This is a genomic window from Pseudothioclava alba, from assembly GCF_033100795.1.
Classification (GTDB): Bacteria; Pseudomonadota; Alphaproteobacteria; order Rhodobacterales; family Rhodobacteraceae; genus Pseudothioclava.
In genome coordinates this window covers 109,498-221,293 of sequence record NZ_JAWLVI010000002.1, presented here as the reverse complement: position 1 = coordinate 221,293, position 111,796 = coordinate 109,498, and the positions used below count along the sequence as shown (strand labels likewise).

The window sequence follows — 111,796 nt, the reverse complement described above, 5'->3', positions numbered from 1 at the left end:
CTGACCGAAGCCCTTCTGACCGCCGCCCGCCGCGCAGGCGCCGAGGCCGCCGATGCGATGGCGATTGACGGGCGGGCCGTGTCGATCGACGTGCGCGCCGGCAAGCTGGAACAGGCGGAACGATCCGAAGGGGTGGAGATCGGCCTGCGGGTTCTGTTGGGCAAACGGCAAGCTTGTGTGTCCGCGTCGAATGCCTCGGCGCAGACGATTGCCGAGATGGCCGAGCGCGCCGTGGCGATGGCAAAAGAAGCCCCCGAAGACCCCTACATCGGTCTTGCCGACCCCTCGCAGATCGCGCGGAATTGGGACATCGCCGCGCTGGAGCTTGAGGATACAAGCGCCGAGCCAGCAGCATCTGCACTGGAACAGGACGCGCGCGAGGCCGAAGCCGCCGCCCTTGGGGTTGAGGGCGTGACGCAGGTCCAGTCCGCTTCGGCGTCGTATTCGCGCCGTCAGGTTCATATCGCCGCGACAAACGGGTTTACCGCTGGCTATGGCCGCAGCTCGCGCTCGGTTTCGGCAGTGGCCATCTCGGGCGAGGGTCTGACGATGGAGCGCGATTGGGCCGCCGAGTCGCGCATCTTTCAGGCCGATTTGCCCGATGCGACCTTGGTCGGGCGTCAGGCAGGCGAGCGCGCGGTAGAACGCGCCGCGCCGCGCCGCCCGAAAACCGGCGCCTATCCGGTGCTGTTTGACGAACGGATCGCAGGCAGCCTGATCAGTCACCTTCTGGGCGCGATCAACGGCAGCGCCATCACACGCGGGGCTTCGTGGCTGCGCGATGCGATGGGCGCGCAGGTTCTGCCCGAGGGACTGTCGCTGATCGAAGACCCGCATCGCGCGCGCGTGTCCGGCTCGCGCCCCTTCGATGCCGAGGGGCTGCCAACCGCGCGGCGCGCCATTGTTGAAAACGGTGTGCTGACAAGCTGGACGCTGGATCTGGCGACCGCGCGCAAGCTGGGGCTGGAAAGCACCGCAAACGCGGGGCGCGGCACCTCGTCCCCGCCCTCGCCCGGCGCTGGAAACATAGCACTGACGCAGGGCAGCCAGACCCGCGCCGATCTGGCACGCGACATGGGAACGGGGCTATTGGTGACGTCGTTCATTGGTGCCACGATCAACCCGACGACAGGCGATTATTCGCGCGGCGCCTCGGGGTTCTGGGTCGAAAATGGAGAGATCCGCTATCCGGTCAATGAATGCACCATCGCGGGCAATCTACGTGAGATGCTGATGCGGATCATTCCGGCCAATGACGCGCGGGCGCATCTAAGCCACGTCGTCCCGTCGCTGCTGATCGAGGGGCTGACGCTTGCCGGTGAGTGACTTTTCCCAAGACCTGCGCCTGTTGACCGAGGCCGCTCATGCGGCGGGCGAGATCGCGCTGAAATACTGGCGGCGCAAGCCCGAAGCCTGGGACAAGGGCGACGGCGCCGGTCCCGTGTCCGAGGCCGATCTGGCGGTAAACGATATGCTTGCAACTGACCTGCGCGCGGCGCGGCCCGATTATGGCTGGCTGTCCGAGGAAAGCACGGACGACCCCGCACGCCTTGAGGCCGAGCATGTGTTCATCGTCGATCCGATAGACGGCACGCGGGCCTTTTTGAATGACGAGGGCAGCTTTGCCCATGCGCTTGCGGTTGTGCGGAGCGGCGAGGTTGTCGCGGGCGTCGTGCACCTGCCGGTGCTTGGTCTTACCTATGGGGCAACCCGCGACGGGGCGGCAACGCTGAACGGGCAAGACCTGACCCCCGGCACCCGAACCGAAGCGGCGGGCGCAACGGTGCTGACCTCGAAACTCTCGGATGATGGCTCACATTGGCGCAAGGGCGTGCCGCCCTATCAGCGCGCGTTTCGCCCCTCGCTGGCATGGCGGCTGTGCCTTGTGGCCGAGGGGCGGTTCGATGCCACTTTGTCGCTGCGGCCCGCGTGGGAATGGGACATCGCCGCCGCCAGCCTGATCGCGGATCGCGCGGGGCTGCGCTCGACCGACCGGCAGGGGCAGGCGTTGCGGTTCAACAATGCTGTGCCGCAGTCGAACGGGCTTCTGGTCGCAAATCCCACCCTGCACGCCGCGTTTCTGGACGAGTTGCGGCCCTGGCCGCTTTAGGCTTGCCGCTGTCACCCGAAAGATTATCTGAGGCCAGGGAGAGACCTCATATGAGCCAAAGCGATGACATCGAGAACGCCGTGACAGCGGCAGAGCAGGCCGGCCACGGGTTGCACCCTGACCCGGCCGACCCGCGTTTGCTGCGTTCGGCGCTTGGGCAGTTTGCGACAGGCGTCACGGTTATCACCGCGCGCGAGGCCGATACTGGCGCGCCAGTAGGGATTACCGTCAACAGCTTTGCCTCGGTCTCGCTTGATCCGGCGCTGGTCTTGTGGTCGGCGGCACGATCCTCGATGCGGCACGCGCATTTTTCGAATGCTGCGGCTTTCGCGATTCATGTGCTCAAGGCCGATCAAATGGCCGTAGCCGAGCGGTTTGCCCGTAACGGCAACGGCTTCGACGGGCTGGCCTATTGCCTGAACGGCGATGGCACGCCGCTTCTGGAGGGCGCCCTGGCGCGGTTTGAATGTGTGACCGAAGCCACCCACGAAGGCGGCGATCACACGATCATCATCGGGCGCGTGGTGCGGTTCCAGACGGCGACAAGCGGCGAACCGCTTGTCTTTGCGCAGGGCCGTTACGGCAGCTTTGCCGAACGCGGCTGATTACTTAAGCGCGGCGATCTGTTCGGCCAACTGGCCAATTGCCGCCGACTGCGCCTTAGCGATAAAGCCCGCCCCCTCGCCTTCGACCGGCACCTCTATATCGAAGCGATGCACAACGTCGCGCCCTGCGCCATATCCCGCCGGCGACACAAAATAGATGCCCGCCATGCGCAGCACCCCATCCGCACGCGGAAGCACCTGTTCGACCCGAACCTCGATCCGGCGATCCGGCTCTTGCGAGAGGGGCCACGGCTCGGCAATCACGGTTGCGCCCGAAAGCAATGAAATCTGCCGCGCCAGTGCCAGCGTCATCGCCCGCGCCGGATTATCCGCCCAGACGTTTTTCGAGGTCGAGCGCAGCGCGCCATCCTCGGTTTGCCAGACAATCTCTTGATCCGAGGCATATTGCGGCAAGGACACCTCGCGCAACTCTGCATGGCCCAGCCGGTTCGGCAGGGTTTTCGCCGCGCCCGGCGGGTCGATCATATAGCGCCCCGTCGAAAGCGGATCGGAACAGGCGCCCAAAACGCTTAGGCAGATCATCAAAAACACAGTGTTCCGCATGGAGTTTCTCCGTTCAGCGCCCAAGGATAAAGGCGCGCGGGTTGCGTTCGATCATCCGCGCCAAAGAGCCGAAAGCACTTGTTGCGTTGCGCAATTCGCGAATGGTCGAAACGATTTCATTGTTAAAGCTCGACCGCTCGCCATAGGCCGAGACAAGCTGCTCGGCACGACTGACAAGGGTTTCCAGCTTGCGGGTGAGTTCAGGCAGCCGATCCGTCGCCCCCGAGACCGCCGTCGCCGCGGATTGCGCCGCTTCCAGCGTGCCGTTGAGCTTGTCCGCAGCCCCGCCCGCGCGCAACTCGGCCAGAAGAGCCGCAGATTCCTCAAGTGTATCCGACAGCGCGCGCGGCAAACGCTCGGCATCCTTCGAGCCGAGCATCGTGCGAATATCGCCCAGCAATCCGTCAATCTGCTTGCCGATGTCGCCCAAGGGCATCGCCGCCACGGCCTGCGCCGCGTCATCGGCGGATTTGAGCATATCGCCAAGCCCCTCGATCTCGGTCAGCACGCTTTGAGCCGCACTACTGACCAGATCAAGCGCCTCGCCGGTTTTGGCGGCGGCACCCTGCGCATTAAGTTCGTCTGTCATGGTGCGCAGCCCCGCCAGAAGCTCTTTCAGCTCGGCAGGAATCGCGCGGGTCTGCTCGTCCGAGGCGACATCGGAAATCGCATCCATCGTGCGGATGGCCGAGTTCATCAGCTCCTCGATCGGCAGCGCCTGAATACGGTTGAACACGCCTTCCGCCGAGGAGGCCAGCGCGCTTTCATCGACCGGCGCCGTCGGAATTGACGGGAAAGGCTTGCGATCAAGGTTCATCTTGGCAGGCGGCAGGTTTTCGACATCGGTCAATTCGATCACCCGCGTCGTGCCAAGTATCCCCGCCGCCGCAATGCGCGCGCGCAGCCCCAGTTCGACCTCATTGGCAAGAAATTCCGCGACGACCTCTGGTCCGGTCTCGGAATCCAGCCCCAACTTAACCGGAGCCAGCGCGATTGCCACCTGCTGCTTGGGCGCCGGATTTCCAACGCTGTCAGTCTCGACGCGCACCGAAATTTCCGTCACCTCACCCGCCTCGATCCCACGGAACATGACCTTGGTGCCAAGCTCGATCCCTTTGATCGCATCATCGAACAGCAAGACAAACCGCGCAGGGTTCTCCAGATCATTACCGAAAATCGACTGGCGCGCCTTGTCGGCGCTCTCGAACAGGCGGAACCCGTGGCCGTTTTCTATCGGCGCACCGCCCGTCGCGAAAGTCTCGAACTCGATCCCGCCCTGCACCAGAGAGGCAAGCGAGCGCACATCAAGGTTCGCCCCCGACGGGCCAAGCGACACCGAAATCCCCGAGGTGTCCCAGAACCGCGTATTCGACGAAATCCGCGCGTCATAGGGCTTGTCGATAAAGGCATCGACAATCACCCCCGCGCCACCTTCGTTCAGACGCAGGTTGCGCAACCGCCCGACAGCAAGGCCGCGATAGATCACCGGCGCGCCTTCGGCCAGACCACCACCATCGGGCGCAAGCAGTTCGATCCACTTGCCTTTGCTCAGATCCGGCGCGATGGGCGCCTTATCCAGCCCTTTGTAAAGCGTCGCGGATCCGTTTTGCTGATTGTCCCAAAAACCCTCGATGAAAATGCCTGACAGCACTGTATCAAGGCGCGAAATCCCCTGCGCCGAGACCTGAGGCCGAACCAGCCAGAACTGCGCATCTTCATCGACAAACGGCGCAATATCCTTGTCGATGCGCACACTCACGCGCACCGATTTCAGATCATCGCTAAAGCCGACCTTCTCGACCTTGCCGACCTCGACCTCGCGGAATTTCAGTGGCGTTTCTCCGGGCTTGATGCCTGTCGCATCCGCAAAGTCGATCTCGACCAGCGCGCCGCGGTCACTATAGCTGCGCCACGCAACCCCCAGCGTCACCGCAAGCGCCAAGAGCGGCACTAGCCAGATCAGCGACAGGCGGCTCTGCATCGGAGACCGCGCCGGCGAGGTTACCAGTTCAGCGGGTTCAATCGGGTCACTCATACTGTATCCTGTTCAGAACCGCGCCAGATCAGGCGCGCGTCAAAGCTTTGGGCCGAGAGCATCGTAAATGCAACCGAGAGCGCAAAAGACACTGCTGCCGGACCGGGGTGGATCGAGGCCGCAAACCCAAGCTGCACAAGCGACGACAGGATCGCCACCACGAAGACGTCGATCATCGACCAGCGCCCGATAAACTCGACCGCCTCGTAAAGATGCAGGTGGCGATGCCCGCCCGCCCGCTCTGGCCCGCCCACGGCAAGCGCCAGATAGGCAATGGCCAGGAACTTGGCGACAGGGATGACAATCGAGGCGACAAACACAATCAAAGCAACGCCATAGTTGTGATGCCCGACCAGCTCGAACACGCCGCCGAGGATTGTATTCTCCTGCGTCTCCCCCAAGGTCCGCGTTTTCAGCATCGGAGAAAGGTTCGCGGGCAGGTAGCAGATCAGCCCCGCAGCCCACCACGCCCAGACCCGTTGCAGACTGTTCGCCGAAACAGGATGCAAGACCGCTCCGCAGCGGGTGCAATGCGTATCAGTGGCGGACGACACCGCGCAGCACCGGATGCAGCCGGTCAATCCGGCATCGGTCGCGGTTGGAAACTGTGTCATTGCCCCAACGCGCGCCAGATCACGCCCTTGCTCATGAATGCGTTTTTCAACCCCATAATCATCACCAACAAACAAAACGCCCAGAACGCAGGGCCAAAAGACACACTCGCCAGCCCCGCCACTTTCACCAGCGCAACCGCGACACCGATGATAAAGACCTCGGCCATCATCCACGGAGACATAACCTCGACCGCATGAAACACCTCGGCAGCCCTCGGCCAAGGCGGCGCCCCTTTCGACAGCGGCCAGAGCACATAGATCAGCGCGCAGAACCGCAGCAACGGAAGCGCTACGATCATCAGCATCACGGCCAGAGCCAGCGGCGCCAGAAAACCGTCGGAAAACGCCATCGCCACTCCGAAGATCGAACTGCCATGCGACAGCCCCTGCGCCGAGATTTGCAGAAACGGAAAAAACACCGCGCCAACCATCAGGATAATCGCGGTCAGAGACAGGGCGATCACATGCAGGAACGAGACCTCGCGCGGCTCGATCAGCAATGTCCCGCAACGGGCACATCTGGCACGCTCGTTTTCCGCAAGTGCACGCGCCCTGTGCAGGGCATCGCACTTCGGGCATGCGATCAGTTCGGAAAGGGGCGACATCTCACTCGACATGGCGTCAGAATACCGCGTGCCTGCGCGGAAGGAAATGGAGCGAATTTTAACTGTTAAACGCGGCTTAAGCCTTGGTTGCTAAACCGGACCTTGGGTGAATATGAGGTGGTGGGATGAGCGCGGGTGATAACGCGCGGCCGATCATCATCAAGAAGAAAAAGGTCTCCGGCGGAGACGGCCACCACGGTGGGGCGTGGAAGGTGGCTTACGCCGACTTTGTGACCGCCATGATGGCATTCTTCATGTTGATGTGGCTGCTGAACGCAACGACGGAAAAACAACGCAAGGGCATCGCGGATTACTTCAATCCGACGATCCCGATCAACCGGATTTCCGGTGGCGGCGAAGGGGCTTTCGGCGGGGATTCGGTCTTCTCCGAGGACCAGATCGCACAGACCGGCACAGGCGCCAGTGCACAGCAACCCTCCGAACAGCGTCAGGCGCGCGGGCAACATTCCGCCGAGGATCTGAAGGATTCGGCCGATGGCGAGTTCGAGCAGATCGCCCGCGATATCGAGCAGTCGCTGATGGGCGTTGGCGGCGAGTCGATGGTCTCGGAACAGCTTGCACGGCATATCGTTACGCGTGTCACAGACGAGGGGCTGATTGTCGAGTTCTTCGATCTTGAAAATGAGCCTCTGTTCAAGAATGAAACCTCTCAAGCAACAGATATAACTATTGAAATCGTGGAAATGATCGCGCGCATCTTTGGGCTTGTCGCAAACGATGTGGCGCTGAACGGCCACACCCGCGCTTATCCTGACATGATGCGCAAGAACCCGGTGTGGGAGCTGTCTGTCGCACGCGCAGACACGATTCGGCTACTGCTCGCAGACGCAGGACTGCGCCCAGAACGTATCGGTCGCGTCAGCGGTTTTGCCGACCGGCGGTTGTCAGCGCAGCCCCCGCTGTCGGTGCGGAACAACCGGATCGAGCTGATCCTGCTGCGAAACTGACACCATAGAATAGTTCCGATTTTATCTGTTAGTTCGATGTTAAGGGCTTGGGGCGCAGTCTGCCGTCTAATCATAGGACGCAGCATCAGAAAGGCGCACTCATGTCCATTTCATCCTCGCTCAATGCGGGCGTCGCCGGCTTGGCGGCGAATGCGACGCGGCTCGCAACGATTTCAGACAACATCGCGAACTCCGGCACCTATGGCTATAAACGCGCCATTGCCGAATTCGAGAGCATGGTCATCAATCAGGCGCGGGGTGCGGGTGTCTACTCCGCCGGTGGCGTGCGCGCCTCTACCTCGCGCCTGATCGAAGAGCGCGGCACGCTGGTCTCAACCTCGAATTCTCTGGACCTTGCCGTGTCGGGGCGCGGGATGCTGCCGGTTCTGCCTAGCGTGACGCTGGACAACCAGATGGGCGATCAACCCTTGATGATGACGACAACCGGCGCGTTCCGCACCGATGCCGACGGAACGCTGGTTACGGAATCCGGTCTGGTTCTGCTGGGCTGGCCCGCCAATGCCGACGGGACGATTCCGGTCATGCCCCGCGATACAGTCGCCGGACTCGAGCCGGTGGTCGTCAACGCCAACCAGACCGCAGGCGACCCCACCACCGAGATGAACCTGGGCGTCAACCTTCCGGCGGTCGGAACCGAGGCTGGCGCATCCGGCGAGGCACTGCCACTGTCGGTCGAATACTTCGGCAACCTTGGCACCTCTGAAACACTCGACATCACCTTCACCCCAACCGTTCCGTCGTCGGGCAGCTCGAATGAATGGACGATGATTATCAAGGACTCGGCGCAGGCCGGAGCGACAATCGGTGAATACGTTCTGACCTTCGACGACAGCCGCGGCAATGGCGGCACACTTGCCTCGGTTAGCGTGACTTCGGGCGGCGCCTATAATGCGACAGATGGCTCGCTGGCCCTGACCGTTGACGGCGGCCCGTTGACAATGACCATCGGCAAGATCGGTGACACGAACGGCCTGACGCAGCTGTCGGACAGCTTCGCACCCACGCATATCACCAAAGACGGTTCCCCTGTGGGCAACCTGACCGCCGTCGAGGTCGACGAGAACGGGTATATCAAGGCCACCTACGACACCGGCTTTATCCGGACCGTCTATCAGATCCCGCTTGTCGATGTCCCCAACCAGAACGGCCTTCTGTCACTTGACAACCAGACCTTTCAGGTCTCGCCAACATCGGGCTCGTTCTTTCTTTGGAATGCGGGCGACGGTCCGACCGGCTCGATCGAGGGGTATGCCCGTGAAGGCTCTGCCGTCGATGTCGCGCAAGAGCTTACAAATCTTATCCAGACCCAGCGGGCCTATTCGTCGAACGCCAAAGTCATCCAGACAGTGGATGAGATGTTGCAGGAGACGACAAACATTAAACGCTGATAATCGCGCGAGGTAACGACAAATGAGCATCTCCGGTTCGCTCAGTAATGCACTATCCGGGTTGGCTGCTGCCTCCCGAATGGCCGACGTCGTTGCCTCGAACACTTCGAACGCGATGACTGAGGGATATGCGCGGCGCGAGCTTTCGCTCGCCTCGCAAACCCTTGGCGGCAATGGCGCAGGCGTCCGCATCCTCGGGCTTGAGCGAATTACGAATAATACCGTCATTCAGGATCTGCGTCTTGCAACCTCGGCCACCTCTTCTGCCGGGGTCCGCGCCGATTTCTACAGCAGGATCGAGGCCGTCCTTGGGGAACCCGACGATCCGTCGTCTCTTGTAGCCAAAGTTACCGCTTTCGAGGCTGCCCTCGTCGAAGCCTCAAGCCGCCCCGACAGTGCCTCGCGCCTGGAAGGTGTGTTGCGCACCGCCACCGCCATTACCGAGCACCTGACTTCAGTCTCAGACGAGATCTCGACACTCCGCATGGGGGCCGATCAGGAGATTCAGCGTCAGGTCGATACGCTGAATGGGTCCCTTCAGCAGGTCGATCAGCTAAACGCTTCGATCCTTGCCTATCGAAGTTCTGGACGCGATGCGACCGCCCTTATGGACCAACGCCAGTCAATCATCGACCAGATTTCAGAGATCGTTCCCGTCCGGCAGCAAGAACGCGACAACCTTCAGGTGTCGCTCTACACCACCGGCGGGGCGATCCTGCTTGAGGGCAATCCCTCCCAGATCGGGTTCTCTTCAGTCGGCGTGATTACCCCCGACATGACGCAGCAATCCGGGGCGCTCTCCGGCCTTACGCTGAACGGCATGACCATAAGCAGTAGCAAAGGTGGCGTTCTAGGTGGCGGGTCTCTGGGGGCGCTGTTTGAGGTGCGCGACGATCTTGCCACGGGCGCGCAAAGCCAAATCGACGCCTTCGCCCGCGACCTGATCGAGCGATTTCAAGACCCATCAGTGGATCCCACCCTCAACAGCGGTGATGCGGGTCTGTTCACCGATGCCGGCTTGGCGTTCTCAAGCGCGAATGAAGTCGGCATCTCGGGGCGGATTCGCGTGTCTGCGCTCGTCGATCCGGCACATGGCGGAAGTGTCAGCAAGCTCAGGGACGGATTGGGATCAACCTCGACAGGCGATCCGAGTAACGCGACGCTTTTGAACGCCATGCTGGACAGCCTTACCGAAGCACGCCAGCCAGCCACCGGCACCTTTGGCGGCGGCGCCAATGGCTCGATCAACCTTGCGGCCGATTTTCTCTCCCAGATCGCGGGCAATCGCCTGAGCGCCGAAGACACCGCATCCTATGCAACAGCGCGCCAAGGCGCGTTGAAAGAACTGGTTCTCGCGGACGGGGTCGACACCGATTACGAGATGCAAATGCTGCTGAAAGTCGAGCAGATGTATGCGGCGAATGCGCGCGTCATTCAGACAATCGACTCTCTCATCAGCCAAATTCTGGAGCTGTAAGATGAACTACATTTCCATCGGCGACATGGCCCAGCAATTTCAGCTTCGTCAGCATAATGTGCAGCTGAAATCTACGATGAACCAACTGACAAAAGAAGTTGTCACGGGTGAACACAGCGACATCGCGCGCGCGCTACGCGGGGATTTGACGGCGCTCTCCGGCATTGATCGAAGCATGAAGTTGCTCACGTCCTACGATGTCGTCACTGCAGAAGTCGATCTGGCCACTAGCGCGATGCAGACCGTTCTGGACAGCATCCGGAATTCGGCAAGCGATACCGGCGCGACGCTGATCTCGTCAGCGACAACCTCGGCCACGGCGATGCTGGATGCGGCAACGGGGGATGCCGCGGTCAAGTTCACTTCATTGATCTCTTCTCTCAACACGAATGTCGGTGGGCGCTATCTTTTTGGCGGAGCCGCAACGGGGGATGCCCCCGTTTCATCATCAAGTGACATCCTTTCGCAGATCAAATCGGCTATCAGCGGGGTCACAGTGGTCTCCGACATCATCGCTGCGGTGGATGATTGGTTCGATGCGCCCGTCGGTTCAACCGGATACCGGAACGATGCCTACCTGGGATCGCAATCTCCCGCTGGCCCTTTCAATATCGCCGAAGGTGAGCGGATCACCGTTGACGTCAGCGCAGCAAGTCCGGAGGTGCGTGATCTTCTGAAAGGCTATGCTCTCGCCGCGCTCATCGACGACGGCCTGGCAGAAGGCAACATCTCGGGCCGTTCGATCCTCGCTCAGGCGGCGGGAGAGCGCATCATTGCAGGCGAAGGGAAAATCGCAAGCCTTCAAGGCAAGGTTGGAACCATTCAGGGCCAGGTCGAAAGCGCCCAGGCCCGCAATGCCGCAGAGACATCTGCGCTTGAACTGGCGCGTAACAAGCTTGTCAGCACCGATCCGTACGAAACGGCCACTGCGCTTGAAGCCGTCAAAGGGCAACTGGAAACGCTCTACACCCTCACCTCCCGACTGTCGGGGCTCTCTTTGGTGGATTATATCTGATGCAAAAGCTATTTCTCTTCTGTCTGTCACTTCTCCTTCCGGCGCTGGCGATCGCCGGCGAAATCCGCATCAAGGATCTGGTGGAGTTTGACGGAGTTCGGGGCAATGACCTTGTTGGTTATGGGCTTGTGGTCGGTTTGAACGGCACAGGCGACGGCCTCCGGAACTCCCCTTTCACCGAAGAGATCATGTCAAATGTCCTCGAACGGCTCGGCGTTAACGTTACCGGAGAGCAAATTCGGCCCAAGAATGTTGCCGCCGTCATGGTCACAGCGACGCTTCCTCCCTTCGCGCGCGCAGGAAGCCAGCTTGATGTCGCTGTTGCCGCTATTGGCGACGCCAAAAGCCTTTTGGGCGGCACATTGGTCATGACCCCTCTCAAAGCCGCCGATGGCGAAATCTATGCTGTCGCTCAGGGTCAGATAATTGCGGGCGGAGCAGCCGCAACAGGCGAAGCGGCTTCTGTAGTGCGGGGCGTTCCGACCTCTGGCAGCATTCCGAACGGCGGCCGCATAGAACGCGAAATCGATTTTGAACTGAACAACCTTGAAAACGTGCGCCTTGCCCTGCGGACCCCAGATTTCACGACTGCAGGGCGCATCGAACACGCGATTAATTCGGAGCTCGGGCGCGGCATTGCCGTCATGCAGGATGCAGGCACGGTAGCATTAAATGTCAGACGCTCGAATATGCGCTCGACCTCACATCTTCTGGGTCGGATCGAGAATATTTCGGTTACGCCGGAAACCCGCGCGCGCGTGGTGGTCGACCAACGCTCGGGGACAATCGTCATGGGAGAAGATGTACGGATCTCGCATGTCGCCGTAAGTCAAGGGAACCTGACGCTGCGCGTCGAAGAGGCTCCGTTGGTGGTGCAGCCGAACCCGTTCGCACAGGGTCAATCCGTCATTGTGCCCCGCACGAATGCGTCTCTTACTGAGGATCCGGGAACAAAAATGGCCGAACTACAAGAAGGCAGTTCGCTGACCGAGGTTGTCGCGGGCCTGAATGCTTTAGGAATCAGCCCGCGAGACATGATCGACATTCTCAAAAGCATTAACGCTGCCGGAGCGCTTCATGCCGATTTCATAGTGAACTAGCGGCAGCTGATTGATCGGGCTCAGGGCGTTTCTGCCTGACGTGGAGGCTTTGATTTCCAAGCGCATTTATAGCGCATACGGCTACCGAGTCTGCGTATGAAACATAGGCCGCGAGGTATATTTCCAGCGGGCCGTGCCCCCGAATTGAACGAGAGATCGGGTCGGCACACTGACGCCAATTGCTCGTCTGGATCATCATCACCCAGCGACGGCGACCCTAATCTGCCGAGGCAAGTTCAAGCGGCGCCTCGGGAAGGTCCATCAGAAGTGACGATCCGACCGCATCGCATTCAGGCATCGCAAAGCTGAGTGCCGTCACCTCGAGGCCGCGCGCGCCGGACCGGATCAGTTTTCCCGCAAGATCGGTATCACAGCTTTCTTCTGTTACCAGCGCCTCGAGATCAAACTGGGTATCTTCCATTTCGTGCGGAGCGATATAGACTTCGGCCATAGCTCCACCGTAGACCTCTCCAAGCACCAGAATATACCCGCCAAGCAGTGTATCCGGTGTTCGCGGCGAGGTCGAACTGACGTGCCCCGCCCCTCCGGCGCCGGAGCCAAATTCAAACGCGTTCAATCGCAATGCATCGGCACCTACCCAGCTCAGCGCAAGGACTTTGAACGCCGGCACGGCATCGAGACGCAGGGTGGCCTCGCTGACTTCGTTGTCTGCGAAATATGCTTTAATATCAATATTTTGCCCATAAGCAGGCACCACCCCTGCCCATTGCCCGTCGGCGTCAGTCAGAATGTCGAACTCGAGCGCGCCATCGGACACTCGCACCTCCTCTTGCGGGTGACAGGGCGCCATCAACTCGACGCGCACCAATCCATGAGCCGCATCACTCAGCGCCAGCGCACTGGGCTCACAAGCAGACACCTGGGCGACCCCGAAACCGCCTGGTTCACTGGTTTCAAAGGGCATTTTCGACACCGCGCGGGTTTCACTGACGTCGCGCACCGCGATAATCGGCAGCGTCAACGGCCCCTCGGCCAGGCTGGATCGCACGACCGCAGGGATGCTCGCCACAGATTGGATGTTGCGAATCTCGTCCATTCGCACGGGGGCGGCGGCAGCAACCCGCGACTGCGCCAGATCCGGGCGCTGCCCCAGACTGTCTGAATTCTGCATGATATAGCCGCTGCCCGCTGCCAAAAGCACGCTCGACCCCAAAACCGCTGCCCTGCGGAGATTTCGCATTTTCGCCTCCGTCACCTCTTTCTTCCAAAAAGGTTAACGGTGGATTCGGGCAATGTTTGGGAGGCGGTGTGGCAATGTTTCCTGATTCAGGACAACAAAGATGTCTACATATAGCACATGCAACGCAACGGGATACGATATTTGGACTCGCAAGGCAGACTCGCCAGAATCGCGCCCCATTCGCGCCGCTGCACACACGGAATCGTATAGAAAAACCGCCACCCTTTCAGGTGGCGGTTTCGGTAATTTATCAGAAGGTTACAGCTTGCCGTGGCAGTGCTTGAACTTCTCACCCGAGCCACAGGGGCAAGGATCGTTCCGTCCCGGCGCGCCCCAAGTTGAGGGGTCAGACTCGTCAAAGCCCGACACGGCAGCGTTTTGCGGCACCGGCGCGGCGGCCTCCATTCCAGCCTGCTGCGCGATCATCGCTGCGCGTTCTTCCTCGGTCATCGGGCGCACACGGGCCAGACGTTGGGTCACCTCGGAACGCAGGCTGTCGAGCATAATCTCGAAAAGCTGGAAGCTCTCGGTCTTATACTCGCTCAGCGGGTCGCGCTGCGCATGAACGCGCAGGAAGATCACCGAGCGAAGCTGTTCAAGCGTGACCAGATGCTCGCGCCATTTGGTGTCGATCGTCTGCAAGAGAACCTGCTTTTCGATCATATCCATGTTCTCGTCACCGAAGCCCGCGCGCTTTTCGGCCATATAGGCATCCATCGCCTCTTCGATGCGTTCCGCGATGGCGTCCTGATCGACACCCTCTTCCGCCGCCCAATCCGCGAGCGGAAGCTGCATGTTCAGCTTGTCGATCACGGCGGCGTTCATACCCTCGAGATCCCACTGATCGGCATAGGTTTTCGGCGGCATATGGTCGTCGATCAGATCGTCGATGACCTGCACCCGCATATCGCGCACGATTTCGACAATCTCGGTCGATTCCATGATGTCGCGACGCTGCGAGAAGATCGCCTTCCGCTGATCGTTCATCACATCGTCGAACTTCAGAAGCTGTTTACGGATGTCGAAGTTGCGCCCCTCGACCTTGGCCTGAGCGCGTTCGAGCGACTTGTTCACCCACGGGTGCACAATCGCCTCGCCCTCTTTCATACCCAGTTTCGAGAGCACGCTCTCAAGCTTGTCCGAGCCGAAGATGCGCATCAGGTCGTCTTCCAGCGACAGGAAGAACAGTGAACGACCCGGATCGCCCTGACGGCCCGAACGACCGCGCAACTGGTTGTCGATCCGGCGGCTTTCGTGACGCTCGGTGGCCAGAACAAACAGACCGCCCGCGTCGATCACCTTCTGCTTTTCTTCGGCGTGCTCGGCTTCGATCCGCGCACGCACCTCGTCGGGGTCGGCCTCGGGGTTCGCACCAAGCTCTTCGATCACTTTCATCTCGACGTTGCCGCCAAGCTGAATATCGGTGCCGCGGCCTGCCATGTTGGTTGCAATCGTCACCGCGCCCAGACGACCGGCATCCGCCACGATCTGCGCCTCTTTGTCGTGCTGGCGGGCGTTCAGCACGTTATGCGCGATACCCTCTTGCGTCAGCATCGCGGACAGCATCTCGGATTTCTCGATCGAGATCGTGCCGACAAGAACCGGTTGGCCGTTTTCGTGCGCTTTCTTCAGCGCCTTGATGACCGCCTCGTATTTCTCCTGCGCCGTGCGATAGACGCGGTCGTGTTCGTCCACACGCTGCACCGCGCGGTTCGTCGGAACCTCGACCACGCCAAGGTTGTAGATCTCGGCGAATTCGTCGGCCTCGGTCGCGGCAGTGCCGGTCATCCCCGAGAGCGTGTCATAGAGACGGAAGTAGTTCTGGAACGTCACCGAGGCGAGCGTCACGTTTTCGGGCTGCACCGTCAGCCCCTCTTTCGCCTCGATCGCCTGATGCAAACCATCCGACAGGCGGCGCCCACGCATCGCGCGGCCCGTATGCTCGTCGATCAGCACGACTTCCTGACCGTTCACCACATAGTGCTGGTCGCGGAAGAACGCCTTATGCGCGCGCAAAGCCTGATTGGCGTGGTGCACGATGGTCGTCGACTCGGGGTCATAAAGCGATTGGCCCTCGGGCAGAATACCATTGGCCTGCAAAAGCTGTTCGAGGAACTCGTTGCCCTCTTCGGTATAGGTGGCGTTGCGCGACTTTTCGTCCAGCTTGAAATGCTCGGGCGCAAGCTCGGGGATGAATTTGTCGAGCGTGCGATACAGTTCGGAACGGTCCTGCGAGGGGCCGGAGATAATCAGCGGCGTGCGCGCCTCGTCGATCAGGATCGAGTCGACCTCGTCCACAATCGCGAAGTAATGATCGCGCTGCATCATCTCTTCGACCGATCCCTTCATGTTGTCTCGAAGGTAGTCGAAGCCCAGTTCGTTGTTCGTCGCGTAGGTGATGTCGGCCTGATAGGCGGCCTTCTTCTCGGCGTCTTCCTGGAACGGGTAGACAACGCCGGTCGTCAGACCAAGCGCGCCGTAGACCTTGCTCATCCATTCCGCGTCGCGCCGTGCAAGGTAATCGTTCACCGTCACCACATGCACACCGCGCCCCGTCAGCGCATTCAGATAGGCCGGGAAGGTCGCGACAAGGGTTTTACCCTCGCCCGTTTTCATCTCCGAGATATTGCCCTGGTGCAGGAAAATGCCGCCCATCAACTGCACGTCAAACGCGCGCAGGCCAAGGGCACGGCGCGCGGCCTCGCGACAGTTGGCGAAGGCTTCGGGCAAAAGCGCGTCAAGGCTTTCGCCCTCGGCAACGCGCGCTTTGAATTCTGCGGTTTTCTCGATCAGTTGCGCGTCGGTCAGTTTCTCGAACTCGGGTTCGAGTGCATTGATCTTTGCGACGATCGGGCGGGTAGCTTTTACCTTGCGGTCATTCGGCGTTCCGAAGACCTTTCGGGCGAGTGTTCCAAGGCCGAGCATGTTCTCTCCGCGTTCTATGACCAAATCGTGTGAAGAGCGGCCTTGCCGCGCCCTGCCTGCCCGCCTAGAACGGCTTGCGAAAAAAGGGCGGAATTACCTTCACCGGACCCTAGGCGATGTAAGGGTCCACCGTCTGACTGTCAACGCTGCGGGGTGCCGCATTACTACGGGAGTGGCATAGATGCCGAAACTAGCGAAATATCTGGGTAGCAGCGTTCTGGCGATCTGCCTTGCGGGTGCGGTTTGGGCCGAAGGCGCGGCGCCGAATGCCGATACCGTTGTGGCTACGGTCAACGGCTCGGAAATCACGCTCGGGCATCTGGTGGCCCTGCGCGACGCGCTGCCGCCACAATATGCCCAACTTCCCGACGACGTGCTGTTCGAAGGCGTGCTGGAGCAGATGATCCAGCAGACCGCGCTTTCGCAGATCGGTGAGGGCCGCCTGACCAAACGCGACCATATCGCGCTTGAGGTGCAACGCCGCGCCTATGTCGCCAATTCGCTGCTGGCCTATACGGCGGATCAGGCTGTGTCCGAAGATGACCTACTGGCCGCCTATAACGCGAAGTTCGGCGCCACCCAACCGCGCGAATATCACGCGGCACATATTCTGGTGGATACGCAGGAAGAGGCGCAACAGCTTAAGGCCGAGATAGACGGCGGCGCTGCTTTTGCCGATCTGGCGAAAGAGCACTCCAAGGATGGCGCGGCTGTTTCCGGCGGTGATCTGGGCTGGTTCACGCTTTATGACATGGTCGAGCCGTTCGCCGATGCCGTGGCCGCGATGCAGGAAGGCACGATTTCCGATCCGGTTCAGACGAAATACGGCTGGCACCTGATCGAGTTGCAAGAAACCCGACTGACCGACGCGCCCAAGCTTGAAGACGTGCGCGAGCAGCTTGAAGGCGACCTGCGCCAGCAAGCCGTCGAAGCCCGCGTCACCGAGGCTATGGAAAAAACCCAAGTGACGCGTATGGTAGACGGGATTGATCCCGCGATCCTGAAAGATCCGGCGATTCTCGGTAATTAAGCGCAGGGGCACTGGCCAATGGCGAAGAAGAACAAAGACATGAAAGAGCGGATCGAAAAGCTCAAGGCGAAGGTCAAAAAGCTGAAAGCGAAGCTCGGGCGCACTCCGGCGAAGCCGATCGCCAAAGGGCCGCTTATCTCGCCGCTGGCCCCCGCTGCCTTTCCGCAACTTCCGGTGATTGAGGGGGTCGAATTTGCGACCGCAGCGGCGGGCGTCAAATATCAGGGCCGGACCGATGTCATGCTGGCCCGTATCTGCGAGGGGGCCGCGATTGCCGGTGCCTTTACCAAATCCTCCACCCGCGCGGCCTGCGTTCTGGATTGCCAGAGCAAGCTGAATGCACGGGGCGCGGCCGAGGCTACGGGTGGTGCCGCAATCATCGTGAACTCGGGCAACGCCAACGCCTTCACGGGCGCGGCGGGGGCGCAATCGGTTGACGCCGTGACGGGTGCGGTCGCGGAAGCTCTGGGGCTGGATGCGGCGCGGGTGTTCTCAAGCTCGACCGGTGTGATTGGCGAACCCCTGCCCCATGACCGGATCGTCGCGACGGTGGCTGACCTGAAAGCTTCACTTTCCGCGGATGGGGCCGAGGCCGCCGCCCGTGCAATCATGACGACCGACACCTTCGCTAAAGGCGCCACTGTCGAGGTCGAGGGCGATGGCGGCACGATCAAGATCGTCGGCATTGCCAAAGGCTCGGGGATGATCGCGCCGAATATGGCGACGATGCTGGTCTATATCTTCACCGACGCCGCAATTTCCGCGAAGAACCTGCAAAAAATGCTGTCGCGTCAGGTGGATGACACCTTCAACGCGATTACCGTCGATAGCGATACGTCAACCTCCGATGCGCTGATCGTGGCAGCGACGGGCAAGACCCCTGCCGCGCCGATTACCGACCTGCGCTCGCGCCCCGCGCGCGCTTTCGAGGCCGGTCTGCGCAAGGTTATGATGGATCTGGCCCATCAGGTCGTGCGCGATGGCGAAGGCGCGACAAAATTCGTCGAGGTTCGCGTGACCGGCGCCACCACCGCCGAGGATGCCCACAAGGTCGCGATGTCCGTCGCCAACTCTCCCTTGGTCAAGACCGCCATCGCGGGTGAGGATGCGAACTGGGGTCGCGTGGTGGCTGCCGTTGGCAAGTCGGGCGCAGTTGCAGACCGCGACAAGCTGACCATCTCGTTCGGGGATATGGTTCTGGCCGAGAAAGGTTGGCGCGTGCCAGACTATTCCGAGGCGGAGGCTTCGGCCTATATGAAGCAAGACGAGCTGGTGATCGGCGTCGATCTGGGCCTTGGCAAAGCCGCCAAATCGGTCTGGACCTGCGATCTGACCTATCGCTACATCGAGATCAACGCGGACTACCGCTCGTGAAGCTACTCCTTGTCTCTGCCGTTGCGCTCATCGACCCCGATGGGCGCATCCTGTTGGCCCAACGCCCCGAGGGGAAATCCCTCGCGGGGCTGTGGGAGTTTCCCGGTGGCAAGGTCGAACCGGGCGAGACGCCCGAAGCCTGCCTGATCCGCGAGCTGAAGGAAGAGTTGGGGATCGACACCTGGCAAAGCTGCCTCGCTCCGCTGACATTTGCATCACACAGCTATGACGAGTTTCACCTGATGATGCCGCTCTTTGCCTGCCGCAAATGGCAGGGCATTGTGACGCCACAAGAGGGGCAACAGCTTGCATGGGTGCGCGCGAACGAGTTGCGTAACTACCCGATGCCGCCTGCCGACGAGCCACTCATCCCGATACTGCGGGACTGGATTTGAGGTAAATATCCCGAGATCGGCGACGGTGGGTAAAAATGCGCCGCGCACCGACCAGCGGGCAGTTGCCGCATAACACCCCTGGTAATCTGTCAGACATCTTGCCGGACGATGTCAGAAACCAGGATACTCAGGATACTGTCTCCCAAGATATTTTGCGAGACCTCGAGCAGCGCGACCCGCAGACGCTCCATATTCGTCGAGCCGGTGAAATTGCCGTCGAACCCGCCCGAGTTCGCATGATCAAACAGCACCTGCAGCAATGCATCGCGCACCTTTGGCTCAGAGCGATAGACCTTTTCAGTCATACCCAACTTCACCTCAAGACTGAGCGACATAATCACAAGCGCCGAGACGCGCCCCTCGCGGACAACTGGCACCACGAATTGGTTGTTCAGCTTCACGAATTCGGTTGTCGGTTCGCCCTCGACCACATCGTGAGCGACCTCGGCCGCGTGCTGCACATCCACACAGGCATCTGCCTCGTCGTGGGATGCCTCCTCGGGGGGGGGGCGCAGAAAATATCCGGCGCCCCCACCTGCGGCCAGCCCGATCAGGGCCAGAATAACTGGGATTAATTTGCGCATATCCGGGCCTCAGAACGGAAGGAGGATGTCTGCAACTTGCTGACCGATCCTCGGTTGCTGGACATCGGTGATCTGGCCTCGACCACCGTAAGAGATGCGGGCGCCTGCTATCTTGTCGTAGGTGATTTCATTCTGGCGGCTGATATCCTCGGGCCGGACAAATCCGGCCACCACCAGTTCGCGCACCTCGAAATTCACGCGCACCTCCTGACTGCCCTGAATGCGCAAAACGCCATTCGGAAGCCGGTCGATGATTGTCGCCGCGACGCGCAAGGTGAGTTTTTCTTTGCGTGAAACCGACCCGTCGCCCTGATACGAATGGCTGGACGAGGTCGCCATTGCTTCTGCCATCGAGGCTCCTGCCGGAAGTTCTGCATCGAGACGCTGCGGAATACCCAAGAGCTGCGGAATACCCATCGAGTCCGAGCCGCTGCGTGATCGACCTGTCGAATTGGAGATCTGCGCTTCATCGTCTATCTCGATGACGACCGTCAGGATGTCACCGCGTGCGGCGGCGCGGCGATCCCCTAGCAAAGAGGCCTTCGATCCCGACCAAAGCGACGCGCGCTCAGTCGGAACCGGCGCTTCAGAAATAGCCGGCATCGGCGTGGCGGCCATCGCAAAATACTCGTTCCCGTTTTCGACCGGCGAGAATTGCGGAGCCTTCCCGACATCTTCCAGCCGTTCACACCCGGCCAAAGCCACAACTACAAAAAGGACACTGAGGATACGCATTTCAATTGCTTTCATTAAGGAGTGACAAGGGCTTCGCCGCTGTCAAGAACCCGCGCGCGCAGCACAGATTTCGACGACTGGTTCATAACCCTGATGACATCACCCGGCGCACCGCGCTCAAGCGCGCGCCCATCGGCACGGATAACCAGGCTGCCTGACTGGTAGACCAAGCCAAGCAGTTGGTTTCGTCGGACAGTTGCCGGTTGACGCAACAAATCCAGCCGGAGCGGTGTCCCGGCATAGACCGCAACGCGCGTTTCAAGACCCAGCACCTCCATCGGGTCTGACGCGGTGCCAGCGGTGGTGCCGTCCACCACCGAAAGATCGCCGGGCGTAAGCACGGTTTGCGCGCGGAGGGTGCGCGTTGCGACAACCGTTTCGCCCTGAAGCGCGGAACCGGCGAAAACAAGCAGTGCAAGAAGCAGACCAAACCCCTTCATCAGCGCACCTGAGTGGTTGCGCCAAGCATCTGGTCGGCTGCCGAGATAACTTTCGAATTCAACTCGTATCCGCGTTGAGCTTGAATGAGTTCGGTGATTTCGCGCACCGGATCGACAGAACTGGCCTCCAGATATCCTTGACGGAGTGTGCCAAGCCCATCTGTTCCCGGCGTTGAAACCAGCGGGGGGCCGGATGCGGGGGTTTCAATGAAGAGGTTTGATCCCATTGCCTCCAGTCCCTTTTCATTCGTGAACGAGGCAAGCGTGAACTGTCCCAGTAGCTGTGGCTGGATCTGGTTCTGGAAATAGGCGTAAACCTCACCTTCCGAGTTGATTGCGATCGACTGCGCATCCGTCGGAATGGTGATATCAGGCACGACCGGATAGCCGTCCGAAGTGACGATCTGACCGTCTTGTGACCGCTTCAGCCCGCCATCGCGGGTATAGCCGGAAACGCCGGAAGGAAGGGTGACTTCGAGATAGCCGTTGCCATCAATTGCCACATCCAGATCGCTGTTAGTGGCACTCAGCGAGCCTTGGGCCAGCGTCACACTGACTGCTGTCGGGCGCACACCAAGACCCAGCTGAACCCCCGCCGGAATAACCGTTCCGTCGCTGGCCGCAATCGTGCCGGGGCGTGTCATTTGCTGGTAGTGAAGATCGGCAAACTCGGCGCGCCGGGCGTTGTAACCGGTCGTCGACATGTTCGCGAGGTTGTTCGAAATCACCTCGACGCGCATTTGCTGCGCACTCATGCCGGTTGCTGCGATTTGAAGCGCTCTCATTGGATAATCTCCTTATCGGCCGAGCGTCGAGATGACGCCGCGAACTCGTTGATCTTCCCGTTCAAGGAAGCTCTGACCCATTTCATAGGCACGCTGGACCTCGATCATCCGGGCAATCTCGGAAATGGGGTCCACGTTCGATTCCTCGACGAAACCTTGCAAGAGTCGGAAATCCTGTGCTTCTTGCACGCCGGATTTCACGCTGAACATCGTGCCGCCCTGATGGGTCAGTTCGTTCCGGTCAATCGGTTCGACCACACCGATCTGGGCCACAGGGGCGCCGCCGACCGACAGTGTGCCATCGGGCGCCACCGTCGCCGCCCCGCCAGTGGTCGGCACAAAAACCGGGGAACCACCGTTATCCAGCAGGCGATAGCCATCGGGGGTTACAAGCTCTCCAGCCTCGTTCGGGGTAAAGCTGCCAGCACGGGTAAGCTGAACACCTTGCGGGGTTTCGATCTGGAAAAACCCGTCCCCCTCGATCGCGAAGTCGAAGCTCCCACCAGTTTGGGTAAGCGAGCCTTGCGACAGGTCCACCTCTCGACCATGCGCATAGGCCATAGACAAAGACGGCTCTGCGCCCTCCAGTCCCGCGACATATTCCGAGAAGATCACGCCCTCGCGCCGGAAGCCCGCGGTCGAGATATTGGCGATATTGTTGGCGACCGAGCGCATTTCCTGCATCAGGCCAGATTGGCGCGTGAGCGTCGAATAAATAGCGTTATCCATAGTTTAGCCCCCCGCAATCAGGCGTAAGAGATGCGACTGGAAGAAATCGACAAGGGTGCTAGACATGAACGACATCGACACCCAGAAAACGATCAGCATCCCGCCAACCTTGGGCACGAAAGTCAGCGTCATTTCCTGAACCGAGGTCAGCGCTTGAAACAGGCCGATAGCAACACCTGCAATCAGCGCGACGCCAAGCATAGGCGCGGAGATCGTGACAGCTATCCAGAGCGCCTGACGCATCGTGTCGAAGAATACTGCTTCCTGGACCATCAGATCTGCATCCTCAGAATTTCCTGATAGGCCTCGACCACCTTGTTGCGCACCGTCACCGCGGTTTCTACCGCCAGTTCTGTTTGTGCCAGAGCCTGAACCAGCGAATGCGGATCCGCGCCGCCAGTCATGGCCGAACGCGCGGTCTCCTCTCCGGCCTGAAGGGTTTGTGCAAAGTCCTGCGCAAGCTTGCCAAAGGCCGATGCTCCGGCCTCGCCAGCTTTGGCCGTAGGGGCCGCAGCTGAACGGGCCTGAGCATAGCCTTGGGTCGCAAATGAGGTTCTGACATCCATTCTGGATCTCCTCTCGAGGGTTAGCGACGCAGCAGATCGAGCAGAGCCGACGACATTTGCCGTGTCTGATCGAACATCTTGAGGTTCGCCTCGTAACTGCGCTGCGCTTCGCGCGCGTCTGCGATTTCGACAACCAGATCGACATTCGAGCCGTCGTAATAGCCGGTGTCATCGGCCAGAGGGTTGCCGGGTTCGTAAATTCTGCTCAGCTCGCTTTTGTCGAACTGCATCGGGCCAACGGACACACCACCCGTTTGCTCTCCGTCAGAGACAAGCGGTTCAAAGGTGGTCATTTTCCGGTGGTATCCGGGGGTATCGGCATTCGCGATATTCTCGGATACATGACGAAGACGCATGGCTTGCGCCTTCATGCCAGACGCCGAAAGCCCCAGTGCGGTAGAAAAATCACTCATGATCAACCCCTTCCAAGACTGCTGCGCATGATGTTGAGGGATGATTTATAGATGGCGAGGGCCAGGTCGTGCTGTCGCTTGACCTCGACGCCCGTCACCATTTCATCTTCGATCGAAACGGTGTTTCCGTTGGGCGATCCGACGCCGGGGTCAGACCGCTCTGCCATCTCGCTGCGAACCGTTGCGTCAAAGCCCAAATGACCCGAACGAGTCGCGTGCATCGGGCTTCCCGTCTGGGTTTCATAGGTCTGCGCGAATGATGCGGTATCAAGCGCCTTGTAACCGGGCGTATCCGCATTCGCGATATTCTGATTGATCGCGGTCTGGCGAAACGCAGCATGCGACGCCATCGACTGAGCCATCTGAAAGATATCGAGTTTTCCAAACATCGGGGCTTCTCCTCCGAGCTATCAACCAAGGATTAAGGGAGAATCGTTTAGAAAAGGTTTGCGAGCACAGGAGGGCCAGAATGGCGGAACTGAACTTTGATCACCTGCAAGCCGAGATATCGTCTTTCGGGTCAACGCAAAGCATCGGGCGCATCCACGCGATCTCAAGCGGCACTATCGACGTAAGCGGCCTGTCTTCCTGTGCTGCGTTGGGCGATCGGGCGCGGATACACCTCGTGTCCGGTCGCCATATCGAAGCAGAGGTGCTGGCTCTCAAGCAAGACAAAATCACGCTTCTGCCGGACGGATCGTTCGAGGGGGTCGCAATCGGCAACCGTGTCGAGCTCCTTGGGCAGGCGGGCATCGCGCCGGATAATAGCTGGATCGGCCGGATTGTTGATCCGTTCGGGCATCCGCTTGATAACCATCCCCTCATGCGCGGCACGCATGAACGCGAGTTGCGCAGCCCACCTCCGGCTGCGGCCTTGCGGAAACGGCTTGGGGAACGGCTTGAAACGGGGATGGCCGCATTTAATACGTTGCTTCCCCTGGTGCGCGGCCAGCGTATCGGCCTTTTCGCGGGCTCGGGCGTCGGCAAATCATCGCTGCTAGCAAAGTTCGCGCGGGGTGTCGCCGCGGACGTTGTGGTTATTGCGCTGATCGGAGAGCGCGGGCGCGAGTTGCGTGAGTTCGTCGAAGAAGTTCTGGGTGACGCCGGAATGAAACGCTCGGTTATCGTGGCCGCAACTTCGGACCAGTCCCCCCTTGTAAGACGGCGTTGCGCGTGGTCGGCAATGGCCGTGGCCGAGCATTTTCGCGATCAGGGCAAGCAGGTTCTGTTTCTGGCCGATAGCATCACGCGCTTCGCCGAGGCGCACCGGGAGGTAGCGCTTTCCGGTGGCGAATCTGCCAGCCTGCGGGGCTATCCGCCATCGCTCTCGCAGCAGATCATGGCACTGGCAGAGCGTGCGGGACCTGGGCTGGATGATGCCGGCGATATTACTGCGGTTTTTTCGGTTCTTGTGGCGGGTTCGGATATGGAGGAACCCGTTGCCGATATTCTTCGCGGCGTGCTGGACGGACACGTTGTGCTTGATCGACAGATCGCAGAGCGCGGGCGTTTTCCAGCCGTGGATTTATTAAGGTCCGTTTCGCGTTCGTTGCCCGCTGCGGCATCCGCAGCGGAAAATGCAATGATCGGTCAGGCTCGCAAATATCTTGGCGCCTATGCGCGGGCCGAAATGATGGTTCAGGCAGGGCTGTATTCAACCGGATCGGACCCATTGATCGACGCTGCAATCAATGTCTGGCCCGATCTTGACGCATTCATCGCGGAGGACGAAGAACAGGATACCGAGAACAGTTTCAAGCGGTTGTTCGATGTCCTCTCAAAGGCTCAACCTCAGAGAGCTTGATCTGCATATCCCCGCTGCTCTCGAATAGTGACGGGGTCGCGCGATCAGAAATAGCTGCGCACCAAAGCGTCGGAAAGCAAGGTCCAGCCATCGGCGACAACGAAAAACGCTAGCTTGAACGGCAACGCCACAACGGCGGGCGGAACCATCATCATCCCCATCGACATCAGAACTGCGGACACCACGAGGTCGATAATCAAAAATGGTAGAAACACAAGAAACCCGATCTCGAACGCGCGCGTGATCTCGGATAGCATGAAGCTGGGAACCAATGTTGACAAAGGGGCATCTACCATTGCGCCCTGATAGGGCGACACGTTTGCACGCAAATCGTTCAACCGAGCGAAGGTTTCCGGATCGGCTCGTGTTGACATAAACGTACGAAACGGCGCCATCGCAAGATCGAACGCGGGTGCAAGCTCTATCTGCCCGTCCACCAATGGTTTAATGCCGTTTGTCCAGCTTTCCATCATGACAGGTTCCATGATGAACCATGTCAGAAACAGTGACAGGCTGATTATAAGCATATTCGGCGGAGATTGTTGCAAACCCAATCCCTGACGCAATATCGACATCACGGTCACGATGAACGGAAAGCAGGTGATCATGATCGCCAGCCCAGGTGCGAGGCTGAGCAGTGTGATCCCCGCAATCAGAAATAACGAGCGGCCGGCAAGGCTCTCACCGCCCCCCAGATCGAGTGTGATTTCCTGAGCGAATGCCGGCCCAGCGAGACCGATCAGGGCCAGCGTAACGAAAAGCCGCATTTTAAAGTCCGTTCTGAAGGTCCGCGACCTCGGTCAGCCGCACTGCAAGCTGGCCCGATTGATCTCCGTCCAGTTCGGTCAACTCACCGCGCGCGATCAACTTATCACCGACATACAGCTCGACGGGGTCTTCGACACGCCGGTCAAGAGGCAGAACGGCATCGCGTTTCAGCCGCAACAAATCACGGACAAGAGGGCGCGCCTTACCCACCGAAATGGTAATTTCGATGGGAATTTGAGTGAACGGGTTTGCGCCGTTCGGATCAATAGCCTCATGCATCTGCATCTTTGATCTCCTCGTTATTTGAAACAAAATACGCCTTCACAGCATTATCTATCCGCGCAACCACACTACCCAGGTCAATGCGGCGTTCCATCTGATCGAAGCGTAGGTCGACTTGTCCATCACCAAGCGTCGGATCAACCTTGAAGCCGACGGGTATTGGCGTGTCGCGCTCCAGAATTTCCTGCACTTGCGCCGCGGCAGCAGGATTGGCGATGATAGTAATCGGCGCCTGCGCCATCTCATCCGCGATCTCCATCAGCTCTTCGATGACAATTTGCGGCAGGCTGGTCTGCGCGATACGCGGAAGCACCTTGGCCGTCATATCCAGAAGCAGAGGCTTGAGTGCACTAAGCAGATGGGTCCGCGCCTCGTTATAGGTAAACCCTAATTCCTGAAGGTTTTTTCCAAGGTCGGCATGCAACCGCTTCGTCTCGGCGTTCTGGGCGGAAACAGCATCCTCCCAGCCAGCGGAATACCCTTTCTCAAAGGCAGCAAGTTTGATTTCCTCGAACTCTGCCTGATCCAGTTCGAGGCGTTCATCCGTTTTTTCTCCGTTTTCGAAGGATTCAAGCCTGATGCGGAAAGCCATTATGCTCGCTCCCCTTCATTTTCCATCCAGCTACGAAGGATCTCGACGGTTTCCGACTGCCGCTCCTCGATCAGCTTTTTGATACGATCTACGGGGTCTGCAATTGTAGCGTCATCGCCAAACCCGTTCCCCATGGCCATCGGCATATCGAAGTCGCCGAAGCCGAGCGCCGGGAAATTTCCGTCGGACAGATCAGATCCCGTGTCCTCGATCTCGCCGGTGAGTGCGTCGCTTGATGCAGTCTCCGGCGCGGGCAATTCTCCGGCAACCGCGACGGGTGTCTGGGTCAGAATCGGACGCATGACGAATAGCCCAAGGACAAGCGCGACAAGCGCTGCCACAACAAGCTGGATGATCTGCATGATATCCAGCTTTGCACCGGCGAGCATACCGGGTTCGGCAAGCGTGCCTTCCTCAAGCACCGGTTCGAATGCCATTGAGCGGATCGTAATCACATCCCCGCGCGACTCAGTGTAGCCGACCGTGGAGGCGACAAGTTCACGCAAATCACCCAGCTCCTGTTCGGAGCGCGGCTGCCAGCTTGTGTTCCCTGCACCGTCGGTAGCGGCGATACACCTTGGAACCCCGCCGACGCCTGCGCGCCGCTGAACGCCTATGGCCGCTCGAAACGTGCCGGCGAAGAGGCCGTTACGGCGGCAGGCGGGGCTTGGGCCGTGCTGCGCACCTCGTGGGTGTTTTCGGCGCATGGGGCCAATTTCCTGCGCACGATGCTGCGTTTGGGGGCGGAACAGGGTCGAATTCGCGTGGTTGACGACCAGATTGGCGGGCCTACTCCGGCCGAGGCTTTGGCCACAGCCTGCCTGACGATCGCACAAGCGCTGGCCGATGATCCTGACAAATCCGGCATCTACCATTTCGCCGGAGCGCCCGACACGAGCTGGGCGGGGTTTGCGACAGAGATTTTTAACCGCGCGGGGCTAGATTGCACGGTGGAGAGGGTTTCTTCGGACGCCTTTCCCCACCCCGCGGTCAGGCCGCATAATTCGCGGCTCGATTGCCGTGAAACAGAGACTGTTTTCGGGTTACGGCGCCCCGACTGGCGGGCCGCGATTGACACTATTTTGTGCGAGTTGGAGGGCGAGAGATGAAACACAAGGGCATCATTCTGGCGGGCGGGAGCGGCACACGCCTGTATCCGATTACCGTGGGTGTCTCGAAGCAGCTTTTGCCGATCTACAACAAGCCGATGATCTACTATCCGCTTTCAGTCCTGATGCTGGCAGGCATCCGCGAGATCGCCATCATTACAGCGCCAGAGGACCGTGCGCAGTTCGAGCGCGCGCTTGGCGATGGCGCCCAATGGGGTGTTTCTCTCACCTACATCGTTCAGCCGCGCCCCGAGGGGCTGGCGCAGGCGTATCTTCTGGCAGAGGATTTTCTGGCGGGCGCGCCCTCGGCAATGGTGCTGGGGGACAACCTGTTTTTCGGTCACGGCCTGCCCGAGCTTTTGAAACGCGCGGATGCACAGGAGGGGGGCACGGTGTTCGGCTATCATGTCGCCGATCCGCAGCGCTATGGCGTGCTGGATTTCGCACCTGACCGCAGCGTGCGCGCGATCGTCGAAAAACCTGCCGATCCCCCGTCTAATTACGCGGTGACGGGGCTTTATTTCCTTGATGGTTCAGCGCCGGTGCGCGCGGCAAAGATCCGCCCCTCGGCGCGAGGAGAGCTGGAAATTGCCGATCTGCTGAACGATTACCTGCGTGACGGGGGGCTAACGGTTGAAACCATGGGGCGAGGCTATGCCTGGCTGGATACCGGAACCCACGCAAGCCTTCTGGATGCAGGGAATTTCGTGCGCTCGCTCGAGGAACGTCAGGGGCTTCAGGCGGGGTGCCCCGAAGAGATCGCCTATGCGGCGGGCTGGATTGATCTGGATGCGTTGCGTGCGCGCGCCGATGCGGTGGCGAAATCAAGCTATGGCGCCTATCTCGCCCGCCTTGTGCGAGAGGCCGAGGGCCGCCGCTAGCGCGAGAACGCGCGCATTGGCAATGGCGCATCGAAAGGCTTATATGGCGCAGCACAGATTTTTCGAAAAAGAGACGACCCGTGGCAATCCATCTGCATAAGAACGACCTTCCCGAGGGGCTGGACCTTGGTCCTGTGGTGGCAATTGATACCGAAACCATGGGGCTTGATCCGCGCCGCGACCGGCTGTGTCTGGTGCAACTTAGCTCGGGTGACGGGAACGCCCATCTGGTGCAGATCGCCAAGGGCCAGACAGAGGCGCAGCGTTTGTGCACGATGCTGGCTGATCCGGGGGTCGAAAAGCTGTTCCACTTTGGCCGCTTTGATGTTGCTGCGCTGTATAATGCGTTCGGCGTGGTGACGGCGCCGGTGTTCTGCACCAAGATCGCCTCCAAGATGGTGCGCACGTTCACGGATCGCCACGGACTGAAGAACCTGCTGCAAGAGCTGGCGGGCGTCGATATTTCCAAGCAGCAGCAGACCTCGGACTGGGGCGCGGCGGATCTGACCGATGCACAGCTGGAATATGCGGCCTCGGATGTTCTGTATCTGCACCGCCTGAAAGAAGTTCTGGTCACGCGGCTTGAACGCGAAGGCCGCATGGGTTTGGCGCAGGCCTGTTTCGATTTCCTGCCGACGCGGGCGCAGCTTGATCTGCTCGGGTGGGAGGAGCCGAATGACATCTTCCACCACTGATTTTCTGGCCACCGCCCGCAAGGCCATCGGGATCGAGGCCGACGGCCTGCGCGCCCTGTCTGACACGCTGGACGGTTCTTTTGTTGATGCGGTCGAGGTGATTTTGCGCGCCAAGGGGCGGGTGATCGTTTCGGGCATGGGCAAATCGGGCCATATCGGGCGCAAGATTGCCGCGACGCTGGCCTCGACCGGCACGCCCGCGCAATTCGTCCATCCGGCCGAGGCGAGCCACGGCGATCTGGGGATGGTGACCGAAAATGACGTCGCGCTGGTGCTGTCGAACTCGGGCGAGACGCCCGAACTGTCGGACATCATCGCGCATACGCGCCGCTTTCGTATTCCGCTGATCGGGGTTGCCTCGCGCTCTGACTCGACTCTTCTGACGCAGGCGGATGTGGCCATCGTTCTGCCGCGCGCAGCCGAGGCCTGCGGCACGGGCGTTGTGCCGACGACCTCGACGACGATGACGCTGGCGCTGGGGGATGCTCTGGCGGTTGCGCTGATGGAGCATCGCGCCTTCACGCCTGAACATTTCCGCATCTTCCATCCGGGCGGCAAGCTGGGGGCGAAGCTGTCGAAAGTGGGCGACCTGATGCATGTCGATCTGCCGCTGGTGTCCGAGGATACGCCGATGCCCGAGGCGCTGCTGACCATTAGCCAGAAGGGCTTTGGCGTGGTGGGCGTGACCGATGCAGGCGGAGCCTTGATCGGGATTGTCACAGACGGCGATTTGCGGCGCCATATGGCGGGGCTGCTGGACCATTCGGCGGGCGAGGTAATGACCCGCGCGCCGCGCACAATCCGGCCTTCAGAGCTTGCCGAAGCTGCCGTGGCAGAGATGAACAGCCGCAAGATCACCTGTCTTTTTGTCGTGGACGAGGGGCGCCCCGTTGGCATCTTGCATATCCACGACTGCCTGCGCGCAGGGGTGGTCTGATGGCCTATGGCAGTCGCAGCACGCATCTGATCGGGGTTGCAAAGATCACTTTGCCGCTGATCGCGCTGGTGCTGCTGTCGACGCTGTTTCTGTTTTCCAACCGGATCGACCCCTATTCCGCGATCCCCTATGCAGAGGTCGATGTCGAGAAGCTGGCGCAAGAGGCAGCCGTAATCCGGCCCGAATATGCGGGTGTGACCGAAGATGGCGCGACACTGGTCGCAACTGCCGAGCGTGCCGCGCCGGACCCGGAGGGAGGACAGGGCGCGCGGGTTCAGGCGGTGCAGGCCGAACTGACCACGCCAGAGGGGCTTCGGATTGCCCTTGCTGCTGCGGACGGGCGGTTTGACCCGCTTGAAACAGGGCTGGTGCTTTCGGATGCTGTGACAGTGACGCTTTCCAGCGGCTATGCGATGCGCTCGGACAAGGTGCTGATGAATACCGAGGCGACCGAGATCACATCGCCCGGCGCGGTAGCGGTCGAGGCGCCTTTCGGCACACTCAACGCCGGTTCGATGCGGCTTTCGGGCGCAGAAAAGGGCGCGCCGGGCCAGATGGTATTTAACGACCGCGTCAAGTTGATATATTGGCCCGGAAAGTGAGGTTCCCGATGCTCCCCGCCGCGCGCATTTTTGCCCTGATCTGCCTTATCTCCACCAACCCCGTTGCGGCGCAGTCGATCACTTTTGGCGGGCTGCGGGCGAACCCCGATGCGCCGGTCGAGGTGAATGCCGATACGCTCGAGGTGGATAACCAGACCGGGCAGGCGGTGTTTTCGGGCGATGTGATTGTCATTCAGGCGGATATGCGGCTGAGCGCGGCGCGGCTGGATGTGGATTATGCGGGCGAGGATCGCTCGACCATCAAGACCCTGCGTGCGTCGGGTGGTGTGACGATGGCGACGCCGCAAGAGGCCGCCGAGGCGCGCGAGGCCGTCTATGACGTCAGCGCGGGGACGCTTGTCATGTCGGGCGATGTGATGCTGACGCAGGGCGGCAATGTGATGACGGGCAACCGGCTGAGTGTGGATCTGGTGACGGGTAAGGGGCAGATGGATGGCCGCGTAAAGACCATCCTGACCCCGAAGGAGAAGTAATGTCCGCAACCGTAACGAATATCGCCCCGGCCGAAGCGCGGGGGCTTGAGGTTGAAGGGCTTCACAAATCCTATCGCCGCCGCCCCGTGATCCGTGGCGTGTCGCTGGCCTTGCGCCAGGGAGAGGCCGTGGCTTTGCTAGGGCCGAACGGCTCGGGCAAGACGACCTGCTTTTACAATATCGCGGGGCTGATTACACCTGATGCGGGCCGCGTCACCATCGACGGGCAGGATGTGACGCAGTTGCCGATGTATCGCCGCGCGCGGATGGGGATTGGCTATCTGCCGCAGGAAAACTCGATTTTTCGGGGGCTGACGGTCGAGCAAAACATCATGGCCGTGCTCGAGATTGTGCTGGATGAGCCGCATCATCGGCGCGAGCGTCTGGAAGAATTGCTCGGCGACTTCTCGATCGGGCATTTGCGTCAGGCGCCCGCGCTGGCGCTGTCGGGCGGCGAGCGGCGTCGGGTCGAGATCGCGCGCTGTCTGGCCGCTGATCCGAAATATCTTTTGCTGGACGAACCTTTTGCGGGGGTCGATCCAATTGCCGTTGGCGAAATCCGGCAACTGGTTGCGCAACTGAAAGAGCGGGGCATCGGTGTTCTGATTACCGACCATAACGTGCGCGAAACCCTCGAAATCGTGGATCGTGCGTATATTTTGCACGATGGCAAAGTGCTCATGTCGGGCACGACCGACGAGGTCGTCGCCGATGAGAATGTGCGCCGCGTCTATCTGGGCCAGAACTTCCGGATCATCTAAGCGCATCCTTTTGCGCCGCAGCGAAACTGCCCCGTTGACACTGGCGCCGATCCGTTCCCAAATAAGACAAATGCGTGAACACCGCCCCTTCTCAAATGCGCAATCGCGGCAGGATTTCCGGCCCCAATTCGCTCAACCTGAAAGAAGAGACCGGATGTCGAACGCTGTTTTTTCAAGAGATTTAACCGCTCTGCAACCCGGCCGTGATTGGTTCGGGTTCAGGCACTGACGACGTGAAGGAGAAGCCATGCGCTACCAAATCAGCGGCAAACAACTCGACGTGGGCGACGCACTGCAAACCCATGTAAAAGCCGAACTCGGTGAGACCGTTGAGAAATATTCTCAGCGCCCGACCGATGCCACGGTGGTGTTCTCGAAAAATGCCCATGAGTTTCTTTGCGAGGCGACTGTTCACCTGTCGACCGGCCTGACCGCAACGGCCAAAGGTCACGCGACCGAGGTGTATGCGGCCTTCGAATCGTGCCGTGAAAAGATGGATAAGCAGCTGCGCCGCCACAAGCGCCGCCTGAAGGATCACCACAAGGAACGTTCGGAGCCGGTTGAATTTGGCGCCGCAGGCATGTATGTGCTCGCCGCGGATGAAGATGAGTCGGGTGCTGATGGCGGCGGTCTCTCGCCGATCATCGTCGCCGAGATGGAGACCAAAGTCCCCACGATCTCGGTTGGCGAAGCGGTGATGCAGATGGAGCTGTCCGGTGCCGATTTGCTTGTCTTCCGCAACGAGAAACATGGCGGGGTCAACGTCGTGCATCGCCGCGAAGACGGCAATGTCGGCTGGATCGACCCGCGTAACAGCAAATAAATGTCCTGAAAACGGGCGTGGAAAAGTCGAAGCTTATGGATTTGTCTAACCTGCTCTTGCCGGGCGCCGTTAAGGTGCTGAACAACGTCACGAGCAAGAAGCGCCTGTTCCAGGATCTTGGTGAAATCGCGCATTCAGCCTACGGGCTGGATGCGGCCCAGACGGTCGATGCGCTGCAAGAGCGTGAGAGCCTCGGACCGACCGGCGTGGGTCATGGGGTGGCCCTGCCACATGCCCGCCTGCACGGTCTTAACCGCGTGGTTGGCGTTTTCCTGCGTCTTGAAAAGCAACTTGATTTCGATGCGGTGGATCGTCTGCCCGTCGATCTGGTTTTTGCGCTCTTCGCCCCCAAGGATTCGGGGGTTGAGCATCTGAAAGCGCTGGCTCTTGTCTCGCGCACGATGCGGTCTGCGGAAACCTGCGCCAAGCTGCGGGCAAACTCCGATCCGGCGACGCTCCACGCTGTCCTGACGGCAGCGCAGGGCGTTCAGGCGGCCTGATCAGGCCGCTTTCCAATCCTCGAACCCGAATTGCATGAAGTCACGCGGATAGGTTTCGCGCGCGGCGGCTTCTAGCCCGGGCTCCCAGATATCCGCCAGCTTGATCTCACCCGTATCCCCGTCAAAGTCGGGCAACGGGGGGGCATCGACCCCCGCCGCTGTGGCGAGATAGGCCAGATCCTCGGCCAGACGGTCTTCGCGGATAATCAGGTCGGGCAGGGCGAATTGTGCAAACCCCTGAACATGCGCCGATTGCGTCGCCCATATATCCCGCACGGGAAGTGAGGTCTGACCGTTGATATTCGCCTTGAGCCAGCCAAGAAAAGCGACCAGCAGCGCGGCATAGTCCTTCGCTGCATCCCCCTCGGCGGGCAAAGGCAGCTTATAGGCCTTGCGGAGTATCGCCCGGGTTTCGGCCATCGCGTCACGATGCAGAACCGCATTCAGCGCCAGATGCGCGCGCATCAACGGGTGCCGGACAACCGTAAAGCTGCGGTGGCCGGTGTGTTTACGCTTCCACTGGCGCAAGGTCTTTTGCGAGAAGCCTTCCTCCAGCGGGCCAATGCCGGCCATCCAGTCACGGATCGGTGCGCTGAGAGCAGGCCGGATCGGCATATACAAAAGCCCCGCCTCCTTGCAGGCGATGAAGCCGGGCACGGCCGGCCCGCGGCGGGGTTCGAAATTCGGGGTGCGCGACAGGTTGAAACGGTCAAGCCGCGAGAGCGATGCCTCCATCGCAGCGAAGTTGGCGACCTTGGCCTCAAGCGGCTCGGGGTTCTGGACGACCAGGGAATCAGGCAGGGCTGTAAGCCGCGATTCCACGCCCAGCCACGCGGCCAGACCGTTCAGCACATCCAGATCCTGCGCATCCTCGTAGTCGATATAGAATGCCGTTTGCCCACTGCGTTGCAAATGGTTCATCAGCCGGATCTGGAAACCCTGAAGCCCCTCCAGGTGCTCCTCGAATTCGACCGCATCGAACTGTGCGCTGGCGGCCTTGCGGTGTTTGGCGTCGCCAAGCTTCCACTGGCCGGTGGCGCGGGCGATTTTCAGGCTGACATAGCTTTCGATCGGGTTGCGGGTCAGGATGATCTTGGCGCAGCGCGGGTCGTCCAGCATCGTGTCAAGGATGCGGGGATCGTGGTCGTGGAAATAGCGGCACCCGTTCAGCCCCTCGGCTTTGCGGAGTGCCTTCCAAAGCTGCTTGGGGTCCGCGTCGCGTTCGTCTTTGGTGATGCCCAACATGTCCTTGCGGCTGGGATAGCCGATCAGAACCGGATTGAACGCCTCGCCAAAGCAGGTCACGCCGTCCAGCAGGTTCAGCGCTGCCTCCACCAGATTGGAGCCAGTGCGCATTTCGGCCAATAGGACAAAGCTGTCAAAGTTTGGCATCGGATCACTTTACCAGATAGGGGCGCCCGCGGCGCGGTAGTTTCGGAGAGGGGTCGTCACCCATCGGGAAATCGCCCATCAGACGCGGCTGCATCCCCTGATTTTTCAGGTTCTGCAAAAACTGGCCAAAGCCCGTCAGGTCGACCATCTGCGGCACTTCGGTCAGGCGGCGCGTGGCGCGCGGGGAAATCTCGTCGATGATGGTTTGCAGCGGCTCCATCGGGTTTTCGATGAAGTCGGCCATCGTCCAGATACGCACCCGCGCCTTTACATACATGGATCGCAGGATGTTCAGATGCTCGATTTCGATCTGCTGGAGTCGCGCAGCCTCGCGCCGGATAATCGCGAAATTCTGGTTTGATCGGAACAAAGGCACGGCCCACGCCCCCGAAATTACCGAGATTTGGGCGTTCGGGTCGGTCGCGGTGAACCAGTCGATGTCCTGCTGCGTGTCACGCGGACTATACATAAAGCACTGCCGTTCACCGCGCGAGTTCCAGATGACGTTCGTCAGAAACGCCTTGGGGTTATAGTCGCGCAGCGCCGCGCTATCGGTCATGCAGCCGTTGAAGATGCGCTCGCCGCCCGCGAACTCCGCGCGCTCGGGGCCGAACAGGTGGCCATGCACCCGCGCGCCAACGTATTTCGACAGCCAGCCTTCGAAATTCTCGAACAGATCGGAAAAGCCCTGAAACACCGAATAAGGGGCCGAGGTCTTGCCGTTTTCACGGTCTTTGATCGGGAAGCGGGATTGCATGTAAAGGCCCGGGCGCCCTTTGGTCCGCCGCTCGACCGCTTTGGAAAACAGACGGTCAATTTTCGCCGGGTTTGGCTCGGCCTGTTTCTCGCCGTCGCTGCGGTGACGCAGGAAGGTCGAATAAAGGCGATCCGCCTTGGGCCAGATTTTGCGCGCGACAAAGCAATCCGAGCGTCGCAAAAGTTGCAGGTGGTCGTCGTAGAAGATGTGCGGCTTGCCCTGAAAGTCGAACTTCGACAGCGTCAGAGACCGGCTTTCGATCGAGGTAGCATAGAGCCGCGCAAGCGTCTGGAAATAGCTTTCGTCGGGGATCCAGACTTTGCGGAAGTAGGCGTCATACAACGGACGCTCGGGGTCTTGCAGGATCGCGCTAAGCGTCTGGCGCGTCAGGCACCACCATTGCGAGCCCAGGTGCGGGATCAGCCCGTCGGGGATTTGGCGCTTGAACCCGACGCGGCGTTGAAGATCGACATAGCGGTCGAACAAGCGGCGCTGTTTCTTCCATGAGAACGGGAAGCGCAGGGTGAAGCGCTCGATCCCGATGCCGCCAGTTGTCCAGTCCACCTCGGTCGTGGTGACGCTTTCGATGAAGTCGGTGTAGGGGCGGGCGTTCAGATACTCGACCATATCCTGCAAGGGCCGCAACGGCAGACACGAGCCAGAAGCCAGATAGACATGGCGCACGTCGGCGTGGCGCTCGAGCATCTGCTCCGAGGCTGCCTGCGCCGCCTCGACCAGCGACCATGTCCCCCACTCGCATTTGAAGCGCCTGGAAAACGAGACATTCTCAAGGTCGGCCAGCGTTCTGGTCAGCGCGAGATAGTCGTGCTCTTTGGTGCGACGATCCACATGGATCACCACCGGCGCGCCGCCCTCTGCCCAGTAGCGGGCGACCTGCGCGGCGCGGTCCAGCGCGGTGTGGCACATCATGATGAAGCCGACTGTCATCCGCGCCCCCTCATGCCCAGTTGCCCTTGGACATCAGCCCGAGAATCTCGAGCTGGCGCCAGTTGATGTAACGCTCGGACCATTTGCACCAAAGGTCCGTCCGGTTCTCCATCGTTTCCGCATAGGCGCGATATTCGCGCGATTCGGCGTAGTGCTGCTGGCGGTCCAGCTCTTCCGCGACCTTGTCGGTCAGCGGCGAGAGGAACTTGGCATGCAACAGGCAGCCGGACACCATCTCACCGCCCCATTCGTCGTAAACCTTGTTCAGCCCGCGCGGCAAAAGCATGTGCGTAGACGAGGTGTAGACGAAGCCACGCTCCCATCGAACCAGCGGGATTTTATTGAGCGAGGGGGCACTTTCCGGATCGTCAGGAAAATACATGCGTGCACGGGCGCCGCCCTGAATCCACAGATTCTGCATGCTTTTGTTTTTCGAAATCATATAGTTGCCGCTGTCGAACCAGCAGGCGATCTCGAACGGGTTCTGGCCTTCACGATAGGGCTGAGCATCAATCGGCCCTTTCGGATACATATCCAGAAGCATCGCCGGAAAGGACCGGATTTCATAGCTGTCGAGCCAGTCCGTCAGCGCCCCGATCGGGCGCGTATCACAGAACGGGTAGACGAAGAACTCGTCCGGATCGAGCGTCAGCGTCCAGTGCCCGACCCCGTATTTGCGCAAGAGCCAGTTGATCCAATCGACCCCGAACTGCGAAGATTTATACGAGTGCGTCGTCGTCCAGACCGAGCAATCCGCCTGTTCGGCCAGATACTCGCGCGAGCCGTCATCCGAGTCGTTATCCACGAACAGGAAATGCGCAACACCCATGCTACGGTAGTAACGCAGGAAGTAGGGCAGGCGAATACGCTCGTTCCGCTGCGTCACGAAAACCAGCACATCACCGGATTTGATATGCGCAGTGCGGTCGGCAACAGGGCGCAACTCCCGGCGCTTACGGAAAGCCCGGAATTGTTGTAGACGCCGCTGCCTGCGCAGCCTGATGAGCCGTCTGAGTTTCACGCTCCGTCCCTATAGATCCGCAGAATACAGTCATGCAGATGTTTCCTTTCGTCAGGGTTAATTGTCCCATGACGAGAAACCTGTGCATGCGCGAATGTTCAGCGATACCGCTGCGGATCACCTGCCCGATGATGGGTTAAGAATACGCTTAGTTTTCGAGTGCGTAAACCATTGTATCTGCACGAGATACAATCATTCCCCTGACCAGAGGCCGGATTGCATCAGTCCCGCGTCTTTCAGTTGTCCGGGGCCATCGTAGTGACCTGCGTCTGCGTGCCACAGATCGGGGTCGGCGATGATCGCGTTGTAATAGTCGTGATAGCGCTCGGAATGGGTGAAATGCTCGCCGCGAGACTTTTCCTCGCGCGAACGCTCGATAATACCGTCCAGAAATTTCGTGTGCAGCAGGACACCTGTCGGGAGATCGGGGGCGTCGAAGCCCCGGTTCAAGTTGCCGGGCAGCGCAATATGGGTCGAGCTGAGGTAGGCATAGCGCCAGTGCCAGCGGATCAGCGGCGTCTTGTGCAGATGGGGGGCGCGCTCGGGCTGATCGGCAAAGAACACCCGCTTGCGCGGGCCGCCGCGGATCGAGGTGGCCTGATAGCGCGGCAAGGGTGTGCGGTCGTATCCAGTCGCATCAAAATAGGGCAGGGCGTCCGTCGGATCTTGTCCGGCGGAGTAGCGCGCCTCTGACAGCGGCCCCTTGGGGTAGAGGTCAAGCATTGTCGCGGCCATCATCGGCACGCCCCGCCGGTCAAGCCAGCCGGTCAGCACGGGCAGGGGGGCCGCGTCACAATGCGGGTAGACCAGCAGCTCATCGGCATCGACTGTCAGGCACCAATGCCCCGCCCCGTAGCGGGCAAGCAGATGGTTGACCCAATCCATCCCGAAGCGCGCGGCCTTATAGCTACGCGCGGTCTGCCAGAGCGAGACATCGGGCTGCACGGCCAGAAGGTCTGCGCTCCCATCGGAGGAGGCATTATCTACGACAAGGAAATGATTGACGCCAAGCTTGCGGTAATGCTCCAGAAAATAGGGCAGGCGCGGCGCCTCGTTACGCAGGCAGATAAACAGGAGAATATCCGTCTTGTGGATATTGCCCGTCCGGTCGCTGCGCAGGGTCAGCCCGTGGCGACTACGGAGCGCACGCCAAAGCAGACGGCGACGCTTCAGGCGCTGACGATAGGCTTCCCGCAATTTTTCAAGTGACACCATCGGGCCACCCACCCTTCACTGACCTGCCGGATTTGGTGGCATACTCGGGCCCGTGTTACCAGCGTCAAGGAAAACGCACAAAATAAAACGCAGGCACCAAGCGGGCGCCTGCGTAAGTTCACAACCTGACCGGAGAGGTTATTCGGCGGCGGTTTGCAGCGAGAGCGCATCCTGAAGATAGGCCGAAAACTCGTCACGCAGATCGGGGCGCTGGAGGCCAAAGGCCACCGTTGCTTGCAGAAATCCCGCCTTGGAGCCGCAGTCATAGCGCTGTCCACGGAAGCGGAAACCATAAACCGGATTGCCCTTGACGATCTCTTCCGCGATGGCGTCGGTCAGCTGGATCTCGCCACCTGCGCCCTGCTTGATCTTGTTCAGGTTCTTCATCACCTCGGGCGTCAGGATATAACGTCCGATCACGGCAAGGTTCGAGGGCGCTTTGTCGGCATCGGGTTTTTCGACCATGCCTTTGACCTTAACCATCGACCCCATGTCCTCGGCAATATCAAGGATACCGTAGGACGAGGTTTTCGAATGAGGAACCTCCATCGCCGCGACGACGTTGCCGCCGGTTTCGGCATGGGCCTCGACCATCTGTTGCAGGCAGGGCTTGTCCGCCGCAATCACGTCATCGGTCAGGATAACGGCAAAGCTCTCGTTCGTGCCAAGCATCCGGCGCGCACACCAGACCGCGTGGCCCAGACCCTGCGGGCGGTTCTGGCGGACATAGGCGATGGCGCCCGAGTCCATATTGGTATTTTGCAGCTCGTTCAGCAGGTCTTGCTTGCCCTTCTTCTTGAGGGTGCGTTCCAGCTCGGGCGCATCGTCGAAATAATCCTCCAGCGCGGATTTCCCGCGCGAGGTCACGAAGATGAATTCCTTGATTCCGGCCTCGCGCGCCTCGTCGATCGCGTATTGGATCAGCGGGCGGTCAACCAGCGTCAGGATTTCCTTCGGAATGGATTTGGTCGCAGGAAGAAAGCGCGTGCCGAGACCGGCGACGGGGAAGATCGCTTTGGTTACCTTGCGTGTCATAGTTCACCTTTATTCACAGGACTTGTTACAGTCATAATCATTAACATTTTAAGATACTTGTTCGGGTGTGCTCAAGAGATAACAGGGTAAACCCCCGCGATGAGACATTTTTTGCCGAATGTGTTGTCGCCAGACGACGGGCGTTTTGTCGCGCCCGCGCTAGGTCATTGATATAGAGCGTATATTCTGGGTTACTCCAGCCCCATCTCCGCCATCATTGCCTCGATCCGCGGCACGTCCGAGGGGTTATTCAGCTCCCAGAACTGGCGCCCACGGGCTTCGACCTCGGCGCACAGAACCGCGCGCCCGTTTTCGAGGAACCGCAATTGCTCCAGCCCTTCAAGGCGTTCAAGCGGGCCAATCGGCCATGACGGATAAGCCGCCAGAGTGTCGGGCCGATAGGCGTAAACGCCGACGTGATGGAAGACGGGCGTCATCTCGTGCGGCAGATAGCTCTCGCCGGTGAAGGGAATCACCTCTTTCGAGAAATAAAGCCCGCGATTGCCTGCACCGAAGACAGCGGTTGTGCCGCCAACGCGCCCGTGGTGGCGGTCCTCGCGCAGGCTCGCCAGCATCTCGCCCTCGCAGCGCAAAACGGGCGTTGCCAGCTCGGCCCAGTCGTTCTGGCGCAGCCCCTCGACCAGGTCTTCGATGAACCATGCGGGAGTCAGGGGGGCGTCGCCCTGCAGGTTGACGACAATGTCATAGGTTTCGCCAAGGTTGGCATAGGCTTCGGCGCAGCGCTCGGTGCCGTTGCCGCAGCTTTCCGAGGTCATCACGACCTCGGCGCCAAAGCCCTCGGCCTCGGCGCGGATGCGGTCGTCATCGGTTGCAACAACCACTTTGGTCGCGCAGGAAACAGCCATCGCTGCATCCCAGCTACGGCGGATCAGGGTCTTGCTGACCCCGCTTGCGCCGGTCAGCGGCACCAGCGGCTTGGCCGGATAGCGGGTCGAGGCGTAGCGCGCAGGGATGACGATGAGGACGGTCATTATTTCACCAGAAGAACGCCGGGGGCATAGGCGATGAAGAAGGGATTGGCGAAGCCGGGCTTGCCATAGGCGAAGGGGGCGTGGTCATCGAAGCGGATCATCTCGCCGCCCGCGCCGCGCAGAACGGCATCCCCTGCGGCGGTGTCCCATTCCATCGTGCGGCCTAGGCGCGGATACAGGTCTGCTTCGCCGCTGGCGACAAGGCAGAATTTCAGCGACGATCCTGCCGAGGTCATGTCCTGCACCGAATACTGGCCGATGTAATCGTCGGTCGCCTGATCGCGGTGCGATTTCGAGGCGACGACCATCAGCGCGCGGTTGTCGGGCATCGAGACAGACATCGGGCGCTGCTCACCCGCGGATGCCTTGTCGAACTCGGGGCCGATTTCCTCGACCGCTGCGCCATCCGCACGGGTATAGAACAGCCGCCCGATCGCGGGAGCGTAAACGACACCGCGCAGGGGAACGCCCTCGCGCACATAGGCGATATTCACGGTGAACTCGCCACGACGGTTGATGAACTCTTTGGTTCCATCCAGCGGATCGACGATCAGGAAGGTATCGACGGATTGCCCGTGGCTCGCGGCCTGCTCTTCGGTCACAAGGGCCACATCGGGGAATGCCGCGCGCAGGCCCGTCGAAATCAGCGCGTCCGCGGCCTCGTCTGCGGCGGTCACAGGAGAGGCGTCAGACTTGGTTTTGACCTCGAACTCCGGAGAGTTGTAGATCTCCATGATCTTGTCGCCAGCCTCCAGAGCCAGTGTCCGCATGACCTGTTCGAGACGCTCGAAATCCATATTTCCCCACTTTGGCCGCTGAACCGGCCGTGAATTGCCATAAACCTGTTGCCCCCTTATGATGCGCCATCAAGAGAACAGCAAGTTTTCCACGATAGTTTCGTGATCGGTATTTTGGCGCAGGTGGGCGATGTTCAGGGCAGAACGCAGCAATTCCACACTTGGATCGACCTTCAGCTTGCTGGAGCTGATCTATCACGCGACGGTGCGATCTGTGCGCCGCTCGCACGGGAATGCGTTGCTCGGTTTGCTGATGAACATGTTCCAGACCGTGCTTCTGGTGTTGTCCTTTTATGTGATGATCGACCTTCTGGGGATGCGCAGGGCGGCCATTCGCGGGGGTTTCCTGCTCTATGTGATGAGCGGGATTTTCATGTTCATGACGCACACCAAGGCGACGGGCGCGGTGTTCGGATCCGAGGGGCCGACCTCCCAGATGATGAAACACGCCCCGATGACAACGGCGGTGTCGATAACCTCGGCGGCGTTAGGGGTGCTGTATATACAGGTGCTTTCGGCTACGGTTGTGCTGTATTTCTACCACGTCGCGGTCAACCATATCGAGATTTACAATCTGCTTGGCGCCTTCGCGATGCTGTTGCTGTCGTGGTTCACCGGCGTTGCCATCGGCATGGTATTTCTGGCCATCAAGCCTTGGGCGCCCGACATTGTGGGGATTATCCAGTCCGTCTATTCGCGCGTGAACATGATCGCTTCGGGCAAGATGTTTCTGGCGAATACCTTGCCGCACAAGATGCTGGTTCTGTTCGACTGGAACCCGCTGTTCCACACCATCGACCAGACGCGGGGCTTCGCCTTCATCAACTACAACCCGCATTTTTCAAGCTGGCAATACCCGCTTTATGTGGGGCTGGCATTGTTGATGGTCGGCCTGATGGGCGAGTTTTACACCCGCCAATATGCCTCTATCAGCTGGGGAGCCCGCCAGTAGGCGGGCATATGTTAGGTCTTGCGGATCGTGTCGCCCAGATCAATGACAGGCTCCAGCTCGATCACCTCGCCGCCGATCAACCCTTGATGCGGGCGCCCTGCGATGATCTCGGCGGCCTTGCGCCCAATCTCGCGACGGCAGGCATCCATCGTCGCCAGCCGCATCGACAGCCCCTCCAGCAGGTCCACGCCGTTAAAGCCCGCAAGCCCGAGCTTGCCGGGCACATCGATGCCGTTTTCCTGACAATACAGCAGACCGCCCGCGCCGATCATGTCGTTCGAATAATACAGGAAATCGAGGTCGGGCGTGCGCTCCAGCATCGCCTGCGTCATCTCGCGGCCCTTCCGCAGCGCCGATCCACCCGAATAGAACTCGGTATCGGCAATCTGAACGCCCGCCGCCGCCAACCCCTCCTGGAACCCCTCAAAGCGTTTGCGCGCGCGGTGGTCGAGCGGCATTTTCGTGCCCAGAAAGCCGATCCGGCGATACCCCGCCTTCAGGATCGCTTCGGCCATATGCAAGCCGGCGCGACGGTGCGAAATCCCCACGACCGAATCCACGCCGGTGCCATCGACATCCATGATCTCGACAATCGGAATGCCCGAGTTCTCAAGCATGGCGCGGGCGGTATCCGTGTGCTCCAGCCCTGCGACAATAATCCCCGAGGGGCGCCAGGACAGCATCTCGTAGAGAACCGCCTCTTCCTTCTCGGGCAGATAGTTGGTAACGCCAACCACGGGTTGCAGGCCGGTGTCCTCCAGCTCTGCCGAGATGCCCGACAGCACCTCGGGGAACACCAGGTTCGACAGCGACGGGATGACCACCCCCACCAGATTGACCCGTTGCGAGGCCAACGCGCCTGCGATCTTGTTTGGCACATAGCCAAGCGCCTTGGCGGCCTGCAGCACTTTTTCGCGCGTCGCTTCGGACACATCGCCGCGATTACGCAGCACGCGGCTGACGGTCATTTCCGAAACCCCCGAGGCTTCGGAGACATCGCGCAGGGTCAGCGGTCGGCGGTTTTCTTTAGGGGGCAGGGACACGGCGGTTCGTCCTCTCATCTTTTTTTTAGGTTTAGCGCTAAAACTTTCCCTTGCGCAAGCACTAGAGAATCGTTATGTTAGCGATAACGGAGGCGGCCCAGAAACCGAAAAAACCGCCTCCAATATATCACAAAGACCGCGTGTAGACTCCGATCGCGGTGGATGTGACCCGAAAGGGGGAGCGGTGGGCCAATACGCTCCCCCTTTTCGCTTTTCCCGTCGAGAGCGATTGATTACCCTCCGTCGATCCGATCAATGCTCTGATCGCAGAACGGGCCATAAAATCCTAGCGCAGTCGCAAAAGCCGCAGGGCTCTTTTATAGCGGGGCAACCCCCAGATTACGATGCCGCTCAGACCAAAGACGATAAAGGCCAGCGCAGTTATATCCGCAAGCAGCGTCTTGAACCCGAAATCGAACCAACCGGTTTTATGCAGTATCCCGAAAATGTATTTCCAATAATACCAGCGATCCAGAACCTCCCCGCTCGGGGAGTAGGTTGTCCGCACCGCGCGTGTTTTCGTGTAAAAGTGACCCGTCGCGACCGAAACGATCACTTGCCCTTTTGGCTTATCGAAGCGGTAGGCACGAAACCCGTGGTAATTAACCAAAGCGGACGCCGTGGCGGCATCGTCAGGCCAATAGGCATCAGCAATTTCTTTGGCCTGCGCAAGTGTCAGCGGCTCGTCAAGCTGGACTGCAGCCAAGGCACTTTCATCAAACTTCTCACCCGGCAAAAGCCCCAGAATGAAATCCTGATGATTGAGATAAAATCCGGTCAACCCGAACATCAAGACCCACGGGATGACCAGCAACCCCAACCACGAGTGAAGCGTTCTGAGGTATTTAAGCGTCTTGGCCATCTGCTCCGTCCGGTGAAAGCTGTGACTTCTTCAGGGTTGAGAATGTGGGCGCAATACTGAACTTTTTGAGCGCAGGTCGCAGTTTCAGAAGGTTGACCTTCTGCGCAACGCGCTCTTGCGACAGCTCGAACAAAGCATCGAGCGCAAAACACTCCCCTACTCCGGCGATATTGAACCCGCCCGCCCGGGAATAGGCAATCGAACGTCCGGCAAGAAACTTTTGCTTGTGGTCAGGATGCTCGGCCAAGCCGAACAGGGGGCGACGCATACGCAAAGGCAACCCGAGCGTCATAAAAACACCCTCCGGCACATCCCACAGCAACAGGTCATCAGCCAGAATCTTCGTGCCACCTGCTGCCTTCTGGTAAACCAGAGTAGATTTCCCCCGGTTTTTCTCACCGACCACAATATGGTTCTGGCTACCCTCAACAAAGGCCGCGCAATGCAGAAGGATTGTGCTCGGTTTAGCTGCGCAAAGCAGATAGCTCAGACACAGGAAAAACTCGTTCAGGGTGTCAATCATATCGCGATGCTGGCGCGGAGCATCCAGCACCAGAGCATCAATCTGGAACACTTCATCCTCATAGGCGACAAGGATGTCGACGCTATGATGATGCTCGGGCGCGAGCGTAATGGCCCAACCGTTCAGCGTTGCCTGAAGCAGCGTTGCAAAAAATTCGGGGCAGACGACCTTTAGGTGCTCGCCCGCCCCTTCCAGCATAAGATGGTGCGCGCGTTCCACCGCTTACCGCCACTCTCCGCCTTTGGACTTGCAGAAGCTTTCGGTCTGGAAATCGCCCGGAGCCTTAAGAGTCACGACTCGGCACAGCCTTGATGAATTGGCACGGGTCGAGACGATCGTGTAGGTGGCGCCCGTCGATCTCACCACACCGACATATCCATCGGGGCGGGTATCGAGTGCCTGAAACAAATCAGGCGACTGCGCGCGGGTATAGGTTACGGGCGACATGCACGCCGCAAGAACGGCGAGCACAGCCAGAGGCGCAAGCGACTTCACTCTCATTGGAAGCTATCCAAAACCGATGACAGGCTCGAAGGCGACACGGTTTGCAGCCCGTCGGAAGACAATGTGCTGTTCACAGTATTGGTGGACTGCTGCTGCAACCAGACATCATCTGCGTCCGCACCACTCAGATGCGATTCCGGCCCCGACGGCATACCAGGCAGCGAACCGCCACCTTGCCCGTCGTTCATGCTCCCGCCGTAAACACCATCATTGCTGTTACCATAGGAGCCACCGGCGTTCGTGCCGCCGCTGGAGCTATTGCCGCCATAGGAGCCGCCGCCAGAGCTGTCATTTCCGCCATTGGAACCACCACCAGAGCTGTCATTGTCTCCGGACGAGCTGTCATTTCCGCCATTGGAACCACCACCACCACCGCTGGCGCGTGCGGTGCCCGGCATCGCAACGAGAGTCGCGGCAAAAGCGGGAGAGGCGATGAGCATTTGCAAGATCGAGCGTCTCAGCATGTCGATTTTCCTTCCGTTGGGGTCCGCACTCCTTCGAGGCGGCATCAAGGAAGGCTAGGCACAAAAAATATTTGTGGCCATCTGACTTTGGTGCGAAAATAACTGGAATTTTCCGTATATAACAAAGGTTATATGCCCAAAACCACGGGTATACAGCAGCATCAAATCCGAATGAGTGCCTCTAACATGCTGAAAAACAGGAAAACATTTGTTCGCATCATTTATTGGGGGATGATGTCCGCGCTGGCCGTTCTGGGTGCGGATGTCGCAATCGAACTGCGCGGCCACCTCGCGTTGAACCAGCCGATTTCAGGGAATCAGCTCGCGCATATGCTGTTCGAGATATTCGCGGTCGTTACTCTTGCGGGCGGTTTGCTGGTTGTGCGCGAACATATTGGCGCCCTTACGCGCCACAATCAGAGCTTCGCCGACACTCTTCACGCCCTGAAAGAAAATTTTCTGGACCTTGCTGAACGCAAGTTCGATCACTGGGCGTTGACCGCCGCAGAACGCGATGTCGCCCTGCTTTTGCTTCGCGGCCTGACTACCTCGGAAATCGCTGAACTCAGGGGAACGAGCGCTGGCACCGTGAAGCTCCAGTCTCACGCGCTCATGAGAAAATCCGGCACATCATCACGCTCGGAATTCATGGCGCTGTTTCTGGGTCAACTCATGGATACCGAGACCGTCAACTCAGGTGTCGCAGCGCCACCCGAGACCATCTGATCCTTGCGGCAACACCCCCGCGCCCAGAGGCGCGTCGAAACCTGACGAATCATCACTCGATTTTGACGAAAGCGGTCCACTTCCCTCTCGGAAACCCAAGATTGCTTAACTTTCTTGATGTTCGCGAGAGAGAAGTGGTGCCGGTGAAGGGACTCGAACCCCCGACCCCATCATTACGAATGACGTGCTCTACCAGCTGAGCTACACCGGCCATTTATGGCGCGCCGATTAGCATGGTCTTTCCGGGATGTGTAGCCCCAAATTGACTTCCGGCGCGCCAAAATACTCAGCTCTGTTTTGCAGCATCCCCGTTTTCGGCAAACAGATCCGCTTCAAGCGCCGCATCCGAGTCCGGCGACACGGGAATATCATCAACGATCTCTCCGTTTTCGTCCCTCGGCGCGGGGACGTGCCCGACAATCAGTGGCAGCATCTCGGCACCATGCGGCAAGGGCTGCGCGCCCTGGACTGGCTCGCGCCAGCTAAGGGTATCGAACCCGCCACAATTATCGCACACCGGCCCCCACTCGGCCTGAATGTTCTGGCACTTATCACAGCACCATTGCGGCCCGCGAGGCGCCGTCAGGGCGCGCGCCAACCAGCCGCGCACAACGGCATCATCCGCCCCCTCACCGCGCTCGACCGCAGCCATGATCGTCAGGGAACGGGCCGTCGGGTGGCTTTCGACCAGATCGCCCAGCGCGCGGCGCGCCTCGGGGAAGTCTTCGGCGGCGATGTGCAGCTCGGCCCGCAGAAGGCGCGTTTCTTCGTGGTCGGGGCGCAGCTTCAGAAGCGGCTTAAAGCGTTTGAGGCGCGCAAGCGGCTCTTCATCGGGGACGATTTCAGCAAAAACGCTGGCCAGATCGGGGTGCGGGTGCGCCTCCCAGGCCTTTGTCACGACGCGCGCGGCATTCTTGAGTTTGCCCTTCGCGATATAGGCCCGCGCAGCCATCGCCGCTGCCGGAATAAGGTCGGGCGAGGATTTGTTGGCTGCAATAGCGGCCTCTTGTGCCTCGATCGACGCGCCCTCGTCCAGAATAACCTTGGCCTCTTGCAAGGCCATCACCGCATCGCGACGGCGGTGCACCTCTTTCGGCAACAGACCAAGTCGACGCTTGGCTTGCAGCACCTCACGCGCGCCCTTCCAATTGCCCGTTTTTGCCTGCAAATCCAGAAGCGTATTCTGCGTGTCCACATGGCGCGGCTTCAGCGCGAACGCCTTTTCCGCCAGCTTCAACGCAGTTTCCGTATCTCCCTCTTCCAGCTTTTGCTGCATCAGGCCACGAATCCCGACAAACCGAGTCCGGTCGTCCTTCAAAAGCCGCTTATAGGCCCGCGTTGCGCGCCGCGTCTCACCCGCGGTTTCGGCCGCCTGAGCGATCAGGAGATTGGTGAGTTCCGGGCGATCCAGAAACCGTTCGGCGCGCTCGGCCTTGGACAGCGCCAGCTTACCCTCGCCCGAGGCCACAGCCAAAAGCCCCTCGGCCAGCGCCTGATAGCCTTTGCGTTCACGGTTGCGGTCGAAATAGCGGCTGATCGCGGTTTCATCGCCATTCAGGAAGCGCAGGAAGGCAACAACGAGTCCCACGACCCGAATCACAACCCAGACCGCAACAAACAGCAAGATCACCCCGATCACAGCCATCAGCGGCGGCGGCGTGAATTCAAACCCAAAGGCGCGGATGTAAATCCCGTCGCCCATCTCGGTCAGGTAGGCCGCGCCCATAGTCGCCGCAGCCACGATAATCAGGAACAGCGCGATTTTGATAAAAGACCAGATCATAGCGGTTCCCCTATTACTTCAATGAATCAACAAGCGCCGCCGCAGCCTGAACGGCGTCAATCCGTGCGGTTGCCTGAGCGGCCCAATCTGCGAAAGCCGTTTGCGCGGCATCCGGAAGCGCGGAAATCTCGGCCAGCGCGGCACCGAAATCCTTGGCGTTCACTGCCGCCTGCGCGCGCGACAAAATCGCATCCGGCCCGTCACCCTCTTTCGCATCAAGCGAACGAACGCCCGTCTGCGCCAGCAGGAACGAGCCGATTTTTTCACCAATCGACGCCTCTCCCCCCGCAAGGCGCGCCGATTTCAGCGCAGAGCGCGCGGCGGGGCCAAAGCCCTCTTGCAGCGCACTCGCGCTGGCAATCTCGCCCGATAGCGCAGCGGGTATAGCAACACCTGCGGCCGCAAGCGCTTCGGCAATCGGCGCCAGCGGTTCGCCCGCCTCAAGTGCTGCATTCAGGCGCGAGAGATCCGCCTGAATCATCGTGCGCGCCGCTTTAGCCTGCGCTTCGGCCTGAATCGCCTGCGCAGCAGTGGTGGCCTCTTGCTGCGAGCGCTCGTTCTCCGCAATAACGGCCTCTAACTTGGTCCGCAGATCACTAACTTCCGCGCTCAAGCCGGGGTTCGCGGCACCTTCGGCACTGCCAGCCACTGCAATCCGCGCCGCCAGATCGGCAATCGCAGCAGCATTTGCAGCCTGCTGCGCACCAAGCTCGGCCAGCGCAGCCTCAACGCCCGACAGGTCCGGTGCGGGCACTTTGAAATCGGCCAGCTTCTGCGACAGGTCGGAGATTTGCGTCGCCTGCGCGTCGCTCGTTGTTTTCAAAGCAGCAACGTCCACCTCGGGCTGCGGCAAAAGACCCGCCGGCAGATACGGGAGCGCATAGATCGCCGCACCCGCTCCAAGCCCCGCCGCGATAACTCCACCAAGAACCAGCGGCACGAACCCACCCCGGCGCGGCATCACCTCCGGCGCAGCGGAGGCCACAGGTTCAAGCGCCTCTTCCACAGCTGTTTCCAGCTCGTCCGCTGCGGCATCGGCCTCGGATTCGGCCTGCTCAGGCTCTTCCGCGACAACGACCTCGGCGTCAGGCTCAGCCGCTTCAGCGACTGGCGTTTCCAGCACGATTTCCGCGTCAGAGATTTCTTCGCTGGCCTCGGGGGTGCTTGTCTTGCGGGATCTCGGTTTTGCCATGGCCATTCCTCATACGAACGCGCGAAATAATATTGCGTCTTTGTTTCAACTTAATAAGCGCGCGGGGCTATCTCAACCCGACTCATTGTCGCCCAGCACTTCTTCGATCATTTGCCGCATCGCCTGCGCATCAGGCGCACTTGCGGTCCTGATTTCCTTAACGATCAAACCATCGCAGGCGCGCGCGACTGCATCACTCATCGCAATCAGCGTCAGCGCGGGATGGTCCCCCCGCATGGCCTCGGCAAACAACCGCGCGGATCGGGGCGAGAAAAGTGGCGCGATACATGGGCGCCCCGAAGCCAGCACCTCGCGCGCCTCATCCGTCATCGGTTGCGGGGATTGGCGATAAATCACAGCCTGATTTGTCTCTATTCCGGCCTGATTCAGCCTTTCTGCCAGCGGATAGGCCACCACGTCTCCTCGCAAATGCAGCAGCGGGCCTCGTGGCGCTGCGGCGCGGAGCACCTGCTCCAGCGATGCCGCTGTTTCCGCAACACCGAGCACCTCGAACCCCGCCCTCTTGGCTGCGGCGGCTGTCGCCGCCCCGACGCAATAGGCACGACGCTTTACGCAATCAGGCAAATCACGGCTCGATTCCACCGCATTTCGTGACGAAAAGATCACCACCTCGGCAGGAGAATAGGCTGCATCCACCTTCTCGATCTCGATCAGCGGCGAAATGACAAGTCGCACACGCCGCCGGAACCCCTCGGCAAACCGGAGCGACGCCGCCTTGGGGCGGGTCAAGATCAACGTCGGAGCGGATGCGCAATCGGGCGACATTTGGGCCTCGGGATTGTCTGAACGCACCCACGGTGTTACCTGCGAAGAAACCCTCTGGCAACCGAGCCCGCATGTCTGACACGCTTACTTTTCTTGGCCTTGAATCAAGCTGCGACGATACAGCCGCCGCGATCGTGCAGAAAACGCCCGATGGCGCGCGGATTTTGGCCTCGGTCGTGGCGGGACAAACCGCTCTGCACGCGCCTTTTGGCGGGGTTGTGCCGGAAATTGCCGCGCGCGCACACGCTGAAAAGCTTGATACCTGCGTCGAAGAAGCGATGGCGCTGGCTGGGCTTGGTTTTGCCGATCTTGACGGTATTGCGGTGACTGCGGGGCCGGGGCTGATTGGCGGGGTGATGTCGGGCGTGATGTGCGCCAAGGGGATTGCGGCGGGCGCAGGGCTCCCGCTGGTGGGGGTTAACCACCTTGCGGGGCACGCGCTGACACCACGCCTGACGGACGGGCTTCGGTTCCCGTATCTGATGCTGCTGGTTTCGGGCGGGCATTGCCAGTTCCTGATCGCACACTCGCCGGATGAGTTTTCACGCCTTGGCGGCACCATCGACGATGCACCTGGCGAAGCATTTGACAAGACGGCGAAACTATTGAACCTCCCGCAACCCGGCGGCCCTTCGGTCGAGGCCGAAGCGAGCCTTGGAAACCCCAAGGCGTTTCGCTTCCCGCGCCCTCTTTTGGATCGGCCGGGGTGCGATATGTCCTTCTCCGGGCTAAAAACGGCACTCCTGCGCGCCCGTGATGAGGTCGTCGCTGCCCACGGCGGCCTTCCGCGCGCTATCCGGTCCGACATGTGCGCCAGTTTTCAGGCAGCCATTTGCGATACGCTGGCCGAGAAATCCCGCCGCGCTCTGGCGCAGTATCTCGAAGCTTCACCCTCGCAACCCGCCTTCGCCGTCGCCGGTGGCGTCGCCGCGAATAGAGCGATTCGAGCCGCATTAGAGACTGTTTCAGCGGAGTTCGGCACAACTTTTGTAGCCCCGCCTCTGGCCCTTTGCACCGATAACGCCGCGATGATCGCTTTCGCGGGAATCGAGCGTTACTCCAGGGGCGAGCAAGACGACATGGCCCTGTCCGCCCGCCCGCGTTGGCCGCTTGACAAAAAGGCTCCGGCTCTTTTGGGTTCGGGCAAGAAAGGGGCCAAAGCATGAGCATTTCGGTTATCGGCGCGGGCGCCTTCGGCACCGCCCTTGCGATCACACTGGCACAAAACGAGCCGGTGACCCTATGGGCGCGCGACGCAACTCAAGCGGCAGGGATGCAAGAGCGGCGCGAGAACATGGCCCGTCTGCCCGGTGTGACGCTACCAGAAAACGTCACTATTACAGCAGAGCTTGGAGATACCGACCTTAGTGACGTGGTTCTGCTCGCGGTTCCGATGCAGAAAATCGGCGCATTTTTGCGCGAGCATCCGGGCCGGTTTGACGGCAAAACGCTGGTGTCGTGCTCTAAGGGGATCGACGTTGCCACTCTGCAAGGGGCAACCGCGCTAATCCGGCAGAATTGCCCTAATGCGCGCGCTGCGATTCTGACCGGACCGAGCTTTGCTGCAGATATTGCGCGCGGCTTGCCAACGGCTCTGACGCTTGCCTGCACCGACGGCTGCGAAGCCCTGCAAACGCGGCTCTCCACCCCGACTCTGCGGCTTTATCGCACTTCGGATACGACCGGCGCAGAACTTGGCGGCGCGCTAAAGAACGTCTACGCGATTGGTGCCGGGGTCGTGATTGGTGCCGGTCTGGGCGATTCAGCGCGCGCCGCCCTGATGACCCGCAGCTTTGCCGAAATGCAGCGCTTCGCCGCCGCGCAGGGTGCGTTACCAGAGACCCTTGCGGGCCTTTCCGGCTTTGGCGATCTGGTGCTGACCTGCACCTCGCCACTATCGCGCAACCTCCAGTTCGGGCTGTCACTTGGCAAAGGCGGCGCTTTCGATCGAACAATTACCGTCGAAGGTGTTGCGACCGCGAAAGCAGTCTCTATTCTGGCGGAAAAGCAGGCCATCGACACGCCGATCGCCAAAATGATCGCCGCACTTACAAATCAGGAAATCTCGGTCCGCGAGGCAGTGCAAGCCCTTCTCGCGCGCCCTCTGAAACAGGAATAACCCATGCTTTACGCTGTTATCTGCAAAGACAAGCCCGGTCACCTGCAAACCCGCCTTGATACCCGGGCGGCACATCTGGCCTATATCGAAGAAACCGGCATCGTGAAGATGGCTGGCCCCTTCCTTGAAGGTGGTGAGATGTGCGGATCTCTGGTCGTTCTTGAGACCGATACGCTTGAGGCGGCGAACGCCTGGGCCGCTGGCGACCCCTACGCCGCCGCCGACCTGTTCGACTCGGTCTCGGTGATCGAATGGAAAAAGGTGATCGGCTGATGGCAAAGTGGCTGTTCAAATCCGAGCCGAATAAGTGGTCCTGGGACCAGCAGGTCGCGAAAGGCGAAATCGGTGAAGAGTGGGATGGCGTGCGTAACTATCTCGCGCGGAACAATATGCGCGAGATGAAGCTGGGCGATCAGGGGTTTTTCTACCACTCGAATATCGGCAAAGAGATTGTCGGCATCGTCGAGGTTTGCCGCGAGGCGCATCCGGATTCGACAACCGACGATCCGCGTTGGGACTGCGTTGATATTAGGGCGGTTCGCCCGCTACAGACGCCAGTGACCCTTGCGCAGGTCAAGGACGATCCGCGCCTGTGCGAGATGTCCCTTGTCACAAGCATGCGCCTGTCAGTGCAACCCGTTACCGAAGATGAGTGGAAGATGATCTGCGCGCTTGGCGGGATCGAACCCTGAAAATAATTGGAGGGTTCCGGCACCCCTACCAGAACCCTCCACCACCCACGTGCTCCCCTACGCACCACACGTGAAACTGAATTCGGGTTCTGGCCATACTGGCCGGTCCTTATTTCATACACCGATCTATTGAGTCGACGCAAATCTGATATTCATAAAAATCTAATTGTTTCATATGGTTATCATCACCCAGCATTAACCATAGACGCCTATACGCTTGATTCCTCACATGAAAATCACTTCCCTCTCTGCATCGCTTCATAGCTCTGTTACAAACGGGTATCGCACGCGAAGCATCGGGAGGAAGGATTGAGCGACCACATCGTTTCCGCATTTGATCGTGATCTTGAGGCCGTTCAGGCTTTGGTTATCAAGATGGGCGGGCTGGTAGAGCAGCAAATTCTCGACTCCGCAACGGCTCTTGTCTTACGCGACGAAGATCTGGCCGAAGCGACGCGCAAGCAAGACCAGCTTGTCGATGCGCTGGAAGAGCAGATCAACAAAAAGGCCGCGCTACTAATTGCCCTGCGCGCGCCCGCCGCCGAGGATTTGCGCGTCGCGTTGTCGGTTATCAAAATTTCGGCCAGCCTTGAGCGCGTGGGTGACTACGCCAAAAATAATGCAAAACGATCCAAGCTTTTGATGCAGATGGCCGAAATCAGTGGTGCATCGGGCGCGATCCGGCGCATGGCTGCCGCCTCTGAGGGGCTTTTGAAGGATGCTATCGACAGCTTTATCCAGCGTGACATTCATCTGGCCGAGGACGTGCGCCAGCGCGATCTGGAAATCGACCAAATGTATAACGCGATATTCCGTGAGTTTCTGACCTACATGCTGGAAGATCCGCGCAACATCACGCCCTGTATGCATCTGCAATTCATCGCAAAAAACATCGAGCGCGTAGGCGATCATGCCACGGCCATCGCTGATCAGGTCATTTACCTTGTAACCGGCACCGCACCCGATGATGCCCGCCCCAAGACCGATAGCGTGCAGGCCGTTGACACTGGCAGGGTCTAGCCATGCCGGCCCCGCTTATCCTGATTGTCGAGGACGAACCTGCGCAGCGGGAGGTTCTTCAATACAATATCGAGGCAGCGGGCTTTCGTGCGGTCATGGCAGCAACGGGTGATGAGGCGCTTGTGCTTTTCGCCGAGGAAGAGCCGGACCTTGTTCTCCTGGACTGGATGCTGCCCGAAGTCTCGGGGATCGAGATCTGTCGCCGGATCAAGTCCCATCCGGCGCGGCGGCAAATTCCGGTCATCATGCTCTCGGCCCGCGCGGAAGAGGCCGATAAGGTGCGCGGACTGGATACGGGCGCCGATGATTATGTCACCAAGCCCTATTCTGTCAGCGAGCTGATGGCGCGCATCCGTAACCAGTTAAGGCGCGTGCGGCCCTCCGCAACGGGCGAACAGATCATCCATGATGACATCTCATTGAATTCATTGGAACATCGGGCTTTCAGGGGCGACGTAGAAATTAAAATCGGTCCCACTGAATTTCGCCTGCTTGCCACGTTGATCGAGCATCCTGGCCGCGTTTGGTCGCGCGATCGCCTGCTTGATCGCGTTTGGGGACAGGACGTCTACGTCGATACCCGCACTGTCGATGTCCACATCGGGCGGCTGCGTAAAGCCCTGACCGCTGACGGCGGCACCGACCCGATCCGCACGATCAGGGGTGTCGGCTACGCGCTTGGATAGGCTCTATTTCGCCAGAAAAGCGTCTACTTCAGCACGATCCGGTATCGCATCCGCTGTTCCCGCCCGCGTGACCTTTACCGCCCCCGCCGCCGACGCAAGCCGCATTGCGCGGGCAGGCTCCATCCCTTCGGCAAGCCCCGCGACCAGATAACCGGCAAAGGTATCGCCTGCGCCAGTGGTATCGACCACCTCGACCGGATACGCCGCGACCTCGACGCTTGTTCCGGCCCGCAAATCGCGCCAGACCGCCCCTTTCCCACCCATTGTCACGCAGACAAACGGCACGGGCAGAGCCTCAAGCGTGCAGTCCAGCGCCTCGCAAATCTGCGCCGCCTCAACTTCGTTCATCAACAAAAGCGAGACATAGGGCAAGACCTGACGCACCGCATCGGCATCAAAGGGCGCTGCGGAATAGACAACAAACAGACCCTGTTCCTGCGCAAAACGAGCCGATTTCGCCTGAAGCGAGGACTCGTTTTGCAAGATCAGAAAATCCCCCGAGGCTGCCTCGGCCAGCGCCTGTTTCATCGCATCGGGTGGAATTTCGCGGTTCGCGCCGGGGTGAATGACAATCGCATTTTCGCCCGAAGGATCGGTGTTGATGATCGCATGGCCCGAAACTGTGCCAATCCGTGCGACATGGCGGCAATCAACGCCAAAGCCTTCCATCCGCTCCAGCATCCAGCCACCGTCAGGACCGATCGCCCCGATATGGCGCACATCTCCGCCCGCCCGCGCCACCGCAACGGACTGGTTCGCGCCCTTCCCGCCAAGCCCACGCTGATAGCCAAGCGCGGCCAGGGTTTCCCCCGGCGCAGGCAGATGCGGCAAGCGATAGAAGTGGTCGGTATTGATCGAGCCGAGATTGAAGATCGTCACGGGGCACTCCCTTTGTTTCAGGGCGACTATCCCGCGAAGCGGCGGGGGCGAAAAGCCCCCGCCCGCAGTTTATTTTTCCTGACCGATCTTGCAGGCCGCAAGCGCGGCCATATTCAGGATGTCGCTGACCGTGGACGAGGTCGAGCAAATCTGGATCGGGTCGGCAATCCCCGTCAGGATCGGGCCGATCACCGTTGCGCCCGCCAGTTCCTGCATCATCTTGACCGAGATCGAGGCCGAGTGACGCGCCGGAACCACCAGAATATTCGCCGGTCCCGTCAGGCGGCAGAAGGGATAGGCCTTCATCTGCTCCATGTTCAGCGCCACATCGACGGTCATTTCGCCATCATATTCGAAATCGACGCCGCGCTTATCCAGAACTTTCGGCGCGTGGTGCATCTTGGTTGCGCGCTCGGACACCGGATAGCCGAAGGTCGAGAACGAGCAGAAAGCCACCCGCGGCTCAAGGCCCAGCGCGCGCGCAACATGCGCGCCCCGCGTTGCGATGTCGGCCAGGTCTTCCTCGTCCGGCCATTCCTGCACAAGCGTATCGCCCATCAGGACAATGCGGCCGCGATGCAGAATCGCGGTAATCCCCACCGCGCCATCGCTGGGCTTGGCGTCATAGACCTTGCCGATCAATTCCAGCACATGGGCGGATTTGCGCGTCGCCCCAGTCACCATCCCGTCGCCATGCCCATGCGCAAGCATCAGCGCGCCGAACACATGCCGGTCGCGCGTCGCAAGCTTATGCGCGTCTTCGCGGTCGACACCTTGGCGTTGCAGGCGCGAATACAGGAAGTTGCGATACTCGTCGAGGTGCTTGGTATTGGCGGCATTCACCACCTTCAGCTCGCGGTAAGCGTCACCGATACCAACCGCTTCCAGCTTCTCTTTGACATCCGTCTCACGCCCGATAACCAGCGCGGTCCCCATGCCCGAGCGCTGATAGGCAACGGCTGCGCGCAGGACACGCGGATCGTCGCCCTCGGTAAAGATCATCCGCGCCTGCGCCTGTTTCGCGCGCGCATGGATGCCTTGCAGGATCGAGGCCGTCGGGTCCATCCGCGCCTTGAGGCTATGGGCATACCCCTCCATGTCGATAATCGGGCGACGCGCAACACCGGTATCCATCCCCGCCTTCGCCACCGCCGGCGGGATCACATGGATCAAGCGCGGGTCAAACGGCGTCGGGATAATGTAGTCACGCCCGAAGGTCAGTTTGCGACCATAGGCCATCGCGACCTCATCGGGCACGTCCTCGCGGGCAAGCTCGGCCAAGGCGCGGGCGCAGGCGATTTTCATTTCGTCGTTGATCGCGCGCGCGTTGATGTCCAGCGCCCCGCGGAACAAATAGGGGAAGCCCAGCACGTTGTTCACCTGGTTCGGATAATCCGAACGCCCGGTCGCAACGATTGCATCCTGACGGACCTCATGCGCCTCTTCGGGGGTGATCTCGGGGTCGGGGTTCGCCATTGCGAAGATCACCGGATTATCCGCCATGGTCGAGACCATCTCGGGCGTCACAGCGCCCTTTGCGGACACCCCAAGGAACACATCCGCGCCGCGCATCGCATCCTCCAGCGTGCGCGCCTCGGTCACGACCGCGTGGGCCGATTTCCACTGGTTCATGCCCTCGGTGCGGCCCTGATAAATCACGCCCTTGGTATCGCACATGATGCAGTTTTCGTGCCGTGCCCCCATCGCCTTGATCAGCTCAAGGCAGGCAATCCCCGCAGCACCCGCGCCATTCAGCACGATCCGGCAGTCCTCGATTTTCTTGCCCGAAATCTCCAGCGCGTTGATCAGACCAGCGGCACAGATAACTGCCGTGCCGTGCTGGTCGTCGTGGAACACCGGAATGTCCATCATCTCTTTCAGGCGCTGCTCGATGATGAAACACTCGGGCGCCTTGATGTCTTCAAGGTTAATACCGCCGAACGTCGGCCCCATCAGGCTTACGGCCTTGATGATCTCGTCGGGATCTTCGGTGTCCAGCTCGATGTCGATGGCATTCACGTCGGCAAAGCGCTTGAACAGAACCGCCTTGCCTTCCATCACCGGCTTCGAGGCCAGCGCGCCAAGGTTTCCAAGCCCCAAAATCGCCGTCCCGTTCGAGATAACAGCAACCATGTTGCCCTTGACCGTATAGTCATAGGCGGTTTCGGGGTTTTGCGCGATCGCCTCGACCGGCACAGCAACGCCGGGGCTGTAGGCCAGCGACAAGTCGCGCTGCGTCGTCATGCTTTTCGACGCGGTAATGTCGTATTTACCCGGACGCGGGTCGATATGATAAGCCAGCGCCTCTTCGGGCGTGATGCGGTTTTTGGTGGACATGGGCCTTATCCGTTGGTGCAAGCCTTGCCTGTCTAGCGTGGAACCCGCGCACTCTCAACAAATTGTGGCACCCGAACCCTTCGGATCTGCTTGGAAATCTTGTCGGAAAGAATTGGAAATCGCGCTTTCGCCGCCCTGCGCGCTTTTGTAGGCTCGCGCCCAGTGATTTGGGGGATGGAATGTCGCAGCCGACCGTGACGCCGATGATGGCGCAATATCTGGAGATCAAAGAGGCCAATCCGGGCGCTTTGCTGTTCTACCGGATGGGCGATTTCTACGAGATGTTTTTCGACGATGCGGTTGCGGCGTCGGCGGCGCTGGATATTGCGCTGACGAAACGCGGGCAACATCTGGGCGAAGACATTCCGATGTGCGGCGTGCCGGTTCATGCCGCCGAAGGGTATCTGCTGACGCTGATCCGCAAGGGCTTTCGCGTTGGTATCGCCGAACAGCTTGAAGATCCGGCCGAGGCTAAAAAACGCGGCTCGAAATCGGTTGTGAAGCGCGATGTCGTGCGGTTGGTCACCCCCGGCACCCTGACTGAAGAAAGTTTGCTTGAGGCACGGCGCCATAACTTTCTGGCCGCCTGGGCCGAGGTCCGCGACGAAGGCGCCCTGGCGTGGGTCGATATTTCCACCGGCGACTTTCGGGTGATGCCCTGCCCGCTAACGCGGCTTGGGCCGGAACTTGCCCGCCTTGCCCCGCGCGAGGTGCTGGTAAGCGAGGCAAAAGAGGCAGATTGCGCTGAAATAGTCTCTGATTTACGCGCCGCGATGACCCCGCTTGCGCGTGCGAGCTTTGATAGCCAAAGCGCTGAAAATCGACTGTGCAGCCTCTATTCCGTTGGCTCCCTCGATGCGTTTGGCAGCTTTTCGCGCGCCGAAGTTTCCGCGATGGGCGCGATTGTCGACTACCTCGACCTGACCCAACGCGGAAAACTTCCGCTTTTGCGTCGCCCCGTTCTGGAAAACGCGGGCGAGCTTGTGCAGATCGACGCAGCCACACGGCGCAACCTTGAACTTACTCAGGCGCTATCTGGCGGGCGCGAAGGATCGCTTCTTTACGCCATTGATCGCACCGTTACCGCTGGCGGCGCACGCCTTCTGGAGCGCCGCATCTCGGCCCCGTCACGCAACCTTTCCCAGATCCACGAACGCCATGATGCAGTCGCGTTTTTGCAAGAACAGAGCCTTTTTTCATCGGATTTACGCAGCGACCTGAAGCGTTGCCCCGATATGGACCGCGCCTTATCGCGCCTTGCGCTGGATCGTGGCGGCCCACGCGATATGGCCGCCATTCGCAACGGCCTGACGCAGGCGCTGTCGATTTCCGAAAAAGTTGTGGCATCTTCGGCCCCCTCTCTTCTGAAACGAGCGTCGAAGGCTTTGGTTGGTCATGACTCGCTGGTCGATCTGCTGGATGCGGCTCTGATAGCCGAACCGCCGCTGCTGGCACGCGATGGCGGCTTTATCGCGCCCGGCTACCACGAAGAACTCGATGAAACCCGCAGCCTGCGCGATGAGGGCCGCGGCGTCATCGCAGCGCTTCAGGCGAAATACGCCGAACACACAGGGATTTCATCCCTCAAGATCAAGCACAACAACGTGCTGGGTTATTTTATCGAGTGCACCTCGACCCACGCCGAGAAGATGCTCGCCGCGCCACTGTCGGAAAGCTACATCCACCGCCAGACGACCGCCAATCAGGTCCGCTTCACAACTGTTGAGCTAAGCGAGCTGGAAACCCGCATTCTGAACGCTGGAAACCACGCGCTCGAGATTGAAAAGCGGCTCTATGACACCCTGAAACGGGCAATTCTGGATCATTCCGGCCCGATCAACGAAGCCTCGCGCGCCTTGGCCGAAATCGACCTGTCCGCCGCCTTCGCGGACATCGCCTCAGGTGAGGGGTGGAGCCGCCCTCAGGTCGATGACAGCCGCGCCTTTGAAATCGAGGCGGGGCGTCATCCGGTCGTCGAGTTCGCGCTGAAACGCTCGGGCGAGCCCTTCATCGCAAACGATTGTGGCCTGACCTCGGGCGAAACGCCTGCGATCTGGCTGCTGACCGGCCCGAACATGGCAGGTAAATCGACCTTCCTGCGCCAGAACGCGATTATTGCGCTGCTTGCTCAGGCGGGAAGCTTTGTTCCAGCGCGCCGTGCGCACATTGGCCTTGTCAGCCAGTTGTTCAGTCGCGTGGGCGCCGCCGACGATCTGGCACGCGGCCGGTCGACCTTTATGGTCGAGATGGTGGAAACCGCGGCAATCCTGAACCAGGCCGACGACCGCGCGCTGGTTATTCTGGACGAAATCGGGCGCGGCACGGCGACCTATGACGGGCTTTCGATCGCCTGGGCGGTGATGGAGCACCTGCACGGTGCAAACCGCTGCCGGGCGTTATTCGCCACCCATTACCACGAGATGACCGCCCTTTCGGCCAAGCTGGACGGCGTCGAAAACGCAACGGTTTCGGTGAAGGAATGGGACGGCGAGGTCATCTTCCTGCACGAAGTCCACAAGGGCGCCGCCGATCGCAGCTATGGCGTGCAGGTCGCGCGCCTTGCCGGCCTTCCTGATACGGTGGTCGAGCGCGCGCGCGTTGTGCTGGATGCGCTGGAAAAAGGGGAGCGCGAAGGCGGTGCGCGCAAACAGGCGGTGATTGACGATCTACCCTTGTTTTCAGTCTCTAATACGCCGCAACCCGCCGCGAAATCGGCTGAACCCTCCAAAATCGAGGCGCGCCTTGCAAACCTTTTGCCAGATGAAATGACGCCGCGAGAGGCTCTCGCGGCGATCTATGAACTTCGGTCTTTGCTGGTTGACTAAAGCGGGCCGGATAGACCGCCGGTATCAGGCTTTGGGCATCGAACTGACGCCAACTTTCGCCGGACGCAGCAAGCGGTCGTGGATCATGAAGCCATTTTCCATGACCTGAATGATGTCGCCCGCAACCGTATTCGGCACCGGAGCCTCGAACATGGCTTCGTGCATCTGCGGATCGAACTTTTCGCCAACCTGCGGCAACACAGCAGTAATCCCGTGGCGCGCAAAAACGTTCAAAAGCTCGCGCTGCGTTAGCTCGATGCCGTCAATCATCGGGCCTGCCAGCGTGCGCACATCGTCATTCACGGCCTCAAGCGCGCGGTTCAGCGCATCAAACACCGGCAACATATCGCGGGCAAGTTTCGAGCCACCATATTGCGCAGCTTCACGGCGCTCTTTATCGGCACGCTTGCGCGAATTTTCGGCATCCGCCAGCGCGCGCATGAAGCGGTCTTTCAGCTCGTCACGCTCGGCTCGAAGTGCCTCAATCTCGCCCGCCTCGGCGGCCAGCATATCTTCGAGGCTTTCATCCATTTGCGCCTGATCCTCAAGGATCTCGTCTTTCTTGTCGCTCATGCGTCTCACCTTTTCGACTGGCCAGACAGCATCCGCCCGACCAGTTGCGCTGTATAGTCTACAATCGGAACGATGCGCCCATAGTTCAACCGCGTCGGGCCAATAACGCCGACCGCACCGATAACCTTCCGGTCAGCGTTCATATAGGGAGAGACCACCAAAGAGGAACCCGAAAGTGAAAAGAGTTTGTTCTCTGAGCCAATAAAAATGCGCACACCGTCGCCCTTTTCGGCCAGATCAAGGAATTGAGCGATGTCGCGCTTGCGTTCGAGGTCATCAAAGAGCGAACGGACCTTCTCCAGATCGACCTCTTCGCCACCAATCAGGTTCGCACGCCCCCGCACGATCAGGCGTTCATAGGATTCGCCCTGATCCTCCCATTGCGCGAGACCGCTTTCGACCAAAGCCGCCGCAAGCGTATCAAGCTCCTGCCGGCGCGCCGTAATCTCGCGGCTCATATGATCGCGCAGCTCGCTTAGCGTTTTGCCCTCGGCCAGCGCATTCACAAAGTTCGCGGCCTCGCGCATCGACGAGGGCGTCTGACCGGGCGGCGGGTTGAAAATCCGGTTTTCGACCTGCCCATCGGCAAACACCAGCACCACCAGCGCGCGATCCGCAGCCAGCGAGACGAACTCGATATGCTTGATCGCCGCTTCATGCTTGGGCGTCAGCACAAGGCTCGCGCCATGCGTAATCCCCGACAGGGCCGAACCCACGCGATCCAGCAAGCTGGAGACATCGCTCTCATTACTGCCCATCGTCGCCTCAAGCGCCGCACGATCCCCGGCATCAAGGGTCGAAACCTCCATCACCCCATCAACAAACATCCGCAAGCCCATTTGCGTGGGGATTCGCCCCGCGCTGACATGCGGGCTGTCCAGAAGCCCCAGATATTCGAGGTCTTGCATCACATTGCGGATGGTTGCCGCCGACAAACGCTCGCTCATCGTGCGGGTCAGGGTGCGCGAACCAACCGGATCGCCGGTTTCCAGATACCCCTCGACCACACGGCGAAACACCTCGCGCGAGCGATCGTTGAGTTCCGAGAAGATTTTTGACCGATCCGTCACTTTGCCCAATCCCGAGCTGATATTTTCCGGCACTTCGCCGCCCATCCCCCGCTTCGGGGTTGCATCATTTTGGCGCGGGCCTCAAATGGACGCAACAAACGCGAGAAAAAGGACTATACGCATGCGCCCCTCTGGCCGGAATTTAAGCGAATTGCGCACAATTTCAATCGAGACCGGTGTCACCAAGCACGCCGAAGGCTCGTGCCTGATCAAAATGGGCGACACCCATGTTCTGTGCACCGCCACGATCGAGGATCGCGCGCCCTCGTTCCTGAAAGGCTCGGGCCTTGGTTGGGTGACGGCCGAATACGGGATGCTGCCGCGCGCGACCAACACCCGCAACCGCCGCGAGGCTGCCACCGGCAAACAAGGTGGCCGCACCGTCGAGATCCAGCGCCTGATCGGGCGCGCGCTGCGCGCAGGCGTTGACCGCTCGGCCCTTGGCGAACGCCAGATCGTTGTCGATTGCGATGTGATTCAGGCCGACGGCGGCACGCGCTGCGCCTCGATCACGGGCGGTTGGGTTGCGCTGCGCCTTGCGGTGAACAAGCTGCTGAAATCGGGCGCTTGCACCTCGGACCCGCTGATCGACCACGTCGCGGCGATTTCCTGCGGCATCTACGCTGGCCAACCCGTTTGCGACCTTGACTACGCCGAGGACAGCGAAGCAGGCACCGACGGCAACTTCATCATGACTGGCGCAGGCAAGCTGATCGAAGTGCAAATGTCCGCAGAAGGCGCCACCTTCAGCCGCGCGCAGATGAATGAGCTGCTTGATCTGGCCGAAAATGGCGTGGCAGAGCTGGTCAAAGCCCAGAAAGCCGCCATCGGATGAGGAAATTCACCGACAAAAAGCTGCTGGTCGCCACGCATAACGCCGGAAAGCTGGAAGAGATGCGCGCTCTTCTGGCGCCTTTCCGGATTGAGTGCGTTGGCGCGAAAGAGCTTGGCCTGATCGAACCGGAAGAGACCGAAAGCACCTTTATCGGCAATGCGCGGATCAAGGCCCATGCGGCGGCCAAGGCGACAGGCCTTCCGGCGCTGGCGGATGATTCCGGCATCGAGGTCGATTGCCTTGATCTCGCGCCGGGCGTCTATACCGCCGATTGGGCCGAAACCCCGAATGGGCGCGATTTCACCATGGCGATGACAAAGACCTGGGCCGCTTGCGAAGATCGCGCCGCCCCCGAGCCGCGCACCGCGCGTTTTCGCTCGACTTTGGTGCTTGCTTGGCCCGACGGTCATGACGAAGTGTTCGAAGGCAAGGTCGAAGGGCAGCTTGTCTGGCCCATGCGCGGCCAACTTGGCCACGGCTACGACCCGATGTTCCAGCCTGCGGGCCTTGACATCACCTTTGCCGAGATGGACCCGGCGAAGAAAAACGAAATCTCCCACCGCGCCGATGCATTCAACAAGCTCGTCGCCTGTTTCGAGGCATAATCATGTCTGATCGCAGAAATATCTCCGGCGGCTCGCCTTACGAGCCGAAACTCGGCTACTCGCGTGCCGTCGTTAAAGGCGACTGGTGCTTTGTTGCGGGCACAACCGGCGCCGATCCGGATACCAAGGCTTTTCCTGACAGCGTGCTGGATCAGGCGCGCAACACCTTCGCAACGATCAAACGTGCACTAGACGAGGCTGGTTTCAGCTTCGAGGACGTCGTGCGAGCCAACTACATAATCACCAACGCGGCCTATATGGAAGAAATCATCCCAGCACTATCCGAGGTGTTCGGCGAGATCCGCCCCGCAGCAACGATGATCGTGGCCGGCCTTGTGAACCCTGCGATGAAAATCGAAATCGAACTGACGGCGTTTAAGGGATGACCCAAGATTGGCGGCATGGTGGCTTCGGCCTTTACCTGCATTGGCCCTTCTGTGCCGCCAAATGCCCCTATTGCGATTTCAACTCGCATGTATCCGCGAAAATCGACCAATCACGCTGGAATAGAGCCTATTTAGCCGAGATTGACCGCTACGCTGCCGAAACAAAGGGGCGCGTTCTGAAATCGGTTTTCTTCGGTGGAGGCACGCCCTCATTGATGGAGCCTGAGTTGGTTCAGGCCATCCTTGATCGAATTCGCGACCGCTGGACGCTGGCGAATGACGTTGAAATCACGCTGGAGGCAAACCCCACAAGCATCGAATCCGGGCGGTTTAGAGCCTATTCCGAGTCTGGGGTGAACCGTATTTCGATGGGAATGCAGGCGCTGAACGACGACGATCTGCGCAAACTGGGCCGGATGCATACCGCCGCCGAAGGGCGCGCGGCCTTTGACATCGCGCGCAAGCATTTTGATCGGGTCAGCTTTGATCTGATCTACGCGCGGCAGGACCAGTCTCTGGACGCGTGGAAAGCCGAGCTTCGGGAAGCGCTGGAAATGGCAGTTGACCACTTCTCGCTGTATCAACTGACGATCGAAGATGGCACAGCCTTCGGCGCACGCCTCGCGGCGGGAAAGCTGCGCGGGTTACCGGATGATGACCTTGCATCAGATATGTATGTGATAACACAGGAAATTTGTGACTCCTACGGGCTTCCAGCCTATGAGATCTCAAACCATGCCCGAGCTGGTGCCGAAAGCCGTCACAACCTTGTTTATTGGCGCTACGGCGATTATGTCGGCATCGGCCCGGGGGCGCACGGACGACTATCGCTGGGCAGCGCTCGCTACGCGACCGATACCCCTAAATCTCCCGAAGCGTGGCTTCAGCAAGTCGAAACGGCAGGCTCCGGCGAGCTTGACCGCGATGCCCTGCCCCAACACGAGCAGGCAATCGAGCTTTTGCTATTTGGCTTGCGTCTCAGGGAGGGGCTGGACACCGATCGCTTCACCCGCCTTTCAGGCGCACCGCTTGACCCATCCAAGATAGAGATGCTGCAAGAATTTGGCATGATTACGCTGAAACAGGGTCTAATTTCCGCCACGCAGAACGGGCGTGCGGTGTTGAATGCCGTCATACGCGAGTTGATGCCATGACGCGGCTCGTCTGGGGCATATTGGGCGGACTCTCGTTCGGCCTGGCTCTCGTGGGCGTCCTTGTTCCGCTGTTGCCGACCGTTCCATTTCTGCTTCTTGCGGCATTTTTCTTCGCTCGCTCCTCCGAGCGACTTCACCACTGGCTCCTAACACATCCGAAATTCGGTGCCGCGATACAGGACTGGAACGACCGCGGCGCGATCTCAAAACGCGCAAAAATTGCCGCAACAGTGTCTATTCTTGCGTCTATTGCGCTGACGTTCGCGATTGGAGTCGGTGCAAAAGTTCTTTTTATTCAGGCAGGTATCCTTGTCACTGTCAGCCTGTTCATTTGGACCCGCCCAAGCGTTTGAACTCAGCGGAAATTGCTGAGCATCTGGCAAATAGCGTCAAGCTCATCAAGATTCTTATAGTCAATCATCAGCTTACCGGCGCCGGTCGCCTTGTGGTCAATCGAAACCTTCATGCCGCTTGCCGCGGAAAGATCCGCTTCTAGCGCGCGGGTATCGGCGTCCTTTTCGACGGTCCGGCTTTGCGGCAACGATTTTGTCTCGGCGGCCGGTTTCTTCGCCAGCCGCTCGGTCTCGCGCACCGAAAGCCCCTGCGAGACAACCTTCCGAGCCAGTCCAACCGGATCAACCGCCGTCAACAGGGCGCGCGCATGCCCCGCCGAAAGCTGTCCGTCGCGCAGAAGCTCTTGTAGTTCCTCAGGCAAGTTCAAAAGGCGCAGCAGATTGGCAATATGCGAGCGGCTTTTCGACAGCGCCTCGGCCATTTTCTCTTGAGTATGGCCGAAACGGTCCATCAACTGACGGTAGCCAAGCGCCTCTTCAAGCGGGTTAAGCTCGGCGCGCTGAATATTCTCGATGATAGCGATTTCAAGCACTTCAATATCGCTGAACGACCGCACGATCACCGGAAGCTCGTGCAGTTGGGCAATTTGCGCAGCTCTCCAGCGGCGCTCGCCCGCAACAATTTCGTAGTGATCCGCCTTCGTCGGGTGTGCACGCACGATAAGCGGTTGAATCACACCCTTCACGCGAATTGACGCCGCCAACTCCTCAAGCGCATCAGGATTAAAACTGCGGCGCGGCTGATCCGGATTCGGCTCGATTTGCTCGATCGGGAGCTTCATATCTGCGCGGCGCGGCGTATTGTCGCTTGCCGGTTGATCAAGGTGAACATCCGCCATGAGGGCCGAAAGGCCGCGACCAAGGCCACGGCGTTCTTTTTTCTCGCTCATAGTTTACCCTTTCATAGCGGCTTCGTGCCGATTCAGCATCTCGCGCGCCAGCGCCCTATAGGCCTGCGCACCCCGCGACCCCGCATCGTAGCTCAGAACGGACATCGCATAAGAGGGCGCCTCGGAGACGCGAACATTGCGCGGAATCATAGTCCGGAAGACTACCTCGCCAAGCGTCGCGCGCGCATCAGCCTCTACCTGTTGTGATAGATTGTTACGAACATCATACATCGTGAGGACAACGCCTTCGATACGCAGGTCTCGGTTCACAGACTGGCGCACTTCGCGGACCGTCAGCATCAGTTGCGACAGCCCCTCCAGCGCAAAAAACTCGGCCTGAAGCGGCACGAGGATCGACTGCGAGGCGGCCATCGCGTTTACTGTCAGCAGCGAAAGCGACGGCGGGCAGTCGATGAGAACGTAATCGAACCGAAAGCCATCCATATCCGGCTGACGCAAGGCATCATGCAGCAAGAAGCTACGTTTTTCATTGGAAATCAGCTCTATATCAGCTGAGGAAAGATCTGTCGTTGCGGGGCAAAGCCACAATCCTTCGATCTCGGTTTTCTGGAAAACATCCGAAATCGGAGCATCATCGAGCAATAGTTCATAGGTGCTGAGCTTCCGGCTTTCTGGCTCCGAACCAAGCCCCGTTGAGGCATTTCCCTGCGGGTCCAGATCGACCAGAAGCACACGCTTGCCATGCTCTGCAAGCGCAGCTGCAAGATTGATTGCCGTCGTCGTCTTTCCCACCCCGCCCTTCTGATTGGCGATCGAGATAATTCGTGGCGGCGGCGGCCGGGTAGGGTCAGACACGGGATACCTCTTGAATAGTCAGTATAGCCGCCTCCGGGTCGGTTAGGCTCGGGTGCGTAGAATATGAAAATGACCAGTTTTTCGTTGCCTCTGCAAGCTCTTCGCGCCACCTGCCCCCTTTTGGAAAGATGCAGACACCCCCTGGCGCAAGATGCTGCTCTGCAAATCCGAGCAAAGCATCAAGCGGCGCCAAGGCGCGTGCACTCAGGAAATCTGCGCCTAGCGGTTCAGTCTCATCTATACGTCGCGCCAGAACTTTCGTGCTCAGGCCCAGCTCACGCACCACCGCCAAAAGAAACGCCGACTTCCGCTGATCGCTTTCTACAAGGGTGAAACGTAGTTCGGGGGCTTTCTCCAAGGCAATAACAGCAAGAACAAGACCAGGAAAACCGCCGCCGGACCCCAAGTCTACCCAATGTCCATTGGCCGCGCCAGCCACGGAAAAGAGCTGGGCCGAATCCAGAAAATGCCGGGACCACACCTCATCTAAGGTTTTTGGGGATACCAGATTGATCGCCTGATTCCATTTACGAAGAAGGGCGTCATAGGCCTCGAGTCGCGCTAATGTTTCACGTGAAACATTAGTTTTGTCCTGAAATTCCGCCTTCAACGTATCAATCATGCCGATTTTGCCCGAAATTGCTTCAGCCGCGCCAAGATAAGGGTCAATGCCGCCGGCGTCATCCCTTCTACCTTAGCCGCGTGCCCAAGCGTTTGCGGGCGCGCGCGCGCAAGCTTTGTTTTCAGTTCGCTGGACAGGCTTGGGAGCAAATGGAAGTCGAAGCTGTCCGGAATTTTCCAGCTCTCATCCCGCTTGATTGCCTCCGCATCACTCTCCTGACGCTCAACATAATTTGCGTAAAGAGCCTCAATGGATAGCTGCTCGGAAATTTCGTCAGCAATTGCAGACAGCTCCGGTGCGGCCGTTTGCAGCATCGAGAAATCTATAGACGGAAACGCCAATAAATCAAATGCACTGCGCTTTGTGCCATCCTGATTGACAGGAAGTCCTTTTTTCACTGCTTCTTTCGGTGTGAAAATCAGGCGATCCAAGAGTGATCGCCCCGCCGCAAGCGCCTCCATCTTTAGCTCGAACGCATTGCGGCGCATTGCGCCAACACAGCCCAACTCGATACCCAGGCCGGTTAGACGCTGATCGGCGTTGTCGGCCCGAAGCGAAAGACGGAATTCTGCGCGCGAGGTGAACATGCGATACGGTTCTGACACGCCACGCGTAACCAGATCGTCAATCATCACACCAATATAGCTGGATGAGCGGCTAAAGATCGCATCTTCGCGGCCCTGCGAAGCGAGCGCAGCGTTTAAACCGGCCACAAGCCCCTGTGCTGCGGCCTCTTCATAACCCGTGGTTCCGTTAATCTGTCCTGCCAAGTAGAGGCCAGGTTGCGCGCGCAATTCCAGCGTTTGACGCAACGCCCGCGGATCGACAAAGTCATACTCGATTGCGTATCCTGGCTGCAAAATCCTAACCGATTCAAGACCATAGATAGATCGAACGTAGTCTTCCTGAACATCTTCGGGTAGCGAAGTGGAAATTCCATTCGGATATACCGTGTCGTCGTCCAAGCCCTCTGGCTCGAGAAACACCTGATGCGAGGCCTTATCGGCGAAGCGAACAACCTTATCCTCGATCGAGGGGCAATAGCGCGGACCGACTCCCTCGATATGCCCACCATACATCGCCGAACGCGACAGATTCTGCCGAATCACATCATGCGTCCGCTCGTTGGTATGGGTTATCCCGCAACAAACCTGACGCGCGAACGGTCGGCGATTCATAAAAGAAAAGACCACCGGCTTATCATCTCCCGGCTGCTTCTCAAGCACATCCCAGCGAATCGTTTTCCCATCGAGTCGCGGAGGAGTTCCGGTTTTCAGGCGACCAAGCGGAAGCCCAAGCTCCTTCAGGCGCCGCGCCAGCGCCACCGAAGGTCTGTCGCCCATCCGCCCACCTTCGCGTCGCTTATCTCCGATATGAATAATACCGTTCAGGAACGTTCCGGACGTCAACACAACGCCATGACTGCGGATCTCGGTCCCGTCGGCCAGAACAACCCCAGCCACACGCCCGCTTTCAGAAATCAGATCCGCGACTTCTGCCTCAATGACGCTCAGGTTTTCCTGTTCAACGGTCATTTTCTGCATCGCTTCGCGATATAGACGACGGTCCGCTTGCGCCCGTGGCCCGCGGACAGCCGGCCCCTTGCGGCGGTTTAGCAGGCGAAACTGGATACCCGCCAGATCCGCGCCGCGCCCCATGACACCATCAAGCGCGTCGATTTCCCGGACAAGGTGCCCTTTTCCTAAGCCGCCAATCGCGGGATTGCATGACATGACACCAATTGCATCCGCACGAAGTGTCACCAAAGCCGTTTTGGCACCAGTCCGCGCTGCCGCGTGAGCCGCCTCGGTTCCCGCATGACCACCACCCACAACAATGACATCAAAATGTTTCACGTGAAACACTCCTCACTTCCCGATGCAGAAGCTCGAGAAAATTTCATCCAGCAGATGCTCGACATCCACCCGGCCAACAAGAGATTCAAGCGCGCGCGCCGCAATCCGAAGCTCCTCCGCAGCCAATTCGGCCCGGTCAGCCCCCGCTAATACCTCATTTCGCGCCGATTCCATAGCCCGCAACGCCGCGCTCAACGAATTGCGATGACGCTCATGCGACATGACACCGGCGGAAGCAGCCATACCCTCAAGTCGAGACGCAATTTCAGAGATCAAGCGGTCAACGCCTTCTCCCGTCTTGCCAGACACACACAGGCCAGCCTGCGCAAAAACATCCGCCTTGCCATGCACAACCAGATCGCCATTCAGCGGCTCAATCAACGGCACGTCGGCGCCATCGAGCAAGAATACACGCAAATCCGCGGTTTTCGCCCGCGAGATAGCTCGTTCCACGCCGATTGCCTCAACAACATCATCAGTTTCCCGCAGACCGGCCGTATCAAGAACCGTGACTGCAAGTCCGTGCAAATCCATACGAACCTCGATCACATCACGCGTCGTTCCAGCAACTTCAGAAGTAATCGCTGCATCACGGCCCGCAATCGCATTCAAAAGCGTTGATTTTCCAGCATTGGGCCGCCCGACGATCGCGACTTCAAAACCTTCCCGGATACGCTCACCAGCGGCAATACCGCGCAATTCCATGTGAATCGCGGCTTCAACACGCGAGATAAGCTCCAGCACCTCTGGCGACACATCGACCGGAACTTCCTCATCCGCGAAATCAATTGTCGCCTCGATCAGCGCACCTGCCCGCACAAGATCTGCGCGCCACGCATCGACATACTGACCAACCGCACCTGAAAGCACCTTAAGCGCCTGTTTTCGTTGTGCTTCTGTTTCAGCTTCTATCAGATCCGCAAGCCCCTCGACCTGAGCCAGATCAAGCCGCCCATTTTCAAGCGCACGACGCGTAAACTCACCAGCCTCTGCCATCCGAAGCCCGTCGATCTGCGACAATGCCCTCAGGACAGCCGAGACAGTCGCAATCGCACCATGAATATGGAACTCAACCACCTCTTCGCCGGTAAAGCTTGCGCCAGCGTCGAACACCAGAACAACGGCCTCGTCCAGCTCTTCGCCATCCAGCCGAAGCTTTCGCAGCCCCGCAACGCGCGTTTTCGGCAATGTCCCACAAAGACGCAGCCCCGCCTCTTTCGAGCGAGGCCCGGAAACGCGGATAACCGCCACCCCCGCTTTACCGCGGGCGGTGGCTAGTGCATAGATCGTATCCATCATAACCCTTTGAGGTTAAATGATAAAACAGGATTACCCGTTCATGGAGTCGAAGAATTCGCCGTTCGTCTTGGTTTGCTTCAGCTTCGAAATCAGGAACTCGATCGCGTCCGTCGTGCCCATCGGATTCAGGATGCGGCGCAAGAGATAGGTCTTCTGCAGGTCTTTCTGATCGACCAGCAGATCCTCTTTCCGCGTGCCGGACTTAAGAATATCCATCGCCGGGAAGACGCGCTTGTCGGCAACCTTACGATCCAGCACAATCTCCGAGTTACCCGTGCCTTTGAATTCTTCGAAGATCACCTCGTCCATGCGCGATCCGGTGTCGATCAGCGCAGTCGCGATAATGGTCAGCGAGCCACCTTCTTCGATGTTCCGCGCAGCACCAAAGAAGCGCTTGGGGCGCTGCAAAGCGTTCGCGTCGACACCACCCGTCAGCACCTTACCCGAGCTTGGCACAACGGTGTTATAGGCGCGACCAAGGCGCGTGATCGAGTCGAGCAGGATCACTACATCGCGCTTATGCTCGACCAGGCGCTTTGCTTTTTCGATGACCATCTCGGCCACAGCAACGTGGCGCGTTGCGGGTTCGTCGAAGGTCGAGGAAATCACCTCACCCTTCACCGAACGCTGCATGTCGGTCACCTCTTCCGGGCGTTCATCAATCAAGAGAACAATCAGATAGCACTCGGGGTGATTCACCTCGATCGAATGCGCGATGTTCTGCAGCAGAACCGTTTTACCCGTGCGCGGCGGTGCAACGATCAGCGAGCGCTGGCCTTTCCCGATCGGAGACACAAGGTCGATGATCCGCGCGGAACGATCCTTGATTGTCGGATCCTCGATCTCCATTTTCAGGCGCTCGTCAGGATAAAGCGGCGTCAGGTTATCAAAGCTGACCTTGTGGCGCGCGCGCTCGGGGTCTTCGAAGTTGATCTTCTCGACCTTGGTCAGCGCAAAATAGTGCTCATTTTCATCCGGAGAGCGGATCACACCCTCAACCGTATCACCCGTGCGCAGCGAGTGCTGGCGGATCATATCGGGCGAGACATAAATATCGTCAGGACCGGGCAGATAGTTTGCCTCGGGCGAGCGCAGGAAGCCGAAACCGTCTTGCAGAACCTCAAGCACGCCATCGCCGCCGATAACGATGTCATCCTCTGCGTGCTCTTTCAGGATCGAGAACATCATCTCGCCCTTGCGCATCGTCGAGGCGTTCTCGATTTCCCATTCTTCGGCCAGCGCCAAAAGCTCTTTCGGGCTTTTAGCTTTAAGGTCGGCAAGGTTCAGGCGTTCGTTCATGGGGTATCCCATCATCGTAAGGCGCAAGTCCCGATGGCGGGCTCGCGCTGAATTTCATTGATCTATAGAAGAACCGGTCGACCAGAACGGTCGTGGCTTGCGGCGCTGATACGCGTGAATGCTGTCCGAGTCAATAAATCCTCAGAATTTCACAATCACCGAGAGGACAATAACGATCATGAAAATCGTCGGCACCTCGTTCATCATGCGGAATTGACGGCCAGTAAGCGCGTTACGCCCTTCGGCCAGATCGACCCGCTTCTTGGCGCACCAAAAATGGAACCATGTCATCCCGATAATCGAGGCTGCCTTCGTCCAGGCCCAAATGCTTTCCCAGTCAACAATACCGGGTGTCAGCACAAGCATAAGCCCAAAGAGCCAGCTCGACACCATCGCAGGCGCCATGATCGCTTTCAACAGCAGCCGTTCCTGATGGCGAAACAGCAGGTCCATATCCGAGTCTCGCTCAACACCCTGCTTGTTCAGCCCTTCAACGTGATAAACGAACAAACGCGGCAGATAGAACAGCCCCGCCATCCATGCGAGCACCGACATCACATGCAGACTTTTGGTCCAGACATACAGTTCGGCAAGAAAGTCGGTCATGGCAAGGCTCCTTCGGTGACGCATCACTTCTTAAAATAATTAAGAAGAAAAGAAAAAGATGATGATGATGTAAGGGCTGTGGGTAATGTGGATTATAGCTTTACCCACATACCCAATTTGTCCGAAGCGATGATGTCAGCCTCTGTTTGCCGTCCTGTGAGTATCTAGTATTTCATAAATATATCAATATGATAACAAATACATGGAACTGTAATGCTGTGTTGAAAATCTGTGGATAAAAGGTCGCAGGACATATAATTCCCCCATGCCTGAATCCTACTTTCAACAAGGGGAAAAGCACCGGAGTTTCTTGACAAAAGGTTAAAGAAACCCACAGCAAGACGTCGAAACCGGCTTACTCACAAATCCGCCCCGCCCCTGTCCGGAGAGTTATCCCCATGTCTATCCCCGTCATCCTTGCTTCCGCGTCCGAAATCCGCGCGACGCTTTTGCGCAATGCCGGGCTTGAGGTTCAGATCAAACCTGCGCGTATCGACGAAGACATGATCCGCGCGGGGCTTGAGGCCGAGGATGCCTTGCCCCACGATGTCGCCGATACGTTGGCCGAGCTAAAGGCTGCCAAAGTTTCTTCTAAAAATCCGGGCGCGCTTGTGCTTGGGGCAGATCAGCTTTTGGAACTCAAGGGGCAGATTTTCTCAAAACCCGATACGCCCGAAGACGCCCGCGCCCAGTTACGCGCTCTTTCGGGCAAGACCCACCGTCTGCTGTCCGCCCTTGTGGTGCTGTGCGACGGGCAACCGCTTTGGCGCCATATCGCGCCCGTTCGTCTGACTATGCATGACCTGTCGGATGCCTTTATCGACGACTATGTTTCCCGCAACTGGGAGAGCATCCGCTGGGCGGTTGGTTGCTATAAGCTTGAAGAAGAGGGTGTTCGGCTTTTCTCTCGGATCGAAGGCGATTACTTTGCGGTTCTGGGCTTGCCGCTCATCGAATTTCTGAACTGGTTGCGCGCACGAGGAGAGCTGACCACATGACCGACCACCCAAAAATTCCCTTGGCCGGAGTTATCGGGTCTCCGATTGCACATTCCAAATCGCCACAGCTTCAGCGCTACTGGCTGGAGAAATACGGGATCAAGGGCTTCTACGTTCCAATGGATATTGCGCCCGAAGACCTTGAAACGGTGCTGCGCGCCCTGCCAAGAGCTGGGTTTGTGGGGTGCAACGTCACTATTCCCCATAAAGAGGCGGTGCTGCGGATTGCCGATGTGGTCTCGGATCGGGCGGCGATTATTGGTGCGGCGAATACGCTGATCTTCCGGCCGGATGGCAAGATTCACGCTGATAACACAGATGGATACGGGTTTATCGCAAACCTCAAGCACGACCTGCCGGACTGGACCGGCGCCGAAGGTCCGGCGGCTGTCTTTGGCGCTGGCGGCGCGTGTCGTGCGGTGATTGCCTCGCTTCTGGAAACCGGCTGCCCCGAGATCCGGTTGGCAAACCGCACTCGCGCGCGGGCCGAAGCCTTGCGCGCCGAGTTCGGGGCGAAAATCGTTATTTATGACTGGGTTCAGGCCGGAAATATGCTGGAAGGCGCGAAAACGGTGATCAACACCACCGCGCTCGGGATGGTTGGCAAGCCAGAGTTCCGCGTGCCGCTGGATGCGCTTTCGCCGGATGCGGTGGTGACGGATATTGTTTACACCCCGCTTGAGACCGATCTTCTGAAACAGGCCCGTGCAATTGGATGCCGCACGGTCGATGGTCTGGGGATGCTGTTGCATCAGGCCGTTCCGGGGTTTGAGCGTTGGTTCGGCACCCGCCCCGAAGTTACCGAAGACCTGCGTGATCTGGTGCTTAGCCTATGACCCGTCCCTTCCTTCTGGGGCTGACCGGCTCTATCGGCATGGGGAAATCGACGACTGCCAAGATGTTTGCCGAGGCGGGTATTCCCGTCTGGGATGCTGACGCAACGGTCCATGCGCTCTATGCGACGGGCGGCGCGGCGGTTGCGCCAATCGGGGCGCTGTTTCCGCAGGCGGTCGTGGATGGCGCGATAGATCGCGGGGCGCTGAAAAAGGTAATTGCCGAAGATAAAACGGCTCTATCCCGCCTTGAATCCATCGTTCACCCGCTGACCGCGCAGTCGCGCGAGGCATTTATTACTGACCACCGCGATGCAGATCTGGTGCTGCTGGACATCCCTCTTCTGTTCGAGACGGGTGCAGATAATCTGTGTGATGCGGTGCTTGTCGTGTCGGCCCCGCCCGAGGTGCAGCGCACCCGTGTGCTGGAGCGTGGCACGATGGAAGCAGCGCAGCTTGATCTGATCCTCTCGCGCCAGACACCCGACGCAGAAAAACGCGCGCGCGCCGATCATGTAATCGAGACACTGACCCTTGAGCAGACCCGCGCTGCCGTGCAAGCATTGATCGCCAAGATCAGGGGGCGTCATGCGTGAGATCGTTCTGGATACCGAGACCACGGGCTTTGACCCGTCCGAGGGCGACCGTATCGTGGAAATCGGCGCGGTTGAGCTTTTGAACCATGTGCCGACGGGGCGCACCTATCACCAATATATAAACCCCGAACGCTCGATGCCGCGCGAGGCGTTCGAGGTGCACGGGCTTGGCGATGAATTTCTGGCCGACAAGCCGAAGTTCATCGAAATTGCCGATGCGTTTCTGGAATTCGTCGGGCCAGAGGCAAAGCTGGTGATCCATAACGCCAGCTTTGACATGAAATTCCTTAATGCCGAGCTGGGCTGGGTCAAAAAGCCGCTGATCGCCAATGAGCGCGCCATCGACACGCTTCTGATCGCGCGGCGTAAATTTCCAGGCTCGCCCGCGTCTTTGGATGCGCTTTGCCGCCGCTTCGGGATTGATAACTCGTCGCGGACGCTGCACGGGGCGTTGCTTGACTCTGAAATTCTGGCCGAGGTCTATCTGGAGCTGATCGGCGGGCGTCAGCCTGGTTTCGGTCTGAACTTCGAGGGCGATAATGGCCAGAAATCCGCGCTTGGCCCTTCAGACGACTGGCGCCCGAAGCCGCGTGCGGTGCCGCTGCCCTCGCGCCTGACCGACGAAGAGGCTGCGGCACATGCAGCTTTTGTCGAGAAAATGGGCGATAGCGCGATCTGGCGTCGCTAACGGCTTGCCCGACTGTGTCATTTAAACGCAATAAATGCGGTAAATCGGGCAATTTTCCCATTTAACCTAGCCGCCATTGGCCTTAAATGACCTCCTGTTTCGGGGAAACGGGGGGAAACCATGCTGGACCTGACCACGATGCGGGCCACGTTGGCCGAGAAATTCGATCTGGCGCCGTCACTGACGCTGGCCGAGGAAATGCGGGACATTCACGCGCGTATGGATCGCGTGATGCCCTTGCCGGACTTTGCCCGATACGCCCCCTATATCCGCGAGATCAACCGCCTCAAGCGCGAGAAAAACGCGGTTATCCTTGCGCACAACTATATGACGCCGGAAATCTATCACGGTGTTGCCGATGTGGTGGGCGACAGTCTTCAGCTTGCCGTTGCTGCGACCAAGGTCGAGGCCGAGACGATCATACAGTGCGGTGTGCACTTTATGGCCGAGACCTCGAAAATCCTGAATCCGGCCAAGCGGGTTCTGATCCCCGATGTTCAGGCCGGCTGCTCGCTTGCCGAAAGCATTACCGCCGAAGGTATCGCCCAGATGCGCGCCAAATATCCGGGTGCGCCGGTGGTCAGCTACGTCAATACCACCGCCGAGTTGAAGGCGGCTTCCGACATTTGCTGCACTTCTTCGAATGCCGCGCAGATTGTGGCAGCGATGGACAGCGACGTCGTTATCATGACGCCGGACCAATATCTTGCGCAGAACGTCGCCCGTGATGTGCCGCAGAAAAAGGTCGTCTGGTGGGCCGGATCGTGCATCGTGCACGAGCAATACACCGAAAATGACATCAACGAATTTCGCGCGCATAATCCGGGCGTCGAGATTATCGCTCACCCCGAATGCCCGCCGAATGTTGTGGATGCGTGCGACTATTCCGGCTCGACAGCGGGGATCATCAAATACGTCACCGATCGCAAGCCGCAAAAGGCGATGCTTGTGACCGAATGTTCGATGGCGTCGAATATTTCGGATGCTCTGCCCGAAGTCGAGTTTCTGGGGCCGTGTAACATGTGCCCCTATATGAAGAAGATCACGCTGGAAAAGGTGCTCTGGTCGCTGGTGACGGGCCACGAAGAGGTGATCGTCGATCCCGAGATTGCCGCAAAGGCGCGCGTCGCTGTTCAGCGTATGATCGACCTTTCCAATAAGTTGGGGCTGTAACGGTGATCCAGACCAATCGGGTTCTAATCGTCGGGGCCGGATTGGGCGCCCTTTATGCAGCGCTGAAACTGGCGCCGCGTCCGGTTCTGGTCATTTCGCCCGAGGAACTTGGCGAGGGGGCGTCCTCGGCTTGGGCGCAGGGCGGGGTCGCGGCCGCGATGGCGGCAGGTGATACGCCCGAAAGCCACGCGGTCGATACTGTGAACGCGGGCGCAGGCACCGTGGATGCCGCGATCGCGCGCATGGTCACGGGCGAGGCGGCGCAGCATATCCTTGACCTTACCGCGCTGGGCACGCCCTTCGACCGCGATGCCGAGGGTGTTTATGTGATGTCGCGCGAGGCGGCACATTCCACGGCGCGTGTGGTGCGCGTTAAGGGCGATCAGGCCGGACGCGAGATCATGCAGGCGCTGATTGCGGCGGTGCGCCAAACGGCCTCGGTTCAGGTTGCCGAGGGCGTCCTTGCCTCGGGTATCGAGGTGCAGGACGGTATCGCAACGGGTGTCTGGCTGGAAAAGGCAGGCGAGCCTTCGGGGCGTGTGCTGGTCCGTTCGCCCGCAATCCTTTTGGCGGGTGGCGGGTCTGGCGGTCTGTTTGCCGTAACGACCAACCCGCCGCGCATCCGCGGGCAGGTTATCGGCATGGCGGCGCGTGCAGGTGCCTGTATCGCCGACCCCGAGTTCGTGCAGTTTCACCCGACAGCCATCGTCGCGGGTGAAGACCCTGCCCCCCTCGCGACCGAGGCTTTGCGCGGCGAAGGCGCGACGCTTATCAACAACACCGGCGCGCGTTTCATGCCCGCCGTGCATCCCGATGCAGAGCTGGCCCCGCGCGACATTGTGGCTCGTGCGGTCTATCTTGAGCGTCAAGCAGGCCGCGAGCCGTGCCTTGATACGCGCGAGGTTCTGGGTGCCGAGCTTCTTACACGCTTTCCTGCCGTGGCCGAGGCGTGCAAGCGTGCGGGCATCGACCCCGTAACGCAGCCGATCCCCGTGGCCCCCGCCGCGCATTATCATATGGGCGGAATTGAAACCGACGCGCAGGGTCGCGCCAGCCTTGAGGGGCTTTGGGTCTGCGGCGAGGCATCCTCGACCGGCCTGCATGGGGCGAACCGGCTGGCCTCGAACGGGCTTTTGGAGGCGCTGGTCTATGCCCGCCTCTGTGCGATTGGTGTTGGCGAAAAACTGGGGCCGATTGCACCGGCCGATGCGGTTGACCTTAGCTTCCCCGACGGGGCCGAGGTTGTAGATGAGGCTGCTGTTGCGCGCCTGCGCGCCGCGATGACCGATGGCGCGGGCGTTGTGCGTGACGCGGATGGCCTGACCCGCACGCTGCGCATCATTGCGGAAATCGAAGCCGAGCATCCGCAAGAGGCGATGCAGAATATGACCGCAACCGCAACGCTGATTGCCGCCGCTGCCCTTGCGCGCACTGAAAGTCGCGGCGGTCATTTCCGCGCCGATTACCCGCAGGCCGATCCGGCGCAGGCTGCGCGCACCCATATCACACTCGATGAGGCCCGCGCGATCCGCTCCCGCGCTCTGGAGGACCAACGATGACCGCTTCGCTTCCCGATTTCCTGCTGGAACCGTTGGTGCGCGCCGCGCTGACCGAAGATCTTGCGCCGATGGGAGATGTGACCACCCGCGCGGTCATTCCGGCGGGTGCGCGCTATGAGGCGCGGCTGAATGCGCGCGAAACCGGCGTTGTCTCGGGGATGCAGATTGCCGCGATGGCCTTTCGTCTGGTTGATCCGGCTTTGAAGGTGAAAACTCTTGTGCCGGATGGCCGCCCCTGCGACCCCGGCCAGACGCTCATGACGATCGAGGGCGAGGCGGCTTCGATCCTGATGGGTGAACGTGTCGCGCTGAACTTTGCTGGCCGCCTGACGGGGATTGCAACGAAAACGGCGGGCTTTGTTGCCCAGACCAAAGGCACGAATTGCAAGATCACCTGCACCCGCAAAACCACGCCCGGTTTGCGCGCGGTCGAAAAGCTGGCCGTGCAGCATGGTGGCGGCTCGAACCACCGTTACGGGTTGTCGGACGCGATCCTGATCAAGGATAACCATATCGCGGCGGCGGGCGGTATTCGCGCGGTGCTCAAGGCAGCCAAGGCGGCGCGCTCGCATATGATGCGGGTCGAGCTGGAGGTGGACCGTCTCGACCAGCTTGAAGAGGCGCTGTCTGTTGGCGGTGCGGATGTCATCTTGCTGGACAACATGGACACGCCGACCCTGAAAAAGGCCGTCGCGCTGACCGCAGGCCGCGCCGTGCTAGAGGCGTCGGGCAACATGAAACTTGACCGGATCGCCGAGGTTGCCGCGACCGGCGTTGACTATATCTCGTCGGGCGCGCTCACCCATTCGGCGCGCACGCTCGACCTCGGGCTGGATTTCTGATTACTTCAGATGCTCTGCGAAGGCGGTGAAAACCGTCTCGTAGACATCGCGTTTGAAGGGGACGATGCTTTCGACCACTTGCGGATGTTCCATCCATGACCAGACCGAAAACTCGGGGTGTTCGGTCGCGATATTGACCTGAGCATCGGTGCCAAGATAGCGGAACAGAAACCACTTCTGGCGCTGGCCGCGATATTTGCCCTTCCAGATTTTGCCAACCAGATCGTGCGGCAGGTCGTAATAGACCCAGTCATCGGCCTTGGCGACGAACTCCACCAGATCGTCGGTGATGCCGGTCTCTTCCCACAGCTCGCGCAGCGCGGCGGCGCGGGGCTTTTCGCCCTCGTCGATCCCGCCTTGCGGCATTTGCCATGCATTGCCAGGGTTGTCGATCCGCTGGCCGGTAAAGATGCGCCCCTCGGCGTTCATCAGCACGACGCCAACGCAGGGACGGTAGGGAAGGGCTTCGATCTGGTCACGGGTAAGCATCTGGAATCCTTTAGAAAGAAACGGGGGCGCGCGGCCCCCGATCCGGATTTTATTGTGCGACTTCGGCCTTTTGCACCGTGCCACCTGTTTCCGGCGCGATGACAGACAGCCCGCGCAGAATATCGATGGCATAGGCAAGCTGATAATCCTCAAGCCGGAGCTTGGCGGATTCTTCAGCGTGCTTACGCTCTTCCTCGGCCTGACGCAGCTCGTCTTCGGTCATCGAGTCATTCGACAGCGAGCCGCGCAGATCTGCTTCGGTCGTGCGGTGCGGTTTGTCCTCGGTCGCGGTTTCATCGGCAGGCGCGCGCGGCGGCTGTTCGACCACGATATTCGGCGCGATACCAAGCGACTGGATCGAGCGGCCGGACGGCGTGTAATAGCGCGCCGTCGTCAGGCGCATTGCGCCATCGCCACGGATCGGCATAACCGTCTGGACCGAGCCTTTGCCGAAGCTCTGCGTGCCCACGACAATCGCGCGACGATGGTCTTGCAGCGCACCGGTCACGATCTCGGAGGCCGAGGCCGAGCCGCCATTGATCAGCACGACAATCGGTTTGCCCTCGGCCATGTCGCCCGGCGTCGCGTTAAAGCGCTCGCTCTCTTCGGGTTTGCGGCCACGGGTCGAGACGATCTCGCCCTTGTCGAGGAAGGCATCCGACACAGCAATCGCCTGATCCAGCAGGCCGCCGGGGTTGTTACGCAGGTCGATGATAAAGCCGCTGACCTTGTCGATGCCCCCGGCCTCTTTCACTTGTTTCTCCAGCGAATCCTGGAGGTTCGGGAAGGTCTGGTCATTAAAGGTCGTAACGCGCAGCACAACCGCGTTGCCCTCAAGGCGTCCGCGAACCGCCGTCAGCTTGATCGTATCGCGGATGATCGACACGTCGAAGGGTTCCGCCTCGCCTTCGCGCACCACCGTCACCACGATCTCCGAGCCGACCGGCCCGCGCATCAGGTCAACGGCGTCATTCAGCGTCAGCCCCAGCACGGATTCGCCATCGACATGGGTGATAAAATCGCCCGCCTGAATGCCAGCCTGCTCGGCCGGAGTGCCATCCATCGGCGAGACAACCTTGATAAAGCCGTCCTCCTGCGTGACCTCGATCCCCAGCCCGCCAAAGCTGCCACGGGTCTGCACCTTCATATCGTCGAAGTCTTCGGGCGGCAGATAGCTTGAATGCGGGTCAAGCGAGACCAGCATCCCGTTGATCGCAGCCTCGATCAGGTCTTTCTCGTTGACCTCCTCGACATAGTCCGCGCGGATTCGTTCAAAAATCTCACCGAACAGGTCAAGCTGTTCGTAGACGGAGGCGGGTTTTGCGGCCTCTTGCGCCATCAGCGGAGCGGCGATCTGCGTCGAGATAAGGGCGCCTGCAATCGTGCCGCCCATCGCGGCGAATAGAAACTTTTTCATACTGAACCTTTTCAGTCCTTTGTTTGTGCGAACCACGCGCTCGGGTTCACGGGCTCCCCGCCCTGTCTTAGCTCCAAGTAAAGCGTCTCCGAACGACCTGCGCCACCGCCAAGTTGCGCAGAACGCACAAAATCTGCACCGAACTCGCTGGCAACGGCATCGCGCCCGCCCATCAGGCCGACTGCATCGCCCGCCGCCAGCACATCTCCGGTTTCACCATAGACCGTCCCGAGGCCGGCCAGAACCAGAAGATAGCCCTCAGACGGCTCAAGGATCATCACATTTCCGTAGTCCAGCAGCGGCCCGCGATAGCGGATGGTCGCTGGCCACGGCGCGCGCACCAGAGCAAGGGGCGCCGTGGCAAGGATCAACCCTTTGCGGCGGATCCCTGCCGCGTCGGCCTCGTCAAAGCGGCGCAGCACCGAGCCGATCACCGGAAGAGGCAAGCCGCCCATCGCGCCTTCGAAATCCTCCATCGGCGCGCCGATGTCCGTATCCAGATCGGACAGACCAACCGCAAACCCCTCCAGCGTATCGGCGCTTTCCACCAGTTGCCGCAAGTCCTCGGGTTCTTCGATATAGCGGCCGGGCAGGGCGCTGCGTTCGGATACCGCCTGACTTAGCGCGGTGCGCGCGTCCTGAACCGATTGCAGGCCAGCGTTCAGTGTCGCGGCGGCGCTTTGTTGCAGCTCGCGGAGCGTCTGGATTTCGTTCAGGCCGGATTTCAGCTTGTTCGCCTCGGATTGTAGCGCGGGCGTGACCGAAGATAGCACCATCCCCGAGCGCGCCGACCCAAGCGGCCCCGTCGGATGCAGCAAAAGCAACGGCCCCTCTGACTGCTCCATCGTCGACATAACGCCCAAAAGACGCCCGATCTCCTCGCTTTTCGCGTCAAATTGAGTGCGAATTTCGCGTTCTCGGATCGCCGCGCGGCGTAACCCGTCACGCAGCGCCCCAAGCCCCGCCTCATAGGCGCCGATGGTTTCGGTCAGTGCGGCCACGCGGTCCTTTTTGGTCTGGGCCGCGTCCAGTGCCCCGATGGCCGCGCGCAAATCATCGGCGGCTTGAAGGGCTACATCCGCTGCGGGGCTGGCCACCGCAGCGCTTGCCGACAGAAAAAATGCCCAGAGCGCGTTCCGCATGATTACCGGACGATCAGGGTTTCGCCGGTCATTTCTTCGGGCTTGTCCAGGCCCATGAGGTCAAGAAGAGTCGGCGCCAGATCGGCCAGTCGCCCTTTGCGCAGGCTAACGCCCGCCGGACCACCGATCAGCCCGACCGGCACAAGGTTGGTGGTATGCGCCGTATGCGGCCCGCCGGTTTCCGGGTCGATCATCGTTTCGCAATTGCCGTGGTCGGCGGTCACGATCATCGCGCCGCCCGCCTTTTCCAGCGCTTCAATCACGCGGCCCAGATCGCGGTCGATCTCTTCGCAGGCAGCCATCGCAGCCTTGAGAGAGCCTGTATGCCCCACCATATCGGGGTTCGCAAAGTTCACGACAATCAGGTCATAGCCATGCTCGATCGCGGCGATAAACTGGTCCGTCACCTCGGGCGCCGACATTTCGGGCTGTAGATCGTAGGTCGCAACCTTGGGCGATTTCGGCATGAAGCGGTCTTCGCCTTCTTCGGGCAGCTCTTTGCCGCCATTCAGGAAGAAGGTGACATGCGGGTATTTCTCGGTCTCGGCCAAACGGAACTGGGTCTTGCCCTTCTTGGCGACCCATTCACCCAGCGTGTTCTTGATTTCGCGCTTCGGGTAGGCAGTTTGCATATAGGCGTTATGGCTGACGGAATATTCAACCATACCCAGAAGTGCCGCCCATTCGGGGCGGGTGCCGGTGTCGAAATCAGAGAAACCCGGCTCCGCCAGGGCGCGCAGAATTTCGCGCGCGCGGTCTGCGCGGAAGTTCAAGCAGAAGAAACCATCGCCATCTTTTGCGCCTGCGTAGCCATCAATGACGGTGGGGGCGATGAATTCGTCCATCTCGTTTTTGGCGTAAGAGGCCGCAACTGCCGCAACCGGATCTGCCGCCGTTTCACCTTTGGCGTTGACCATCGCCTCATAGGCGCGGCCCACGCGCTCCCACCGGTTATCGCGGTCCATCGCCCAATAGCGGCCGATGACGGTTCCGACCGAGCACCCCGCAGGCAGGCGGCTCATCAGGTCTTCGACAAATCCTTTGGCCGAGTCCGGCGCCACATCGCGCCCGTCCGTAATGGCGTGCAGAACAACTGGCACGCCCGCGTCCGACACGGCTTTGCAGGCGGCCAGAACATGTTCGATATGGCCGTGCACACCGCCGTCCGACACGACCCCCATCAGATGCGCGGTCCCGCCCGAGGCCTTGAGCTTGGCCACGAATGCCGAAATTGCCTCATTTGCGAAGAACGACCCGTCCTCGATCGCAAGGTCAATGGCGCCAAGGTCCATCGCCACCACGCGGCCCGCGCCGATATTGGTGTGCCCGACTTCCGAGTTCCCCATCTGCCCGGTCGGCAGACCCACATCCGGCCCGTGCGTGATCAGCGTCGCCTTGGGGCAGGTTGCCCATATCCGGTCGATGTTGGGCGTATGGGCCAGCGCGGGGGCGTTACCCTCGGTCTCGGCGCGCTCGCCCCAACCATCAAGAATGCACAGAACAACGGGTTTCGGATGGGTCATGGCGGCCTCCTGCAAGCTTCGCAGATGTCTTACGCGCGCAGGTGGAAAACGGCAACCGAAACAGGGTCACGAATGGAAGATCAGGCGATGGGCCTTATGTTCTGTGCTGTCGATTTCCGTGTGTTTGCCCGCGCGCAGAAGCCGCGTAAGATCGGCGTCGGGATTGCGGAAATAGCGCTTGCGAATATCCAGCATCACAAGCCCGCCTGCCTTGACCGTATCAACGAACAGATCGGCATATTCGCCGATGGGATAATGGAAGCCGCAGGAAATCAGGCTGGTGACAAGATCGCCCCGCACCTCCTTCATCCTGGCGGGTGCCTTGCGCGGGTTGACGGCTGTCACATCCTTGGCGCCATTCGCGCGCAAGAACGCCTCCGCTTCGGACAAAGAGGCATAGCCCGAACCGCTGCTGTTCCAGTTGTGGTATTGTTGCGGCGTTTCCTCGATATCGACCAGCGTCACGGCGCAATCGAAATCCTTGACCAGAAATACGTCGTTCAGTGCCTGCCCGCAGCCGATGTCGACAACGCGGGCCGGTTTGCGGCCCATTTTGGCAAGCTCTGCGCGCAGGGGCAGGTAATCGACAAATACCTCTTTCAGGGTGCCTTGGAAAATCTCGTCACGGCGTTTGACCACCTCGGCCTCAAGCGGATTGGTCTGTCCTGCTTCCCACGCCTTGCGAGACGCCGCGCTGATCTGCTTGGTGCGCTGATAGCACATCAGCATCATCCCATGCGTCGAGATCGTTTCGCCCGAAATTGCCAGTTTATCCAGCGGTTCCATTCCTGCCTCATCAACTTGTTACACGACACTATGTGACCGAGTATAAGAAAGAATAACCGGACAAGCAAAATTTGTGCAGGCGTGCGGGCCGCTTAAGCCCGATGATAGGGCGTTCCGGCAATAATCTGCCCGGCGCGGTAGATCTGTTCCGCCAGCATCACCCGCACCAGCATGTGCGGCCAGACCATCTTGCCGAACGAGATCGCATAATCCGCCCTCGCGCGCAGCGAAGGCGCGATCCCGTCCGCGCCGCCAATCACAAAGCACACATCGCGCGCGCTATCGCGCCACGCGCCAATCTTTTCGGCAAACTCGGGCGATGAGATCACCGCGCCGCGCTCATCCAGAATAACGAGGGCAGCACCCTGCGGGATGGCGCGTTCGAGCAGTTGCGCTTCGGCGTCCATCCCGAGGTTTTTCTTACCCTCGACCTCGATAATCACAGCCGGCCCCAGCCCGAAGCTGCGGCCCGCCTTGTTGAAACGGTCGAGGTAATCGTCGATCAGGCTCAGCTCGGGGCTTTTGCGAAGCCGCCCCACCGCGAGGATCGTGATCTTCATGCGTCAGACCGGTGCGCCCGTGGGCATCCACATCTTTTCGAGCTGATAGAACTCGCGCACTTCGGGGCGGAAGACATGGACGATCACATCGGCGCTGTCGATCAGCACCCAGTCGCCTTGCTCTTTGCCCTCGATCCGGCAATTCCGCCCGAAATCCTCTTTCATGCGCTGCACCAGCTTTTCGGCGATAGCAGCAACCTGACGGGACGACCGACCCGAGCAGATGACCATGTAATCGGCAATCGACGAGCGACCGCGCAGATCAATGGTGACGATCTCTTCGGCTTTGTCGTCTTCAAGCGATGTGATGATGCGCGCCAGAATCTGGTCGCTGGTCGGCTCCGTGGCACTGTCGCTCATGGGAGCCTCCGGTGAAGCCGCATTTGCGGCGGGTTGACGAGACAGGACATAGTCCTCCAAGGGTTGCACGCCGCAATCGCCCCGGCGCCGGGCCTGTTACAAAGGTAACACCCAAGTCGTTAATTCTCAACGACCCGAGATCAGGAATTCTGTCCGGTCGGCCAATCTGCGCGGAATGTCAAGTTTCAAAGGGCAGGTCAGTGGCTTTGCCCCGAGATTTCCTTGCGGGTTCGTGCGCCATGGCCTATATCGCGACGCATGATGACTGTTTTCGACATGGATGACCGCGCCCGCCTGCGTGAGCGCTTTTACGGCGAAAGCCACTCAATCCTCGCCCGACTTTGACAGCGGGTTCCGAGGTGCGCCTGCATGCGCGCCCATCCAGTCTTCGCAATTCGTAAGCTATCCCCAAGAAAGAGAGAGCCATGTCTGCTCCTAAGACCCTCTATGATAAGATCTGGGACGCCCACGTCGTTTCCCAGGACGAAGACGGCACCTGCCTGCTGTATATCGACCGTCACCTCGTGCACGAAGTGACCAGCCCGCAAGCCTTCGAAGGGCTGCGGATGACGGGCCGCAAAGTGCGCGCGCCGGAAAAAACCATCGCCGTGCCGGACCACAACGTTCCCACGACGACCGACCGCGAAAACGGCATCGAAAACGAGGAATCGCGTATTCAGGTCGAAGCGCTTGACAAGAACGCCCGCGATTTCGGCGTGAACTACTATCCGGTGTCTGACGTGCGTCAGGGCATCGTGCACATCGTCGGCCCCGAGCAGGGCTGGACCCTTCCGGGCATGACCGTTGTGTGCGGCGATAGCCACACCGCGACCCACGGTGCATTCGGCGCACTGGCACACGGCATCGGCACCTCCGAGGTCGAGCACGTTCTGGCAACCCAGACGCTGATCCAGAAGAAATCGAAGAACATGAAGGTCGAGATCACCGGCCAGCTGCGCCCCGGTGTGACCGCAAAAGACATCACCCTCGCCGTGATTGGCGCCACCGGCACCGCTGGCGGCACCGGCTATGTCATCGAGTATTGCGGCGAAGCGATCCGCAACCTCTCGATGGAAGGCCGCATGACGGTCTGCAACATGGCCATCGAAGGCGGCGCCCGCGCCGGCCTGATCGCGCCGGACGAGACCACTTTCGAATATGTCAAAGGCCGCCCGCACGCCCCTAAAGGCGCGCAGTTCGAGGCAGCTCTGACCTGGTGGAAGACCCTCTTCACCGACGAAGGCGCGCAGTTCGACAAAGTCGTGACGCTGAAAGGCGAAGAGATCGAGCCGGTTGTGACCTGGGGCACCTCGCCCGAGGACGTTCTGCCGATTTCGGGCGTTGTTCCGGCGCCCGAGTCGTTCAAAGGCGGCAAGGTCGAGGCAGCCAAGCGCGCGATTGAATATATGGGTCTGACCGCTGGTCAAAAGCTGACAGACATCCAGATCGACACGGTGTTCATCGGTTCGTGCACCAACGGCCGGATCGAAGACCTCCGTGCCGCTGCGGAAATCCTGAAAGGTAAGAAGATCAAGGACGGTATCCGCGCGATGGTCGTTCCGGGTTCGGGCCTTGTGCGTGCGCAGGCCGAGGAAGAGGGCATCGCCCAAGTCTTCATCGACGCCGGTTTTGAATGGCGTATGGCGGGTTGCTCGATGTGCCTTGCGATGAACCCCGACCAGCTGTCCGAGGGTGAGCGTTGCGCCTCGACCTCGAACCGCAACTTCGAGGGCCGTCAGGGCTATAAGGGCCGCACCCACCTTGTGTCGCCCGCCATGGCTGCTGCCGCTGCGCTTACCGGTCATCTGACCGACGTCCGCGAAATGCTCTGAGGAGAGACCGGAATGGAAAAGTTCGAAAAATTCACCGGCATCGCGGCGCCCATGCCGCTGGTCAACATCGACACCGATATGATCATCCCGAAGATCTTTCTGAAGACGATCAAGCGCTCGGGCCTTGGTGTGAACCTGTTCGACGAGATGCGCTATGACCGTCAGGGCAACGAGATCCCCGATTTCGTCCTGAACAAGCCGCAGTATCGCGAAGCGCAAATCCTTGTGGCGGGCGATAACTTCGGCTGTGGCTCCTCGCGTGAGCACGCGCCTTGGGCGTTGGCGGATTTTGGCATCAAGGTCGTGGTTTCGACCTCGTTTGCCGACATCTTCTTCAACAACTGCTTCAAGAACGGCATGCTGCCGATCGTTCTGCCGCAAGAGCAGGTCGATCTCCTGATGAAAGACGCGGAAAAAGGCGCCAATGCGCGCATGAGCGTTGATCTGGAAGCGCAGGAAATCACCACTTCGGACGGCGAAACGATCAAGTTCGATGTCGATGCGTTCAAGAAGCACTGCCTGCTTGAGGGTTTGGATGACATCGGCCTGACGCTGGAAAAAGAGGCTGCGATCAGCAGCTTCGAGGCACAAAACGCAACCGCCCGTCCGTGGGTCTAAGCGTCTGACGACCGCGCCCTAGTGGCGCTAAAGCGTTGAAACACAAGATATTGGCCGCCTTTCGAGGCGGCCTTATTTTTGCTCTGAAATTGATGCAACAGCGCACCAGTTCTTCCCCGAAATGGCCGGAAACGGATTGTTAACCTAAACAAGACATTGCCAGGGGTGGTGAAAATGGGCAAATTCATGGCAGGAATAAGGCAGGCCGTCAAAATTGGCGGAAATAACAAGGGGCTACGGCGCGGCAATGTATCGCGACCGGGCAAGGTTAGGGGCAGTGGGTCAGTGCTTTCTCGACTGACAGGGGCGCTTGTGCGCGCGTTTTTGGTGGTATTGGTGATCTCCATACCCTCACTTATGCTGCCCGGCGTGAGTTCGGATACCGTTCAGATCGTCGCATTGGTCGCGTTTTTTGCGGGTGCGCTGACCTTCTTTGAATATGCTTCCGTTTATCCCGGCCTTGTCGAGTTCCGCGACGCCCCGCCGTTCAATCGCATCCGCTTTGTTTCGCTTATGGCGACGGTTACGCTGCTGTCTGTGGTTGTGCTGGCGCGCCATGAGACGACGACGCTCACGCGCTTTGTCGATGTGCTGGGCAGCGCGATGGCGCATTCGATCGACGTTCCCTATAGCCCCGTTCGCCTGCTGGTGCTGATGCTGCCCGTGGACGCAAGTGCTGCCCATATCGAGATCGTGCGCACCGCCGCTGGCATCTCCTATATGATCTCGCTGATCTCGCTGGCCTATTTCGTTCTGATCCTGCGCGCGCTGGGCTGGCCCTATGCTTCGGGCGGGTTCAATGTCTGGGTGAACCTTCCGACGTTCGATCCGACGGCTGGCGGCGATGTGGTCGAACGGCTGCGCCGCGACGGGTGGTTCAATATCGCGTTGGGCTTTCTTTTGCCCTTCGTCATTCCGGCGGTCCTGAAGGCTATTTCGACCAGCTTTACGCCTGTGACGCTGGAAAACCCGCATACGATGATCTGGATGGTGACGGCATGGGCTTTCCTTCCGGCAAGCTTGTTCATGCGCGGTATCGCGATGGGGCGAGTCGCTGCGATGATCGAGCAAAAGCGCCGCGCAAATCACGCAGCCGATTTTATTCCGGCCTGATCGCACTTGTGCTTGCGGGTCCGGCCTGGGCCGGGCCTTTGCGTATTGCAACCTTTGACGCGGGGCTGAGCCGTGATGGGCCGGGGCTGTTGCTGCGCGATATTCAGCGCGAAGAAGCGCAGGTTATGGCTGCCGCAGAGACGATAACCGCAGCTCAGCCCGATATTTTGCTGCTGACGGGCTTTGACTGGGATTATCAAGGGCAGGCGCTTGCAGGTTTTGCGGCGCTGCTGGAGGGGCAGGGCGTTTCCTATCCCTATCGCTTTGCTGCCCGCCCGAATTCCGGTGTCCCGACGGGATTTGATCTGGATGGAAATGGCCGGACAACCGATCCGCCCGATGCGCAGGGCTATGGCCGCTTTACCGGCGATAACGGGCTGGCGATCCTGTCGCGCTATCCGATTGCCACCCAGGGCGCGCGCGATTTTTCGAGCCTGTTGTGGCGCGATTTACCGGATACTCTGATTGCGGGGGCTGACCTCACGCCCGATGCGCAGGCAGTGCAGCGCCTTTCCAGCACAGGACATTGGGACGTGCCGATTACCCTGCCCGAAGGGGAGCTGCATCTATGGGCTTTTGCGGCAACTGCGCCGGTTTTCGATGGTCCCGAGGATCGGAACGGGCGGCGCAACCATGACGAGGCGGCTTTCTGGCTGCGCTATCTGGATGGGGCTTGGCCCGCGCGCCCCTCTGATGCGCCGTTTGTCCTTCTGGGCAAGGCGAACCTTGATCCGGCAAAAGGCGAGGGGCGGCGCGAGGCTTTGCTTGCCCTGCTGACCGATCTGCGCCTTCAAGACCCGTTACCAAGCGCAGACACGGCGGATTTCGGCGGGGATTTGGGGGCTATGCGGGTGGATTACGTTTTGCCCGATGCGCGCCTGAAAGTTCTGGATGCCGGCGTCTACTGGCAGACGGCTGCGTCGCGTCACGGGCTTGTCTGGATCGAAGTCGACTGGCCGACCGGGGGCAAAAGCGGGCTTCGGTGAAACGCCAAGAGTAGCGACGTTTGGGAGGTGGTGAAACTAGGGGAGGTGCCCTGTAGTTTGTGAAATTTCACAAAGTCTTGCTTTGTTCTCATCAGATAGACTGAACGAAACAAGCGCAATAGCCAGTGTATTTCTTTGCTCTTGCCTTTTGTTTCACTTCGCGCGGTTCAATGACGCCTGCCTCATATCTTGCAGCCCCCTACCTGACCTTGCCGGGCGTGTTCGAGGGGCCGGCGGGGCCATTGCAATTCATCTCGTAGACGCAATCGTGCTGGATCACCTCCTGCCCAGAGACCGAGAAGCTTGTCTTGTTTGACTGCGGCCTGCACCAGCCTGTGTTGACGCCGGATTTTATGCCGCCACCGGTGCCCGGCTCATCACCTGTAACCTTGTTTGTCCGGCTCGCCATGGTGAAGGCCTGCTGGCCACCAAGGCGGACTTTGCTGTCGGTGCTTTCAGGCCAGCCAAGCTCTGAAACGATCATGTAAGGAACCGGTACCCTGACGGCCATCTTCGAGGAATATGAGACCCACCCGCAGCGCATGCGTCCGTTGCGGGCTGCGATGGAAGAACGCCTGCTTCGGTCCTTCGCGGGTCTGATCAACCAGCTTCGGCAACAGGATTTTGGGATCGAGCGTTACATCTGGCGCTCCCAGGACGACGCCAAAGTCTGTGACAGCCACGCCGAATTTTACGATCAGGTATTTCGCTGGGACGATCCGCCCGCAGGCGGCCACCGAACACCGGCTTCAATGTGCGACAGAAATCCTTGGCGTCGACCCCGGATCGGCCGAGGGGCTCCTTGCCGCGATGGCCCGCGAGTTGGTGCAGGAAACGGTTATCTCCGGTCTCGGGTCAAGTTTGGACAAGACGTAGATCAAGGTGAAGGGCCGCTGGAGCCCGTTTGCACCCCTCAGAAAAATTTGCGACGGAACCTGATGCGCGAAATATCGCCACGCGATATATGTTACATTCGGAAGCGCAAAGAAGAATTCTTGGAGCGGCGCGAGATCGCCGGAATGGGATGCCTGCCGATACGCAGGTCACGGGATGATCCGTCTCGCGACATTTTGCCCCAGACGGCAGAGCCGTAGACCGGCAGATCGCAGCCGTCATGCTTCGGGGATCAGAAACCTGTCCCGCGCAGAGCGGGTCGCGCGCTGAAGATACTCGGAAACGACGCGGACCCGTGAGAGATCTTCGGTGCTTTGGTGGCTGAGAATCCAGACGTTGCGGTTGAGAACGTATTTGTCAGTCAGAACCGGCACCAGTTCGGGGTCATCAATCGCCATGAAACGCGGCAGGATGCCAAGGCCCGCGCCTGCGCGGATCGCCTCGCGTTGCGCGATGATCGAACTTGAGGTGAACCCAGCCGGAGCCGAGATGCCAAGCTCTTCCAGATAGCGCAGTTCCTTGAAAAACATCATGTCCGAAATATAGCCCGCCAGCCGGTGTCCGCGCAGCTCTTGCGGGTTGGTGGGGGTGCCGTGGCGGGCCAGCATCGGGGCGACAAAGAACGTCCCCAGCCCGTCAGGCGCCGCAATGGGCTCGGGCTGACTTTTAGAAACCCGGGGTTCAGTTGGCTGCCGGACCCACTTGGACCGAATAACTCACGCACGCAAATCCGCAGCGGCCACTGTGGCCGCTACAAATTGGTATTGCCTTCTCAGCGTGGCGGGCCTTTTTGGAAGGATTTGTCGGGCGTGCCGCTGAAGCACTTGAGAACCCAAGGGTATGTTTCCGTTACATAATAGCCGTATTGTCCATTGACTGTCATCCCATTGCAGGCGTCCAAATCTCCGGTGTTCGCAAAGACATAATCATCGACATACATCCCGTCGTATGTGCCGCCGGGGTTGCCATTCCCTGACGGGCGATCTCCCGGCCGTAGGGCATAACCCGAACGTGCTTTGCGAAGTTTTCCTAAGTCATCGACAAAGTAACTGCCGTAAATTGGAAAACCGTCGGCAGCGAACCCGATGACGGGGGAGCCGGCTTTGCTTGGAGTGTCGCCAAACATAGCCATGGGGTTGCCGTGGTAGTGATAGCGGCCATCGGGCTGGGTATGGGCGTTATGAGAATCCGGTCCGAAACCGGCTCCTGGTCCGAGCGGATCCAAGAGCCAGTCGTCGTTTTCAACGGTGCAGCCTATGGCGACATTCCCGTTTGCATCGACACGGTTGCCCAGCGGGCGATAGCAGCCAGCCGAAAGCATATCGAGGACGATCCCGTTAAGCATGATCGCATCATAGCTGCGCTGGCTGAGTGCTGTAGGACGGGCCGCGATGGCAGGGAATCGAGGCAACGTGAAGCTGCTGATGACCTCGGTGACGGGTTTTACAAAATGCGCTCCTTGAGTGTTAAAGCTGTGATTGGGAACCGAGTTCGAGGTGAACGTGCAGGCGGTCGATGAGTTGGTGACGTTCAACGCTGCGTGTAAATGGCGTCCATCCTGCGCATCCTCAGCGTCTGCATGATATACGGCTGCATAATCGGCGCAATCGGTAGAACGCGTGTCAAAAATTGCATTGGTGATGTCGATGCTGGCCGGTTCAGCTTTGGCTTCTGGCATGCTGCTGCAAGCTGCGCCAAGAGCAAGTAGGGCGGTCGATGCGGTAAGGATTTTTGTGTTCAGCATGTGGGATATATTCTTGAAGTGCTAAGAGACCAGATAAAACCCGCAGCTCCAAGGGCTGCGGGTTCCGTTTGCGAAGATCACTCCCAGCCGGGATCAAAGACTACGGTGAACTCGGAATCGTCTTTGTCATTCGTAGCGACAATCGTGCCGTTACTGTTTGACCAGTAGCGTTTGTATTCCCTGTTCTTGAGCGTAATCACATCGCCATCGCTCAGGCAGGTTCCCGCCATCTTGACCTTGCCGATGTAGAACTTCTTCTTGCCGTCACCAGTATCGCCAGCTTCGCCATTCAGCGCGGTTGATTTGTCTTTCTTGACGCGCATGTACCAGTCTTCACTTTGGGTATCCTCGTCACCCAAGCGAATGCCGACGACTGATCCGTCTTTAAGGCAATTGCTGTCATCAAAGTTTATAAAGGTCCAACCGATGTAGTCGCTGACCGTCGAGGTCGTGCCCGGAGCGCCGCGATCTTTCGACCAGCTTACATATTTCCCGTCCGACGTTTTCAGCGCCAGCGTGGTGCCAAGGTCATCGCTATCAAGCCCGTCGGTGCTGTCATAGTCGTCCGAGGTTTCATAGCTGCCCGTATCCGGCCAAGGGCAAACCTCACCCGCGTTCAGCTTGATCGTTTCGCCGAAGATCTTTGTGCTGGCCGAGAATTTGATACAGCCCACATCCGCGTCGAAACTTTGCGAAATGCCCGAAGAGACCTTCTTGCACTTCGACACTTTTTTGCCTGCGAGCTTGACCTTGCCGCAGAACTTCGCAGATCCGTCGAAATCGATGTCCCCCGACAATTCACCTTCTTTCGAAAGCTTCATGTCGGCATCGCCTGAGGCCGCGAGTTTCACATAGCCGCCCGCCAGACCACCATCCACGCCGAACTTCTCTTTGACGTCGAAGCTGACGGTAAATTTCTGGTCTTTCGACAGGAACGCCTTGGCGGCATCGGTCGCATAGGAAGTGCCGTCAACCGAAGACAGGGTGTAGCCCATGATCTTGATGTCGCCGACAAAGGCCATTGCGGCGTCTTCAGCCATATCGCAGGGCTTGATCTTCGGGCTGCTCAGGTCAAAGCCCATGAACTTGAACTTCTCGATGTCAAGATAGCAGCTGTCGTCAGTGATCGCGCCAGAAACGTTCAGCTTAGAGTCAAAGCCGTCGATGTCCATCTTCGCCGAGACCTCAAGCCCCGAAGACGACAGGCTGAACGAGGTGTCGGACATATCGATACCATACATATCAAGCGAATTCGCCTCGAAGGCGAAGATAAAATCACCACCGGTCTTGAGCGTGCCGTATCCGGTCATCTCCTCGCCCAGCATCGGCACCAGGAAATGCGCGATGTTAGCCAGCGAACTTGGCAGACCGAAATCGTCGTCGGTATCCATCGTCATGCCAATGCGCACGCCATCCTTGTCGACGACGAAGCTGCCCGTTCCGATCTCCATCGCGACCGAGGCGCCAAGCATGTCAAAGCCGATGCTCGCAGCTGCGTTCACGCCCACTTCACCGGTTTCCACATCAACGAAAAACGTGCCTTCAGCGGTGGCCATATCGGCAAGTTCGAACTCGCCTACCATCACCACATTGGCGCTGAAGTTCTCTTTGGCGGGGTCTTTCTTCGAGGACTGATAGACATCGACCTCGGAAGTATAGGTGAAATCGCCGTCGACCGAAAAGCCGAAGCCGCCAGTCAGCATATTACCGTCATCGCCTTTGCCAGAGGCGGACTTGATAAATTTGTTCACACCATTTGCCAGCATCGCCGGGCTGGGAATCGGGCCTTCGTAATAAAGGCTTCCGTTTTTAACCTCGATAGCCAACGAGGCGGCAACATCAACGGGCGTTGGAATCGAGATGCTGGTCGTGTCGCCGATGCCGATCTCCAGACCAGTGCTGATGGCCGTGTAAAGAACGAAGTCCTTGCTGTCGAAGGTCAGAAAATCGGGCTGATCGGTGATCTGATCGCCGGGCAGCAATTCAAGTGCCAACTCGCCTGCGCTCAGCGTCAGATCGCCAAGCCCGAAGCCCGCAGGTGTAACCAGTTTCACCCCATCAGGCCCGATCGAGGCGTCGACGTCTCCGATCGAAAAATCGCCGATCGTGATTGGTCCCGAGTAGGTGTATGTCTTGCCTGCGGCATCCTCGGTGGCCGCCCATGCGTCCCCCGCGTCAATCGTGATCGTGCTGGAACCGTAGCCGATTTCAAGCGAGTCATCGTCTTTCAACGTCAGCACGAAATCCGAGGGGGAAAAGGATTTGGCCTGCGCGGATGACGCGGCCAGAAAGGCGGATAAAGCAAAAACCGATACGCTACAGAGGGTGGGTTTGACACGCATGTGCGGCCTCCTCATGAGAGTAGAGAGTCCCACAAACTGCGCGCGTTCGTTCTGTCGGGCTATACCCCGTTCTTGGTATATGGCGTTGTTTCGGCTCGCGTTGCCGTGCGACATACCCAATTCTTGGTATTGGCGGATAGCTCCCACCGCGTTAGCCGTGAGGGAATAATCTGGCGTTGGCTCGGGGCAGGGTTCGCGTCGTCAAAATGAGCAGAACCATGGCGCACATTCCCTTTATGCGCCTGCCCCGTTATGCGCCTCATCTTCTGGTGATGGCGCTGACAGTCTCGGGTTGTTCCGTCACCGAGATGCGGCAGGATGACGATAAACGGCTTCAGCAGCTCAGCCACGGGCAGGATGCGCTGGACGAGTTCAGCCCGCTGGATGGCGCCTCGCATTTGGTCAAGGGCAAAGCCCTTCTGGCAGGTGCAGGAAGCTCGTTGCATGACCTTTATTTCGCGCGCTCCGCGTTCGAGCGTGCGGCCGTGTTGCAGGTTGATGATCCGGCGCCCTATTATCTGGCAGGCTATACCAACTACCGGCTGGGGAATTATGACGCGGCCTACCGTGCGTTTCTCGGCGCGGCGCGTCTGGATCAGAGCTCGGACGGGTGGTGGATGGCAGCCCTTTCGGCGCTACGCTCGAACCACGAGCTTCTGGCGCAAGCGCTGTATGACAAAGGCAAACAGGCGCGTCCCGGCCGGTCGGTGATCCTTGGTGCCTATATGCATGACCTTTACGCGGCAGGCAGCGGTGCGAAAATCATGGCGCGCTTTGACGGGAATCTGGAGGCACCTTCCTTCACTTGCGAGAAACCCGACGAAGAGATCGAGGGGAAGGATGGCATCTGCGCCAGTGACCTTCAGGTCGAGCTTTTCATCGTTGAGCGGCAGGCGGAATCTGGTTCCTCTATCGGTCAGGATTTGATGGCGGGGCTGACAATCGGCGTGAGTGGCACCCCCTACGAGTTCACGCGCTCCCGCACCCACTCGCGCGCGCTGGCAGACGGCGCTCCCGCATCCACGCTCGATACCGGAAGCGACATCACGCGCACGAACGGGATCACCATTGACCTGCCAAGTGTCGATTACGCGCTGAGCATGGCCTCGGACGCGGAAGCCGTGAACACGATCAGCTCGACTCCGGTGCTCAAGGTGGCGCTGGACCAGGACGCGAAGCTGTTTGTCGGCCAGAACCTGCATATTGTGGGTGCCGATGGCACGGATGACAGTATTGACGAAGATGTGGGTATTACGCTCGAACTCGAGCTTCAAAAATTCACGGGCACCGCGGCGACCCTACATGCGGCGGCCGAGATTTCGGACTATGTGCCGCCGGTTCTGGGCCAGACCTTCACCAAGGTAGAGATCGACAGCTCCACAGTCGAAAGCGGCGGCCAGGTGCCCTATAATACGGCTTTCTTGCTTGGTTCGCTTGAGATGACGTCGCGCGATGATGCGCGCGGAGGGCAAAAAGGGCTGCGCCAGATTCCCGTCGTGGGCAACCTGTTCGGCAATCAGGTTACCTCGGTCGCAACCCACGAGGTCGCGATCCTTCTGACCGTGCGCCCGCCTGAAGCCATCGAGAAGTCGCAAGAAACGATATTCCTGAATGACCTAAAGAACCTTGGAGTAACCTTGCCGACAGTTGCGAAGCGGGTCTCCATCGTCCACAAATCCCCCACGCTAGGGGCGGTAATAGGCGAGATGGGGCTTTTGCCCTGATCCGAGAGCGAGGGACCGCCCGGATGACGGAAATGACAGATACGGTCCGCATTCTCGTGCTCGAGGACAATGTCGCGGTGGCAGACAGGCTGTGCCGGATTTTGCAGGATTGGGGCAGGGCGCGGATCGTGGGCAACTGCGCTTTCCTCAAGGACGCGCTTGGCCAGATCGAAACCACCAAGGTCGACCTGCTGGTGGCCGATATACATCTTGGCGATGGCAGTGGTATCAGCGCGATTGAGGCGATGCAAAAGCACCACCCGAACGGTCAATCTATCGTCATCTCTGCTCTGAGCGAGCGCCCGCTGGTGATTGATGCCCTGCGTGCCGGTGCGACCGGATATATCCTGAAAGACGATGACAGCCTGGGGATAGTCGAGGCAATCGAGGCCATTCTGGACGGCAAATCCCCTATCTCTATCGGCATTGCCCGACATATGATCGAGATGATCCAGTCCGGCAGGGCGCAGCCTGCAAGATCGCACGACGCCCCGAGCCTGACGACGCGCGAAATCGAAATCCTCAATGCGATTGCCAAAGGTTTCACCAACCGGGAGGTCGCCGAAATTCTGGGAATTTCGTCGCAGACGGTTCCGGTGCATATCCGCAATATCTACCGCAAGCTTCAGGCTACCAACCGGACCGAAGCGACCTATGAGGCCCGCAGGCTGGGCATTCTTGGCACATGAGGGTGTATGATCTGTTCTGGCGAGGCCTTGCCGCTGGTCTGTTCGCTCTCGGCGTTGTTGCTTTGCTGGCCTTCGGGGTCGAGCCACCCTCGGGCAAGAGTATCCTGCTGGCGCAGACTTCCGGCGCGCAGCCTCATGAGCTTCCGCAGCGCTGGAACGGGACGGTAGGGCGAGTCGAAACACGCCAGTTCGGTTTCGAGTTCGAACACCGGCTCGATGCGGACGCGCCCCTGCATCTCTATGTGCCCTATTTCGAACAGCGCCTCTCCCTGGGCCTGAACGGGATTGACCTGACGGCGCAGGCGAATCTGACGCCTTGGCGCGGACCGCTGTCTTCCGCGTCCGCGTTGGTTCTGTTGCCTTCCGAGGTGTTGCACGACGGAAAAAACCGGATAGATCTGACGGTGTCGACCGGACCGCTCAAATTCGGCGCCCTCTCGCGCCTGTATCTTGGGCCGGAGACGGAGTTGGCCCCCTATTTCCGCCTGCGCAATTTTATCGAGCATGATCTCAAGGTCATTGTGTTCGGTGTGCAGGCATTTCTTGCGCTGGCGTGTATTATTCTGGTTGCAGCACACCGACGGGAAGAGCGGTTTGCCTGGCTCGGAGTGTCGATGGTTGCCTCGTGCCTGTTTTCTCTAGGCACTTTCGGCGATACATTTCCGCAAGTGCTCCCGATTGTTCCCTGGGCCTTTATGCTGGCCCCGCCTGCAGCGATCGGGTTTCTTGGCTTCGCAGCGAGCCTTGAAGGAATACGCCGGACCCGGGCGCTGACAATCGCCGCGATTATGATGCCGACCATGGGATATATTCTGATCCTGAGCGGGATGGCTCCATTGGCCGAAATTGTCCTGTGGGTTATCTTACCGATCACTGCCGCCAGCCTATCGGTCGCTCTTGTTATTCTGGTCCGCCTTTTCTGGTGCCAGCCCTCGGCGGATCTGGCATTCCTCGTGTCAGGCCTTTTGCTGATGATCGGCGCGGTGGTTCATGATCAGTTTCTCCGGCTCGGCTATTTGGGAAACGGTGTGTTTCTGGCGCAGCCCGCGCGACTGCTGACACTGGTTGGGATCGCCATCTTCCTGATGCTGCATCTGGCGCGTATTACGCGTGAACTCGATCAAGCCGCACGGACCCTGAGCGAGCGTTTGCGTCAACGTGAAGACGAATTGGCTGTGGTCTTCGAACGCGAACGGACTCTAGCTGAAAAAGCCGCCAGCCAGTCCGAGCGGACCCGTATCATGGCGGAACTCCACGATGGCGTCGCGGGGCACCTTTCGACGATCGTAGCGCTTAGCGACGCGGAACAAACTGACCATCGAGGCATCCAGACCGTCGCGCGCCATGCCTTGGGCGAGTTGCGCATGGTGATCGACGCACTGGTCATGCCAGAAGGGGACTTGCGGATCGCGCTGGCCTCGCTGCGTGAGCGATCAATTGATCCGCTCAGGCGCCTCGGGATCGAGACCGAATGGTCTATGGTGCATCTGCCCGATGTCAAATGGATGTCGCCCGAACAGACGCTGTCGGTGCTACGCATTCTGCAAGAGGCGATCTCGAATGCGGTGCGACACGGAATGCCGCAAACCCTTCACATCAAAGGCGAAGCGATGAGTTCCGGAAAATTCGCCATTCACGTCGTGAATGCGGGCGGCAAGGGATTTCACAAAACCTCCGAAGTTCGTCGGTATGGAGTGCAGAATATGGCGCGGCGTGCCGAGGCGCTCGGTGGAGAGACCGTTATCCGGGCACGCGGGGATGGCGCTGAATTCACGCTGATTTTGCCGACACACGGGCCGGAATCTGTCTGATCTGTCTCAGGTGGCGTTTTCCCAACTGCTTGACAACGCTGACATATCGCGCGCGCTCAGAAAATCGAAAGCTTGCGAGGGTATCCGGTTGGCTTGCCGAATAGGTCCAAACGCAAACAGCCACCCAAGGCGGGGTGGCTAAGCGATTCTAACTAGCGGGAAATTTGGTCGGAGCGAGAGGATTCGAACCTCCGACCCCCTGCTCCCGAAGCAGGTGCGCTACCAGGCTGCGCTACGCTCCGACCGTGGGCGGGGATTAGCCCCCCACGCAGATATTTGCAAGGGGTTTTGCGAAGAATTCGTCACTCGCGTGATGAACCGATGCCATCCTCACCGCTGACGCCTTGGGTCAGCAGTCGCTGGATCAGCGACGAGCGCGGGACCGTCGGTGTTTCACCCCGCCAGCGCGTGCGCAGAACGGGCTGGTTGGCCGAGGTGCCTTTGCCCTCGCGGAACACGATATACATGCCCGATGCGATTACGATTGCAGCACCGGCAAGCGTCGGACCGTCCACACCCTCGTTGAAAAAGATGTAGCCGTAAAAGATCGCCCAAATGATTTGCGAATATTGCATCGGCGCGACGATGACCGCCTCGCCCTCGCGATAGGCCAGAATGATAATGAACGAAGCCAGAAGGCCGAACGCCCCCACGACCCCCATCAACCCAAGCTCACCAAGGGACATGGGCTGATAGACGAAGGGCAGCATCACCCCCATCGCGACGAAATTCCCGATGATCGGATACAGCAGCAGAACGATTGACCGTTCCTGCCCGCCGATCTTGCGCACGATCACCGAGGCAAGCGCCGAACAGACCGAGGCCGCAATCGCTGCCAGGTGGCCTAATGTCAGATCTGTCTGGCCGGGGCGGACAACCACAACCACGCCGATCAGGCCGACGATCACGGCAATCCAGCGGCGCAAGCGCACGGTTTCGCCCAGAAGCGGGATCGACAGCACCGTCACCAGCAAGGGCGCTGCGAACAGGATCGGGTAAACCTGCGCCAGCGGCAAATGGGTGAAGGCGTAAAACGCCGACAGCCCCGTCACCACCACACAGATCGAGCGGAACAACAGCCAGCCGGGATAGACCGGCCGGAGCGAGGTCTCGCGCTTGTCCTGTAACATGATGACCGAGGTGATCGGGAAGCTCAGGAGCGCCGCGAAAAAGATGATCTGGATCGCGCTGAACCCGCCGCCAAGGCTTTTCACTACCGCATCATGCGCAGCGTAAATCGCCATTGCCAGAAGCCCCAGCAAAGCGCCTTGCAGGTTGTTTCTCGGTTCCGACATCTGCGCCTCCCGTTACCGCTCACATAGCACTGCCTATGCAAGAGTTAAGTCAAGAGCAAGAGAGCGGTTCATCAGGTGGCGTCTTGGCAGGTCAGGCTTCGGGCCTGCGTTTGAACTTGTTCTTTAGCCACAGGAAGGGGACGAAGATGAGGAACCAGAATTTCTTGAGGAATACGAGCGCCAGCGCCAGAAGGCCGGTTTTTGCGGCAATCTTGCCCGCGATCAACCCGCCAATACCGACAGCGGCCACGGTATCGACGCTGGGATCAAAGTCGATATAGCGGTTGCCTTGGGTGAATTCGACCATGCTTAGCACCTGCGGGACCGCAGATTGAATTTCGGAAAGCTGCCCCATGTCTGCAATGAAATTGAGTTGCAGCACACCGCGGCGCCCAAGCGCACGGATAAAATAGTTCAGCGTGTTTTCGCCCTCGTCCATCGACGAAAAATGCAACTCTTTTGCCCAATAGACCTGACGCGATTGCTGGTCGTAATGCGGCGCTTCGGCCCATCCCAGAAGCTGGACCTCTTCATAGCCATTCGCCACGCGGTCTTTGTTTTCTTCGACAATATCTTCGCGCATCTGCTGAAGAAGCTCGTCGAAATTGATGCTTTGCGCATCTTCATCCGAGACATATCCGACAGGATCGAAACTGATCTCGATCCCCCATCCATTCCCCACCGGCGCATATCCCATAGGGAACACCATTCCCAAGGTTCCGGTTGCATCTGGATTGCCCCACAGATCTATCAGAACGGTCGCCGCATCGGTCGCGTTCAGAAAATAGAACTCCTCGCCCAATTCGAGGGTGGCCATGCCATCACCGACCGAGACGGTGCCGGTCTTCATATCAAGAGAATCGACAAGCGGCAGATAAGGCTCGGCAATCGTGTCGTAGGTCTCGGGAAACAGCTCTTTAAAGGACTTTGCGGCAACCGGTTGCGCCAAGAGCAGCGCGCATACCAAACCAGAAACAACTGACTTCAATTTCATAATCGCAATCCAATCGCACAAAGAAAATCGGGCCCGCCGATGTAGCGGGCCCGGTTAGTTTAGAGGCTCGCTTCAAGCGCCTCAATAATTTTGTCGCCCATCTGGGCGGTCGAGACCGGCGTGCCACCCTCGGGGCCCATCAGGTCTGCGGTGCGCACGCCATCGGCCAGCACTTTCTCGATCGCTTGCTCAAGGCGGGTTGCCTCGTCACCCTGATCAAAGCTGTAGCGCAGCGCCATCGCGAAGCTAAGAACGCAAGCGATCGGGTTCGCCTTGCCCTGACCGGCAATATCGGGGGCCGAGCCGTGCACGGGTTCATAAAGCGCCTTCGGACGACCGTTTTCCATCGGCGCACCGAGCGAGGCCGAGGGCAGCATCCCCAGCGAACCGGTCAGCATCGCGGCGCAATCCGACAGGATGTCACCGAACAGGTTGTCGGTCACGATGACATCGAACTGCTTGGGCCAGCGGACAAGCTGCATCGCGCCGTTGTCGGCATACATATGCGACAGCTCGACCTCGGGGTATTCCTCGTCGTGGACACGCTGGACGACTTCGCGCCAAAGGATGCCCGATTCCATAACGTTGGCCTTCTCCATCGAGCAGACCTTGTTGCCCCGACGCTTGGCCAGTTCAAACGCCGAACGGGCAACGCGCTCGATCTCGGATTCGGTGTAGCGCTGCGTGTTGACGCCATAACGCTCGCCGTTTTCTTCAAAAATGCCGCGCGGCTCACCGAAGTATACGCCCGAGGTCAGCTCGCGCACGATCATGATGTCGAGGCCCGCGACCACGTCCTTTTTCAGCGACGAGAAATCGGCAAGCGCGTCGAAGCACTGTGCGGGGCGCAGGTTCGAGAACAGGTCCATTTCCTTGCGCAGACGCAGCAGGCCGCGCTCGGGCTTTACCGAGAAGTCGAGCACGTCGTATTTCGGGCCGCCCACGGCACCCAGCAGAACTGCGTCCGCCGCTTGCGCCTTGGCCATGGCCTCATCAGCCAGCGGCACGCCGTGCACATCATAGGCGCAGCCCCCGACCAGATCTTCGGACACGTCAAAGGCGAGGCCGCGCTTGTCGCCAAACCAGGCGATGATCTTTTTCACTTCGGCCATGACTTCGGGGCCGATGCCGTCACCGGCAAGGATCAGGATGGAAGGATTGGACATGGGGGTTCTCCAGCGGATGTAGCGTTGCAAGCGGCCTATCCAATGGGGGACGCAGGGTCAAGCGCGGCGGCGTGAAGCCGCATGAATTAAGGGCATCGGCAGGGGTTCGCCGACCGATGCGCAGGGTTTGAGCGCCCTTCTTGCGACGCCAAAGCCTGCGGGGCAACAGTGGGAACCGCGCCCCCCGTCGCCTGTGTCGGCTGACGGGTGCGGATGGATGGCGCGAAGCATCCCGGTTTTTGCGCAGCATTCCCTACGGCTCGCGCAGGGCTTCGCGGGATTTATACAGCGGCTTGAGGAGATATTGGAGGATCGTCTTTTCCCCTGTATGCAACTCGACCGTCGCCTGCATCCCGGGCCGGATTTCAAGATTGCGCTGACGTTCGCTCAGATGCGCCAGATCGACGCGCAGCGTCACCTTGTAATGGGGGTCGCCATCGGGCTTGCGTTCGTCCTTGAAGGTGTCGGCCGAGATGAACTGGACCTTTCCCTGAAGGCTGCCGTAAATCGTGTAGTCATAGGCCGAGAGCTTGATCGTCGCGTCCTGCCCCGCGCGCACATTCGCGATGTCTTTGGGCGCAATCTTGGCCTCGATGAACATCTCTTCATCCAGCGGGATGATCTGCATGATCTCTTCACCGGGCCGAACCACCCCGCCGATCGTCGTTACTTCCAGCTTGTTGACCACGCCTTTCATCGGCGACGCCAAAAGCGTCCGTCCCAGCTGGTCCTCGGACAGCTTCAGCTTTTGGCGCAAAGAGCTAAGCTCTTGCAAAGTATCGGAATAATCCGAGGCGCGCTCCAGTTCGGTCTTGGTGACGATCTCGTTGAATTTGTTCTCGGCATCGGAAAAGATCTTGCGCGCCCGTGTCACCTCGATCAGCGGCGCAACCTCTTGGTTATACATGTTCTCCAAGAGGTCCAGCTCGGCTTTCGCCTGCTTCATCACATTGCGCGCGCCCTCTTTGCGAGAGGCGAAATCCTGCAACCGCGCCGTCAGAAGCGCGGATTCCGAGGCAAAGATATGCGGGACCAGCGCGGCTTGCTCGTCGCTTATGTCAAAAGCGTCGATTCCCTTCATCTCGGCCTCAAGGCGGATCTGGCGGATTTCCTGCGTCGCGATTTGGGCGCGCAGATCATCGACCTGCGTCTGGTATTGCGTGCCGTAAAGTTTGGCCAGCATGTCGCCGGGTTCGACGGTATCGCCCTCGGACACATATAGTTCGGCCAGAATACCGCCTTCGAGGTTCTGGATAATCTGCGGCTTGGAGGATGACACAATCTCTCCGGGGCCGCGCACGATCTGGTCGACCCAAGCAACCGAGGACCAGAGCAGAAACACAATAATCACCACGGCGATCAGCCAGATCGTGACCGACATCCGGCGGGTGCGGGCGATCAGCGCGGCAGGGTCGATGGTCGTCATCCTACCGCCCCTGCTTTGCCTTTGGTCAGATGTGCCAGAACCGCGTCGCGCGGGCCATCCACGGCCATCCGCCCGTTTTGCAAGATCAGCGTGCGGGCGGTCAGGGCAAGGATCGGCACACGGTGCGTCGCGATAATCGCGGTGCGCCCTGCCAGCCAATGGTCCAGACGGCTGACAAGCGTGGTTTCCAGCGTGGTATCCAGCGCTGCGGTGGGTTCATCCAGAATAACGACGCTCGGGTCTTGCAGCCAAAGCCGCGCCCAGCCGATCGACTGCCGCTGCCCGACCGAAAGCCCCTCGCCCCCGTCCTTTATTTCAAGGTCAAGACCACGCGGATGCGCGCGCACATGGGGGCCAAGGCCCGCGAATTCCAGCGCCTGATACAGGCGTTCTTCGTCGCGTTCGAGCTGCGTCATGTTCAGGTTGTCGCGCAGCGTTCCGGCAAACAGGCGCACGTCCTGCCCAAGATAGCCGACAGCGCGGCGCAGATCGCGCGGGTGAAGCTGGCCGATGTCAACCCCGTCAAGCAGGATGCGGCCACCTTGGGGTTCGTAAATCCCCGCCATCAGCTTGAGTAGCGTCGATTTGCCCGAGCCGTTCGCCCCCAACACCGCCACCCGCTGGCCTGCCGGAATTTGCAGCGCCGAAATATCGACCGTATGCGCGCCCTCGGGGTCATAGCGGAACTCAAGCTGGCGCAGTTCGAATTCCCCCTCGATGCGGTCCGCACGCAGATAGGAGCGCCCGTCGGCCTGCATCTGGTCCGCGTCGGCAATCGCCTCAAGCCCGTCCAGCGCAGCCTTCACATTCGACCAGCGCGCCATCGTGCCCGCAAGCTGCGTCAGCGGTGCCAGCGTGCGCGAGGTCAGGATACCGATCGCGATGATCGAACCTACGGTGAATTCGCCCTCGAACACCTTATAAGTGCCAATCACCACCGCGATCACATAGGTCGCCTGTTGCACCATCTGCGCCCAGTAGGTCAGCGCCGAGGCCAGCTTGCGCTGCTCCGAGCTTTTCACGGCTGACAGCGTGGTCAACTCGTCCCAGATCCGCTTGAACCGGTCGGCACCGCGGGCGGTGTTGACGGTTTCATGCTCGTAAATCGCCTCGTGCAAAAGCCGCGTCGCCCGCGCCGAGGCGCCTTGGGTCGATTGCGTCAGTTGCATCATCTTCTTTTGCATAAAGAAGCCAGGCGTCACCATCAGAACCGCGCCCGCCAGAAGCACCCAGACAAGCGAGCCACCAATGCTCGCCACCAGCAAGAGGAAGACAAAGATGAACGGGATGTCGGCCAGCGTGCCGATGGTCGAGGCGGTAAAGAACTCGCGCACCGATGAAAACTCGCGCATCGCCGAGAATAGCTGCGAGGGCGAACGCCGCCCCGGCATCGCCTTCATCCCCAGAAGCCGCCCCATCAAAAGGGTCTGCACGCCAAGCTCGATCTTGCGGCCCGCGACATCCATCAGCCCCGAGCGCGCGAGTTTGAGCGCCATCTCAAGGCCAAGCGCCAGCATCGCACCCACGGCCAGCACCCAAAGCGTGCTTTCGGATTGATGCGGGATCACGCGGTCATAGACCTGAAGCGAAAACAGCGCGACCGCCACCGCAAGGATATTGGCGAAAAGCGAGCCAACCGCGACCTCGGCAAAGGCGCGGCGTTGGGCCTTGAACGCCCCCCAGAACCAATGCTCGCGGTCCTGCGTCAGCTTGTGGCGATCCTCTAGCTGCTTGAGCGAGGTGCGCGCCCGCACGATCCGCCCCGAGAAGAAGGGCGCAAACTCGGCCAGCGGCACTTCGGCGCGCTGGTCGGGGCAGGTCTTGTCGAATACAAACAGGCTTTCGCGGTCCTGCGAGACGACCAGAACCATCTGCCCGTTGGCCATCTGCGCGAGTGCCGGCCACTGGCCGGGGGACAGCCTGTCGATGGTTTCGACCGAGGCCGTCATACCAGCCACGCGCAAAACAGCGGCTATATGATCGGGCTGGATCTCGCCGTCCGATGCGCCCGTTACGGCGGCGGTCGCCTCGCCCACGGCAAGCAACATCTGCTCCAGAATATCGGCGGCGGGAACCTGTGCACCCAGAAGCCCCGCATAGGCGGCGGCCAGCTCGGCGCGGGCCTTGGCGCGGGTCAGGCCTTGATCGGGTTTCGGCTGGGGCGCGGGTCTGGCTGTCTTGGGCAAGACACCATCCGACGCCCCGCTGACGCGAGCCGCGTTAATGTCAAAAGCAACCACACGGTCTGTCACAGACCCAACACCTAGTTAAATCCTACCCCCGTCTACCAATATCCCGCGTTCACGCAGCATTTCCAGCTTAATCCGCGCGATGTCGTATTTAAGCGCGGCCTGATCGCGTTCCATGGCGGCAAACGATTCATACATCGACACCAGTTCCATCAGGCTGCGCCGCCCGAGCTTGTATTGGCGGGCGAACAAATCAAGGCTCTGGCCCGTCTGTGCGGTCACGCTGCGCCCGCGTTCCTCGCGCGCGCTGAGCGCCTCTAGCTTGGCCCCAAGCTCGACCTGCCGCTGTGCGGAATCGCGCTTTGCCTTTTCAACGCGGGCGGTGGCAGCGTCCTGCATCGCTTCGACGGCCTTAAGCTGTGAACCCGTCCCGAACCCGAGCATCTGCCCGACGCCAAGCGTCAGCCCTGCGTCGCTTGACCCGTCCGCAATCCGTGCTTCCGCGCCGAGTTTCGGCAGTATCCCCGCGCGTGCCATTTTGGCTTCGGCCACGGCGCGTTCGCGCTCACTCTCGGCCAGCTTGATCGCCAAAGAGTCAGGCGCGGCAGCGGGCATTTCGACCCTATCCAGCCCTGAAAGGCCATCTACAGACGCCGTTGTCATCTGTTGCAATTGCGCCAAAGCAGTGCGGGCGCGGCCCTCATCCGCCGCCGCTGTCGCCTGCATTTCCGCAAGCTTCTGCGCCAGAACACGCGCCTCCGACATATCCGACAGCCCGCCTTTGACGCGCAGCTTCATGATGCGGTTGTATTCGGCCAGACGACCCTCGGCGCGGCGGGCAAGGCCTGCCTGTTCGCGGGCTTCCTGCGCGTCGAGGTAATGACCGATGCCTTGCGCAACAAGGCTGTTCATCTCGTCGGCATAACCCACGGCGGCGACCTCGACATCGGCCACGGCGAACTCGCGTTCGGCGCGCTTGCCACCGTTGTCGAACAGCACCAGATCCACCACCATCGAGGCGACAACATCACCCAGCTTCGATAACGAAACAGACGGCCCGATCTGCGGCAGCCAGTTCTTTGAACGCGCCTCGGCCTGCAAGCGCTTGACCCGCAAATCCGCCTGCGCGGTGCCTGCCGAATTATCCAGAACGCCCTGCGCGATCTGCGCATAGGTGCCCCCCGGCGCAAGAACCGAGCGACGCGCCTGAAGGTCGCCGATGATCTGCGAGCGTTCCTCGGTGCGCTCAACCGGAGCGCCAAGCGACCCCGGCTCTGCCGCGCCCGAAAACGCCGATCGCGTCAGGGGAAAAGGTGTTTGATCCAGGCAGCCGGACAGGCCAGCCACAGCCGCCACTGCCAGCAGCCCCCGAGCCGCCGCAGAGGCCCGGGAAAGCGGCTTGGGGCGGCTTTTCCGGGGGCTCATCGGGTGCATCCTCAGATCGTCAGGTTGGTGATCTGATCGTCGATCAGGAGCGTCGCCCCGTCATCGCCGACCGTATAGATCGAATGGGTTTGCCCACCGACAACCGTATCCTGTCCGGTGTCCTGCGCACCAAGCGCGGTCACAGAGTCATTCGCATCCCCCGAGATAACCAGCGTATTCTCGGCGCCGGTCAGTGACAGGATCTGCTCTTCGGTGATCGACAGCGAGGCTTGCGTATAGCTTAGATCAATCGACCCGAAGTCAAAGCTGGCAAGCCCGCTGTTGTTCAGGTCGATGGCCACATCATTGTTGCCGTCGACGACCAGAAGCGTAGACGCCTCGTTTCCGGCGGCATCGGTGTCTGTGACCACCAGATATTCGCCATTGGGCACGCGGGTGCCAAAGGTATAAAGGTCTTCGCCACCCAGCGAGAACGGCTCGCTATCTGTGACCGTCGAAATCACACCGCTGCCCGACACTGCCGAGATGGTAAAGTGATCCCCCTCGCTTTCCGAGGTGTAAAGCGCGCGGGTCGAGACCCCGTCATCGGTCTTGTCGGTGATGATCGGTGCGTCGGGGGCTTCAAGGTCGAAGGTGAAGTTCTGCGCGCTTGTGTTATTCAGCACCGCAGTATTCCCCGCCGGATCCGTCGCGGTGACCGTGTAGGTCATGGCGCCCGACAGTCCTTGCAGATCGCTCTGGCCGAACGTAACCGACCAGTTTCCCGACGCATCTGCCGTCGCTGTCTGCATCGCGCCCGAGGCCAGTTGAACCACGACCTGCGAGCCAGCCTCGACGGTGCCGCTGATCGCAAAACCGTTGGCGGCCTCGGCGGCATTGACGATACCATCGCCAGCAACCTGTGTGTTTACCGCAAAATTGCGAACCACAGTGTCAAAGTCGATCTGGCTCGTCTGGCTGGCGGTATTGCCATAAGCATCGGTGGCGCGCACGGTCAGCGCGACGTCCTGATACTCGCCCGAAGGCAGCGAACCTGCCGGGATCGTTGCGGTCCATGTGGTGCCTGTAACCTGCGCCTGAACCGTTGCACCATTCGCAAGCTGCACCGAAACCGTGGACCCGGCCTCGACCGTGCCCGTCACGACAAGCCCGCCCGCGGCCTCGGCGTGGTTAACGATGTTGTCGGCAATCATCGAATTGGGCGTCGCCGTCGTGGCCGAGAAGTTCTGCACCTCGGTATCGACCTGAAGCTGGTCGTTAAGAACGGTTACGTTGCCGTTGATGTCGGTCGCGGTGATTGTCATCGCTTCGGTATAGGTGCCTGCGGGAAGCTGGCTTTGCGTGAAGGTCACGCTCCAGTTGCCATCGGCGCCGACGGTGGTCGATCGCGTTTCGCCAAGCACTTCGACGGTGATGCTTGCGCCCACCTCGCCCGTGCCTGAAATCGAAATGCCATTGGCATATTCCGCGAGGGTTTCGACATCCGAGGTCGAAACCGCGCCTTCGGTTACCGCAACATCGGGCGGAGTCATGTCGATCAGAAAGTCCGGCCCGTCCAGATCATAAGTCGTGCCATCGGGGGCGACAACGGTGACCTCGGCGCTCAGATCGCCATCCGAGGGGAAGCTCTCGCCCTCGAAGGTCACGCCCCAGGTGCCGTCTTCGTTGACAGTGGTCTCAAGCGTCTGGTCGCCAAGCACGACCGTCACGGTCGAGCCTGCTTCGCCGGTGCCGGTGACGGTGGCTGCCGGATTTTCGGTTTCGGTGGTCAGAGTGCTGTCGCTATCGGGGTTGTCGACGGTCGGAACGATGGTGCCGTCACCCGAGCTGCCATCGCCGCCACCGCCGCCGCCACCCAGAAGGCCCGCGCCTACAAGGCCCGCTCCAGCAAGCCCGGCCGTTCCCATCCCGCCAAAAAGCGCGGGCGCGAAGGCCGCCATGCCGGTGGTATCGTCACCCGTCGCGGGGGCGACGATGTCCTCGCCGTCGAGGAAGGCAAGCTGGTCGTTCGGGCTCCATTTACCGATCGCTTCAGGGGTGCCGTAATTCGCAAACAGCACGCCATCGCCCATATCTTCAAGATTGACAGCGGCAATCTCGCCGTCGGCCGAGATGTAAAGCTGCGCTTCCTGTCCCTCGGGCTGGCTGAAATAGCCCGAGAGCGTAATCTCTCGCCCGTCAACCAGAACGATCTTCAGATCGCTGCCGGATTGTTCGTATTTCAGAATGTTATACCGACGCAGGTTGAGCGAAATCTCATCGCCTGCTCCGACCTGAATAAAATTGCCGGCACCATCGCCCGCAACAGCACCATACGCTACGCCGCCCGCAAAATCGCGAACAGCAAAGTCAACCGACTTTACCATTATTTACTACTCCGCCTCAGGAACCTGCTCGTTCGATCGGCAGGTATTAATACTTTTGGTTATTTCTAGACCAAAAGATCACCTATGGCTAGTCCCAGAATTTACCCTAGGGTCAATTTGTAGGGTTAACGGCGAAATCGGGGGGGACTATGTGACCGATTAACAACGAAAATCCCTCAACGCCCGCATCAGGAAGTGCCTGTCCCCGCTATTTGCAAGGTTCTCAAGCGCGGCATCGGGGCTCATCCAGACGGCGTCGTGATCGGGTTCGGTGGGTGGGCCAAGCCTGCGCGTGGGGCGTGCGATATATATAAAGCAAATCTTCTCGGCCCAGATTTCGTATTCCGGCATATAGGTGAAGCGTCTGAATGCCCCCAGCCTGCGGGGGGTAGAAATCAGGTATCCTGTTTCCTC

114 protein-coding genes and 2 tRNA genes (2 of these 116 running past the window's edge) are annotated in these 111,796 nt (G+C 59.8%); 50 read left to right on the top strand and 66 right to left on the bottom strand.

The window, feature by feature from the left end:
• The 3 genes in view from RYZ20_RS07005 to RYZ20_RS06995 are tightly spaced (at most 50 nt apart) and all read left to right on the top strand, a layout consistent with a single transcriptional unit that may run on beyond the window.
• A protein-coding gene (locus tag RYZ20_RS07005; protein WP_317671821.1) for a TldD/PmbA family protein crosses the window boundary here: on the top strand, positions 1-1,326 show its 3' portion. 24 nt of this gene lie to the left of the window's left edge; only the last 1,326 of its 1,350 coding nucleotides appear in the window; its start codon lies off the left edge, out of view; the stop codon is at positions 1,324-1,326.
• Complete coding sequence (locus RYZ20_RS07000; RefSeq protein ID WP_317671819.1) at positions 1,319-2,110, top strand: 3'(2'),5'-bisphosphate nucleotidase CysQ; 792 nt, start codon at positions 1,319-1,321, stop codon at positions 2,108-2,110. The genes RYZ20_RS07005 and RYZ20_RS07000 overlap by 8 nt, the downstream gene beginning before the upstream one ends.
• 50 nt (positions 2,111-2,160) lie before the next feature.
• Positions 2,161-2,715: a flavin reductase family protein gene (locus tag RYZ20_RS06995; RefSeq protein ID WP_317671817.1), complete on the top strand. Its 555-nt coding sequence runs from the start codon at positions 2,161-2,163 to the stop codon at positions 2,713-2,715.
• Here RYZ20_RS06995 and RYZ20_RS06990 read toward each other — a convergent pair whose 3' ends face one another.
• From RYZ20_RS06990 to RYZ20_RS06975, 4 genes are read right to left on the bottom strand one after another with little or no spacing between them, the layout of a single operon-like run.
• Complete coding sequence (locus RYZ20_RS06990) at positions 2,716-3,279, bottom strand: PqiC family protein (RefSeq protein ID WP_317671815.1); 564 nt, start codon at positions 3,277-3,279, stop codon at positions 2,716-2,718. It abuts the gene before it with no gap.
• 13 nt (positions 3,280-3,292) lie between these two features.
• Positions 3,293-5,314, bottom strand: a complete 2,022-nt coding sequence (locus RYZ20_RS06985) for a PqiB family protein (protein ID WP_317671813.1) — start codon at positions 5,312-5,314, stop codon at positions 3,293-3,295.
• Positions 5,311-5,928 carry a paraquat-inducible protein A gene (locus RYZ20_RS06980; protein ID WP_317671811.1) on the bottom strand — a complete coding sequence of 206 codons (618 nt, stop codon included), beginning with the start codon at positions 5,926-5,928 and terminating at the stop codon, positions 5,311-5,313. The genes RYZ20_RS06985 and RYZ20_RS06980 overlap by 4 nt, the downstream gene beginning before the upstream one ends.
• On the bottom strand, positions 5,925-6,545 hold the full coding sequence (locus RYZ20_RS06975) for a paraquat-inducible protein A (RefSeq protein WP_317671809.1): 621 nt from the start codon (positions 6,543-6,545) through the stop codon (positions 5,925-5,927). The genes RYZ20_RS06980 and RYZ20_RS06975 overlap by 4 nt, the downstream gene beginning before the upstream one ends.
• A 113-nt stretch (positions 6,546-6,658) precedes the next feature.
• On the opposite strand from RYZ20_RS06975, the gene RYZ20_RS06970 reads away from it, so the two are divergent.
• From RYZ20_RS06970 to RYZ20_RS06950, 5 genes are all read left to right on the top strand, one after another.
• Positions 6,659-7,501, top strand: coding sequence for a flagellar motor protein MotB (locus tag RYZ20_RS06970; RefSeq protein WP_317671807.1), 843 nt, complete (start codon positions 6,659-6,661; stop codon positions 7,499-7,501).
• Between the two features lie 101 nt (positions 7,502-7,602).
• Complete coding sequence (locus RYZ20_RS06965) at positions 7,603-8,910, top strand: flagellar hook protein FlgE (RefSeq protein ID WP_317671805.1); 1,308 nt, start codon at positions 7,603-7,605, stop codon at positions 8,908-8,910.
• 22 nt (positions 8,911-8,932) lie between these two features.
• Positions 8,933-10,387: a flagellar hook-associated protein FlgK gene (gene flgK, locus RYZ20_RS06960; protein WP_317671803.1), complete on the top strand. Its 1,455-nt coding sequence runs from the start codon at positions 8,933-8,935 to the stop codon at positions 10,385-10,387.
• 1 nt (position 10,388) lies between these two features.
• Positions 10,389-11,402, top strand: a complete 1,014-nt coding sequence (locus tag RYZ20_RS06955; RefSeq protein ID WP_317671801.1) for a flagellin — start codon at positions 10,389-10,391, stop codon at positions 11,400-11,402.
• On the top strand, positions 11,402-12,502 hold the full coding sequence (locus RYZ20_RS06950; RefSeq protein WP_317671799.1) for a flagellar basal body P-ring protein FlgI: 1,101 nt from the start codon (positions 11,402-11,404) through the stop codon (positions 12,500-12,502). Before RYZ20_RS06955 ends, RYZ20_RS06950 begins: the two co-directional genes overlap by 1 nt.
• A 217-nt stretch (positions 12,503-12,719) precedes the next feature.
• On the opposite strand, the gene RYZ20_RS06945 is transcribed toward RYZ20_RS06950, so the two are convergent.
• Together RYZ20_RS06945 and secA are read right to left on the bottom strand one after the other, a co-directional pair.
• Entirely contained in the window at positions 12,720-13,718 is a 999-nt protein-coding gene (locus RYZ20_RS06945) for a hypothetical protein (protein ID WP_317671797.1), read from the bottom strand.
• A 243-nt stretch (positions 13,719-13,961) separates the two neighbouring features.
• A complete protein-coding gene (secA, locus tag RYZ20_RS06940) occupies positions 13,962-16,628 on the bottom strand; it encodes a preprotein translocase subunit SecA (protein ID WP_317671795.1) in 2,667 nt (888 codons plus the stop codon).
• Positions 16,629-16,809: 181 nt separating this feature from the next.
• On the opposite strand from secA, the gene RYZ20_RS06935 reads away from it, so the two are divergent.
• The 3 genes from RYZ20_RS06935 to mutT are packed head-to-tail and all read left to right on the top strand — an operon-like array spanning position 16,810 to position 19,427.
• A complete protein-coding gene (locus tag RYZ20_RS06935) occupies positions 16,810-17,658 on the top strand; it encodes a peptidylprolyl isomerase (RefSeq protein ID WP_317671793.1) in 849 nt (282 codons plus the stop codon).
• Positions 17,659-17,676: 18 nt separating this feature from the next.
• On the top strand, positions 17,677-19,032 hold the full coding sequence (argJ, locus tag RYZ20_RS06930) for a bifunctional glutamate N-acetyltransferase/amino-acid acetyltransferase ArgJ (RefSeq protein WP_317671791.1): 1,356 nt from the start codon (positions 17,677-17,679) through the stop codon (positions 19,030-19,032).
• Entirely contained in the window at positions 19,029-19,427 is a 399-nt protein-coding gene (gene mutT, locus RYZ20_RS06925) for an 8-oxo-dGTP diphosphatase MutT (protein WP_317671789.1), read from the top strand. Before argJ ends, mutT begins: the two co-directional genes overlap by 4 nt.
• Before the next feature lie 89 nt (positions 19,428-19,516).
• On the opposite strand, the gene RYZ20_RS06920 is transcribed toward mutT, so the two are convergent.
• From RYZ20_RS06920 to RYZ20_RS06880, 9 genes are read right to left on the bottom strand one after another with little or no spacing between them, the layout of a single operon-like run.
• The gene (locus tag RYZ20_RS06920) at positions 19,517-20,011 is read right to left on the bottom strand and encodes a flagellar basal body-associated FliL family protein (RefSeq protein WP_317671787.1); all 495 of its coding nucleotides are present in this window, start codon (positions 20,009-20,011) and stop codon (positions 19,517-19,519) included.
• 9 nt (positions 20,012-20,020) lie between these two features.
• A complete protein-coding gene (flgH, locus tag RYZ20_RS06915; protein ID WP_411572341.1) occupies positions 20,021-20,740 on the bottom strand; it encodes a flagellar basal body L-ring protein FlgH in 720 nt (239 codons plus the stop codon).
• Positions 20,741-20,760: 20 nt separating this feature from the next.
• The gene (gene flgA / locus RYZ20_RS06910) at positions 20,761-21,186 is read right to left on the bottom strand and encodes a flagellar basal body P-ring formation chaperone FlgA (protein WP_317671783.1); all 426 of its coding nucleotides are present in this window, start codon (positions 21,184-21,186) and stop codon (positions 20,761-20,763) included.
• Entirely contained in the window at positions 21,186-21,971 is a 786-nt protein-coding gene (gene flgG, locus RYZ20_RS06905) for a flagellar basal-body rod protein FlgG (protein ID WP_317671781.1), read from the bottom strand. Before flgG ends, flgA begins: the two co-directional genes overlap by 1 nt.
• Before the next feature lie 12 nt (positions 21,972-21,983).
• Positions 21,984-22,700, bottom strand: coding sequence for a flagellar hook-basal body complex protein (locus tag RYZ20_RS06900; protein ID WP_317671779.1), 717 nt, complete (start codon positions 22,698-22,700; stop codon positions 21,984-21,986).
• Positions 22,701-22,703: 3 nt separating this feature from the next.
• Positions 22,704-22,973: a flagellar biosynthetic protein FliQ gene (locus RYZ20_RS06895; protein WP_317671778.1), complete on the bottom strand. Its 270-nt coding sequence runs from the start codon at positions 22,971-22,973 to the stop codon at positions 22,704-22,706.
• Positions 22,973-23,266, bottom strand: a complete 294-nt coding sequence (gene fliE / locus RYZ20_RS06890) for a flagellar hook-basal body complex protein FliE (protein ID WP_317671776.1) — start codon at positions 23,264-23,266, stop codon at positions 22,973-22,975. The genes RYZ20_RS06895 and fliE overlap by 1 nt, the downstream gene beginning before the upstream one ends.
• Before the next feature lie 20 nt (positions 23,267-23,286).
• Positions 23,287-23,679, bottom strand: coding sequence for a flagellar basal body rod protein FlgC (gene flgC / locus RYZ20_RS06885; RefSeq protein WP_317671774.1), 393 nt, complete (start codon positions 23,677-23,679; stop codon positions 23,287-23,289).
• Between the two features lie 2 nt (positions 23,680-23,681).
• A complete protein-coding gene (locus RYZ20_RS06880; protein WP_317671772.1) occupies positions 23,682-24,068 on the bottom strand; it encodes a FlgB family protein in 387 nt (128 codons plus the stop codon).
• An 80-nt stretch (positions 24,069-24,148) separates the two neighbouring features.
• Here RYZ20_RS06880 and RYZ20_RS06875 point away from each other — a divergent pair, with 80 nt between their 5' ends.
• Complete coding sequence (locus RYZ20_RS06875; RefSeq protein ID WP_317671769.1) at positions 24,149-25,483, top strand: FliI/YscN family ATPase; 1,335 nt, start codon at positions 24,149-24,151, stop codon at positions 25,481-25,483.
• 44 nt (positions 25,484-25,527) lie between these two features.
• Here the strand turns inward: RYZ20_RS06875 and fliP are convergent, their stop codons facing one another.
• The 4 genes from fliP to RYZ20_RS06855 are packed head-to-tail and all read right to left on the bottom strand — an operon-like array spanning position 25,528 to position 27,631.
• The gene (gene fliP / locus RYZ20_RS06870) at positions 25,528-26,250 is read right to left on the bottom strand and encodes a flagellar type III secretion system pore protein FliP (RefSeq protein WP_317671767.1); all 723 of its coding nucleotides are present in this window, start codon (positions 26,248-26,250) and stop codon (positions 25,528-25,530) included.
• Between the two features lies 1 nt (position 26,251).
• Entirely contained in the window at positions 26,252-26,530 is a 279-nt protein-coding gene (locus RYZ20_RS06865; RefSeq protein WP_411572340.1) for a FliM/FliN family flagellar motor switch protein, read from the bottom strand.
• Positions 26,523-27,125, bottom strand: coding sequence for a FliH/SctL family protein (locus RYZ20_RS06860; RefSeq protein WP_317671763.1), 603 nt, complete (start codon positions 27,123-27,125; stop codon positions 26,523-26,525). Before RYZ20_RS06860 ends, RYZ20_RS06865 begins: the two co-directional genes overlap by 8 nt.
• On the bottom strand, positions 27,125-27,631 hold the full coding sequence (locus tag RYZ20_RS06855; protein WP_411572335.1) for a hypothetical protein: 507 nt from the start codon (positions 27,629-27,631) through the stop codon (positions 27,125-27,127). Before RYZ20_RS06855 ends, RYZ20_RS06860 begins: the two co-directional genes overlap by 1 nt.
• On the opposite strand from RYZ20_RS06855, the gene RYZ20_RS06850 reads away from it, so the two are divergent.
• The 9 genes from RYZ20_RS06850 to RYZ20_RS06810 all read left to right on the top strand — a co-directional run bounded on the left by RYZ20_RS06850 (position 27,581) and on the right by RYZ20_RS06810 (position 33,927).
• Positions 27,581-28,234, top strand: a complete 654-nt coding sequence (locus RYZ20_RS06850; RefSeq protein ID WP_317672195.1) for an SDR family oxidoreductase — start codon at positions 27,581-27,583, stop codon at positions 28,232-28,234. The two genes, RYZ20_RS06855 and RYZ20_RS06850, sit on opposite strands and share 51 nt — an antisense overlap.
• Positions 28,231-29,115: a glucose-1-phosphate thymidylyltransferase RfbA gene (gene rfbA, locus RYZ20_RS06845; RefSeq protein ID WP_317671761.1), complete on the top strand. Its 885-nt coding sequence runs from the start codon at positions 28,231-28,233 to the stop codon at positions 29,113-29,115. Before RYZ20_RS06850 ends, rfbA begins: the two co-directional genes overlap by 4 nt.
• Positions 29,116-29,195: 80 nt before the next feature.
• Positions 29,196-29,810 carry a ribonuclease D gene (locus RYZ20_RS06840; protein ID WP_317671759.1) on the top strand — a complete coding sequence of 205 codons (615 nt, stop codon included), beginning with the start codon at positions 29,196-29,198 and terminating at the stop codon, positions 29,808-29,810.
• Positions 29,791-30,747 carry a KpsF/GutQ family sugar-phosphate isomerase gene (locus tag RYZ20_RS06835; protein WP_317671757.1) on the top strand — a complete coding sequence of 319 codons (957 nt, stop codon included), beginning with the start codon at positions 29,791-29,793 and terminating at the stop codon, positions 30,745-30,747. The genes RYZ20_RS06840 and RYZ20_RS06835 overlap by 20 nt, the downstream gene beginning before the upstream one ends.
• Positions 30,747-31,349 (top strand): hypothetical protein, encoded by a 603-nt coding sequence (locus tag RYZ20_RS06830; RefSeq protein WP_317671755.1) that lies wholly within the window; start codon positions 30,747-30,749, stop codon positions 31,347-31,349. The genes RYZ20_RS06835 and RYZ20_RS06830 overlap by 1 nt, the downstream gene beginning before the upstream one ends.
• 8 nt (positions 31,350-31,357) lie before the next feature.
• The gene (gene lptA / locus RYZ20_RS06825; protein ID WP_317671753.1) at positions 31,358-31,843 is read left to right on the top strand and encodes a lipopolysaccharide transport periplasmic protein LptA; all 486 of its coding nucleotides are present in this window, start codon (positions 31,358-31,360) and stop codon (positions 31,841-31,843) included.
• Positions 31,843-32,604 (top strand): LPS export ABC transporter ATP-binding protein, encoded by a 762-nt coding sequence (lptB, locus tag RYZ20_RS06820; RefSeq protein WP_317671751.1) that lies wholly within the window; start codon positions 31,843-31,845, stop codon positions 32,602-32,604. The genes lptA and lptB overlap by 1 nt, the downstream gene beginning before the upstream one ends.
• Before the next feature lie 247 nt (positions 32,605-32,851).
• On the top strand, positions 32,852-33,427 hold the full coding sequence (hpf, locus tag RYZ20_RS06815; RefSeq protein WP_317671749.1) for a ribosome hibernation-promoting factor, HPF/YfiA family: 576 nt from the start codon (positions 32,852-32,854) through the stop codon (positions 33,425-33,427).
• Between the two features lie 35 nt (positions 33,428-33,462).
• On the top strand, positions 33,463-33,927 hold the full coding sequence (locus tag RYZ20_RS06810; protein ID WP_317671747.1) for a PTS sugar transporter subunit IIA: 465 nt from the start codon (positions 33,463-33,465) through the stop codon (positions 33,925-33,927).
• On the opposite strand, the gene RYZ20_RS06805 is transcribed toward RYZ20_RS06810, so the two are convergent.
• The 7 genes from RYZ20_RS06805 to cysQ all read right to left on the bottom strand — a co-directional run bounded on the left by RYZ20_RS06805 (position 33,928) and on the right by cysQ (position 42,084).
• Complete coding sequence (locus RYZ20_RS06805) at positions 33,928-35,283, bottom strand: nodulation protein NodH (RefSeq protein WP_317671745.1); 1,356 nt, start codon at positions 35,281-35,283, stop codon at positions 33,928-33,930.
• 40 nt (positions 35,284-35,323) lie between these two features.
• Positions 35,324-37,024 (bottom strand): DUF5927 domain-containing protein, encoded by a 1,701-nt coding sequence (locus tag RYZ20_RS06800; protein WP_317671743.1) that lies wholly within the window; start codon positions 37,022-37,024, stop codon positions 35,324-35,326.
• Positions 37,025-37,034: 10 nt separating this feature from the next.
• Positions 37,035-38,027: a glycosyltransferase family 2 protein gene (locus RYZ20_RS06795; protein WP_317672193.1), complete on the bottom strand. Its 993-nt coding sequence runs from the start codon at positions 38,025-38,027 to the stop codon at positions 37,035-37,037.
• A 210-nt stretch (positions 38,028-38,237) separates the two neighbouring features.
• Complete coding sequence (locus RYZ20_RS06790) at positions 38,238-39,260, bottom strand: glycosyltransferase family 2 protein (protein WP_317671741.1); 1,023 nt, start codon at positions 39,258-39,260, stop codon at positions 38,238-38,240.
• Positions 39,261-39,398: 138 nt separating this feature from the next.
• A complete protein-coding gene (galU, locus tag RYZ20_RS06785; protein WP_317671739.1) occupies positions 39,399-40,295 on the bottom strand; it encodes a UTP--glucose-1-phosphate uridylyltransferase GalU in 897 nt (298 codons plus the stop codon).
• A gap of 191 nt (positions 40,296-40,486) precedes the next feature.
• The gene (locus RYZ20_RS06780) at positions 40,487-41,287 is read right to left on the bottom strand and encodes a 3-deoxy-manno-octulosonate cytidylyltransferase (protein WP_317671737.1); all 801 of its coding nucleotides are present in this window, start codon (positions 41,285-41,287) and stop codon (positions 40,487-40,489) included.
• Positions 41,287-42,084: a 3'(2'),5'-bisphosphate nucleotidase CysQ gene (gene cysQ / locus RYZ20_RS06775; RefSeq protein ID WP_317671735.1), complete on the bottom strand. Its 798-nt coding sequence runs from the start codon at positions 42,082-42,084 to the stop codon at positions 41,287-41,289. Before cysQ ends, RYZ20_RS06780 begins: the two co-directional genes overlap by 1 nt.
• A 130-nt stretch (positions 42,085-42,214) precedes the next feature.
• Between cysQ and RYZ20_RS06770 the strand changes: the two genes are divergently transcribed.
• Positions 42,215-43,036 carry an ABC transporter permease gene (locus RYZ20_RS06770; protein WP_317671733.1) on the top strand — a complete coding sequence of 274 codons (822 nt, stop codon included), beginning with the start codon at positions 42,215-42,217 and terminating at the stop codon, positions 43,034-43,036.
• Positions 43,037-43,047: 11 nt separating this feature from the next.
• On the opposite strand, the gene RYZ20_RS06765 is transcribed toward RYZ20_RS06770, so the two are convergent.
• The 5 genes from RYZ20_RS06765 to RYZ20_RS06745 all read right to left on the bottom strand — a co-directional run bounded on the left by RYZ20_RS06765 (position 43,048) and on the right by RYZ20_RS06745 (position 46,432).
• On the bottom strand, positions 43,048-44,079 hold the full coding sequence (locus RYZ20_RS06765) for a LacI family DNA-binding transcriptional regulator (RefSeq protein ID WP_317671730.1): 1,032 nt from the start codon (positions 44,077-44,079) through the stop codon (positions 43,048-43,050).
• A 286-nt stretch (positions 44,080-44,365) separates the two neighbouring features.
• Positions 44,366-44,941 carry a PepSY domain-containing protein gene (locus tag RYZ20_RS06760; protein ID WP_317671728.1) on the bottom strand — a complete coding sequence of 192 codons (576 nt, stop codon included), beginning with the start codon at positions 44,939-44,941 and terminating at the stop codon, positions 44,366-44,368.
• Positions 44,925-45,683 carry a hypothetical protein gene (locus tag RYZ20_RS06755; protein ID WP_317671726.1) on the bottom strand — a complete coding sequence of 253 codons (759 nt, stop codon included), beginning with the start codon at positions 45,681-45,683 and terminating at the stop codon, positions 44,925-44,927. The genes RYZ20_RS06760 and RYZ20_RS06755 overlap by 17 nt, the downstream gene beginning before the upstream one ends.
• Before the next feature lie 3 nt (positions 45,684-45,686).
• Positions 45,687-45,965 carry a hypothetical protein gene (locus tag RYZ20_RS06750; RefSeq protein WP_317671724.1) on the bottom strand — a complete coding sequence of 93 codons (279 nt, stop codon included), beginning with the start codon at positions 45,963-45,965 and terminating at the stop codon, positions 45,687-45,689.
• Complete coding sequence (locus tag RYZ20_RS06745; protein ID WP_317671722.1) at positions 45,962-46,432, bottom strand: hypothetical protein; 471 nt, start codon at positions 46,430-46,432, stop codon at positions 45,962-45,964. The genes RYZ20_RS06750 and RYZ20_RS06745 overlap by 4 nt, the downstream gene beginning before the upstream one ends.
• A 132-nt stretch (positions 46,433-46,564) precedes the next feature.
• Between RYZ20_RS06745 and RYZ20_RS06740 the strand changes: the two genes are divergently transcribed.
• Complete coding sequence (locus tag RYZ20_RS06740) at positions 46,565-47,158, top strand: helix-turn-helix transcriptional regulator (RefSeq protein WP_317671720.1); 594 nt, start codon at positions 46,565-46,567, stop codon at positions 47,156-47,158.
• Positions 47,159-47,293: 135 nt separating this feature from the next.
• On the opposite strand, the gene RYZ20_RS06735 is transcribed toward RYZ20_RS06740, so the two are convergent.
• From RYZ20_RS06735 to RYZ20_RS06720, 4 genes are all read right to left on the bottom strand, one after another.
• A tRNA-Thr gene (locus RYZ20_RS06735) sits at positions 47,294-47,369 on the bottom strand.
• A 75-nt stretch (positions 47,370-47,444) separates the two neighbouring features.
• Positions 47,445-48,941, bottom strand: coding sequence for a heme biosynthesis protein HemY (locus RYZ20_RS06730; RefSeq protein ID WP_317671718.1), 1,497 nt, complete (start codon positions 48,939-48,941; stop codon positions 47,445-47,447).
• A 13-nt stretch (positions 48,942-48,954) separates the two neighbouring features.
• Positions 48,955-50,133 (bottom strand): COG4223 family protein, encoded by a 1,179-nt coding sequence (locus tag RYZ20_RS06725; protein WP_317671716.1) that lies wholly within the window; start codon positions 50,131-50,133, stop codon positions 48,955-48,957.
• 72 nt (positions 50,134-50,205) lie between these two features.
• Positions 50,206-50,919: a uroporphyrinogen-III synthase gene (locus RYZ20_RS06720; protein WP_317671714.1), complete on the bottom strand. Its 714-nt coding sequence runs from the start codon at positions 50,917-50,919 to the stop codon at positions 50,206-50,208.
• Positions 50,920-50,990: 71 nt separating this feature from the next.
• Between RYZ20_RS06720 and tsaD the strand changes: the two genes are divergently transcribed.
• The 6 genes from tsaD to phoB all read left to right on the top strand — a co-directional run bounded on the left by tsaD (position 50,991) and on the right by phoB (position 55,436).
• Positions 50,991-52,085 carry a tRNA (adenosine(37)-N6)-threonylcarbamoyltransferase complex transferase subunit TsaD gene (gene tsaD / locus RYZ20_RS06715; protein ID WP_317671712.1) on the top strand — a complete coding sequence of 365 codons (1,095 nt, stop codon included), beginning with the start codon at positions 50,991-50,993 and terminating at the stop codon, positions 52,083-52,085.
• Positions 52,082-53,038 (top strand): NAD(P)H-dependent glycerol-3-phosphate dehydrogenase, encoded by a 957-nt coding sequence (locus tag RYZ20_RS06710; RefSeq protein WP_317671710.1) that lies wholly within the window; start codon positions 52,082-52,084, stop codon positions 53,036-53,038. The genes tsaD and RYZ20_RS06710 overlap by 4 nt, the downstream gene beginning before the upstream one ends.
• Before the next feature lie 3 nt (positions 53,039-53,041).
• Entirely contained in the window at positions 53,042-53,311 is a 270-nt protein-coding gene (locus RYZ20_RS06705; protein WP_317671708.1) for a YciI family protein, read from the top strand.
• Entirely contained in the window at positions 53,311-53,730 is a 420-nt protein-coding gene (locus tag RYZ20_RS06700) for an EVE domain-containing protein (protein WP_317671706.1), read from the top strand. Before RYZ20_RS06705 ends, RYZ20_RS06700 begins: the two co-directional genes overlap by 1 nt.
• 309 nt (positions 53,731-54,039) lie before the next feature.
• Positions 54,040-54,750 (top strand): phosphate signaling complex protein PhoU, encoded by a 711-nt coding sequence (gene phoU, locus RYZ20_RS06695; RefSeq protein WP_317671704.1) that lies wholly within the window; start codon positions 54,040-54,042, stop codon positions 54,748-54,750.
• Between the two features lie 2 nt (positions 54,751-54,752).
• Positions 54,753-55,436, top strand: coding sequence for a phosphate regulon transcriptional regulator PhoB (gene phoB / locus RYZ20_RS06690; protein ID WP_317671702.1), 684 nt, complete (start codon positions 54,753-54,755; stop codon positions 55,434-55,436).
• 3 nt (positions 55,437-55,439) lie between these two features.
• Here the strand turns inward: phoB and RYZ20_RS06685 are convergent, their stop codons facing one another.
• Together RYZ20_RS06685 and RYZ20_RS06680 are read right to left on the bottom strand one after the other, a co-directional pair.
• The gene (locus tag RYZ20_RS06685; RefSeq protein ID WP_317671700.1) at positions 55,440-56,315 is read right to left on the bottom strand and encodes a ribokinase; all 876 of its coding nucleotides are present in this window, start codon (positions 56,313-56,315) and stop codon (positions 55,440-55,442) included.
• Between the two features lie 69 nt (positions 56,316-56,384).
• Entirely contained in the window at positions 56,385-58,652 is a 2,268-nt protein-coding gene (locus RYZ20_RS06680; protein WP_317671698.1) for an NADP-dependent malic enzyme, read from the bottom strand.
• 179 nt (positions 58,653-58,831) lie between these two features.
• Between RYZ20_RS06680 and mutS the strand changes: the two genes are divergently transcribed.
• Complete coding sequence (gene mutS, locus RYZ20_RS06675) at positions 58,832-61,477, top strand: DNA mismatch repair protein MutS (protein WP_317671694.1); 2,646 nt, start codon at positions 58,832-58,834, stop codon at positions 61,475-61,477.
• Positions 61,478-61,501: 24 nt separating this feature from the next.
• On the opposite strand, the gene RYZ20_RS06670 is transcribed toward mutS, so the two are convergent.
• Both RYZ20_RS06670 and hrcA read right to left on the bottom strand, forming a co-directional pair.
• Entirely contained in the window at positions 61,502-62,050 is a 549-nt protein-coding gene (locus RYZ20_RS06670) for a nucleotide exchange factor GrpE (RefSeq protein WP_317671692.1), read from the bottom strand.
• Positions 62,051-62,055: 5 nt separating this feature from the next.
• Positions 62,056-63,165, bottom strand: coding sequence for a heat-inducible transcriptional repressor HrcA (gene hrcA / locus RYZ20_RS06665; RefSeq protein WP_317671690.1), 1,110 nt, complete (start codon positions 63,163-63,165; stop codon positions 62,056-62,058).
• A gap of 76 nt (positions 63,166-63,241) precedes the next feature.
• On the opposite strand from hrcA, the gene rph reads away from it, so the two are divergent.
• The 5 genes from rph to RYZ20_RS06640 are packed head-to-tail and all read left to right on the top strand — an operon-like array spanning position 63,242 to position 66,453.
• Positions 63,242-63,955, top strand: a complete 714-nt coding sequence (gene rph / locus RYZ20_RS06660; protein WP_317671688.1) for a ribonuclease PH — start codon at positions 63,242-63,244, stop codon at positions 63,953-63,955.
• Positions 63,952-64,560, top strand: coding sequence for an RdgB/HAM1 family non-canonical purine NTP pyrophosphatase (gene rdgB / locus RYZ20_RS06655; protein ID WP_317671686.1), 609 nt, complete (start codon positions 63,952-63,954; stop codon positions 64,558-64,560). Before rph ends, rdgB begins: the two co-directional genes overlap by 4 nt.
• A 2-nt stretch (positions 64,561-64,562) precedes the next feature.
• Positions 64,563-64,946, top strand: a complete 384-nt coding sequence (locus RYZ20_RS06650) for a RidA family protein (RefSeq protein ID WP_317671684.1) — start codon at positions 64,563-64,565, stop codon at positions 64,944-64,946.
• The gene (gene hemW / locus RYZ20_RS06645) at positions 64,943-66,100 is read left to right on the top strand and encodes a radical SAM family heme chaperone HemW (RefSeq protein WP_317671682.1); all 1,158 of its coding nucleotides are present in this window, start codon (positions 64,943-64,945) and stop codon (positions 66,098-66,100) included. Before RYZ20_RS06650 ends, hemW begins: the two co-directional genes overlap by 4 nt.
• The gene (locus tag RYZ20_RS06640; RefSeq protein WP_317671680.1) at positions 66,097-66,453 is read left to right on the top strand and encodes a YbaN family protein; all 357 of its coding nucleotides are present in this window, start codon (positions 66,097-66,099) and stop codon (positions 66,451-66,453) included. The genes hemW and RYZ20_RS06640 overlap by 4 nt, the downstream gene beginning before the upstream one ends.
• Before the next feature lie 2 nt (positions 66,454-66,455).
• On the opposite strand, the gene RYZ20_RS06635 is transcribed toward RYZ20_RS06640, so the two are convergent.
• The 7 genes from RYZ20_RS06635 to RYZ20_RS06605 form a co-directional block, all read right to left on the bottom strand.
• Positions 66,456-67,343 carry a ParB/RepB/Spo0J family partition protein gene (locus tag RYZ20_RS06635; RefSeq protein WP_317671678.1) on the bottom strand — a complete coding sequence of 296 codons (888 nt, stop codon included), beginning with the start codon at positions 67,341-67,343 and terminating at the stop codon, positions 66,456-66,458.
• A 3-nt stretch (positions 67,344-67,346) separates the two neighbouring features.
• Positions 67,347-68,159, bottom strand: a complete 813-nt coding sequence (locus RYZ20_RS06630) for a ParA family protein (RefSeq protein ID WP_317671676.1) — start codon at positions 68,157-68,159, stop codon at positions 67,347-67,349.
• Positions 68,152-68,781 (bottom strand): 16S rRNA (guanine(527)-N(7))-methyltransferase RsmG, encoded by a 630-nt coding sequence (rsmG, locus tag RYZ20_RS06625; RefSeq protein WP_317671674.1) that lies wholly within the window; start codon positions 68,779-68,781, stop codon positions 68,152-68,154. Before rsmG ends, RYZ20_RS06630 begins: the two co-directional genes overlap by 8 nt.
• Positions 68,778-70,646: a tRNA uridine-5-carboxymethylaminomethyl(34) synthesis enzyme MnmG gene (gene mnmG, locus RYZ20_RS06620; RefSeq protein WP_317671672.1), complete on the bottom strand. Its 1,869-nt coding sequence runs from the start codon at positions 70,644-70,646 to the stop codon at positions 68,778-68,780. The genes rsmG and mnmG overlap by 4 nt, the downstream gene beginning before the upstream one ends.
• A 3-nt stretch (positions 70,647-70,649) precedes the next feature.
• Complete coding sequence (gene mnmE / locus RYZ20_RS06615) at positions 70,650-71,933, bottom strand: tRNA uridine-5-carboxymethylaminomethyl(34) synthesis GTPase MnmE (RefSeq protein ID WP_317671670.1); 1,284 nt, start codon at positions 71,931-71,933, stop codon at positions 70,650-70,652.
• Between the two features lie 33 nt (positions 71,934-71,966).
• On the bottom strand, positions 71,967-73,235 hold the full coding sequence (gene rho, locus RYZ20_RS06610; RefSeq protein ID WP_317671668.1) for a transcription termination factor Rho: 1,269 nt from the start codon (positions 73,233-73,235) through the stop codon (positions 71,967-71,969).
• A gap of 141 nt (positions 73,236-73,376) precedes the next feature.
• Positions 73,377-73,841 (bottom strand): CopD family protein, encoded by a 465-nt coding sequence (locus RYZ20_RS06605; protein WP_317671666.1) that lies wholly within the window; start codon positions 73,839-73,841, stop codon positions 73,377-73,379.
• Between the two features lie 398 nt (positions 73,842-74,239).
• On the opposite strand from RYZ20_RS06605, the gene RYZ20_RS06600 reads away from it, so the two are divergent.
• The 7 genes from RYZ20_RS06600 to nadC all read left to right on the top strand — a co-directional run bounded on the left by RYZ20_RS06600 (position 74,240) and on the right by nadC (position 80,530).
• The gene (locus RYZ20_RS06600) at positions 74,240-74,839 is read left to right on the top strand and encodes a Maf family protein (protein ID WP_317671664.1); all 600 of its coding nucleotides are present in this window, start codon (positions 74,240-74,242) and stop codon (positions 74,837-74,839) included.
• Positions 74,836-75,675: a shikimate dehydrogenase gene (locus RYZ20_RS06595; RefSeq protein ID WP_317671662.1), complete on the top strand. Its 840-nt coding sequence runs from the start codon at positions 74,836-74,838 to the stop codon at positions 75,673-75,675. The genes RYZ20_RS06600 and RYZ20_RS06595 overlap by 4 nt, the downstream gene beginning before the upstream one ends.
• Positions 75,672-76,268: a dephospho-CoA kinase gene (coaE, locus tag RYZ20_RS06590; RefSeq protein ID WP_317671660.1), complete on the top strand. Its 597-nt coding sequence runs from the start codon at positions 75,672-75,674 to the stop codon at positions 76,266-76,268. The genes RYZ20_RS06595 and coaE overlap by 4 nt, the downstream gene beginning before the upstream one ends.
• Positions 76,261-76,956, top strand: a complete 696-nt coding sequence (gene dnaQ / locus RYZ20_RS06585) for a DNA polymerase III subunit epsilon (protein WP_317671658.1) — start codon at positions 76,261-76,263, stop codon at positions 76,954-76,956. Before coaE ends, dnaQ begins: the two co-directional genes overlap by 8 nt.
• Before the next feature lie 120 nt (positions 76,957-77,076).
• A complete protein-coding gene (gene nadA / locus RYZ20_RS06580; RefSeq protein WP_317671656.1) occupies positions 77,077-78,129 on the top strand; it encodes a quinolinate synthase NadA in 1,053 nt (350 codons plus the stop codon).
• Between the two features lie 2 nt (positions 78,130-78,131).
• Positions 78,132-79,688: an L-aspartate oxidase gene (locus RYZ20_RS06575; RefSeq protein WP_317671654.1), complete on the top strand. Its 1,557-nt coding sequence runs from the start codon at positions 78,132-78,134 to the stop codon at positions 79,686-79,688.
• Entirely contained in the window at positions 79,685-80,530 is an 846-nt protein-coding gene (gene nadC, locus RYZ20_RS06570) for a carboxylating nicotinate-nucleotide diphosphorylase (protein ID WP_317671652.1), read from the top strand. Before RYZ20_RS06575 ends, nadC begins: the two co-directional genes overlap by 4 nt.
• Here the strand turns inward: nadC and RYZ20_RS06565 are convergent, their stop codons facing one another.
• The 7 genes from RYZ20_RS06565 to rsfS all read right to left on the bottom strand — a co-directional run bounded on the left by RYZ20_RS06565 (position 80,531) and on the right by rsfS (position 86,807).
• Positions 80,531-81,019, bottom strand: a complete 489-nt coding sequence (locus RYZ20_RS06565; protein ID WP_317671650.1) for an RNA pyrophosphohydrolase — start codon at positions 81,017-81,019, stop codon at positions 80,531-80,533.
• Between the two features lie 49 nt (positions 81,020-81,068).
• Positions 81,069-82,436 (bottom strand): S41 family peptidase, encoded by a 1,368-nt coding sequence (locus RYZ20_RS06560; RefSeq protein WP_317671648.1) that lies wholly within the window; start codon positions 82,434-82,436, stop codon positions 81,069-81,071.
• An 11-nt stretch (positions 82,437-82,447) separates the two neighbouring features.
• Positions 82,448-83,581, bottom strand: coding sequence for a murein hydrolase activator EnvC family protein (locus RYZ20_RS06555; protein ID WP_411572339.1), 1,134 nt, complete (start codon positions 83,579-83,581; stop codon positions 82,448-82,450).
• Positions 83,581-85,101, bottom strand: coding sequence for a 2,3-bisphosphoglycerate-independent phosphoglycerate mutase (gpmI, locus tag RYZ20_RS06550; RefSeq protein WP_317671644.1), 1,521 nt, complete (start codon positions 85,099-85,101; stop codon positions 83,581-83,583). Before gpmI ends, RYZ20_RS06555 begins: the two co-directional genes overlap by 1 nt.
• 66 nt (positions 85,102-85,167) lie before the next feature.
• Positions 85,168-85,887, bottom strand: coding sequence for a class I SAM-dependent methyltransferase (locus RYZ20_RS06545; protein ID WP_317671642.1), 720 nt, complete (start codon positions 85,885-85,887; stop codon positions 85,168-85,170).
• A gap of 92 nt (positions 85,888-85,979) precedes the next feature.
• Positions 85,980-86,447, bottom strand: a complete 468-nt coding sequence (gene rlmH / locus RYZ20_RS06540) for a 23S rRNA (pseudouridine(1915)-N(3))-methyltransferase RlmH (RefSeq protein WP_317671640.1) — start codon at positions 86,445-86,447, stop codon at positions 85,980-85,982.
• A gap of 3 nt (positions 86,448-86,450) precedes the next feature.
• Positions 86,451-86,807 carry a ribosome silencing factor gene (gene rsfS, locus RYZ20_RS06535; protein ID WP_317671638.1) on the bottom strand — a complete coding sequence of 119 codons (357 nt, stop codon included), beginning with the start codon at positions 86,805-86,807 and terminating at the stop codon, positions 86,451-86,453.
• Positions 86,808-87,232: 425 nt separating this feature from the next.
• Between rsfS and leuC the strand changes: the two genes are divergently transcribed.
• From leuC to RYZ20_RS06515, 4 genes are all read left to right on the top strand, one after another.
• Positions 87,233-88,639: a 3-isopropylmalate dehydratase large subunit gene (gene leuC / locus RYZ20_RS06530; RefSeq protein ID WP_317671636.1), complete on the top strand. Its 1,407-nt coding sequence runs from the start codon at positions 87,233-87,235 to the stop codon at positions 88,637-88,639.
• A gap of 12 nt (positions 88,640-88,651) precedes the next feature.
• On the top strand, positions 88,652-89,257 hold the full coding sequence (gene leuD, locus RYZ20_RS06525) for a 3-isopropylmalate dehydratase small subunit (RefSeq protein ID WP_317671634.1): 606 nt from the start codon (positions 88,652-88,654) through the stop codon (positions 89,255-89,257).
• A gap of 285 nt (positions 89,258-89,542) precedes the next feature.
• Positions 89,543-90,370, top strand: a complete 828-nt coding sequence (locus RYZ20_RS06520; RefSeq protein ID WP_317671632.1) for a hypothetical protein — start codon at positions 89,543-89,545, stop codon at positions 90,368-90,370.
• A gap of 38 nt (positions 90,371-90,408) precedes the next feature.
• Positions 90,409-91,356, top strand: a complete 948-nt coding sequence (locus tag RYZ20_RS06515; RefSeq protein WP_317671630.1) for an endonuclease/exonuclease/phosphatase family protein — start codon at positions 90,409-90,411, stop codon at positions 91,354-91,356.
• Between the two features lie 199 nt (positions 91,357-91,555).
• Here RYZ20_RS06515 and RYZ20_RS06510 read toward each other — a convergent pair whose 3' ends face one another.
• On the bottom strand, positions 91,556-91,867 hold the full coding sequence (locus RYZ20_RS06510; RefSeq protein WP_317671628.1) for a PAAR-like domain-containing protein: 312 nt from the start codon (positions 91,865-91,867) through the stop codon (positions 91,556-91,558).
• A gap of 31 nt (positions 91,868-91,898) precedes the next feature.
• Between RYZ20_RS06510 and RYZ20_RS15855 the strand changes: the two genes are divergently transcribed.
• Positions 91,899-92,450, top strand: a complete 552-nt coding sequence (locus tag RYZ20_RS15855) for a structural protein (protein WP_411572332.1) — start codon at positions 91,899-91,901, stop codon at positions 92,448-92,450.
• A gap of 18 nt (positions 92,451-92,468) precedes the next feature.
• Here the strand turns inward: RYZ20_RS15855 and RYZ20_RS06500 are convergent, their stop codons facing one another.
• From RYZ20_RS06500 to RYZ20_RS06490, 3 genes are all read right to left on the bottom strand, one after another.
• Positions 92,469-92,858 carry a LysR substrate-binding domain-containing protein gene (locus tag RYZ20_RS06500; RefSeq protein ID WP_317671624.1) on the bottom strand — a complete coding sequence of 130 codons (390 nt, stop codon included), beginning with the start codon at positions 92,856-92,858 and terminating at the stop codon, positions 92,469-92,471.
• A 164-nt stretch (positions 92,859-93,022) separates the two neighbouring features.
• Positions 93,023-93,994, bottom strand: coding sequence for a YHYH protein (locus tag RYZ20_RS06495; protein WP_317671622.1), 972 nt, complete (start codon positions 93,992-93,994; stop codon positions 93,023-93,025).
• A 77-nt stretch (positions 93,995-94,071) separates the two neighbouring features.
• Positions 94,072-96,336, bottom strand: a complete 2,265-nt coding sequence (locus RYZ20_RS06490; RefSeq protein ID WP_317671613.1) for a hypothetical protein — start codon at positions 96,334-96,336, stop codon at positions 94,072-94,074.
• Positions 96,337-96,554: 218 nt separating this feature from the next.
• Here RYZ20_RS06490 and RYZ20_RS06485 point away from each other — a divergent pair, with 218 nt between their 5' ends.
• Genes RYZ20_RS06485 through RYZ20_RS06475 form a run of 3 tightly spaced genes read left to right on the top strand, consistent with a single transcriptional unit; the run spans position 96,555 to position 100,560 of the window.
• Entirely contained in the window at positions 96,555-98,060 is a 1,506-nt protein-coding gene (locus RYZ20_RS06485; protein WP_317671611.1) for a hypothetical protein, read from the top strand.
• A gap of 23 nt (positions 98,061-98,083) precedes the next feature.
• Positions 98,084-98,749 (top strand): response regulator transcription factor, encoded by a 666-nt coding sequence (locus tag RYZ20_RS06480; RefSeq protein ID WP_317671609.1) that lies wholly within the window; start codon positions 98,084-98,086, stop codon positions 98,747-98,749.
• Positions 98,750-98,751: 2 nt separating this feature from the next.
• A complete protein-coding gene (locus RYZ20_RS06475; RefSeq protein ID WP_317671607.1) occupies positions 98,752-100,560 on the top strand; it encodes a sensor histidine kinase in 1,809 nt (602 codons plus the stop codon).
• Between the two features lie 165 nt (positions 100,561-100,725).
• Here the strand turns inward: RYZ20_RS06475 and RYZ20_RS06470 are convergent.
• The 9 genes from RYZ20_RS06470 to RYZ20_RS06430 all read right to left on the bottom strand — a co-directional run.
• Positions 100,726-100,802 (bottom strand) — tRNA-Pro (locus RYZ20_RS06470).
• 60 nt (positions 100,803-100,862) lie between these two features.
• Complete coding sequence (locus tag RYZ20_RS06465) at positions 100,863-101,855, bottom strand: DMT family transporter (RefSeq protein WP_317671605.1); 993 nt, start codon at positions 101,853-101,855, stop codon at positions 100,863-100,865.
• Positions 101,856-101,946: 91 nt separating this feature from the next.
• A complete protein-coding gene (locus RYZ20_RS06460) occupies positions 101,947-102,804 on the bottom strand; it encodes a DUF2167 domain-containing protein (RefSeq protein WP_317671603.1) in 858 nt (285 codons plus the stop codon).
• A gap of 104 nt (positions 102,805-102,908) precedes the next feature.
• Entirely contained in the window at positions 102,909-104,015 is a 1,107-nt protein-coding gene (gene leuB, locus RYZ20_RS06455) for a 3-isopropylmalate dehydrogenase (protein ID WP_317671602.1), read from the bottom strand.
• A 253-nt stretch (positions 104,016-104,268) separates the two neighbouring features.
• Positions 104,269-105,441, bottom strand: coding sequence for an HlyD family type I secretion periplasmic adaptor subunit (locus RYZ20_RS06450; RefSeq protein WP_317671600.1), 1,173 nt, complete (start codon positions 105,439-105,441; stop codon positions 104,269-104,271).
• Complete coding sequence (locus tag RYZ20_RS06445; RefSeq protein WP_317671598.1) at positions 105,438-107,693, bottom strand: ATP-binding cassette domain-containing protein; 2,256 nt, start codon at positions 107,691-107,693, stop codon at positions 105,438-105,440. Before RYZ20_RS06445 ends, RYZ20_RS06450 begins: the two co-directional genes overlap by 4 nt.
• 15 nt (positions 107,694-107,708) lie before the next feature.
• Complete coding sequence (locus tag RYZ20_RS06440) at positions 107,709-109,055, bottom strand: TolC family protein (RefSeq protein ID WP_317671596.1); 1,347 nt, start codon at positions 109,053-109,055, stop codon at positions 107,709-107,711.
• A gap of 11 nt (positions 109,056-109,066) precedes the next feature.
• Complete coding sequence (locus RYZ20_RS06435) at positions 109,067-111,382, bottom strand: Ig-like domain-containing protein (protein WP_317671594.1); 2,316 nt, start codon at positions 111,380-111,382, stop codon at positions 109,067-109,069.
• A gap of 159 nt (positions 111,383-111,541) precedes the next feature.
• A protein-coding gene (locus RYZ20_RS06430) for an NUDIX hydrolase (RefSeq protein ID WP_317671592.1) crosses the window boundary here: on the bottom strand, positions 111,542-111,796 show its 3' portion. Its footprint extends 195 nt past the window's final position; the window shows 255 of its 450 coding nt (coding positions 196-450); its start codon lies off the right edge, out of view — the gene reads right to left on this strand; it ends in the stop codon at positions 111,542-111,544.

What these genes read in the sequence shown, in the direction of transcription:
- rph (WP_317671688.1), top strand. Translation starts at nt 63,242, where the DNA reads ATGCGCCCCTCTGGCCGGAATTTAAGCGAATTGCGCACAATTTCAATC.
- RYZ20_RS06545 (WP_317671642.1), bottom strand. Translation starts at nt 85,887, where the DNA reads ATGGAACCGCTGGATAAACTGGCAATTTCGGGCGAAACGATCTCGACG.
- RYZ20_RS06490 (WP_317671613.1), bottom strand. Translation starts at nt 96,336, where the DNA reads ATGCGTGTCAAACCCACCCTCTGTAGCGTATCGGTTTTTGCTTTATCC.
- RYZ20_RS06740 (WP_317671720.1), top strand. Translation starts at nt 46,565, where the DNA reads ATGCCCAAAACCACGGGTATACAGCAGCATCAAATCCGAATGAGTGCC.
- RYZ20_RS06995 (WP_317671817.1), top strand. Translation starts at nt 2,161, where the DNA reads ATGAGCCAAAGCGATGACATCGAGAACGCCGTGACAGCGGCAGAGCAG.
- RYZ20_RS06970 (WP_317671807.1), top strand. Translation starts at nt 6,659, where the DNA reads ATGAGCGCGGGTGATAACGCGCGGCCGATCATCATCAAGAAGAAAAAG.
- RYZ20_RS06725 (WP_317671716.1), bottom strand. Translation starts at nt 50,133, where the DNA reads ATGGCAAAACCGAGATCCCGCAAGACAAGCACCCCCGAGGCCAGCGAA.
- flgG (WP_317671781.1), bottom strand. Translation starts at nt 21,971, where the DNA reads ATGAGAGCGCTTCAAATCGCAGCAACCGGCATGAGTGCGCAGCAAATG.
- gpmI (WP_317671644.1), bottom strand. Translation starts at nt 85,101, where the DNA reads ATGACCCATCCGAAACCCGTTGTTCTGTGCATTCTTGATGGTTGGGGC.
- RYZ20_RS06565 (WP_317671650.1), bottom strand. Translation starts at nt 81,019, where the DNA reads ATGCTTACCCGTGACCAGATCGAAGCCCTTCCCTACCGTCCCTGCGTT.
- RYZ20_RS06435 (WP_317671594.1), bottom strand. Translation starts at nt 111,382, where the DNA reads ATGGTAAAGTCGGTTGACTTTGCTGTTCGCGATTTTGCGGGCGGCGTA.
- fliE (WP_317671776.1), bottom strand. Translation starts at nt 23,266, where the DNA reads ATGGATGTCAGAACCTCATTTGCGACCCAAGGCTATGCTCAGGCCCGT.
- RYZ20_RS06680 (WP_317671698.1), bottom strand. Translation starts at nt 58,652, where the DNA reads ATGTCCACCAAAAACCGCATCACGCCCGAAGAGGCGCTGGCTTATCAT.
- lptA (WP_317671753.1), top strand. Translation starts at nt 31,358, where the DNA reads ATGCTCCCCGCCGCGCGCATTTTTGCCCTGATCTGCCTTATCTCCACC.
- RYZ20_RS06920 (WP_317671787.1), bottom strand. Translation starts at nt 20,011, where the DNA reads ATGCGCAAATTAATCCCAGTTATTCTGGCCCTGATCGGGCTGGCCGCA.
- RYZ20_RS06705 (WP_317671708.1), top strand. Translation starts at nt 53,042, where the DNA reads ATGCTTTACGCTGTTATCTGCAAAGACAAGCCCGGTCACCTGCAAACC.
- RYZ20_RS06800 (WP_317671743.1), bottom strand. Translation starts at nt 37,024, where the DNA reads ATGACAGTCGGCTTCATCATGATGTGCCACACCGCGCTGGACCGCGCC.
- RYZ20_RS06500 (WP_317671624.1), bottom strand. Translation starts at nt 92,858, where the DNA reads ATGCTGGCCCGCCACGGCACCCCCACCAACCCGCAAGAGCTGCGCGGA.
- RYZ20_RS06950 (WP_317671799.1), top strand. Translation starts at nt 11,402, where the DNA reads ATGCAAAAGCTATTTCTCTTCTGTCTGTCACTTCTCCTTCCGGCGCTG.
- RYZ20_RS06830 (WP_317671755.1), top strand. Translation starts at nt 30,747, where the DNA reads ATGGCCTATGGCAGTCGCAGCACGCATCTGATCGGGGTTGCAAAGATC.
- RYZ20_RS06880 (WP_317671772.1), bottom strand. Translation starts at nt 24,068, where the DNA reads ATGTTTGGAAAACTCGATATCTTTCAGATGGCTCAGTCGATGGCGTCG.
- rsfS (WP_317671638.1), bottom strand. Translation starts at nt 86,807, where the DNA reads ATGAGCGACAGTGCCACGGAGCCGACCAGCGACCAGATTCTGGCGCGC.
- RYZ20_RS06595 (WP_317671662.1), top strand. Translation starts at nt 74,836, where the DNA reads ATGACCGACCACCCAAAAATTCCCTTGGCCGGAGTTATCGGGTCTCCG.
- RYZ20_RS06895 (WP_317671778.1), bottom strand. Translation starts at nt 22,973, where the DNA reads ATGGTCCAGGAAGCAGTATTCTTCGACACGATGCGTCAGGCGCTCTGG.
- RYZ20_RS06835 (WP_317671757.1), top strand. Translation starts at nt 29,791, where the DNA reads ATGACATCTTCCACCACTGATTTTCTGGCCACCGCCCGCAAGGCCATC.
- rlmH (WP_317671640.1), bottom strand. Translation starts at nt 86,447, where the DNA reads ATGAAGATCACGATCCTCGCGGTGGGGCGGCTTCGCAAAAGCCCCGAG.
- flgC (WP_317671774.1), bottom strand. Translation starts at nt 23,679, where the DNA reads ATGAGTGATTTTTCTACCGCACTGGGGCTTTCGGCGTCTGGCATGAAG.
- RYZ20_RS06965 (WP_317671805.1), top strand. Translation starts at nt 7,603, where the DNA reads ATGTCCATTTCATCCTCGCTCAATGCGGGCGTCGCCGGCTTGGCGGCG.
- rdgB (WP_317671686.1), top strand. Translation starts at nt 63,952, where the DNA reads ATGAGGAAATTCACCGACAAAAAGCTGCTGGTCGCCACGCATAACGCC.
- hrcA (WP_317671690.1), bottom strand. Translation starts at nt 63,165, where the DNA reads ATGGGCGGCGAAGTGCCGGAAAATATCAGCTCGGGATTGGGCAAAGTG.
- hemW (WP_317671682.1), top strand. Translation starts at nt 64,943, where the DNA reads ATGACCCAAGATTGGCGGCATGGTGGCTTCGGCCTTTACCTGCATTGG.
- coaE (WP_317671660.1), top strand. Translation starts at nt 75,672, where the DNA reads ATGACCCGTCCCTTCCTTCTGGGGCTGACCGGCTCTATCGGCATGGGG.
- rfbA (WP_317671761.1), top strand. Translation starts at nt 28,231, where the DNA reads ATGAAACACAAGGGCATCATTCTGGCGGGCGGGAGCGGCACACGCCTG.
- RYZ20_RS06720 (WP_317671714.1), bottom strand. Translation starts at nt 50,919, where the DNA reads ATGTCGCCCGATTGCGCATCCGCTCCGACGTTGATCTTGACCCGCCCC.
- fliP (WP_317671767.1), bottom strand. Translation starts at nt 26,250, where the DNA reads ATGCGGCTTTTCGTTACGCTGGCCCTGATCGGTCTCGCTGGGCCGGCA.
- RYZ20_RS06780 (WP_317671737.1), bottom strand. Translation starts at nt 41,287, where the DNA reads ATGACCGTCCTCATCGTCATCCCTGCGCGCTACGCCTCGACCCGCTAT.
- leuC (WP_317671636.1), top strand. Translation starts at nt 87,233, where the DNA reads ATGTCTGCTCCTAAGACCCTCTATGATAAGATCTGGGACGCCCACGTC.
- nadC (WP_317671652.1), top strand. Translation starts at nt 79,685, where the DNA reads ATGACCGCTTCGCTTCCCGATTTCCTGCTGGAACCGTTGGTGCGCGCC.
- RYZ20_RS06485 (WP_317671611.1), top strand. Translation starts at nt 96,555, where the DNA reads ATGGCGCACATTCCCTTTATGCGCCTGCCCCGTTATGCGCCTCATCTT.
- RYZ20_RS06600 (WP_317671664.1), top strand. Translation starts at nt 74,240, where the DNA reads ATGTCTATCCCCGTCATCCTTGCTTCCGCGTCCGAAATCCGCGCGACG.
- flgA (WP_317671783.1), bottom strand. Translation starts at nt 21,186, where the DNA reads ATGAAGGGGTTTGGTCTGCTTCTTGCACTGCTTGTTTTCGCCGGTTCC.
- RYZ20_RS06790 (WP_317671741.1), bottom strand. Translation starts at nt 39,260, where the DNA reads ATGGTGTCACTTGAAAAATTGCGGGAAGCCTATCGTCAGCGCCTGAAG.
- leuB (WP_317671602.1), bottom strand. Translation starts at nt 104,015, where the DNA reads ATGTCCAATCCTTCCATCCTGATCCTTGCCGGTGACGGCATCGGCCCC.
- flgK (WP_317671803.1), top strand. Translation starts at nt 8,933, where the DNA reads ATGAGCATCTCCGGTTCGCTCAGTAATGCACTATCCGGGTTGGCTGCT.
- RYZ20_RS06900 (WP_317671779.1), bottom strand. Translation starts at nt 22,700, where the DNA reads ATGGATAACGCTATTTATTCGACGCTCACGCGCCAATCTGGCCTGATG.
- RYZ20_RS06510 (WP_317671628.1), bottom strand. Translation starts at nt 91,867, where the DNA reads ATGGCCGTCAGGGTACCGGTTCCTTACATGATCGTTTCAGAGCTTGGC.
- lptB (WP_317671751.1), top strand. Translation starts at nt 31,843, where the DNA reads ATGTCCGCAACCGTAACGAATATCGCCCCGGCCGAAGCGCGGGGGCTT.
- nadA (WP_317671656.1), top strand. Translation starts at nt 77,077, where the DNA reads ATGCTGGACCTGACCACGATGCGGGCCACGTTGGCCGAGAAATTCGAT.
- rsmG (WP_317671674.1), bottom strand. Translation starts at nt 68,781, where the DNA reads ATGATTGATACGTTGAAGGCGGAATTTCAGGACAAAACTAATGTTTCA.
- RYZ20_RS06810 (WP_317671747.1), top strand. Translation starts at nt 33,463, where the DNA reads ATGGATTTGTCTAACCTGCTCTTGCCGGGCGCCGTTAAGGTGCTGAAC.
- secA (WP_317671795.1), bottom strand. Translation starts at nt 16,628, where the DNA reads ATGCTCGGCCTTGGAACACTCGCCCGAAAGGTCTTCGGAACGCCGAAT.
- RYZ20_RS06440 (WP_317671596.1), bottom strand. Translation starts at nt 109,055, where the DNA reads ATGAGCCCCCGGAAAAGCCGCCCCAAGCCGCTTTCCCGGGCCTCTGCG.
- phoB (WP_317671702.1), top strand. Translation starts at nt 54,753, where the DNA reads ATGCCGGCCCCGCTTATCCTGATTGTCGAGGACGAACCTGCGCAGCGG.
- RYZ20_RS06975 (WP_317671809.1), bottom strand. Translation starts at nt 6,545, where the DNA reads ATGTCGAGTGAGATGTCGCCCCTTTCCGAACTGATCGCATGCCCGAAG.
- rho (WP_317671668.1), bottom strand. Translation starts at nt 73,235, where the DNA reads ATGAACGAACGCCTGAACCTTGCCGACCTTAAAGCTAAAAGCCCGAAA.
- leuD (WP_317671634.1), top strand. Translation starts at nt 88,652, where the DNA reads ATGGAAAAGTTCGAAAAATTCACCGGCATCGCGGCGCCCATGCCGCTG.
- RYZ20_RS06955 (WP_317671801.1), top strand. Translation starts at nt 10,389, where the DNA reads ATGAACTACATTTCCATCGGCGACATGGCCCAGCAATTTCAGCTTCGT.
- RYZ20_RS06760 (WP_317671728.1), bottom strand. Translation starts at nt 44,941, where the DNA reads ATGGCCAAGACGCTTAAATACCTCAGAACGCTTCACTCGTGGTTGGGG.
- galU (WP_317671739.1), bottom strand. Translation starts at nt 40,295, where the DNA reads ATGACACGCAAGGTAACCAAAGCGATCTTCCCCGTCGCCGGTCTCGGC.
- RYZ20_RS06730 (WP_317671718.1), bottom strand. Translation starts at nt 48,941, where the DNA reads ATGATCTGGTCTTTTATCAAAATCGCGCTGTTCCTGATTATCGTGGCT.
- RYZ20_RS06935 (WP_317671793.1), top strand. Translation starts at nt 16,810, where the DNA reads ATGCCGAAACTAGCGAAATATCTGGGTAGCAGCGTTCTGGCGATCTGC.
- RYZ20_RS06700 (WP_317671706.1), top strand. Translation starts at nt 53,311, where the DNA reads ATGGCAAAGTGGCTGTTCAAATCCGAGCCGAATAAGTGGTCCTGGGAC.
- RYZ20_RS06860 (WP_317671763.1), bottom strand. Translation starts at nt 27,125, where the DNA reads ATGGCTTTCCGCATCAGGCTTGAATCCTTCGAAAACGGAGAAAAAACG.
- RYZ20_RS06710 (WP_317671710.1), top strand. Translation starts at nt 52,082, where the DNA reads ATGAGCATTTCGGTTATCGGCGCGGGCGCCTTCGGCACCGCCCTTGCG.
- RYZ20_RS06480 (WP_317671609.1), top strand. Translation starts at nt 98,084, where the DNA reads ATGACGGAAATGACAGATACGGTCCGCATTCTCGTGCTCGAGGACAAT.
- RYZ20_RS06670 (WP_317671692.1), bottom strand. Translation starts at nt 62,050, where the DNA reads ATGAGCGACAAGAAAGACGAGATCCTTGAGGATCAGGCGCAAATGGAT.
- dnaQ (WP_317671658.1), top strand. Translation starts at nt 76,261, where the DNA reads ATGCGTGAGATCGTTCTGGATACCGAGACCACGGGCTTTGACCCGTCC.
- RYZ20_RS06650 (WP_317671684.1), top strand. Translation starts at nt 64,563, where the DNA reads ATGTCTGATCGCAGAAATATCTCCGGCGGCTCGCCTTACGAGCCGAAA.
- argJ (WP_317671791.1), top strand. Translation starts at nt 17,677, where the DNA reads ATGGCGAAGAAGAACAAAGACATGAAAGAGCGGATCGAAAAGCTCAAG.
- RYZ20_RS06450 (WP_317671600.1), bottom strand. Translation starts at nt 105,441, where the DNA reads ATGACGACCATCGACCCTGCCGCGCTGATCGCCCGCACCCGCCGGATG.
- RYZ20_RS06985 (WP_317671813.1), bottom strand. Translation starts at nt 5,314, where the DNA reads ATGAGTGACCCGATTGAACCCGCTGAACTGGTAACCTCGCCGGCGCGG.
- RYZ20_RS06560 (WP_317671648.1), bottom strand. Translation starts at nt 82,436, where the DNA reads ATGAAAAAGTTTCTATTCGCCGCGATGGGCGGCACGATTGCAGGCGCC.
- RYZ20_RS06805 (WP_317671745.1), bottom strand. Translation starts at nt 35,283, where the DNA reads ATGCGCACTGGCTCCAATCTGGTGGAGGCAGCGCTGAACCTGCTGGAC.
- RYZ20_RS06990 (WP_317671815.1), bottom strand. Translation starts at nt 3,279, where the DNA reads ATGCGGAACACTGTGTTTTTGATGATCTGCCTAAGCGTTTTGGGCGCC.
- RYZ20_RS06750 (WP_317671724.1), bottom strand. Translation starts at nt 45,965, where the DNA reads ATGAGAGTGAAGTCGCTTGCGCCTCTGGCTGTGCTCGCCGTTCTTGCG.
- RYZ20_RS06605 (WP_317671666.1), bottom strand. Translation starts at nt 73,841, where the DNA reads ATGACCGACTTTCTTGCCGAACTGTATGTCTGGACCAAAAGTCTGCAT.
- hpf (WP_317671749.1), top strand. Translation starts at nt 32,852, where the DNA reads ATGCGCTACCAAATCAGCGGCAAACAACTCGACGTGGGCGACGCACTG.
- RYZ20_RS06495 (WP_317671622.1), bottom strand. Translation starts at nt 93,994, where the DNA reads ATGCTGAACACAAAAATCCTTACCGCATCGACCGCCCTACTTGCTCTT.
- RYZ20_RS06865 (WP_411572340.1), bottom strand. Translation starts at nt 26,530, where the DNA reads ATGCATGAGGCTATTGATCCGAACGGCGCAAACCCGTTCACTCAAATT.
- RYZ20_RS06980 (WP_317671811.1), bottom strand. Translation starts at nt 5,928, where the DNA reads ATGACACAGTTTCCAACCGCGACCGATGCCGGATTGACCGGCTGCATC.
- RYZ20_RS15855 (WP_411572332.1), top strand. Translation starts at nt 91,899, where the DNA reads ATGCGTCCGTTGCGGGCTGCGATGGAAGAACGCCTGCTTCGGTCCTTC.
- mnmE (WP_317671670.1), bottom strand. Translation starts at nt 71,933, where the DNA reads ATGGATACGATCTATGCACTAGCCACCGCCCGCGGTAAAGCGGGGGTG.
- RYZ20_RS06745 (WP_317671722.1), bottom strand. Translation starts at nt 46,432, where the DNA reads ATGCTGAGACGCTCGATCTTGCAAATGCTCATCGCCTCTCCCGCTTTT.
- RYZ20_RS06465 (WP_317671605.1), bottom strand. Translation starts at nt 101,855, where the DNA reads ATGTCGGAACCGAGAAACAACCTGCAAGGCGCTTTGCTGGGGCTTCTG.
- RYZ20_RS06875 (WP_317671769.1), top strand. Translation starts at nt 24,149, where the DNA reads ATGGCGGAACTGAACTTTGATCACCTGCAAGCCGAGATATCGTCTTTC.
- cysQ (WP_317671735.1), bottom strand. Translation starts at nt 42,084, where the DNA reads ATGGATTTCGAGCGTCTCGAACAGGTCATGCGGACACTGGCTCTGGAG.
- RYZ20_RS06635 (WP_317671678.1), bottom strand. Translation starts at nt 67,343, where the DNA reads ATGAGCGAGAAAAAAGAACGCCGTGGCCTTGGTCGCGGCCTTTCGGCC.
- RYZ20_RS06640 (WP_317671680.1), top strand. Translation starts at nt 66,097, where the DNA reads ATGACGCGGCTCGTCTGGGGCATATTGGGCGGACTCTCGTTCGGCCTG.
- mutS (WP_317671694.1), top strand. Translation starts at nt 58,832, where the DNA reads ATGTCGCAGCCGACCGTGACGCCGATGATGGCGCAATATCTGGAGATC.
- RYZ20_RS06770 (WP_317671733.1), top strand. Translation starts at nt 42,215, where the DNA reads ATGTTCAGGGCAGAACGCAGCAATTCCACACTTGGATCGACCTTCAGC.
- tsaD (WP_317671712.1), top strand. Translation starts at nt 50,991, where the DNA reads ATGTCTGACACGCTTACTTTTCTTGGCCTTGAATCAAGCTGCGACGAT.